The organism is Sphingomonas sp. SORGH_AS_0789 (genome assembly GCF_031453055.1).
Taxonomy (GTDB): domain Bacteria; phylum Pseudomonadota; class Alphaproteobacteria; order Sphingomonadales; family Sphingomonadaceae; genus Sphingomonas.
In genome coordinates this window covers 3,049,372-3,163,917 of the sequence record NZ_JAVIYV010000001.1, presented here as the reverse complement: position 1 = coordinate 3,163,917, position 114,546 = coordinate 3,049,372, and the positions used below count along the sequence as shown (strand labels likewise).

The 114,546-nt window shown below is 66.0% G+C and carries 106 protein-coding genes, 1 tRNA gene and 1 pseudogene (2 of these 108 cut by a window edge); 52 read left to right on the top strand and 56 right to left on the bottom strand.

Features of this window, described 5'->3' with window-relative positions:
• The 6 genes in view from QE360_RS14480 to cyoA are tightly spaced (at most 11 nt apart) and all read right to left on the bottom strand, a layout consistent with a single transcriptional unit that may run on beyond the window.
• Nucleotides 1-717: the 5' portion of an ATP-binding protein gene (locus tag QE360_RS14480; protein ID WP_373424620.1), read on the bottom strand. Its footprint begins 597 nt before the window's first position; 717 of the gene's 1,314 nt are visible here — the first part of the coding sequence; the start codon lies at nt 715-717; its stop codon lies beyond the left edge, outside the window.
• Nucleotides 714-1,448, bottom strand: a complete 735-nt coding sequence (locus tag QE360_RS14475) for an SURF1 family protein (RefSeq protein ID WP_309702588.1) — start codon at nt 1,446-1,448, stop codon at nt 714-716. The genes QE360_RS14480 and QE360_RS14475 overlap by 4 nt, the downstream gene beginning before the upstream one ends.
• Nucleotides 1,448-1,855, bottom strand: coding sequence for a cytochrome o ubiquinol oxidase subunit IV (cyoD, locus tag QE360_RS14470; protein WP_373424621.1), 408 nt, complete (start codon nt 1,853-1,855; stop codon nt 1,448-1,450). Before cyoD ends, QE360_RS14475 begins: the two co-directional genes overlap by 1 nt.
• Entirely contained in the window at nt 1,852-2,490 is a 639-nt protein-coding gene (gene cyoC / locus QE360_RS14465; protein WP_007403230.1) for a cytochrome o ubiquinol oxidase subunit III, read from the bottom strand. The genes cyoD and cyoC overlap by 4 nt, the downstream gene beginning before the upstream one ends.
• A 3-nt stretch (nt 2,491-2,493) precedes the next feature.
• On the bottom strand, nt 2,494-4,488 hold the full coding sequence (cyoB, locus tag QE360_RS14460; protein WP_309702580.1) for a cytochrome o ubiquinol oxidase subunit I: 1,995 nt from the start codon (nt 4,486-4,488) through the stop codon (nt 2,494-2,496).
• 11 nt (nt 4,489-4,499) lie between these two features.
• Nucleotides 4,500-5,711, bottom strand: a complete 1,212-nt coding sequence (gene cyoA, locus QE360_RS14455) for a ubiquinol oxidase subunit II (protein WP_309702578.1) — start codon at nt 5,709-5,711, stop codon at nt 4,500-4,502.
• A 172-nt stretch (nt 5,712-5,883) separates the two neighbouring features.
• On the opposite strand from cyoA, the gene QE360_RS14450 reads away from it, so the two are divergent.
• From QE360_RS14450 to QE360_RS14440, 3 genes are all read left to right on the top strand, one after another.
• Complete coding sequence (locus QE360_RS14450; RefSeq protein WP_309695553.1) at nt 5,884-7,218, top strand: MFS transporter; 1,335 nt, start codon at nt 5,884-5,886, stop codon at nt 7,216-7,218.
• Between the two features lie 115 nt (nt 7,219-7,333).
• Entirely contained in the window at nt 7,334-7,762 is a 429-nt protein-coding gene (locus tag QE360_RS14445; RefSeq protein WP_309702577.1) for a DUF2147 domain-containing protein, read from the top strand.
• Nucleotides 7,763-7,831: 69 nt separating this feature from the next.
• Nucleotides 7,832-8,104, top strand: coding sequence for a DUF1488 family protein (locus QE360_RS14440; protein WP_307098886.1), 273 nt, complete (start codon nt 7,832-7,834; stop codon nt 8,102-8,104).
• Between the two features lie 3 nt (nt 8,105-8,107).
• On the opposite strand, the gene QE360_RS14435 is transcribed toward QE360_RS14440, so the two are convergent.
• Together QE360_RS14435 and QE360_RS14430 are read right to left on the bottom strand one after the other, a co-directional pair.
• The gene (locus tag QE360_RS14435) at nt 8,108-10,156 is read right to left on the bottom strand and encodes an ATP-binding protein (RefSeq protein WP_309702575.1); all 2,049 of its coding nucleotides are present in this window, start codon (nt 10,154-10,156) and stop codon (nt 8,108-8,110) included.
• Between the two features lie 46 nt (nt 10,157-10,202).
• The gene (locus QE360_RS14430; RefSeq protein WP_309702573.1) at nt 10,203-12,008 is read right to left on the bottom strand and encodes a glycoside hydrolase family 15 protein; all 1,806 of its coding nucleotides are present in this window, start codon (nt 12,006-12,008) and stop codon (nt 10,203-10,205) included.
• A gap of 174 nt (nt 12,009-12,182) precedes the next feature.
• On the opposite strand from QE360_RS14430, the gene QE360_RS14425 reads away from it, so the two are divergent.
• The 11 genes from QE360_RS14425 to QE360_RS14375 all read left to right on the top strand — a co-directional run bounded on the left by QE360_RS14425 (nt 12,183) and on the right by QE360_RS14375 (nt 28,000).
• Nucleotides 12,183-13,280 carry a Gfo/Idh/MocA family oxidoreductase gene (locus QE360_RS14425; protein WP_309702570.1) on the top strand — a complete coding sequence of 366 codons (1,098 nt, stop codon included), beginning with the start codon at nt 12,183-12,185 and terminating at the stop codon, nt 13,278-13,280.
• 86 nt (nt 13,281-13,366) lie between these two features.
• Nucleotides 13,367-13,681: a DUF2934 domain-containing protein gene (locus QE360_RS14420; protein ID WP_309702568.1), complete on the top strand. Its 315-nt coding sequence runs from the start codon at nt 13,367-13,369 to the stop codon at nt 13,679-13,681.
• Nucleotides 13,682-13,814: 133 nt separating this feature from the next.
• The gene (gene glgX, locus QE360_RS14415) at nt 13,815-15,896 is read left to right on the top strand and encodes a glycogen debranching protein GlgX (protein ID WP_405052683.1); all 2,082 of its coding nucleotides are present in this window, start codon (nt 13,815-13,817) and stop codon (nt 15,894-15,896) included.
• Nucleotides 15,893-17,587, top strand: a complete 1,695-nt coding sequence (gene treZ, locus QE360_RS14410; RefSeq protein WP_309702563.1) for a malto-oligosyltrehalose trehalohydrolase — start codon at nt 15,893-15,895, stop codon at nt 17,585-17,587. The genes glgX and treZ overlap by 4 nt, the downstream gene beginning before the upstream one ends.
• Nucleotides 17,584-19,482 (top strand): 4-alpha-glucanotransferase, encoded by a 1,899-nt coding sequence (malQ, locus tag QE360_RS14405; RefSeq protein WP_309702561.1) that lies wholly within the window; start codon nt 17,584-17,586, stop codon nt 19,480-19,482. The genes treZ and malQ overlap by 4 nt, the downstream gene beginning before the upstream one ends.
• A gap of 25 nt (nt 19,483-19,507) precedes the next feature.
• Complete coding sequence (treY, locus tag QE360_RS14400) at nt 19,508-21,913, top strand: malto-oligosyltrehalose synthase (protein WP_309702558.1); 2,406 nt, start codon at nt 19,508-19,510, stop codon at nt 21,911-21,913.
• A gap of 2 nt (nt 21,914-21,915) precedes the next feature.
• On the top strand, nt 21,916-23,220 hold the full coding sequence (gene pncB, locus QE360_RS14395; RefSeq protein ID WP_309702556.1) for a nicotinate phosphoribosyltransferase: 1,305 nt from the start codon (nt 21,916-21,918) through the stop codon (nt 23,218-23,220).
• Complete coding sequence (locus QE360_RS14390) at nt 23,217-23,813, top strand: DNA-3-methyladenine glycosylase (RefSeq protein ID WP_309702553.1); 597 nt, start codon at nt 23,217-23,219, stop codon at nt 23,811-23,813. The genes pncB and QE360_RS14390 overlap by 4 nt, the downstream gene beginning before the upstream one ends.
• Nucleotides 23,814-23,898: 85 nt before the next feature.
• On the top strand, nt 23,899-24,087 hold the full coding sequence (locus QE360_RS14385; RefSeq protein ID WP_309702552.1) for a hypothetical protein: 189 nt from the start codon (nt 23,899-23,901) through the stop codon (nt 24,085-24,087).
• A gap of 88 nt (nt 24,088-24,175) precedes the next feature.
• Nucleotides 24,176-24,811 (top strand): TIGR02281 family clan AA aspartic protease, encoded by a 636-nt coding sequence (locus tag QE360_RS14380; RefSeq protein ID WP_309702550.1) that lies wholly within the window; start codon nt 24,176-24,178, stop codon nt 24,809-24,811.
• A gap of 78 nt (nt 24,812-24,889) precedes the next feature.
• Nucleotides 24,890-28,000 carry a PAS domain-containing protein gene (locus QE360_RS14375; RefSeq protein ID WP_309702548.1) on the top strand — a complete coding sequence of 1,037 codons (3,111 nt, stop codon included), beginning with the start codon at nt 24,890-24,892 and terminating at the stop codon, nt 27,998-28,000.
• A gap of 450 nt (nt 28,001-28,450) precedes the next feature.
• Here QE360_RS14375 and QE360_RS14370 read toward each other — a convergent pair whose 3' ends face one another.
• The 4 genes from QE360_RS14370 to QE360_RS14355 are packed head-to-tail and all read right to left on the bottom strand — an operon-like array spanning nt 28,451 to nt 33,167.
• The gene (locus QE360_RS14370) at nt 28,451-29,773 is read right to left on the bottom strand and encodes an ATP-binding protein (protein WP_307098914.1); all 1,323 of its coding nucleotides are present in this window, start codon (nt 29,771-29,773) and stop codon (nt 28,451-28,453) included.
• Complete coding sequence (locus tag QE360_RS14365) at nt 29,770-30,480, bottom strand: response regulator (RefSeq protein ID WP_307098917.1); 711 nt, start codon at nt 30,478-30,480, stop codon at nt 29,770-29,772. The genes QE360_RS14370 and QE360_RS14365 overlap by 4 nt, the downstream gene beginning before the upstream one ends.
• Before the next feature lie 9 nt (nt 30,481-30,489).
• Complete coding sequence (locus QE360_RS14360; RefSeq protein ID WP_309702546.1) at nt 30,490-31,059, bottom strand: gamma carbonic anhydrase family protein; 570 nt, start codon at nt 31,057-31,059, stop codon at nt 30,490-30,492.
• A complete protein-coding gene (locus QE360_RS14355; RefSeq protein WP_309702544.1) occupies nt 31,059-33,167 on the bottom strand; it encodes a malate synthase G in 2,109 nt (702 codons plus the stop codon). Before QE360_RS14355 ends, QE360_RS14360 begins: the two co-directional genes overlap by 1 nt.
• Before the next feature lie 101 nt (nt 33,168-33,268).
• Here QE360_RS14355 and QE360_RS14350 point away from each other — a divergent pair, with 101 nt between their 5' ends.
• Both QE360_RS14350 and QE360_RS14345 read left to right on the top strand, forming a co-directional pair.
• The gene (locus QE360_RS14350; RefSeq protein WP_309702542.1) at nt 33,269-34,141 is read left to right on the top strand and encodes a LysR family transcriptional regulator; all 873 of its coding nucleotides are present in this window, start codon (nt 33,269-33,271) and stop codon (nt 34,139-34,141) included.
• 77 nt (nt 34,142-34,218) lie between these two features.
• Nucleotides 34,219-35,157 (top strand): DUF808 domain-containing protein, encoded by a 939-nt coding sequence (locus tag QE360_RS14345; protein WP_309702540.1) that lies wholly within the window; start codon nt 34,219-34,221, stop codon nt 35,155-35,157.
• 5 nt (nt 35,158-35,162) lie between these two features.
• Here the strand turns inward: QE360_RS14345 and QE360_RS14340 are convergent, their stop codons facing one another.
• Nucleotides 35,163-35,426: a DUF5818 domain-containing protein gene (locus QE360_RS14340; RefSeq protein ID WP_309702538.1), complete on the bottom strand. Its 264-nt coding sequence runs from the start codon at nt 35,424-35,426 to the stop codon at nt 35,163-35,165.
• Nucleotides 35,423-38,479 (bottom strand): diguanylate cyclase, encoded by a 3,057-nt coding sequence (locus tag QE360_RS14335; protein ID WP_309702532.1) that lies wholly within the window; start codon nt 38,477-38,479, stop codon nt 35,423-35,425. Before QE360_RS14335 ends, QE360_RS14340 begins: the two co-directional genes overlap by 4 nt.
• A 177-nt stretch (nt 38,480-38,656) precedes the next feature.
• On the opposite strand from QE360_RS14335, the gene dinB reads away from it, so the two are divergent.
• Nucleotides 38,657-39,766, top strand: coding sequence for a DNA polymerase IV (gene dinB / locus QE360_RS14330; protein ID WP_309702530.1), 1,110 nt, complete (start codon nt 38,657-38,659; stop codon nt 39,764-39,766).
• Nucleotides 39,767-39,774: 8 nt separating this feature from the next.
• Here dinB and QE360_RS14325 read toward each other — a convergent pair whose 3' ends face one another.
• The 4 genes from QE360_RS14325 to glmU form a co-directional block, all read right to left on the bottom strand.
• The gene (locus tag QE360_RS14325) at nt 39,775-41,580 is read right to left on the bottom strand and encodes a sensor histidine kinase (RefSeq protein ID WP_309702529.1); all 1,806 of its coding nucleotides are present in this window, start codon (nt 41,578-41,580) and stop codon (nt 39,775-39,777) included.
• Nucleotides 41,581-41,585: 5 nt separating this feature from the next.
• Nucleotides 41,586-43,475 carry an EAL domain-containing protein gene (locus tag QE360_RS14320; protein ID WP_309702527.1) on the bottom strand — a complete coding sequence of 630 codons (1,890 nt, stop codon included), beginning with the start codon at nt 43,473-43,475 and terminating at the stop codon, nt 41,586-41,588.
• Between the two features lie 92 nt (nt 43,476-43,567).
• Nucleotides 43,568-45,391 (bottom strand): glutamine--fructose-6-phosphate transaminase (isomerizing), encoded by a 1,824-nt coding sequence (gene glmS / locus QE360_RS14315; RefSeq protein ID WP_309702525.1) that lies wholly within the window; start codon nt 45,389-45,391, stop codon nt 43,568-43,570.
• 7 nt (nt 45,392-45,398) lie between these two features.
• Entirely contained in the window at nt 45,399-46,763 is a 1,365-nt protein-coding gene (gene glmU / locus QE360_RS14310) for a bifunctional UDP-N-acetylglucosamine diphosphorylase/glucosamine-1-phosphate N-acetyltransferase GlmU (protein WP_309702523.1), read from the bottom strand.
• A 63-nt stretch (nt 46,764-46,826) separates the two neighbouring features.
• Here glmU and QE360_RS14305 point away from each other — a divergent pair, with 63 nt between their 5' ends.
• Nucleotides 46,827-47,519 (top strand): HAD-IA family hydrolase, encoded by a 693-nt coding sequence (locus QE360_RS14305; RefSeq protein ID WP_309702520.1) that lies wholly within the window; start codon nt 46,827-46,829, stop codon nt 47,517-47,519.
• Here QE360_RS14305 and QE360_RS14300 read toward each other — a convergent pair.
• The 4 genes from QE360_RS14300 to QE360_RS14285 are packed head-to-tail and all read right to left on the bottom strand — an operon-like array spanning nt 47,479 to nt 50,074.
• Entirely contained in the window at nt 47,479-48,519 is a 1,041-nt protein-coding gene (locus QE360_RS14300) for a nucleotidyltransferase family protein (RefSeq protein WP_309702518.1), read from the bottom strand. The two genes, QE360_RS14305 and QE360_RS14300, sit on opposite strands and share 41 nt — an antisense overlap.
• Nucleotides 48,504-49,349, bottom strand: coding sequence for an HprK-related kinase A (locus QE360_RS14295; protein ID WP_309702516.1), 846 nt, complete (start codon nt 49,347-49,349; stop codon nt 48,504-48,506). The genes QE360_RS14300 and QE360_RS14295 overlap by 16 nt, the downstream gene beginning before the upstream one ends.
• Nucleotides 49,346-49,627: an HPr-rel-A system PqqD family peptide chaperone gene (locus QE360_RS14290; RefSeq protein ID WP_309702514.1), complete on the bottom strand. Its 282-nt coding sequence runs from the start codon at nt 49,625-49,627 to the stop codon at nt 49,346-49,348. Before QE360_RS14290 ends, QE360_RS14295 begins: the two co-directional genes overlap by 4 nt.
• A gap of 3 nt (nt 49,628-49,630) precedes the next feature.
• Nucleotides 49,631-50,074, bottom strand: coding sequence for a hypothetical protein (locus tag QE360_RS14285; protein WP_405052600.1), 444 nt, complete (start codon nt 50,072-50,074; stop codon nt 49,631-49,633).
• 61 nt (nt 50,075-50,135) lie between these two features.
• Here QE360_RS14285 and QE360_RS14280 point away from each other — a divergent pair, with 61 nt between their 5' ends.
• The 8 genes from QE360_RS14280 (at nt 50,136) to QE360_RS14245 (ending at nt 57,806) form a co-directional block, all read left to right on the top strand.
• A complete protein-coding gene (locus QE360_RS14280; protein WP_309702511.1) occupies nt 50,136-51,425 on the top strand; it encodes an ATP-binding protein in 1,290 nt (429 codons plus the stop codon).
• A gap of 72 nt (nt 51,426-51,497) precedes the next feature.
• Complete coding sequence (locus QE360_RS14275; RefSeq protein WP_309704188.1) at nt 51,498-52,544, top strand: substrate-binding domain-containing protein; 1,047 nt, start codon at nt 51,498-51,500, stop codon at nt 52,542-52,544.
• Complete coding sequence (pstC, locus tag QE360_RS14270; RefSeq protein ID WP_309702509.1) at nt 52,541-53,917, top strand: phosphate ABC transporter permease subunit PstC; 1,377 nt, start codon at nt 52,541-52,543, stop codon at nt 53,915-53,917. Before QE360_RS14275 ends, pstC begins: the two co-directional genes overlap by 4 nt.
• Nucleotides 53,918-53,969: 52 nt before the next feature.
• Complete coding sequence (pstA, locus tag QE360_RS14265) at nt 53,970-55,184, top strand: phosphate ABC transporter permease PstA (RefSeq protein ID WP_309702506.1); 1,215 nt, start codon at nt 53,970-53,972, stop codon at nt 55,182-55,184.
• Nucleotides 55,181-55,942 (top strand): phosphate ABC transporter ATP-binding protein PstB, encoded by a 762-nt coding sequence (gene pstB, locus QE360_RS14260; RefSeq protein WP_307098956.1) that lies wholly within the window; start codon nt 55,181-55,183, stop codon nt 55,940-55,942. Before pstA ends, pstB begins: the two co-directional genes overlap by 4 nt.
• 11 nt (nt 55,943-55,953) lie before the next feature.
• The gene (gene phoU / locus QE360_RS14255) at nt 55,954-56,637 is read left to right on the top strand and encodes a phosphate signaling complex protein PhoU (protein ID WP_307098958.1); all 684 of its coding nucleotides are present in this window, start codon (nt 55,954-55,956) and stop codon (nt 56,635-56,637) included.
• A 13-nt stretch (nt 56,638-56,650) separates the two neighbouring features.
• On the top strand, nt 56,651-57,343 hold the full coding sequence (gene phoB / locus QE360_RS14250; RefSeq protein WP_307098960.1) for a phosphate regulon transcriptional regulator PhoB: 693 nt from the start codon (nt 56,651-56,653) through the stop codon (nt 57,341-57,343).
• A gap of 112 nt (nt 57,344-57,455) precedes the next feature.
• On the top strand, nt 57,456-57,806 hold the full coding sequence (locus QE360_RS14245) for a hypothetical protein (protein ID WP_307098963.1): 351 nt from the start codon (nt 57,456-57,458) through the stop codon (nt 57,804-57,806).
• Between the two features lie 70 nt (nt 57,807-57,876).
• Here the strand turns inward: QE360_RS14245 and QE360_RS14240 are convergent, their stop codons facing one another.
• Nucleotides 57,877-58,209, bottom strand: coding sequence for a DUF2794 domain-containing protein (locus QE360_RS14240; RefSeq protein ID WP_307098965.1), 333 nt, complete (start codon nt 58,207-58,209; stop codon nt 57,877-57,879).
• Nucleotides 58,209-58,892, bottom strand: a complete 684-nt coding sequence (gene epsC, locus QE360_RS14235) for a serine O-acetyltransferase EpsC (protein ID WP_309695629.1) — start codon at nt 58,890-58,892, stop codon at nt 58,209-58,211. The genes QE360_RS14240 and epsC overlap by 1 nt, the downstream gene beginning before the upstream one ends.
• Before the next feature lie 151 nt (nt 58,893-59,043).
• Between epsC and QE360_RS14230 the strand changes: the two genes are divergently transcribed.
• Entirely contained in the window at nt 59,044-59,811 is a 768-nt protein-coding gene (locus tag QE360_RS14230) for a sulfite exporter TauE/SafE family protein (RefSeq protein ID WP_373424624.1), read from the top strand.
• A gap of 52 nt (nt 59,812-59,863) precedes the next feature.
• Here QE360_RS14230 and QE360_RS14225 read toward each other — a convergent pair whose 3' ends face one another.
• Nucleotides 59,864-60,385: a carboxymuconolactone decarboxylase family protein gene (locus QE360_RS14225; RefSeq protein ID WP_307098971.1), complete on the bottom strand. Its 522-nt coding sequence runs from the start codon at nt 60,383-60,385 to the stop codon at nt 59,864-59,866.
• 121 nt (nt 60,386-60,506) lie between these two features.
• Entirely contained in the window at nt 60,507-61,052 is a 546-nt protein-coding gene (locus tag QE360_RS14220; RefSeq protein ID WP_307098974.1) for a peroxiredoxin, read from the bottom strand.
• A 154-nt stretch (nt 61,053-61,206) separates the two neighbouring features.
• On the opposite strand from QE360_RS14220, the gene QE360_RS14215 reads away from it, so the two are divergent.
• From QE360_RS14215 to QE360_RS14205, 3 genes are all read left to right on the top strand, one after another.
• Nucleotides 61,207-62,109: a hydrogen peroxide-inducible genes activator gene (locus QE360_RS14215; protein ID WP_309702503.1), complete on the top strand. Its 903-nt coding sequence runs from the start codon at nt 61,207-61,209 to the stop codon at nt 62,107-62,109.
• 48 nt (nt 62,110-62,157) lie between these two features.
• On the top strand, nt 62,158-62,784 hold the full coding sequence (locus QE360_RS14210; protein WP_309702501.1) for a fasciclin domain-containing protein: 627 nt from the start codon (nt 62,158-62,160) through the stop codon (nt 62,782-62,784).
• Nucleotides 62,785-62,897: 113 nt separating this feature from the next.
• Nucleotides 62,898-63,500, top strand: a complete 603-nt coding sequence (locus QE360_RS14205; protein WP_309702499.1) for a fasciclin domain-containing protein — start codon at nt 62,898-62,900, stop codon at nt 63,498-63,500.
• A gap of 61 nt (nt 63,501-63,561) precedes the next feature.
• On the opposite strand, the gene QE360_RS14200 is transcribed toward QE360_RS14205, so the two are convergent.
• From QE360_RS14200 to pgsA, 3 genes are read right to left on the bottom strand one after another with little or no spacing between them, the layout of a single operon-like run.
• Nucleotides 63,562-64,005: a molybdenum cofactor biosynthesis protein MoaE gene (locus QE360_RS14200; RefSeq protein ID WP_309702497.1), complete on the bottom strand. Its 444-nt coding sequence runs from the start codon at nt 64,003-64,005 to the stop codon at nt 63,562-63,564.
• Nucleotides 64,002-64,259, bottom strand: a complete 258-nt coding sequence (moaD, locus tag QE360_RS14195; RefSeq protein ID WP_309702495.1) for a molybdopterin converting factor subunit 1 — start codon at nt 64,257-64,259, stop codon at nt 64,002-64,004. The genes QE360_RS14200 and moaD overlap by 4 nt, the downstream gene beginning before the upstream one ends.
• Entirely contained in the window at nt 64,259-64,813 is a 555-nt protein-coding gene (gene pgsA, locus QE360_RS14190) for a CDP-diacylglycerol--glycerol-3-phosphate 3-phosphatidyltransferase (RefSeq protein WP_309702493.1), read from the bottom strand. Before pgsA ends, moaD begins: the two co-directional genes overlap by 1 nt.
• 114 nt (nt 64,814-64,927) lie before the next feature.
• Here pgsA and QE360_RS14185 point away from each other — a divergent pair, with 114 nt between their 5' ends.
• Complete coding sequence (locus QE360_RS14185; RefSeq protein WP_309702491.1) at nt 64,928-66,238, top strand: MFS transporter; 1,311 nt, start codon at nt 64,928-64,930, stop codon at nt 66,236-66,238.
• A gap of 24 nt (nt 66,239-66,262) precedes the next feature.
• Here the strand turns inward: QE360_RS14185 and QE360_RS14180 are convergent, their stop codons facing one another.
• The 5 genes from QE360_RS14180 to QE360_RS14160 form a co-directional block, all read right to left on the bottom strand.
• Complete coding sequence (locus QE360_RS14180; RefSeq protein ID WP_309702488.1) at nt 66,263-66,430, bottom strand: hypothetical protein; 168 nt, start codon at nt 66,428-66,430, stop codon at nt 66,263-66,265.
• A 100-nt stretch (nt 66,431-66,530) separates the two neighbouring features.
• Nucleotides 66,531-68,234 carry a cation acetate symporter gene (locus QE360_RS14175; protein ID WP_309702486.1) on the bottom strand — a complete coding sequence of 568 codons (1,704 nt, stop codon included), beginning with the start codon at nt 68,232-68,234 and terminating at the stop codon, nt 66,531-66,533.
• Nucleotides 68,231-68,536 (bottom strand): DUF485 domain-containing protein, encoded by a 306-nt coding sequence (locus QE360_RS14170; RefSeq protein WP_309702485.1) that lies wholly within the window; start codon nt 68,534-68,536, stop codon nt 68,231-68,233. The genes QE360_RS14175 and QE360_RS14170 overlap by 4 nt, the downstream gene beginning before the upstream one ends.
• Nucleotides 68,537-68,876: 340 nt before the next feature.
• Nucleotides 68,877-70,193 carry a sigma-54 dependent transcriptional regulator gene (locus tag QE360_RS14165; protein WP_309702483.1) on the bottom strand — a complete coding sequence of 439 codons (1,317 nt, stop codon included), beginning with the start codon at nt 70,191-70,193 and terminating at the stop codon, nt 68,877-68,879.
• Entirely contained in the window at nt 70,190-71,980 is a 1,791-nt protein-coding gene (locus QE360_RS14160) for an ATP-binding protein (protein WP_309702481.1), read from the bottom strand. Before QE360_RS14160 ends, QE360_RS14165 begins: the two co-directional genes overlap by 4 nt.
• A gap of 208 nt (nt 71,981-72,188) precedes the next feature.
• Here QE360_RS14160 and QE360_RS14155 point away from each other — a divergent pair, with 208 nt between their 5' ends.
• The 3 genes from QE360_RS14155 to QE360_RS14145 all read left to right on the top strand — a co-directional run bounded on the left by QE360_RS14155 (nt 72,189) and on the right by QE360_RS14145 (nt 76,441).
• Nucleotides 72,189-73,517 (top strand): dicarboxylate/amino acid:cation symporter, encoded by a 1,329-nt coding sequence (locus tag QE360_RS14155; protein WP_309702478.1) that lies wholly within the window; start codon nt 72,189-72,191, stop codon nt 73,515-73,517.
• Between the two features lie 106 nt (nt 73,518-73,623).
• On the top strand, nt 73,624-75,108 hold the full coding sequence (locus QE360_RS14150) for an alginate export family protein (protein ID WP_309702476.1): 1,485 nt from the start codon (nt 73,624-73,626) through the stop codon (nt 75,106-75,108).
• Between the two features lie 40 nt (nt 75,109-75,148).
• Nucleotides 75,149-76,441: an MFS transporter gene (locus QE360_RS14145; RefSeq protein WP_309702474.1), complete on the top strand. Its 1,293-nt coding sequence runs from the start codon at nt 75,149-75,151 to the stop codon at nt 76,439-76,441.
• Nucleotides 76,442-76,444: 3 nt separating this feature from the next.
• On the opposite strand, the gene mtnP is transcribed toward QE360_RS14145, so the two are convergent.
• Nucleotides 76,445-77,320, bottom strand: a complete 876-nt coding sequence (gene mtnP, locus QE360_RS14140; protein ID WP_309702472.1) for an S-methyl-5'-thioadenosine phosphorylase — start codon at nt 77,318-77,320, stop codon at nt 76,445-76,447.
• 260 nt (nt 77,321-77,580) lie between these two features.
• Between mtnP and QE360_RS14135 the strand changes: the two genes are divergently transcribed.
• From QE360_RS14135 to QE360_RS14120, 4 genes are read left to right on the top strand one after another with little or no spacing between them, the layout of a single operon-like run.
• Nucleotides 77,581-78,213, top strand: coding sequence for a TetR/AcrR family transcriptional regulator (locus QE360_RS14135; protein WP_307099010.1), 633 nt, complete (start codon nt 77,581-77,583; stop codon nt 78,211-78,213).
• A 36-nt stretch (nt 78,214-78,249) separates the two neighbouring features.
• Nucleotides 78,250-79,365, top strand: coding sequence for a glycosidase (locus QE360_RS14130; protein ID WP_309702470.1), 1,116 nt, complete (start codon nt 78,250-78,252; stop codon nt 79,363-79,365).
• Nucleotides 79,362-80,957, top strand: coding sequence for an alpha-amylase family glycosyl hydrolase (locus QE360_RS14125; protein WP_309702468.1), 1,596 nt, complete (start codon nt 79,362-79,364; stop codon nt 80,955-80,957). The genes QE360_RS14130 and QE360_RS14125 overlap by 4 nt, the downstream gene beginning before the upstream one ends.
• Entirely contained in the window at nt 80,954-81,961 is a 1,008-nt protein-coding gene (locus QE360_RS14120; protein ID WP_309702465.1) for a glycosyltransferase family 4 protein, read from the top strand. The genes QE360_RS14125 and QE360_RS14120 overlap by 4 nt, the downstream gene beginning before the upstream one ends.
• Here the strand turns inward: QE360_RS14120 and QE360_RS14115 are convergent.
• The gene (locus QE360_RS14115; protein WP_309702463.1) at nt 81,940-82,410 is read right to left on the bottom strand and encodes a MarR family transcriptional regulator; all 471 of its coding nucleotides are present in this window, start codon (nt 82,408-82,410) and stop codon (nt 81,940-81,942) included. The genes QE360_RS14120 and QE360_RS14115 overlap by 22 nt on opposite strands.
• Nucleotides 82,411-82,473: 63 nt before the next feature.
• Between QE360_RS14115 and hppD the strand changes: the two genes are divergently transcribed.
• The 4 genes from hppD (at nt 82,474) to QE360_RS14095 (ending at nt 85,911) form a co-directional block, all read left to right on the top strand.
• Complete coding sequence (hppD, locus tag QE360_RS14110) at nt 82,474-83,535, top strand: 4-hydroxyphenylpyruvate dioxygenase (protein ID WP_309702461.1); 1,062 nt, start codon at nt 82,474-82,476, stop codon at nt 83,533-83,535.
• Nucleotides 83,536-83,636: 101 nt separating this feature from the next.
• Entirely contained in the window at nt 83,637-84,926 is a 1,290-nt protein-coding gene (gene hmgA / locus QE360_RS14105) for a homogentisate 1,2-dioxygenase (protein WP_309702459.1), read from the top strand.
• Entirely contained in the window at nt 84,923-85,555 is a 633-nt protein-coding gene (gene maiA / locus QE360_RS14100) for a maleylacetoacetate isomerase (RefSeq protein WP_309702455.1), read from the top strand. The genes hmgA and maiA overlap by 4 nt, the downstream gene beginning before the upstream one ends.
• Nucleotides 85,552-85,911: a Rieske (2Fe-2S) protein gene (locus QE360_RS14095; protein ID WP_309702453.1), complete on the top strand. Its 360-nt coding sequence runs from the start codon at nt 85,552-85,554 to the stop codon at nt 85,909-85,911. The genes maiA and QE360_RS14095 overlap by 4 nt, the downstream gene beginning before the upstream one ends.
• Here the strand turns inward: QE360_RS14095 and QE360_RS14090 are convergent.
• A complete protein-coding gene (locus QE360_RS14090; protein ID WP_309702451.1) occupies nt 85,901-86,782 on the bottom strand; it encodes a PEP-CTERM sorting domain-containing protein in 882 nt (293 codons plus the stop codon). The two genes, QE360_RS14095 and QE360_RS14090, sit on opposite strands and share 11 nt — an antisense overlap.
• Nucleotides 86,783-86,877: 95 nt before the next feature.
• On the opposite strand from QE360_RS14090, the gene QE360_RS14085 reads away from it, so the two are divergent.
• The 5 genes from QE360_RS14085 (at nt 86,878) to QE360_RS14065 (ending at nt 92,202) form a co-directional block, all read left to right on the top strand.
• Nucleotides 86,878-87,153: a metal/formaldehyde-sensitive transcriptional repressor gene (locus tag QE360_RS14085; RefSeq protein ID WP_309702450.1), complete on the top strand. Its 276-nt coding sequence runs from the start codon at nt 86,878-86,880 to the stop codon at nt 87,151-87,153.
• A 40-nt stretch (nt 87,154-87,193) separates the two neighbouring features.
• Complete coding sequence (gene dmeF, locus QE360_RS14080; protein ID WP_405052596.1) at nt 87,194-88,144, top strand: CDF family Co(II)/Ni(II) efflux transporter DmeF; 951 nt, start codon at nt 87,194-87,196, stop codon at nt 88,142-88,144.
• Between the two features lie 35 nt (nt 88,145-88,179).
• A complete protein-coding gene (locus QE360_RS14075) occupies nt 88,180-88,815 on the top strand; it encodes a L,D-transpeptidase family protein (protein WP_309702447.1) in 636 nt (211 codons plus the stop codon).
• A gap of 224 nt (nt 88,816-89,039) precedes the next feature.
• Nucleotides 89,040-91,214, top strand: coding sequence for a TonB-dependent hemoglobin/transferrin/lactoferrin family receptor (locus tag QE360_RS14070; protein WP_309702446.1), 2,175 nt, complete (start codon nt 89,040-89,042; stop codon nt 91,212-91,214).
• Between the two features lie 13 nt (nt 91,215-91,227).
• Nucleotides 91,228-92,202: a DUF6607 family protein gene (locus QE360_RS14065; RefSeq protein ID WP_309702444.1), complete on the top strand. Its 975-nt coding sequence runs from the start codon at nt 91,228-91,230 to the stop codon at nt 92,200-92,202.
• A gap of 338 nt (nt 92,203-92,540) precedes the next feature.
• On the opposite strand, the pseudogene QE360_RS14060 reads toward QE360_RS14065, so the two are convergent.
• The 4 genes and pseudogenes from QE360_RS14060 to QE360_RS14045 all read right to left on the bottom strand — a co-directional run.
• Nucleotides 92,541-92,768, bottom strand: a pseudogene (locus QE360_RS14060) (arsenical resistance protein ArsH); the annotation flags it as partial.
• On the bottom strand, nt 92,768-94,054 hold the full coding sequence (locus QE360_RS14055) for an arsenic transporter (RefSeq protein WP_309702442.1): 1,287 nt from the start codon (nt 94,052-94,054) through the stop codon (nt 92,768-92,770). The pseudogene QE360_RS14060 and the gene QE360_RS14055, both read right to left, overlap by 1 nt.
• A complete protein-coding gene (gene arsC, locus QE360_RS14050) occupies nt 94,054-94,482 on the bottom strand; it encodes an arsenate reductase (glutaredoxin) (RefSeq protein ID WP_309702439.1) in 429 nt (142 codons plus the stop codon). The genes QE360_RS14055 and arsC overlap by 1 nt, the downstream gene beginning before the upstream one ends.
• Before the next feature lie 11 nt (nt 94,483-94,493).
• Nucleotides 94,494-94,826 (bottom strand): metalloregulator ArsR/SmtB family transcription factor, encoded by a 333-nt coding sequence (locus tag QE360_RS14045; protein ID WP_309702436.1) that lies wholly within the window; start codon nt 94,824-94,826, stop codon nt 94,494-94,496.
• A 155-nt stretch (nt 94,827-94,981) separates the two neighbouring features.
• Between QE360_RS14045 and QE360_RS14040 the strand changes: the two genes are divergently transcribed.
• Both QE360_RS14040 and QE360_RS14035 read left to right on the top strand, forming a co-directional pair.
• Complete coding sequence (locus QE360_RS14040) at nt 94,982-95,278, top strand: hypothetical protein (protein ID WP_309702433.1); 297 nt, start codon at nt 94,982-94,984, stop codon at nt 95,276-95,278.
• Between the two features lie 184 nt (nt 95,279-95,462).
• A complete protein-coding gene (locus QE360_RS14035) occupies nt 95,463-96,269 on the top strand; it encodes a hypothetical protein (RefSeq protein WP_309702431.1) in 807 nt (268 codons plus the stop codon).
• A gap of 51 nt (nt 96,270-96,320) precedes the next feature.
• Here the strand turns inward: QE360_RS14035 and QE360_RS14030 are convergent, their stop codons facing one another.
• The 8 genes from QE360_RS14030 to QE360_RS13995 form a co-directional block, all read right to left on the bottom strand.
• Complete coding sequence (locus QE360_RS14030) at nt 96,321-96,785, bottom strand: hypothetical protein (RefSeq protein WP_309702429.1); 465 nt, start codon at nt 96,783-96,785, stop codon at nt 96,321-96,323.
• Between the two features lie 127 nt (nt 96,786-96,912).
• A complete protein-coding gene (locus tag QE360_RS14025; protein ID WP_309702427.1) occupies nt 96,913-97,533 on the bottom strand; it encodes a hypothetical protein in 621 nt (206 codons plus the stop codon).
• Nucleotides 97,534-97,675: 142 nt separating this feature from the next.
• The gene (locus tag QE360_RS14020) at nt 97,676-98,509 is read right to left on the bottom strand and encodes a hypothetical protein (protein WP_309702425.1); all 834 of its coding nucleotides are present in this window, start codon (nt 98,507-98,509) and stop codon (nt 97,676-97,678) included.
• A gap of 249 nt (nt 98,510-98,758) precedes the next feature.
• A complete protein-coding gene (locus QE360_RS14015; protein ID WP_309702424.1) occupies nt 98,759-99,295 on the bottom strand; it encodes a hypothetical protein in 537 nt (178 codons plus the stop codon).
• Between the two features lie 89 nt (nt 99,296-99,384).
• The gene (locus tag QE360_RS14010; protein WP_309704185.1) at nt 99,385-100,320 is read right to left on the bottom strand and encodes an AAA family ATPase; all 936 of its coding nucleotides are present in this window, start codon (nt 100,318-100,320) and stop codon (nt 99,385-99,387) included.
• Nucleotides 100,320-100,934, bottom strand: coding sequence for a hypothetical protein (locus tag QE360_RS14005; protein WP_309702423.1), 615 nt, complete (start codon nt 100,932-100,934; stop codon nt 100,320-100,322). Before QE360_RS14005 ends, QE360_RS14010 begins: the two co-directional genes overlap by 1 nt.
• Before the next feature lie 85 nt (nt 100,935-101,019).
• The gene (locus QE360_RS14000) at nt 101,020-101,835 is read right to left on the bottom strand and encodes a hypothetical protein (RefSeq protein WP_309702421.1); all 816 of its coding nucleotides are present in this window, start codon (nt 101,833-101,835) and stop codon (nt 101,020-101,022) included.
• A 47-nt stretch (nt 101,836-101,882) separates the two neighbouring features.
• Nucleotides 101,883-102,518, bottom strand: a complete 636-nt coding sequence (locus QE360_RS13995; RefSeq protein WP_309702419.1) for a hypothetical protein — start codon at nt 102,516-102,518, stop codon at nt 101,883-101,885.
• A 1,432-nt stretch (nt 102,519-103,950) separates the two neighbouring features.
• Between QE360_RS13995 and QE360_RS13990 the strand changes: the two genes are divergently transcribed.
• The gene (locus tag QE360_RS13990) at nt 103,951-106,038 is read left to right on the top strand and encodes a S8 family serine peptidase (RefSeq protein ID WP_309702416.1); all 2,088 of its coding nucleotides are present in this window, start codon (nt 103,951-103,953) and stop codon (nt 106,036-106,038) included.
• A 23-nt stretch (nt 106,039-106,061) separates the two neighbouring features.
• The gene (locus QE360_RS13985) at nt 106,062-106,640 is read left to right on the top strand and encodes a hypothetical protein (protein ID WP_309702414.1); all 579 of its coding nucleotides are present in this window, start codon (nt 106,062-106,064) and stop codon (nt 106,638-106,640) included.
• A 226-nt stretch (nt 106,641-106,866) separates the two neighbouring features.
• Here the strand turns inward: QE360_RS13985 and QE360_RS13980 are convergent, their stop codons facing one another.
• Nucleotides 106,867-107,034: a hypothetical protein gene (locus tag QE360_RS13980; RefSeq protein ID WP_309702412.1), complete on the bottom strand. Its 168-nt coding sequence runs from the start codon at nt 107,032-107,034 to the stop codon at nt 106,867-106,869.
• A gap of 26 nt (nt 107,035-107,060) precedes the next feature.
• On the bottom strand, nt 107,061-107,348 hold the full coding sequence (locus QE360_RS13975) for a hypothetical protein (protein WP_309702410.1): 288 nt from the start codon (nt 107,346-107,348) through the stop codon (nt 107,061-107,063).
• A 104-nt stretch (nt 107,349-107,452) separates the two neighbouring features.
• On the opposite strand from QE360_RS13975, the gene QE360_RS13970 reads away from it, so the two are divergent.
• Nucleotides 107,453-108,265, top strand: a complete 813-nt coding sequence (locus QE360_RS13970; RefSeq protein WP_309702409.1) for a hypothetical protein — start codon at nt 107,453-107,455, stop codon at nt 108,263-108,265.
• Nucleotides 108,266-108,532: 267 nt separating this feature from the next.
• Here the strand turns inward: QE360_RS13970 and QE360_RS13965 are convergent, their stop codons facing one another.
• The 5 genes from QE360_RS13965 to QE360_RS13945 form a co-directional block, all read right to left on the bottom strand.
• Nucleotides 108,533-110,716, bottom strand: coding sequence for a hypothetical protein (locus QE360_RS13965; RefSeq protein ID WP_309702407.1), 2,184 nt, complete (start codon nt 110,714-110,716; stop codon nt 108,533-108,535).
• Nucleotides 110,717-111,343, bottom strand: a complete 627-nt coding sequence (locus tag QE360_RS13960; protein WP_309702405.1) for a hypothetical protein — start codon at nt 111,341-111,343, stop codon at nt 110,717-110,719.
• 447 nt (nt 111,344-111,790) lie between these two features.
• A complete protein-coding gene (locus QE360_RS13955; RefSeq protein ID WP_309702403.1) occupies nt 111,791-113,824 on the bottom strand; it encodes a DUF6538 domain-containing protein in 2,034 nt (677 codons plus the stop codon).
• 146 nt (nt 113,825-113,970) lie between these two features.
• Nucleotides 113,971-114,044, bottom strand: a tRNA-Gly gene (locus QE360_RS13950).
• Between the two features lie 142 nt (nt 114,045-114,186).
• On the bottom strand, nt 114,187-114,546 hold the 3' end of the coding sequence (locus QE360_RS13945; RefSeq protein WP_309702401.1) for a lipopolysaccharide biosynthesis protein. It continues 945 nt past the right edge of the window; 360 of the gene's 1,305 nt are visible here — the last part of the coding sequence; the start codon falls outside the window, past its right edge; it ends in the stop codon at nt 114,187-114,189.

Below are 114,546 nucleotides of genomic sequence, written 5' to 3'. Positions count from 1 at the left end.
GATGACCGAGAGGCTGGCCAGCGGCGTGCCCAGCTCATGCGCGGCTCCCGAGGCGAGCAGGCCCATGCGGACGATATGCTCCTCCTCCGACGCCTGCTGGCGCAGATCGGCGAGCCGTGCGGCGCTGCGCCGCAGATTGCGGCTGATCCGGGTCACGAAGAGGATCAGCAGCCCGGCGACGATCGCGAAGCTCAGCCAGTTGCCCAGCGTGTGGAGCCCGGCAATATCGCCGAACAGCCAGGACGGAAAGGCCAGCGGGCGGTGATGCAGCGACAACAGGCCGAAGCACAGCCCCGTGATCCCGGCCAGTGCCCAGGCGGACCAAGTCTCGAGCAGCACCGCCCCGAGCACCACCTGGATCAGATAAAGCGAGATGAAGGGATTGGTCGCCCCGCCCGACAGGAACAGCTGAAGCGTCAGCGTGCCGACATCGAACATCAGCGCGAACAGCAATTCGGTGTTGGTGATCCGGTGAAAGCGAAGGCGCAGATGGCTGAGCAGGTTGATCCCCACCGCCATGGCCAGCACGCCCATCATCGCCGCGACGGGCAGCTGCACACCCATGATGCGGTTGACGACCAGGATCGTCACGAGCTGCCCCACCACCGCCATCCAGCGCAGATGGATTAGCTGGCGCATGTTCGCCGTGCCCGCCGTCGCGTCGGGCTCACGCGGACGGACGGTGAACGGCAGGAAGGGCGGAGCGCCCGGCGTCACTCGGAATTCCCGTCCGGACCGCCCCGCCAGAGGATCACAAGCCCCGCGCCCGTCAGGATCGCCAGACCGAACCAGGTCAGCGCATAGGACAGATGGCTGTTGCGGAAGGTGACGACGGTCAGTCCCCCGACCGGATAGCCGCCCGGATTGGCCGTGGCGTCGGCATCGATGAAATAAGGGGCGACGGGACCAAGGCGCTTGGCGGCGGCTATGGCGGCGACGTCGCGTGAGTACCAGCGGTCCTGTACGGGATCGTTGGAGCGCAGGAAGCCCCCCTTGGGCTCGGTCATCCGGATCAGGCCGGTCACCGAAACCGGGCCGGAGGGACGATCGTGAACGGCGCGCCTTTCGGCCGGAACGAAGCCGCGATTGACCAAGACGGTGAATTGCGGGCCGACCAGCGGAGTCATCACCCAATAGCCGGGACCGCGTTCGGTGACCGCCTGGACGAAGGTTTCGCGATCATTGCGGAAGACACCGCGTGCTGTCACGCGGCGATAGGTATCATCTTCATCGGCGACTTCATCGGCGACGGGCGGAGCCGCCACCGGGGAGGCATGGAGCCGCGCCTCGACCCGGGCGATCAGGTCCAGCTTCCAGACCCGGCGCTGCAACTGCCAGACGCCGAGGGAGACGAAGCCCGCGATCAGGGCGATCCCGATCGCGGACAGGATCGCCAGCCCCAGCGGCGAGCGGCCCCGCCGCTCACCGCTTGTGCCGGCGTCCGTCATTACATGCCCCCGCCCATCTGGGCGGCCATGTCGGGCATCATGTTGGTGTTCATGTGATACATGACCCAGATCGACCCGCTGAGCGTGATGACGACCAGCACGGCGGTAAAGACCAGGGCCATCATCGTCCAGCCCCCCTCCGACTTGGTGTTCATATGGAGGAAGTAGATCATGTGGACGACGATCTGGACGAAGGCCAGGCCCATGATGACGAGCGCGGTCGTCTGGGTATCGCCCAGCGCGCCGGTCATGACCGCCCAGAACGGAATGGCCGTCAGGATCACCGACAGCACGAACCCGATCATATAGCCCTTCATCGAGCCGTGACCGTGCGTGTCGCCATGCGCGTGGAGGTCATGGTCCAGATTGGCGTGATCGCCATGGCCATGCGGAGGATGAGCGCTCAACGGAGAACTCCCAGCAGATAGACAAAGGTGAAGACGCCGATCCAGACGACGTCCAGGAAGTGCCAGAACATCGACAGGCACATCAGGCGCCGCTTGTTCGCCTCGATCAGGCCGAAGCGGCCGACCTGCACCATCAGCGTGACCAGCCAGATCGAACCGAAGGTGACGTGCAGACCGTGCGTGCCGACCAGCGTGAAGAAGGACGACAGGAAGGCCGAACGCTGCGGACCCGCGCCCTCATGGATGAGGTTGGCGAATTCGTAGAGCTCGATCGACAGGAAGGCGAGACCGAACAGGCCGGTGATGCCCAGCCAGATCAGCGTGTTCGACTTCTGGTTCTTCTCCATCGCGATCATGGCGAAGCCATAGGTGATCGACGACAGCAGCAGCATCGAGGTGTTGAGCGCGACCAGCGGGAGCTCGAAAATCTCCCGCGGGGTCGGCCCGCCCGCATAGCTGGTACCCAGCACGCCATAGGTGGCGAACAGGATGGCGAAGATGAGGCAGTCGCTCATCAGGTACATCCAGAACCCAATGGCGGTCGAGCCACCGGATTCGTGATGATGATCCTCGTCCTCGACCAGATAATAGGTCGGGTTCTTTGCCGGATCGGCGCTCAGAACGTCGGTCGACATGGATCAGGCCCCCTGACCGAGCAGGCGACGCCGCTCGTTTTCCGTTGCCACGACTTCATCGACGGGGATGTAGTAATCGCGGTCATAGTTGAACGTGTGCCAGATGGCGACGACGACGACACCGATCAGGCCCAGGGCGGCGAGCCACCACATATACCAGATCATGCCAAAGCCCGCGGCGGTCGACAGGCCGGCGATGATGACGCCGGTGCCCGTGTTCTTGGGCATGTGGATCGGACGATAGCCCTCGGCCGGAGCCTGCGCCTTCTTGTCCTTCATGTCGTACCAGGCATCCAGTTCGTGGATGACGGGCGTGAACGCGAAGTTGTAGTCCGGCGGCGGCGACGAGGTCGCCCATTCCAGCGTACGGCCGTCCCAGGGATCGCCCGTCACGTCGCGCAGTTCTTCCTTCTTCCAGATCGACACGCCGATCTGAACCAGGAAGGCCCCGATGCCGCCCGCGATCATCAGCGCGCCGAGCAGCGCGACGACGAAATAGATCTGCAGCGACGGATCGTCGAAGTGATGGAGGCGACGCGTCACGCCCATGAAGCCCAGGATGTAGAGCGGCGTGAAGGCGACCCAGAAGCCGATGACCCACAGCCAGAACGACACCTTGCCCCAGAACTGGTTGAGCTTGAACCCAAAGGCCTTGGGCCACCAGTAGTTGATCGCGGCGAAGGCGCCGAACAGCACGCCGCCGATGATCACGTTGTGGAAGTGCGCGATCAGGAACAGCGAGTTGTGCAGCACGAAGTCGGCGGGCGGAACGGCCAGCAGAACGCCGGTCATGCCACCGATGGTGAAGGTCAGCATGAACGCGATGGTCCACATCATCGGCAGCTCGAACCGGATGCGCCCCTTGTACATGGTGAACAGCCAGTTGAAGATCTTCGCACCCGTCGGGATCGAGATCACCATGGTGGTGATGCCGAAGAACGAGTTGACGCTCGCGCCCGAACCCATGGTGAAGAAGTGGTGCAGCCAGACGAGGTACGACAGGATCGTGATGACGATCGTGGCATAGACCATCGAGGTATAGCCGAACAGGCGCTTGCCCGAGAAGGTCGAAGTGACTTCCGAGAACACGCCGAACAGCGGCAGGATCAGGATGTAAACCTCCGGGTGGCCCCAGATCCAGATCAGGTTCACGTACATCATCGGGTTGCCGCCGAGATTGTTCGTGAAGAAGTTGGTGCCGACATAACGGTCGAGCGACAGCAGGACGAGGGTGGCGGTAAGCACGGGGAAGCTGGCGACGATCAGGACGTTCGCGCACAGCGAGGTCCAGCAGAACACCGGCAGCTTCATCATGGTCATGCCCGGCGCGCGCATCTTGATGATGGTTGCGATCAGGTTGATGCCCGATAGGGTCGTACCCACACCGGCCACCTGGAGGGCCCAAATGTAATAATCGACGCCGACATCGGGACTAAAGTCCAGTTCCGACAGCGGCGGGAAGGCCAGCCAGCCGGTCCGCGCGAACTCGCCGATGAACAGCGAGGCCATGACCAGCACGACGCCGCCCGCGGTCATCCAGAAGCTCAGATTGTTGAGATACGGGAAGGACACGTCGCGCGCACCGATCTGGAGCGGCACCACATAGTTCATCAGGCCGGTGATGATCGGCATCGCCACGAAGAAGATCATGATGACGCCGTGCGCGGTGAACACCTGATCATAGTGGTGCGAGTTCAAGAAGCCCTGATTGTCGCCGAACGCGATGGCCTGCTGGCCACGCATCATCAGCGCGTCGGCAAAGCCGCGCAGCAGCATCACGATGCCCAGGATCATGTACATGATCCCGATGCGCTTGTGATCGACCGTGGTGAACCACTCCTTCCAGAGATAGCCCCACAGCTTGAACTTGGTGATGAGCGCCAGCACCGCGATGCCGCCGACCGCGACACCCAGGAAGGTGCCGACGACGATCGGCTCGTGGATCGGCAGCGATTCGATCGATAGCCGTCCGAAGATGGTCTTTATGATGTGTTCCATGATGGCGTGCCTCAGCCGCGACCCGCACCGGCATGACCAAGGGTCTGCGGGCCGGGGGTCTGCGGGATGGAAAGGAAGGACATGCGGCGGTTCTTCATCTCACCGGGCTCCTGCACGCCCTTCGACGGGACAGGCTCCTTGCTCTGATGCGGCGAGGTCTGGATTTCCTCCGGCGACTTTTCGAGCGCGCCCTTTGTCCGATCACCGTGCATGGGGCCGGTATTGTTGACCGGCGGATTGCCCTCGCCGACCTTCATCTTGTGCGGATCGCCGCCGCCGGTCATCCGGTCGTGCATCATCACGTCCGACATGCACGGCGTGTTGTCCGCGACGCAGCGATTGACGACGCGATCGAACAGGCCGCCCTGCACGCCGTTGAAATACATGGCGGGCACATATTCGCTGGGCTTCTCGACCGTCAGGAAAGCGGCGCGGGTCAGCTGGCCATGGCCCTTGCCCTGACCGGCCTGCGAAGTCCGGACCTTCTCGACCCACTGGTCGAAGCCGTTCGCCTGGAGCGCATAGACCGGGAAGTGCATGCCCGAGAAACCGGCGCCGCTATAGTGCGACGAAAGGCCCTTGAACGTGCCCTCGCGGTTGATGACCGCATGCAGCTGGGTCTCCATGCCGGGCATGGTGTAGATCATGCCGGCCATGGCGGGGACGTAGAAGGCGTTCATCACCGAGGTGCCGGTCAGGCGGAACTCGACGGGACGATCGACCGGCAGCGCCAGTTCGTTGATCGTGGCGATGCCCTGCTCGGGATAGATGAACAGCCATTTCCAGTCGAGCGCGACGACCTGAACCTCGAGCGGCTTGACGCTGGAGGCGATCGGCTGGCCGGGGGCGGTCCGTTCGATCGGGCGATACGGGTCGAGCAGATGGGTGCTCGTCCACGTCACCGCGCCCAGGCAGATGATGATCAGCAGCGGCGCCGACCAGATCACCAGCTCGAGCATGGTGGAGTGATCGAACTCCGGATCATATTCGGCCTGCGTGTTGCTCTTGCGATAGCGCCACGCGAACAGCACCGTCAGCGCCATCACCGGAATGATGATGAGCAGCATCAGGGCCGTCGCGATCAGCACCAGATCGCGTTGCTGCACGGCAACGTCACCGGCAGGGTTTAGCACGACCGCATCGCATCCCCCCAGCATGGCCAGGAGGGGCAAGGCGGCCCAGCGAAGAGGGCGCAGGCGCGCAAGGCTCGACGAATGAGACATATGGCAAGGGCCGCTACGCCTTTGCTGCACCTGCGCACATTGGACAGTTTGTCCAATCCCCCCGGCCCATCGAAAGGCGCATAGGCGCAACAGAATGGCGGTTTTGTGCGGTCGTTTTGCGCCGCCACCGTTCCGCCGAGATGAAAATGCAAGAAATCAGGACTGGCAGCCGATGAGCGCAGAGTTAACCGCATCGACCTCGACGCCCCTTGAGCGGGACGCGCGGCTGGTCAATGCCCGCGATCCGCACCATGTCGCCCCGGGCGACATCGCCATCGGCGTCATCATCGGGCGTACGTCGGAGTTCTTCGACTTCTTCGTGTACGCCATCGCCTCGGTGCTGGTGTTCCCGTCGCTGATCTTTCCGTACGTCGACGCGCTGACCGGCACGATCTATTCGTTCGCGTTGTTCGCGCTGGCATTCATCGCCCGTCCGATCGGCACCTTCATCTTCATGGCGGTCGACCGCAATCTCGGTCGCGGCGTCAAGCTGACCATCGCGCTCTTCCTGCTCGGCGGGTCGACCATGGCGATCGCCTTCCTGCCCGGCTATGCGCAGATCGGCACGTCGGCGGCCGTTCTGCTCGGCATCTTCCGCGTCATGCAGGGCCTGGCGCTGGGCGGGGCGTGGGACGGCCTGCCCTCGCTCCTGTCGCTCAACGCGCCCGAGCGTCGTCGCGGCTGGTATGCGATGATCCCGCAGCTGGGCGCGCCGCTCGGCCTGCTGGTGGCCAACGGCCTGTTCGCCTTCTTCCTGACCACGCTCAGCCGGGCGGACTTTCTCGACTGGGGCTGGCGCTATCCGTTCTTCGTGGCGTTCGCGATCAACGTCGTGGCGCTGTTCGCACGCCTGCGCATCGTCGCCACGCCCGAGTTCCAGCGCCTGTTCGAAAGCCGCGAGCTTCAGCCCGCGCCGGTCGGCGAGACGCTGAGCACCGAGGGCCGCACCGTCCTTCTGGGCGCCTTCGCGCCGCTCGCCAGCTTCGCCATGTTCCACATCGTGACCGTGTTCCCGCTGTCCTGGGTCGTCCTGTTCAACAAGGAGCGCCCGCAGGACTTCATGATGATCGAGATCATCGGCAGCATCGTCGGCGTGTTCGCCATCCTCGCCTCGGGCAAGATTGCCGACCGGGTCGGCCGTCGCACGCTGCTGGGTTTCTCGGCGGCGGGCATCGCGGCCTTTGCCGGCTTCGCGCCGCAGCTGCTCGACAATGGCGGCACGGGCGAGACGATCTATATCGTGCTCGGCTTCCTGCTGCTCGGCCTGGGCTTCGGCCAGTCCTCGGGTGCGATCAACTCGGGCTTCTCGTCGCTTCGCCGCTACACCGGCGCCGCGATCACCTCGGACCTCGCCTGGCTGATCGGTGCGGGCTTCGCACCGCTCGCCGCGCTGCTGCTGTCGAGCCATTTCGGCCTGCTGTCGGTCGGCGCCTATCTGCTGTCGGGTGCGGTCGCCACGCTCGCCGCGCTGGGGATCAACAAGGAACTCGCCAAGCGCGCGTCCTGATCCCGATCGACCAATCTCATGCGGACGGCCGGTGGAGTGATCCACCGGCCGTTTTGTTTTGGCCGGATCGCGCCCTACATCGGTTTTCGACAGGGGATGCATGACGGGAAACGGGATGACGAACAGGAAGCGCTGGATAGCAATGGGCGCCGCGGCGATGGCAGGGATCGGCATGGCCGGAGCGGCGGACGCGCGGGTACCTGCTGGCACCTGGGCCAATCCGTCCAACACCGTGCAGGTCCGCTTCACCCCCTGCGGCCGTGGCCCCGACGCGCAGCTGATGTGCGGCACGGTGGTCTGGGCGAGCGAACAGGCCAAGGCCGATGCCGCGCGCGGCGGCTCGCCCCGCCTGGTGGGCACCCGGCTGTTCACCGATTTCGAGGAGGAAGAGCCAGGGCGCTGGGCGGGCACCGTCTTCGTTCCGGACATCGGTCGCGAGGTCGAGGGCACGATCACCCAACTCGATGCGCGGACGTTGGTCGGCGAAGGATGCCTGCTCGGGCGGCTGGGCTGTCGCGAGCAGCGCTGGCACCGGGTAAAATAAGCGCGCTCGATCAGGGAACCCGGGGGCGTCTGCCGCGTCCCCGTCGCGAACATTCAGGAAAGGCACGCCATGGCGGACGACACGCTGACGGTCATCAAGGAAACGGTCGAGGACAATGTCGCGGACCGGCAGGTCGAATTCGTGGCCGAGCTGGAGGGTGAGGAATATCAGTTCGCCGTCCAATATGACCTGCTCGAAGCCCTGAGCGGCGACGTCCCCGATGGCGATGCCGTCGAGATGTTTGATCGCTACTCCGACGATATTCTGGACGCCGCGCTGACCGCGCTGGGCCGGGACATGGAGCAGGCGCTGGTCGTGGTCAGCGAGAATGATCTCGACTGAGCGTCAGACGCCGAACAGCCAATCGATCTGCTGGGCGAGCTCCGCAAGCGTATAGGGTTTGCGGAGCAACGCGAAGCCATGGCTCCCCTCGTCGGCGATGACCCGGCTATAGCCGCTAGTGAGCAGAATGCGCAGCTGTGGGTGGAGCCGGGCGATATCATGGGCGAAGTCGATGCCCGACTGGCCCGGCATCATGACGTCGGAAAATACCAAGTCGAACCGCTCCGCCCCGGTTTTCAGCTCCTCCATGGCCGCCGCCGCATTGGTGGCGATGACCGTGCGATAGCCCAGCGTCTGTAGTGCCTCGACCGCGAACTGCCCAACCTCGACATTGTCCTCGACCACCAGCACGCAGCGCTCGGTCCCGTTCGCTGCGCGCGGATCGCCCTGCTGCCGATCGGCCGCGGGCAGGCCGTCGGTCCGGGGCAGGACCAGGGTGAAGGTCGCGCCCTGCCCCGGCGCGCTGGCGACTTGCACGTCGCCGCCGGACTGGCGCGCAAAGCCGAACACCTGGCTGAGGCCCAGGCCGGTGCCCGCCCCCAGCCGCTTGGTGGTGAAGAAGGGCTCGAAGATCTGGTCGAGCCGGTCGGCGGGAATGCCCTCGCCGGTATCGATGATCGCGATCCGGACCTGATCCGCTCCTTGCGGCTCCGCCTCCGACCAGACGCGGATGGTCAGCGTCCCCTGCCCCGCCATCGCGTCGCGGGCATTGACCGCCATGTTGACGATCGCGGTGTCGAACTGGCTGCGGTCGACATGGGCATGGCACGGCTGATCCGGCAGATCGAAGACCAGCCGGATGCCCGGCCCCGACAGCGTGGCGATCATGTCGGACAGCGTCATGATACTTGCCCCGACATCGACCACCTCGGGCGTCAGCGGTTGCCGCCGGGCAAAGGCCAACAGCTGTGCAGTGAGCTTGGCGGCGCGGTCGGCCGCATCCGCAATCGCCTCGATCTGGCGCTGGCGGCGCTCGGGCGGGAATCCGGGGCGGCGGATCAGGTCGATCGAGCCGCGAATGACGGTCAGCAGATTGTTGAAGTCGTGCGCGACGCTGCCGGTCAGCTGGCCGATCGCCTCCAGCTTCTGCGCCTGACGCAGCTGTTCCTCGGTCTGGCGCAGCGCCTCCTCCGCCGCTTTCTGCTGGGTGATATGGCGGCCGACCGCAAAGACTTCGCGCGCGCTGGAGGCGCCGACCCAGGCGATCCACTCATAATCGCCCTGGGCATGGCGCATTCGGACCTCGATCCGCGAGACCTGGCGGGTCAGCGAATTGCTGAGGGCCTCTTGCGCCCCGGCCAAATCGTCGGGATGAACCAGCTCCATCACCGATCGCCCGACCAGCGCCTGTCCGCCATAGCCGAGCAGCTTGCCCCAGGCCGGGTTGGTCCGCTGGATCATGCCCTCCGCATCGAGCACGGCGAGCAGGTCGGGCGATACGTCCCACATGCGGTCGCGCTCGGCGGTCCGTTCGATGATCCGCTGTTCGAGCGTGACGTTGAGCCCGCGCAGCTCCTCCAGCGCCTGCGACAATTGCAACTGGCTGTCGCGCAGCGCCGCGTCGGCATGGACGCGCGCCGTCGTCTCGTTGGTGAAGATGAACAGCCCCGCGACATCGCCCTGGCCGTCGAGAACGCGCGAATAGGAAAAGGACCAGAAGGTGTGCGCCTCGCCCCGGTCGGTATCCAGCTTCCAGGGCAGATCGACGAAACGCTGGGTCCGCCCCGCCAGCGCATCGTCGATGATCGGCCGCGCCTGTTCCAGCGCATCGGCCCATACCTCGTCGAAACGCGCGCCCATCGCCCAGGGCAGACGGGGGCCGAGCAGCGGAAAATAGGTTTCGTTGAAGAAGAAATGCAGCTCCGGCCCCCAGGCCAGGATCATCGATTCCGGTGAGTTGAGCACCAGGCTGAGCGCGACGCGGAACGTCTCCGGCCAATTCCGGGGCGGCCCCAGAGGATGGTCGGTCCAGTCGCGCGCGAGGATCAGGCGTGTCGCCTCGCCGCCCCCGTCGAGGAAGGCCAGGGCGGGATCGGGCTGGGCGGCGGTCATCGCCCCGCTGCTAGCAAGTCGGCCGCGGGTCCGCCACCATGCTCGGCTAGAGTTCCTCGCCCGCCAGCGTGGCCGCCGCCTGAATGACCGCCAAATGGGTCAGCCCCTGCGGCATGTTGCCCAGATAATGCCCCGTCTTGGGATCGATCATCTCGGCATAGAGCCCCGCCCCCCGGCTATCGAGCGCCTGTGTCGCGGCGTCGAACGCGGCCTGTGCCGCATCCTGCTGGCCCAGGATTGCGCGCGCCTCGATCATCCAGAAGGTACAGGCCAGGAAGCATGCCTCCTCCTTCTCCACGCCCGAATAGCGATAATGGAACGCCCCCGCCCCCAATTCGCGGTCGAGCGCGTCCAGCGTCCGGGCCAGCCGGTCCTGCCCATCAAACCGGAAGCGCACGGCAAGCGCGAGGCTGGCGTCGAGCGCGTCGCTATCAGGGTGCATCAGATAGGCGCCGCGCGCTTCCGACCAGCAATGTTCGCCGATCCACGCCTCGATCCGGTCCCGCTCCCGCGCCCAACGGTCGCGACAGGTGGTGGGAATCTGCCCCTCGTCGGCCAGCTCCACCGCGCGGGCCAGTGCCTGCCAGCAGCTGATCTTGGACATGGTGTAATGGCGTTCCTCCGGCAATTCCCAGATGCCCGCATCGGGCTGGCGCCAGTGATCCGCGCAGGCATCGGCCAGATGCGACAGCGTTTCGGCGCTGGAGGTGTCGAGGAAATTGCCGCACGCGACAAAGCGGCTCGCCGTCTCGAATATGTCGCCATAGATGCCGTGCTGATGCTGGCCACCCGCCAGATTGCCGACGCGCACCGGCCGGGAATGGCGATAGCCGCTCACCGCGATCTCGCGCTCGGCGGGCACGGGGCGGCCGTCGAGCGTGTAGCAGACCTGGGGCTGTCCCTCGCCCAGCCGCTTGAGCAGCCAGGTAAAGGCCGCCTTCGCCTCGGCATGCGCGCCGATCCGCAGGAACGCCTTGATCGTATAGCCCGCGTCGCGAACCCAGGCGTAGCGATAGTCGTAATTCTTCTGCCCGCCGATCCCCTCGGGCAAGGAGGTGGTCGCCGCCGCGGTGATCGCGCCGGTGGGCGAATAGAGCAGCAACTTCAGGGCGAGTGCGCTGCGCAACAGCCGGTCGCGCTGTGCCTCCGGCACTTTCAGTCCGGCGGCCCATTGCCGCCATTCGGCGTCGGACAGATCGATCCGCGCATCGATCTGTTCGATGTCCTGGCAGACCAGCGGCTCGTCCTCTCCGGCGATCAGCGCGATCCGGGCGCGATCGCCCGGCGCGACCGAGGTATGGCCCGTCACCAGACCATCCTCCAGATGATCGATCACGACATGGCCGCAATGCCGGAATATGCCGAGCACCCGGTCGACATGGAAGACATTATGCCCCCCGGCGGGCGCGAAATAGGGGCTGACCGTGTCCGCGCGGCGGCTGAAGCGCAGGGTGATGCCGAAGCGGACATGGCCGTCCAGCCCCTCCACCCGCCGCGCCAGCTCCGCCCAGGGCAATCGCCCCGCCGTGCCGCTGTTGATCGACTCGACCAGCTTGGCGCGGCCCGATGCGGTGGTGAAGATCGTCTCCAGCACGTTGCTGTCGGGGCGATAGCGGCGTTCGACCGTGAACGGCTCGACCGGGGTGATCGCGAAGGTGCCGCCGCGTTCGGCGTCGAGGAGCCGGTCGAACAGCGGCGGGGAGTCCATGTTGGGCACGCACCACCAATCGATCGCCCCGTCCGCCCCGCTCAGCGCCACGCTACGCCCGTCGCCGAGCGCGGCATAATCTTCGAGGTGCAGAAAGCCGTGCTGGTCGCGAAGCGGGTCGGGGTGCTGATCGGGCAGGGTCACGATGGCGCAGGCTCCGCTGGCGGAAAGACAATCTAGGTTAGGAGCATGGAAACTCGCCAGAACCGTTAAATCTCCGTGGGACCTTCCTGTGATTTGCGCGTTGCAACATCCGACCTGTCTATTGGGAGCATCGCCATGAGCCTGGCATCGGCATTCGGATTCGGCACTAAGAAAGTGCGCTACGCAGTCGTCGGCGCGGGCGACATCACCCAATCGGCGATGCTGCCCGGCATCCGCCATACCGGCAATTCCGAACTGACCGCGATCGTCACCGGCGATGCGGAAAAGGGGCGCCTGCTCGCCGAGAAATACGGTGTCGAGCATGTCTATTCCTATGACGAATTCGGCAAGCTGCTGACCGCCAATGTCTGCGATGCCATCTATCTGGGCACGCCCAATTGGCGCCATGCCGAATTCGCCATTCCGGCGCTGGAAGCGGGCATCCATGTCCTGTGCGAAAAGCCGCTGGAAATCTCGGTCGAACAGGGCCGCGCCATTCAGGACGCCGAGCGCCGCTCCTCGGCCAAGCTGATGACCGCCTATCGCTTGCATTTCGAGCCGGGCACGCTCGACGCGATCGAGAAGATCCGCAACGGCGAGCTGGGCGAACTGGTCGCCTTCACTTCCTGCTTCGGACAGAAGCTGGACCCCGACAACCACCGCGCCAAACATGGTCTGGAGGCCGGGCCGCTGTTCGACATGGCGCCTTATCCGATCAACGCCATCCGCTATCTGTTCGGGGCCGAGCCGGTCGCGGTCGAAAGCGCGGTCGCCACGCGCCAGCCGAGCGCGGGTCTGGGCGATCTGGACGACACCTTCGCCGTCGTGCTGCGGATGCCGGGCGACAAGCTCGCCAGCTTCACCGTCAGTTATGCGATGAACGATGTCGACAGCCTGATCGTCGCGGGCATGAAGGGCTCGATCCATATGAGCCCGGCCTATGGCTTCCAGTCCGCGATCGAGCAGAATGTGACGATCGGCGACAAGAAGAGCCATGAAGCCTTCAAGCACACCGATCATTTCGGCGGCGAGATGCGCTATTTCTCCGACTGTATTCTGAACGATCGCGATCCGGAGCCGGATACGGAGGAAGGATTGTCCGACCTGCGCGTGATCGAGGGGATCAAGCAGGCGCTGAAGACCGGCGGCAGGGTGGAACTGCCGCCCTTTACCCGTACCCGGCGGATCGATCCCGCCAGCCAGCGCCAGACCCTTTCCGCCGTCGATCGTCCCGCGCCGGTCAAGGTCAAGTCGCCTACCGGCGCAAGCTGATCATTATCTATTCGCTTCTTGGGGAGCGGAATGACAGGATCAATCGTTACGCTGCCGATGACAATTGACGTCACTTCAGGGAGTCGATGGTGGACAACAGGGACGAACAGCTTCGCGAACGGGCCTATGGCATCTGGCAAGCCGAAGGCGAGCCGCATGGGCGCGACCGCGAGCATTGGGAAATGGCGGAACGCGAGCTGGCCGATGCCGACCCCGCACCGGCCGCCCCCGAGTCCGTCGAAACCACGGACAAGCCCCAGGCTGCGGAACCCGCTACGCAGCCCAAAGCAGCCGTCACGCGTCGGAAAAGCAGCAAGCTGACCTCCCCGACCGAAACCGAAGCCACGGCTCCCGCCCCCAAGCCGAAGGCGCGCAAGCCTCGCGCCGCCAAGACCGAATAACGCCGCCCGCCTGGCGGGTGGTTCGAGAGCGACGGGCCGGATGCGGCCCCTCGCTTCCCCCTTCTTGCGTTGACCCCACGGATAGTCGTTCGACTTTTGCCGGAGACCCTCTTTGACCGCTTTGCCCGACCAGATGCTTGCCGGTTCGCCCCATCCGCTGGGTGCCACGTTCGATGGCGAGGGTGTCAACTTCGCCGTCTTCTCCGCCAATGCCGACCGGATCGAACTCTGCATCTTCGACCCCCAGGGCAAGCGCGAGTTGCGCCGCTATACGCTGCCCGAATGCACGGACGAGGTGTGGCACGGCTATCTGCCCGATGTCGGGCCCGGCCTCCTCTACGGCTACCGTGCGCATGGCCCCTATGAGCCGGAGGCGGGGCATCGCTTCAACCCCAACAAGCTGTTGCTCGACCCCTATGCCCGCAAGCTGCATGGCGAGATCAAGTGGACCGATGCGCTGCACGGCTATCAGATCCGCTCCAAGAAGGAGGATCTGAGCTTCGACAAGCGCGACAGCGCCGCCGCCATGCCCAAGGCGGTGGTGGTGGACGATCATTTCGACTGGTCGCGCGACGTGAAGCCCAACACGCCCTGGTCCGAAACCGTCATCTACGAAGCGCACGTCAAGGGGCTGACCAAGCTGATGGAACTGGTGCCGCCGCGCGAGCGGGGCACCTATGCCGGGCTCGGCCATCCGGCGGTCATCAAGCATCTGAAGCGGATCGGCGTCACCGCCATCGAACTGCTGCCGATCCACAGCTTCACCCAGGACCGTTTCCTTCAGGAAAAGGGACTGCGCAATTATTGGGGCTATAACACGCTGGGCTTCTTCGCGCCCGAGCAGGCCTATTTCGCGACCGATACGCAGGACGAGCTTCGCCGTGCGGTCCACCGGCTGCACAAGGCGGGGATCGAGGTGATCCTCGATGTCGTCTACAACCATACCTGCGAAGGGTCGGAAAAGGGCCCGACCTTGTCGTGGCGCGGTCTCGACAATGCCAGCTATTACCGGCTGGTCCAGGATCAGCCGCGCTATACGATCAACGACACCGGCACCGGCAATACGCTGAACCTGTCCAAGGCGCGGGTGATCCAGATGGTCGCGGACTCGCTGCGCTACTGGGCCACCAGCTTCGGAATCGACGGATTCCGCTTCGACCTCGGCCTGACGCTGGGGCGCGAGGCCGACGGTTTCGATCCGGGCTCGGCCTTTTTCGACGTGCTGCGGCAGGACCCGGTACTGGGGCGGCTCAAGCTGCTGACCGAGCCCTGGGATGTCGGACCCGGCGGCTATCAGCTCGGCAATTTCCCGCCCGGCTTTTCCGAATGGAACGACAAGTACCGCGACACCGTGCGCAAATATTGGCGGGGCGACCCCGGCCAGCGCGGCGAACTGGCCGCGCGACTGGCCGGATCGGGGGACCTGTTCGACCGGCGGGCGCGGCGCCCCTGGGCCAGCCTCAACATGCTGGCGGCGCATGACGGCTTCACCCTTGCCGATACCGTCATGTACGAAGAGCGGCATAACGAAGCCAACAAGGAAGACAATCGCGACGGCCACTCCGAGAATTACTCGCGCAACTGGGGCGCGGAGGGGCCGACCGACGATCCGGGCATCAACGCCGCGCGCGGCCGGGTGATGCGGTCGATGATGACGACGCTGCTCACCTCGCTCGGCACGCCGATGATCGTGGCGGGGGACGAGTTCGGCCGGACGCAGCACGGCAACAACAACGCCTATTGCCAGGATAACGAGATCAGCTGGCTCGACTGGAAGGCGGCGGCGTCGGAGGATGGTGAGACGATGATCGCCTTCACCGCGCGGCTGGCCGAGTTGCGCCGCCGCTTCTCGGTGCTGCGCGCACCCCAGTTCCTCTATGGCCAGGATACGCCGGGGTACGGGATCAACGATATCGAATGGTGGGACGAGCGCGGCAACCAGCTGTCGCCCGAGGACTGGCAGAACCCGGAAGGCCGCGCGCTGATGATGCGCCGGGCCTCGGTGACCGAGGATGGCGAGGTCGAGGCGGTGTCGCTGCTCCTCAACGCGTCGGCCGATCCGATCACCTTCACCCTGCCCCCGCCCCATGCCGACCGCACCGTCCTGATCGACAGCGCCAAGCCGGAGCAGGGCGAGGTCGCGATCGACGACAGCTATGAGGTCGAGCCGCAAAGTGCCGTGCTGGTCACCTGGCGCAATGGGATCGCGGCATGAGGCATTGGGGGCCCGAACTGCGCGACGGCGCGGATACCCGCTTCCGTCTGTGGGCACCGGACCGGCCGTCGGTCACGCTGGAGATCGACGGCGGCGGCGAGGTTGCCATGATACGCGACGCCGATGGCTGGTTCACCGGCGAGGCCCCTGCCCCGCCGGGCACCCGCTACCGGTTCAGGGTCGCGCCCGATCTTGCCGTTCCCGATCCCGCCTCCCGACTTCAGTCGGGGGGCGTCCATGGCTGGAGCGTGGTCGTCGATCCGTCCTTCGCCTGGAGCGCGACCGAATGGCGCGGACGCCCCTGGGAAGAGACGGTGCTGCTGGAGGTGCATGCGGGCACGCTCGGCGGCTTTTCGGGTGTTCGCGAACGGCTGGGCGCGATGGCCGCGTCAGGGATCACCGCGATCGAGCTGATGCCGGTCAACGCCTTTGGCGGCACCCGCAACTGGGGCTATGACGGCGTCCTGCCCTATGCGGTGGCCGAGGCCTATGGTTCGCCCGCCGAGCTGAAGACGCTGGTCGACACCGCGCATTCGCTGGGCCTCTCGGTCTTTCTCGACGTGGTCTATAACCATTTCGGGCCGGACGGGAATTATCTGGGCGCCTATGCCGGCGCCTTCTTCCATCAGGATGTCGACACGCCCTGGGGTGGTGCAGTGGCGGTCGATGCCGACCCGGTCCATCGCTACTTCGTCGACAATGCCCTGATGTGGCTGCGCGACTATCGGATCGATGGGCTGCGCTTCGACGCGGTCCATGCGATCGAGAATGACGGCTTCCTCGACCGGATGGCCGCCGAAATCCGCGCCGCCCTGCCCGAGAGGCATGTCCATCTCGTGCTGGAAAACGAGAAGAACGATGCGGACCGCCTGACGCCGGGTGGCTATGACGCGCAGTGGAACGACGATTTCCACAACGTCCTCCATGTCCTGCTGACGGGCGAGACGAGCGCATATTATGGCGACTTCGCGGATCGTCCCGCCGAGCGGCTGGCGCGCTGCCTGAAGGAAGGCTTCATCTATCAGGGCGAGGGTTCGCCCAATCATGACGGCAAGCCGCGTGGCAAGCCGTCGGGCGACCTGCCCAGCACCGCCTTCGTCGCGTTCCTCCAGAACCACGACCAGGTCGGCAACCGGGCGATGGGCGAGCGGCTGATCCGGCTGACCGACCGCGAACGGCTGCGCGCGGCGACCGCGCTACTGCTGCTCGGGCCGCAGATCCCGCTATTGTTCATGGGCGAGGATGAGGGGAGCGAGAGTCCGTTCCTGTTCTTCACCGATTTCCATGACGAACTGGCCGATGCGGTGCGCGAGGGGCGTCGCCGCGAATTCGCCAAGTTCGATGCCTTCGCCGACGAGGCGGCACGCGCGCGCATTCCCGACCCCAACGCGCGCTCGACCTTCGAGGCGTCGGTCCCCGAGCCGGGACCGCAGGCGGGCGAGTGGCGGGCGCTGTACCGCGAATTGCTGAGCCTTCGCCACGCGCATATCGTGCCGCGCCTGAAGAATACGGTCGGGCTGGCGGCGGAGGTCTGCGGCCCGGCGGCGGTCAAGGCCCGCTGGCGGATGGGGGACGGCGCGACGCTGACCATCGCGATCAATCTGGGCGACGCGCCGTCGCCGATCGGTGACGAGGAGGCGGAACTGATCTTTCGCGAAGGCGAACGCTTCGCCGCATGGATCGCACGATGAGCGACCTCCACGCCCGCGCCGAGGCCGCCGGTCTGTCGGTGGCGTGGCAGGATGCCAAGGGCCGGGACCAGCAGGTCTCGGACGAGGCACTGGGCGCGATCCTCGACCGGCTGGATACCGCAGTCGGGGAAGAGACGTTCGTCTCCGCCGATCTAGGCGATGCCGTCCTCCTGCCACCGGGTTGGCGGGCGGGGAATGCACGGCTGATCCTGGAAGATGGTGAGACTTGCCCGGTCGTCCTGGCCAGCCATGCCGACCGGGTGTCGCTTCCCGCACCGACGTCATGGGGCTATCACCGACTGGAGCAGGACGACCGCGTCGTGACGGTCGCCGTCGCCCCGCTTCGCTGCCCGGCACCGCCCGCCGGACGCCATTGGGGCAGCGCGGTCCAGATCCCGTCGCTTCGGGAAGGCGGCGGCGCCTATGGCGACTTTGCGAGCCTCGCCGAGGCGGCGGGCGCCCTGGCCCGCGCGGGGGCTTCCGCCCTGGCGATCAGCCCGGTCCACGCCCTGTTCCCCGCCGAGGCCAGCCGGTTCAGCCCCTATGCGCCATCGAGCCGCCTGTTCCGCAACGTCTGGCTGGCGCCGGCGGGAGAGCCTGTGCCGGATCAGCCCGAGCTGATCGACTGGACCAACGCCGCGCCGGACCGAATGCGCGACCTGCGCGCGGTCTTCGACCGGCTGGCCGGGACGGATCGGCACGCCTTCGAGCGCTGGCGCGATCGACAGGGCGAAGCACTGGAGCATCAGGCCCTCTTCGACGCGCTGCAAGGCTATTTCCACGCCCGCACCGGCGCGCAAGGCTGGCGCGACTGGCCTGCGGATTATCACGATTTCGCCGGACCGGCGGTGCGGGCCTTTGCCGACGAGCACCGGGATGCGATCGCCTTCCATGCCTTTGCCCAGTGGCATGCCGACCGCGCGCTGCATAACGCGGCCAGGGCCGCGCGCGACGGCGGGATGGGGGTCGGGTTGATCGCCGATCTCGCCATTGGCGTGGCCGGGGACGGCGCGGACGCCTGGAGCCGCCCCGACGAGCTGCTCACCGGCCTGTCCATCGGCGCGCCGCCTGACCCGCTTGGCCCCGACGGACAGAATTGGGGGATCACCGCGCTCTCGCCCTTCGCGCTGCGCAGACAGGGGTTCGCGCCCTTCATCGCCACGCTGCGCGCCGTGTTCGCGCACGCCGGTGGCGTGCGGATCGACCATGCGCTCGGCCTGTGCCGCTTGTGGGTCATCCCTGAAGGCGCCGCCGCCGATCAGGGCGCCTATCTGGCGATGCCGTTCGAGGACATGCTGCGCATCCTGAAGATCGAGGCACACCGCGCCAATCAGGAACGCGGCGCCATCGTCATCGGCGAGGATCTGGGCACCGTGCCGCCGGGATTTCGCGACAGGATGGCACAGGCCGGGATGCTCGGCATGCGTGTCCTGCCCTTCGAGCGGGACTCGGACGGCGGCTTCATCCCGCCGGAAAAATGGGATGCCGAGGCCATTTCGATGACCGCGACGCATGACATCGCGACGGTCGCCGGATGGTGGCGCGGCCGCGATCTCGAATGGCGGGCGCGGATCGCGGGCAAGCCGGTGTCCGACGAAGACGCCGCGAGCCGCGATAGCGAACGCGAGGCGCTATGGGCGGTGATCGGCGATGCCGCCCCCCTGCCCGACGCCCCCGCCGCCGTCGTCGGTGCCGCGATCACGGCGGTGGCCGCCACCCCCTGCCCGCTCGCGATCGTGCCGATCGAGGATCTGCTTGCGCTGGAGGAACAGCCCAACCTGCCCGGCACCACCGACGAGCACCCCAATTGGCGCCGCCGCCTGCCCGACAGGCTGGAGCCGCTGCTGGCGGACCCCGACGTCGCCGACCGCATCGCCACGCTCACCGCCCGCTGACCCGCTCGAACCAAAGGACGTCGCCATGACGCCGCGCGCCACCTATCGATTCCAGTTCCACAAGGACTTCCCCTTCGCCCGTGCGGAAGCGCTGCTGCCCTATCTCGATCGACTGGGGATCAGCCATGTCTATGCCTCGCCGATCACCACCGCCACGACGGGGTCGATGCACGGCTATGACGTGATCGACCCGACGCGGATCAATCCCGAACTGGGGGGTGAGGATGGCTTCCGCTCGCTGGCCCTGGCGGCGCGGGCGCGTGGCATGGGCGTCATCATCGATATCGTGCCCAACCATATGGGCGTGGCGGGCGGCGGTAACGACTGGTGGAACGACGTGCTGCGCGCGGGGCCCGACAGCCGCTATGCCCGGTTCTTCGACATCGACTGGTCGCGCAGGCTCGTCCTGCCCATCCTGGGCGACCCGCTTTCCCACGTCCTGGCCGAAGGACAGATCACCGTCGAGCGGACCGACGGACGAGCGGAAGTCGTCGCCTATGGCGAACACCGCCTGCCGATCCGCGACGCCGATCAGGACGAGGCCGAAATCCTGCCGATCGCCGAACTACTCGACCGCCAGCATTACCGGCTGGCTTCGTGGCGTGTGTCCAATGACGAACTCAACTGGCGGCGCTTCTTCACGATCAACGAACTGGCCGGGCTTCGAGTGGAGGACGACGGCGTCTTCGAGGAAACCCATGCGCTCTATTTCCGTCTCTATGCCGAGGGGCTGATCGACGGCGTGCGGATCGACCATATCGACGGGCTGACCGACCCGATCGGCTATGGCCGGAAACTGCGCGCGCGGTTCGATGCCATCCCCCGCGACGACGGCAACCGCGCCTATATCGTGGTCGAGAGGATCCTCGGCGCCGACGAGGCGATGGGTCGCGACTGGGGTGTCGACGGCACCAGCGGCTATGATTTCATGGAAGAGGTCGCCGCCCTGCTCCATGCCCCGGAAGGTACGCGACCGCTCGCCGAACTCTGGGCGCAGCTGAGCGGACGGTCGGCCGATTTCGCGCCCGAGGAATTGCAGGCACGACAGGATCTGCTCGCCTGGCAGTTCGCAGGACAGCTGGACGGATGCGTGGCGGCCTTCGCCGCGCTGACGGCATCCGACCCTGCGCTGAAGGGCGCGATCACGACCGCGATGCTCCGCCGCGCGATCGAGCGCCTGCTCTGGGTCTTCCCGGTCTATCGTACTTACGGCCCCGACGCGCCCGCGACGGATGCCGAGGTGCGCAGCCAGGCCCGGTCACGGGTCGAGCGTTTCATCCCGCCGGGCGAAACCTTCGTGGTCGACCGGATCCTCGCCTGGCTGGCGGGCGAAGGTAATGCGGACCGCGCCCTGCTGGCCGAGGCGGTGCGCCGTTTCCAGCAATTGTCCGCGCCGATCGCCGCCAAGGCGGTCGAGGACACCGCCTTTTATCGGCATGGCGTCCTCCTCTCGCGCAATGATGTGGGGTTCGACGCGGGGCGGATGAGCCTGCCGATCGCGGCCTTTCACGACCGGATGTCCGGAAGGGCCAAGACGTTCCCGCATGCCATGCTGACCACCGCCACCCATGATCATAAGCGCGGCGAGGATGTGCGCGCCCGCCTTGCGGTGTTGAGCGCGATCCCGGACGATTGGCGCATCGCGGTCGAAGGGTGGCGGCAGGACACACTGGCCCTGTCCGAAGGGGTCGATCCGGCGGCCTGGTACATGCTCGTGCAGACGCTGGTCGGCGCCTGGCCCCGGCCGGAGGATCTGGGCGATTTCGCGGAGCGGGTGACGGCGTGGCAGGAAAAAGCCCTGCGTGAGGCCAAGCTGCGCTCGTCCTGGGAAGCCCCGGACGAGGATTATGAGGGGCGCTGCAACGCTCTGGCCGAAGCGCTGATCGCCGGCGCGGAGGGTGCGTCGTTTCGAGCGCGGCTGCACGGCCTGCTGCGGCGGATAGCACCGGCGGCCTCGGCCAATTCGCTGGTGCAACTGGCGCTGCGCTATACGGTGCCGGGGATACCAGATTGCTATCAGGGTACGGAGTTCGCCGATCTCAGCCTGGTCGATCCCGACAATCGTCGTCCGGTCGACTATCCCGCCCGCGAACAGGCGTTGGCGGAAGGCGGCTGTCCGAAGCTGGACCTGCTCGCCGGGTTGCTTGGCGCGCGCCGTCGAGCCCCCGCACTGTTTGCCGAGGGCGATTATCGGCCGCTTCCCGTCAAGGGGCATGGCCGCGACCGGGTGATCGCGTTCGAGCGGCAGCACGGCGATGCGGTGTTGACCTGTGTCATGGGGCTTCGCCTGGCCCCGCTGATGGATGCGCAGGGCCAGGTCGATTGGCGGGATACCGCCGTCGTGCTGGCGGACGGCTCCCGCCTGGTGGCCGATTTGCTGGCCGACGGGCCGGTCTGGTATGACGTTCGGCCCGGCACCGACAAAGGATAGGCATGGCCGTCACCGATATCGCGACACGGACATGGGACCATGGCTGGCGGCTGGATCCCATCGTCCGCAGCCTGCTGGACACCGATTTCTACAAGCTGCTGATGCTTCAGATGATCCGGAACCTCTATCCGGACACGCAGGCGACCTTCGCGCTCCACAACCGGACGCGATCGGTTCGTCTGGCGGACGTCATCGACGAGGCGGAGCTGCGCGCGCAGCTCGACCATGCCCGGACGTTGCGCTTCACGAAGAAGGAATTGATCTGGCTGGCCGGTAACAGCTTTTACGGCCAGACCCGGATGTTCGCGCCGGATTTCCTGGCATGGCTCGCCGATTTCCAGCTTCCCGATTACGAGCTGAGCCGCCGCGACGGACAGTTCGAACTGCGCTTTCACGGCCCCTGGTGCGCGACGACGATGTGGGAAATCCCCGCGCTCGCCATCGTCAACGAACTGCGGGCCCGTGCGGCGCTGCACGCCAAGGGCCGCTTCGCGCTCGACATCCTTTATGCCCGCGCCAAGGCCAAGCTCTGGGGCAAGGTCGAGCGGTTGCGGGCGCTTCCCGATCTGGCCATTTCCGATTTCGGCACGCGGCGACGCCATGGTTTCCTGTGGCAGCGCTGGTGCGTGGAGGCGTTGAAGGAAGGGCTTGGGGACCGGCTGATCGGCACCTCGAACGTGCTGCTGGCGATGGACAATGATCTGGAGGCGATCGGCACCAACGCGCATGAGCTGCCCATGGCAGTCGCGGCGATGGCGCGGACCGACGACGAGCTGCGCCAGGCCCCCTACCGCGTCCTTCGGGAATGGCGGCAGCATTATCACGGCAACCTCCTGATCGTCCTGCCCGACGCGTTCGGCACCGCCGCCTTCCTGCGCGAAGCACCCGATTGGGTCGCCGACTGGACCGGCTTCCGACCCGACAGCGCACCGCCGATCGAAGCGGGCGAGGCGATCCTGGACTGGTGGCGCCAGCATGGCCGCGATCCGCGCGACAAGCTGCTTATCTTCTCCGATGGCATGGACGTCGACACGATCGAGCGGACCTATCGGCATTTCAACGGCCGCGTCCGGATGAGCTTTGGCTGGGGCACCAACCTGACCAACGACTTCCGCGATTGCGATCCCGACGGGCTGCCGGGGCTGGAGCCGATCTCGCTGGTCGCCAAGGTCATCGACGTGGATGGCCGCCCCGCCGTCAAGCTCTCCGACAATCCGGCCAAGGCCAATGGCGATCCCGCGGAGATCGCGCGCTATCTGGCCGTCTTCGGCAATGACGGGCGAGAGGCCCGCACGACCGAGGTATGATGATGCTGCCGCCCGACTTCTACGGGCAGGAGGTCGATGTCGTCGCCCGCGCGTTGCTCGGCGTGACCCTGCTGGTGGACGGCGTCGGCGGCCCGATCGTGGAGACCGAGGCCTATGACGCCGCCGATCCGGCCTCGCACAGCTTTGCCGGCCGGACCGCCCGCAATGCGGCGATGTTCGGGGCGGTCGGCCATGCCTATGTCTATCGCATCTACGGGCTGCATCATTGCCTCAACATCGTCTGCGGCACGCCGGGCAGCGCCGTCCTCATTCGCGCCATCGAGCCGGTCCATGGCCTGGAGGTCATGCACCGGCGGCGCGGCGGGCGGGTCACCATCAAGCAGCTTTGCGCCGGACCCGGACGGCTGTGCGCGGCGCTGGGGGTCGACCAGGGCCTGAACGGAGCCTCGCTCGGCGAGTCCCCGTTCAATCTGCTCCCGACCGCCACCGATGCCGCGATCGTCAGCGGACCGCGCATCGGCATTACCCGCGCTGCGGAACGCCCCCGCCGGTTCGGCATCGCCGGATCTCCGTGGCTGAGCCGCCCATTTCCTCAAGGTCCTGACGCGGTGCAGCATCGATCGGGCAAATAATGCCATGCGGTGCAGCATCTATTTTGCTTGCTCTCATCTCTATTTGTCGCGAGCCTCCCTGGGATAACGATAAGGGGACGAGTCGATGGAGTGGATCAAGGTCCTGGCGGTGGTCGCCATGGTCTATGGCGTCTGGGCGGCCTATCGTTCGCTGGGCGCACCAGTTCTTCACAACGGCAATCGCTATTTCCGTCAACCCGACGGCAGCTTCCGCCGCTGGTATGGCGGCCAGCGTTTCAGCGCGTCGGATGTCGGGGTTGTGGATCAGGGCTGATCGCGTCACGGTCAGCAACGGTACAGACGGATTCCGCGATATAGCCTAATCCGGCCTTTTCCTGGCCCGACAAGGATATAGCGGTTTCATGTTTGTCGATTGGGGCATCCCCACGCCCTTGCTGCTCGTCGTCGTGGCGATCGTCGTCGCAGGTATCGTCGCGCGTCGCGTACCGTTCCTGCGGTTGGCGATCAACCTGGTCAGCTGGCTGGTGCTGGGCGGCCTCCTTTTGGTCGTGCTGCAACAGCGTGAACAGTTCAATCCCTATATCCAGCGGGCGATGCAGGTCCTCAATCTGCAGGACCAGAGCGTCGTCGGTGACACGGTGCGCATCCGGATGTCGCCGGACGGGCATTTCTGGGCACGGGTCACGCTCGACGGGGTCAGCCGACGGATGCTGGTCGACAGCGGCGCGACGCTGACCGCCTTGTCGACCGACACCGCGCGCGCCGCCGGGCTGCGGCCGTCCGCCCCGGTCTTCCCCGTAGTGCTGAACACGGCCAACGGCATGATCCGCGCGCAGACCGGACGCGTGAAGACGCTGGAGATCGGTACGATCCGTGCCGACGGCATCCCCGTCGTCATCTCCCCCGCATTCGGCGAGACGGACGTGCTGGGCATGAACTTCCTGTCGCGGCTCAAGAGCTGGCGGGTCGAGGGATCGACGCTGATCCTGGAGCCGCACCACCCACAGCCATTAACCCACCGGTCATCGCCAACATGACAAGAAGATGATGGAAATCAGTGCAATCGGCGACACCGCCGATTGACTTGGCGGTTTAGCTTACCCATGCGTCAATCCATGAACACTCCCCTGTCGCGAATGCTGCCGCTCCCGGCGCAGCTCGACCGATATGTCGTCCATGCCATTGAAACCGGCCGTTTTCCCGACGAGCACGCGCTGCTGGTCGCGGCGCTCGAGCGGCTGTGCGCGGAGCAGCCTTTCGACGCGGCGACCGCCTGGCTGGTCGGCGGCGGCGAATGCGGGCAGCGGGTGCGCGATCACGACTGGGCCGCCACGGCGCTGGGGCCGATCGGCGGCTGGCCCGCCGCACTGCGCACGACCGTGGCGAACATCGTCCATTCACCGATCGCCAAGGTCCTGATGTGGGGGCCGAATCATGTGATGATCTATAACGACTCCTATCGCACCATCGCCGGGCCGCGCCATCCCTCGGCGTTCGGTGGCCTGGTGCCGGAGGTCTGGCCCGAAATATGGGACTGGAATCGCGATATCCTGTCGCGGGGATTCCAGGGCGAGGATCTGGCCTTTCACGATCAGAAGCTGATCGTCACCCGCGCAGGGCAGCCCGAAGAGGTGGTGTTCGACCTCTATTACACGCCGGTCTATCTCGACCATGGCGATGTCGGCGGGGTGATGTGCACCGTCGTCGAGAATACCGGGCGGGTCGCGGCGGAGCGGAGGCTGGCGGAGAGCGAGGCCGAGCTCCGGGTCATCACCGACTCGCTGCCGGTGCTGGTCGCTTTTGTCGATCGCGAGGAACGATACCGCTTCGCCAACAGCTATTATCGCGAGTTCCTGGGCGTCGACCCCGACGCCATGCTGGGCACCCGGATCAGCGACGTGCTGACCGACGAGGATTATGCCGAGCGGCGCCCGTTGATCGAGCGGGCACTGGCGGGCGAGACGGTGGTCGCCGATGTCCGGATCCAGCATCGTGACGGCAGCCATCGGCGCGCCGAGACGCGCTATATTCCTCGCCGGGACGAACAGGGCGCGGTCGTCGGCTTTCATATCCTGGTCTTCGATGTCGACGAGCGGATGCGCCATGCCGAGGTGATCGAGCGCAGCAATCGCCGGTTCCGCGCCGCGATGGACGCCGTCCACGGGGTGCTGTGGACCAACAGCGCGGATGGACGGATGGTCGGCGAGCAGCCCGGCTGGGCCGCGATCACCGGCCAGACCCGCGAGGAATATCAGAATTTCGGCTGGGCGAATGCCGTCCATCCGGACGATGCGGCGGACAGCATCGTCGCCTGGAACAAGGCGGTGGCGGCCAAGGGCATGTTCGTTCACGAACACCGCGTCCGTCGCCATGACGGCGAATGGCGCACCTATGCGATCCGGGGCCTGCCGATCATCGGGACCGATGGCGAACTGGTCGAGTGGGTCGGCGTGCATACCGACATCACCGAGCAGCGCGCGGCCGAACAGGCGCTGCGCGACCAGGCCAATGTGCTGGCGCGTCAGGTCCATCACCGCGAACGCGCCGAGGCACAGCTCCGCCAGCTCAACGAGACGCTGGAAAGCCGCGTCATCGAGGAAATCGCCGAGCGCCGCCAGGCCGAGATGAAGCTGGCCCAGGCACAGAAGATGGAGACGATCGGCAAGCTGACCGGCGGCGTCGCGCACGACTTCAACAATCTGCTTCAGGTCGTGTCGGGCAATCTCCAGCTGCTCGGCAAGGACGTGGCGGGCAACAGCCGCGCCGAGCAGCGGGTCGCCAACGCCATGGCGGGCGTCTCGCGGGGCTCGAAGCTGGCGTCGCAATTGCTGGCCTTCGGGCGGCGGCAGGCGCTGGAGCCCAAGGTCGTCAACGTCACCCGTTTCGTGCAGGGCATGGACGACATGCTGCGCCGTGCGATCGGCGAGGGCGTGGAGATCGAGACGATCGTCGGTGGCGGCCTGTGGAACACCTTCATCGACCCCGCCCAGATCGAAAATGCGCTGCTGAATCTGGCGATCAACGCGCGCGACGCGATGGATGGTCAGGGCAAGCTGACCATCGAGCTGGGCAATGCACATCTCGACGACGCCTATGCGCGCACCCATGACGAGGTGGTGCCGGGCCAATATGTCATGCTGGCGGTGTCCGACACCGGCAGCGGCATGTCCGAGGACATCATCCAGAAGGTGTTCGAGCCCTTCTTCTCGACCAAGAGCGAGGGCAAGGGATCGGGGCTGGGCCTGTCGATGGTCTATGGCTTCGTCAAACAGTCGGGCGGCCATGTGAAGATCTATTCCGAGGTCGGCCACGGCACCACGATCAAGCTCTACCTGCCCCGCGCGATGGAGGCCGAGGATGTCGAGGTGGCGGTCGACACCGGCCCGATCACCGGCGGCACCGAGACCGTGCTGGTCGTCGAGGACGATGCGGAAGTGCGCGCGACGGTGGTCGAGCTGCTGTCGGACCTGGGTTACCGCGTCCTGAAGGCGGTCGACGCGCAAAGCGCGCTCAACGTCATCGAGAGCGGCATACCGATCGACATGCTCTTCACCGATGTCGTCATGCCCGGCACGCTGAAAAGCCCCGAACTGGCGCGCAAGGCACGCGAGCGGCTGCCCGATATCGCGGTGCTGTTCACATCGGGCTATACCGAGAATTCGATCGTCCATGGCGGACGGCTGGACAAGGGCGTCGAGCTGTTGTCCAAGCCCTATACCCGCGAGGCGCTGGCGCGGAAGTTCCGCCATGTCCTGGCCAATCAGCGGCAACGCAAGATGCCCAGGGACGATGCGGGCCACGCCGCCCCGGGCGACCCGGTCGACAGCCAACCGGTCGTCCATCCGCTGCACGACGGCCAGACCATCCTGCTGGTGGAGGATGACGATCTGATCCGCGCCAACACGGCCGAGGTGTTGCAGGATGCGGGCTTCGTCGTGGTCCATGCCGTGACCGCCGAGGAAGCGATGACCGCGCTTCAGACGGCGCAGATCGACGTGCTGGTGACCGACATCAACCTGCCGGGCGAATCGGGGATCGAGCTGGCGGGACGGGCGCGGCTATTGCGGCCGACGCTGTCGATCGTGTTCGCGACGGGCGACGGCGGAATGGCGGGCGATGCGGCGGAACTGGACGCGGCGCTGCTGACGAAGCCCTATTCGGCGGGGCAGCTGCTCAACGCTATCCGGGGGCGGCTGGGTGTTACGGAGCAGGCGGCCCGACCCTGAGGTCGGACCGCCCACCCCCTTCGATCGGGCTCATGCCGGAGGGGGGCGGCAGGGGAGCCCGGACGAAACCGGATAAGGGGTTAGCGGGCCTTCCAGCCCTCGATCGCGGCGAAGGTGATGATCACCGCGAGCACCAGCAGGGCACCCTGCAATTCCAGTGCGGTCAAATCAAACTCCATCGTCATCGGTCATGCTCCCGAATGATGTCAAAACAACGAACCGTTCGGCGGCCTTTCCACAAGATGCGGATGGCCGTCGCAGGATGGTGCCGAAGCATAAAGGTGCCTCGGCGTTCGTGACGGACCGTCGACCTCGCGCCTCTTCCATGATCACTGACTTCAATACTTCTGAAGCCGGTCATGGCCGCTGATCGACGACCCGTCACTCCTCTCCTCTACGGACAGGATATACCCGTTGTTTTTTGCTGTCGTGCAGCGCGTTCGTGACAAATCATGTCCGGCAGTGCGGCAGGCGAATTTCCGCGCACAGCCCGCCTTCGGGCCGATTGGCGAGGGTCAGCTCCCCGCCTTCGGCCGCGACGACCCGCGCGACGATCGACAGGCCAAGACCAAAGCCCACCGTGTCGCGCCGCCGCGCCGCGTCCAGCCGGACGAACGGTTCTAGGACCAGTTCGAGCGACTCCTCGGGAATGCCGGGTCCGTCATCCTCGACCCGGATGCGCACCGCGTCGCTGCGTTCGACGTCCAGCGTGATGACCGCATGCTGGCCATAGTGCAGCGCATTCTCGACCAGATTGGTCAGCGCGCGCTTCATCCCGAAGCGGCGAAGACGACAGTCGAAATGATCGGGCCCGGCATAGCGGACGTCGCGCCCGTGATCGGCAGCATCGTCGGCCAGATTGGCGCATAATATGGCTAGGTCGGTCAATTCGGGCTGTTCGACATCCCCTTCCCCGCCCAGGAACGCCAGAAGCGACGACACCATCGCTTCCATTTCCTCGATATCATTGCCGATCGCATCGCGAACCTCGGCCTCGCGGATGGAATCGGCGCGCAAGCGCAATCGAGCGAGCGGGGTGCGCAGGTCATGGCCCACCGCGGCCAGCGCACGCGTCTGTTCGTCGATCAACCGCCCGATCCGCGCCTGCATCCGGTTGAAGGCACGGGTCACGTGGCGCACCTCCTTCGGCCCCCGCTCGGGAACGATCAGGGCACTGGCGCCCTGCCCCCGCCCCAACTTGTCGGCCGCGCGGGCCAGGGTGCGGAGGGGATGCAGGATCCGCCCGATCAGCGCGCCGCTGACGAACATCAGCGCGATCGCCGGGATCAGCGCCAGCAGCACCCGCCCCAGGGCCAGATCGAGCGTCCGAACCCCCTCGCGCATCCGGAAGCTCAGCAGCGACCCGTCATCCAGTCGCAAATCCCCCGACACCATCGAGGTCCGCCCCGGCGAGGTCAGCCGCAAATGGATGTCGGTCGCGGCCAGCGACGGCTCCCAATCGACGATCTGGCGGCGCATGCTGTCCATCGCAGGCGCAATGGTCGGGCGCGGCGGGGTCTGGGTGGACCAGCCGACGATATAGCGGTCGGTGGTCAGTTCCTCCGCCACTTCGGGGCGTTCGATCGCGGGCCGCTCGTTGAGGACGCGGCGCGCGACGATCAGATGCTCGGCCAGCCGCCGTGCCTCATCGTCACGGACCGAGACATGGCTGGCGCGCTCGTAGAGATAGGTGGAGACGGCGAACTCGATCGTCACCGCCAGCAGCAGGATCGCGACGATCCGGCCGAGCAGGCCGACCGAGGGGCGGATCACCGCCGCTCCACCGGCACGTTGAGCATGTAACCGACGCCGCGCACCGTGACGATCGGCGCGGCACCCCCCGCCCCCGACAGCTTGCGGCGCAACCGGCTGACCAGCACATCGATGCTGCGGTCCGAACTGTCGCCGATCCGCGCACGGGACAGCTCGATCAGGCGTTCGCGCGCGATGACGCGCTGGGCATTGTCGAGAAAGGCGACGAGCAGGTCGAACTCGGCCCCGGTCAACTCGACCTGGGCGCCCGATGGCGACATCAGCTCACGCCGGGGCAGGTTGGCGGTCCAGCCGTCAAAGCCCAATATGCCCGCCTCGCGCTCGCCCGGCGTGCTCTCCAGCCCGCCGCGGCGCAGCACCGCGCGGATGCGGGCGACCAGCTCGCGCGTGCCGAACGGCTTGGCGAGATAATCGTCCGCGCCCAGCTCCAGCCCGACGACGCGGTCGACCTCGCTGCCCTTCGCGCTGATGAAGATGATCGGGACCGGGCTCTTCTGGCGCACCTGACGGCACAGGTCGATGCCGCTGGTGCCGGGCAGCATGATGTCGAGCAGGATCAGGTCGATCTGCCCGACCTCCAGCGCTTGCCACATTTCGGGCGCGGCATTGGCCAGCTTCACGGCAAATCCGTTCTCCTGAAGCGCGCGCGCGGTCAGGGTGCGGAGGGCGGGATCGTCCTCGACGATCAGGATGGTAGGCGGCGTCACCCCATCTGGCTAGGCAGGTGCGACGCCGTCGTCAACGGCCGCTCCGGACCGATCCCCGTCAAGTCGCTGCAACTGCACGGCATATCGCTGCGCACGGTCGGCATAGCCGTCCGCCGACCGCCGCAACCGCGCCACATCTTCCGGCGTGAGCGTCCGGATCGCCTTTGCGGGCGCCCCCACGATCAGGCTGGCGGGCGGGAAGACCTTGCCCTCGGTCACCAGCGCGCCCGCGCCGACCAGCGAACCGGCACCGATCACCGCATCGTTGAGGATGGTCGCACCCATGCCGATCAGACAGCCCTCCTCGACGGTACAGCCATGCAGGATCGCCCGGTGCCCGATGGTGCAGTCCTGTCCGATCGTCAGCGGGCTGTCCGGATCGGAATGCAGCACCGCGCCGTCCTGCACATTGGTCCGGGCACCGACCCGGATCGGCGTATTGTCGGCGCGCACCACCGCCCCGAACCAGAGGCTCGCCTCCGCCTCGATCACCGCCTGTCCGATGACATCGGCAGAAGGGGCGATCCAGGCGCTGGCATGGACGTCCGGGCGATGTGCGCCTAGCGCATAGAGCGGCATCAGGCGGCCTCCCCCAGTGCCGAGCCCTGTTTTGCGGCCTGGCGGAAACGATGGAGCAGCGGCTCGGTATAGCCGTTCGGCTGGGCCACCCCCTCGAAGATCAGCGCACGGGCCGCGGCGAGCGCCAGGCTGTCGGCCCGTCCGGCCATCGGACGATAGGCCGGATCGCTCCGGTTCTGGGCATCGACCTTTGCGGCCATCCGCATCAGTGCCGCCTCGACCTGGCCCGCATCGACGATCCCGTGGTGCAACCAGTTGGCGATATGCTGGGCGGAAATGCGCAGCGTCGCGCGATCCTCCATCAGTCCGATGTCATGGATGTCGGGCACCTTGGAGCAGCCGATGCCCTGATCGATCCAGCGGACCACATAGCCGAGCAGCCCTTGCGCATTATTTTCCAACTCGTCGGCGATCTGCTCGGCCGTCCAATCGGGATCGACCGCGATCGGCGGCGTCAGCAGGCGTTCGAGCGCGGCGACCGGCTCGTCCGCACGGGCCCGCTGGCGGGCAGCGACGTCGACGCGGTGGTAATGGGTCGCGTGGAGCGTCGCGGCGGTCGGCGACGGAACCCAGGCGGTCGAGGCGCCGCTGATCGGATGCGCCTGTTTCTGCGCGAGCATATCGACCATCCGGTCGGGTGCGGCCCACATCCCCTTGCCGATCTGCGCCCGCCCAGCGAAGCCGCAGGCCAGGCCGATCTGGACGTTGCGATCCTCATAGGCCGCGATCCAGTCGCATGCCTTCATCGCGTTCTTGCGGACCACCGGACCGGCCTGCATCGCGCTGTGGATCTCGTCGCCGGTCCGGTCGAGAAAGCCGGTGTTGATGAAGACGATCCGATCCTTCACCGCATGGATACAGGCCGCCAGATTGGCCGAGGTCCGGCGCTCTTCGTCCATCACCCCGATCTTGATCCGGTGCCGATCGAGCCCCAGCATATCCTCGACCGCGTCGAACAGCCGGTCGGCGAAGGCGGCTTCCTCGGGGCCGTGCATCTTGGGTTTGACGATATAGATCGAACCCATCCGCCCGTTGCGGAAGGGCGCTCCGTTCCGGCCGTCGCGCATCGCGATCAGGCTGGTGACGATCGCGTCGAGAATGCCTTCCGGTGCTTCGGTACCATCGGCCAGGCGGACGGCGGGCGTGGTCATCAGATGCCCGACATTGCGCACGAAGAGCAGGCTTCGACCAAGCAAGGTGAAGGCCGTCCCGTTGGGCGCCCGATAGGCGCGGTCCCCGGCCAGCCGCCGGGTGGTCGTGCGACCGTTCTTCTCGACCGATGCGGTCAGCGTGCCGTCGATCAGCCCCAGCCAATTGACATAGCCCGCCACCTTGTCGGCCGCGTCGACCGCCGCGACCGAATCCTCCAGGTCGCAAATGGTGGTCAGCGCCGATTCCAGCACGACATCGGCGATCCCCGCCGGGTCGCTCCGGCCGATCGGATGGCCGCGGTCGACCGTTACCTCGATATGAAGCCCGTGATGGCGGAACAGCCATCCCGTCTCGCTGCGGCCGACGAATTGCGACGGATCGTCCAGCGCGGCGACCGCGGCGGCCAGATCGGTCACCGCCGACCAGCCGCCCGCGACCGGCACCGCCGTGTCCAGGAAAGCACGTGCCCAGTCTATCACCGCTGCCCCGCGTTCGGGGTCATAGTCGCTGGCATCGCCGATGGGGGCGATGGCATCGGTGCCGTAGAGCGCGTCATACAGGCTTCCCCAGCGCGCATTGGCCGCGTTGAGCAGGAACCGCGCATTGAGCATCGGCACGACCAGCTGTGGCCCGGCGAGCAGGGCGACCTCCGGATCGACCTTATCTGGGGCGATGGTGAACGACGGCGGTTCGGGCACCAGATAGCCGATTCCGGTCAGGAAGCGCCGCTGCGCGGCACCGTCATGCGGACCACCACCGCGATACCAGTCGTCGATCGCCGCCTGCATCGCGTCGCGCTTGCGCAACAGCGCGGCGTTTTCGGACGCGAAGCGAGCCATGATGGCGGCCATGCCGGTCCAGAAGCGATCCGCATCGATCCCGCTTCCCGGCAAGGCACGCTCCTCCAGGAAGCGGGCCAGTTCCGGCGCGACGGACAGGCCTTTGCGATCGATCATCGATACTCTCCCGAACTGGCATTTCGGGGGTCAGGTTAGGCCATCGCCATATCCTTCGGTAGAGGGCATAATCGCAATGCTGTCGATCGCCGGAGGAACGAATGGACCCCGATATCGCCCTGTTCGTCGATGTGGTGCGCGAAGCCAGCCTGGCGGGTGGGGCGCGGGCATGGCGGCTGTCCCCCGCCATGGTGTCCAAGCGGATCGCGCGGCTCGAGGCTCGGCTGGGCGTCCGGCTGCTTCATCGCACGACGCGACGGCTGACGATGACCCAGGCGGGAGAGGCCTTTCACGCGGATGTCGCGCCGCTGGTCGCTGGGCTCCGCATGGCCCAGGCGCGGATCAGCCAGACCGCCGCCGCCCCGGCCGGGCCGTTGCGGCTGACCGTTCCAACCTCTTTCGGGCGGCTTTGGGTCGCGCCCTGCCTGCCCGCCTTTCTCGATCGCTATCCGGCGGTCCGGCTGCAACTCGATCTATCGGACGATTATGTCGATCTGGCCGCGGCGCGGGTCGATCTGGCGATCCGGATCACCACCGCGCCGCCGCCGGGGCTGGCCGGGCATCGCTTTGCCGACAACCGCCGCCTGCTCTGCGCCAGCCCGGCTTATCTGGAGCGCGAAGGCCATCCCGCGACGGTCGCGGAGCTTCGCCGACACCGGCTGATCGCCGCACAGGGGCAATTGCCCTGGCGCCTGACCGGCGCGACGGTTGAGGGCGAGAGCCGGGTGGAAACCAATTCCAGCGAAGCCGTGCGGGAACTGGCGCTGGCGGGCGCGGGCATTGCGCTTCGCTCGCTCTGGGACGTGGCCGATGCGCTGGCCGATGGACGACTGGTTCGCGTGCTTCCCGAACGGCAGGGATCGGTCGAGGTCGGCATCTGGGGCCTCCACGCGCCGGTCGGCGCCCCCGCCGCGGTTCCCGCGCTGATCGCCCATCTGACCGAGCAATGGCGCGGGGCGGCCTGGATGACATGACGGCCCCGTCATTTTTCCGTGCATCGGCCCGACACAGGCTTTAGGCACTCCCCATCAATTTGGGGAGTTACGGTTCGATGGCAGGGGGTCTGGTCGCATTGCTGGACGACGTGGCGGCGATCGCCAAGCTGGCGGCGGCGTCGCTTGACGATGTCGCGGCGGCCTCCGCCCGCGCCGGGGCCAAGGCCGCCGGGGTGGTGATCGACGACACCGCCGTCACCCCGCGCTATGTCGTCGGGCTGTCGCCGCAGCGCGAATTGCCGATCATCGGCAAGATCGCGCTGGGGTCGCTGCGCAACAAGCTGTTGTTCCTACTTCCCGCCGCCCTGCTGCTCAGCGCCTTCGCACCCTGGGCGATCACCCCGATCCTGATGGCGGGTGGCGCCTTCCTATGCTTCGAGGCGAGCGAGAAGATCCTCGAATCGCTGATCGGCGGGCATGGCGAGGCCGAGGAGGAAGCGGCGGTCGATGCCAAAACGCTGGAAGATCGCCAGGTTTCGGGGGCGATCCGCACCGACCTGATCCTGTCCGCCGAGATCATGGCGATCGCGCTCTCCGAACTGCCCGACCTGTCGATCGGGACCCAGGCGATTGCGCTGGCGCTGGTCGGCATCGCCATCACCGTCGGCGTGTACGGGCTGGTCGCCGCCATCGTGAAGATGGACGATATCGGCCTGCACCTGGCGCAGCGCGACAATGCGCTGGCGCAGACGATCGGGCGCGGGCTGGTCAAGGCGATGCCGGTCTTGCTGCGTATCCTGGCGATCGTCGGCACCGCCGCGATGGTCTGGGTCGGTGGCGGGATCATCGTGCACGGCATGGAAGAATTCGGGCTGACCGCCCTGCCCCATCTGATCCACGACACCGCGCATCACGCGGGCGAGGCGCTGCCCTTTGCCGGGGCTGCCATCGCCTGGATCGTCAGCGCGATCGGTGCCGCGATCGTCGGGTTGATCGTCGGCGGGGTGATTGCGGGGGGGCTGCACCTGCTTCCGTCCCGCAAGGGCGCACACTGATCCGCTCAGGCGGCGCGGACGCCCTCCGCCTCCAGCAGGTCGGGACCGAGCAACCGGCCGGTGATCGTCACCGACTTGCCGACATGATCGACGGGCACGCGCGACAGACGCAGCTCGAATGTCGCGCCGTCATCGCATTGCAGGATGAAGGCGCCGTGCCGCCGCACCAGCCGGCCGGTCAGCGAGTGGGTGGGCGTGTCCGAAAGGGCGTCGTCGCTCGTCATCATCGGGCCAACGGTGGCGCCCACCTCCGGTTCCCGCAAGGTCATCCATCGACCCTTTCCAGATCGCGGGCCTGCTCCACCCTGTCGCGGCCGCCCCGCTTGGCGCGGTAGAGCGCTTCGTCCGCGCGGCGCATCAGGTCGCCCGCGATATTGCCCGCCCGCCAATGGGCGACCCCGGCGCTCATCGTGACCGGCACCGGGCCATGTTCGGCCATGACCGGAGATCCGGCGATCTGGCGCCGCAGCCGCTCGACGATGGCGGTGGCGATCTCCAGCCCGGTGTCGGGAAACAGGATCGCGATCTCTTCCCCGCCATAGCGCGCGACGCAGTCCTTCGCGCGCACCGCCCCCTGGATACGTCGCGCCACCTCGACCAGCACGGCATCGCCGACGCTGTGGCCATGTTCGTCGTTGATCCGCTTGAAATGGTCGAGATCGAGCAGCGCGAAGGCGAAGCCGCCGCCCGAACGGCATGCCCGCTCGGCGGCCTGCTCCATTTCGTTCATCAAGGTGCGGCGATTGGCCAGGCCGGTCAGCGGGTCGGTGCTGGCCAGCCGGTCGAGCTGGGCGTTCGCGACGCGCAACGCGCTGGTCCGCTCGGCCACGATCGCCTCCAGCACGTCGGCGCGCCGCCGGATCACCGCCGTCACCAGCCAGAAGGCGCCGCCGATCGACACCAGCAGCAACAGGCTCAGACCGATCCGGGCGGGCCAGGTTTCATACCATTGCGGATCGACGGTGATCCGTACCTGTCGCGTCACCGTCCGCGCCGCCAGCCCCGGCACATGTGCGCTGAGCGTCAGCCAGTAATCGCCCGAGGGCAGGTTGGTATAGATGGCGGTGGCAGGGGTGCCCGCAGGCACCGTCATCCAGTCGGCATCGAACCCCTCGAGCCGATAACGATAGCGTATCTCCTCGGGCGCCGCATAATCGGTCAGCGAAAAGCCCAGCCGCAACGTCCGGCCCTGACGATCGAGATGCACCACCGGGTCGCGCGCGACCGAGTCGATCGCCAGCAGCCGCCCGTTGATATCCGCCTGGCTGACGATCAGCTGGGCGGTATCGCTCCTGTCCTGCCGCCCCAGCAGCAGATCGGGTTGCAGGACCATCAACCCCTCGGGCGAGCCGAATAGCAACGATCCGTCGTTCATGGTGGCCGCCGCACGCTGGTTGAACGCACGCATCGGCATGCCGTCGCGCTGGCTCATTTCCAGGACATGGAGCGTGGTCGGATCGATGACCGATATCCCGCCCGCGCTCGCCGTCCACAGGCGACGCCGGGCGTCGGGCGTCAGCGAGGCGACATTGTCGCCCGCCAGCCCCTGCGCCTCGCCGATCGCGCGGAATTTCCAGCCGTCGCGCGTCGTGCGGCCGAGCGCCACGCCGCCATAGGTGCCGACCCACAATCTACGTCCGTCGGGCACCATCGACCCGACATAATCCTGCGGCAGGCTATAGGGATCGTTCGCCCGATTGGCATAGCAGACGAACCGGCCGCTGCGCGGGTCGAACTGCCCGATCCCGCCGGGCGTGGCGACCAGCACCTGGCCATCGGGCCGCGGCAGGATGTTGATGACCTCGTTATTGGGCAGGCTGCGCGGGTCCGCCGGATCGTGCCGGTACACCGTCACCCGCCCGGTCGCCCGGTCGCGCTTGTACAGTCCCTTATAGGTGCCGATCAGCAGATCGCGCTTCGTCTCGGCCAGCGAAATGACCGGCAGGTCGCCAAGCTCGGGGATGACGAGATCATGGGTGGCGAGCGTCCGGGGATCGATCGCCACGACACCGCGCGCGCCGATCAGGATCGAGCCATCCGACGATTCGAGCAGCGCCTTGATATCCTGACCGGCATGATGCCCGGCAAGCGCAAGGTGGCGGACCTGCCCCGCCGCCCGGTCGAGCCGATCGACCGAGCCGTTGCTGAACCCCAGCCAAATCTGTTGGCGACGATCGACCAGCACGCCCCGGACATTGTCATCGGCCAGCGACAGCCGGGGGTCGTGCATCGCCGAACCGATGCGCAGCACGCCGCCCCCCGGCCCCTGAGTCCGCGACGCGCCCAGTTCGGTCGCAGCCCAGATCCCGCCGCCATCGTCCATCGCAAGGGCTCGCACCGTATCCCCGGCCAGCGCCAGCGGATTGCCCGTGTCGTGACGCAGCCCGCTGGCGGCGAACCCGCGCGCCGGGTCGAGCAGGACGATGCCCATGCCATCGGTCGCGATCCATATCCGCCCGAGCCGGTCCTCGACAAAGGCGCGGATCGTCCGGTGCCCGATCAACGGTGCATCGCTGGTCAGCGTGGGCAGCTGGACGAAATGCCGGGGATCGCCATTCTCGGACAGGTATACGCCATCCGACCCGGTACCGACCCAAAGCCGCCCCCGGCGGTCGCGCAGGATCGACCAGACATCGCCCGATGGCTTGTGCGCGCCCAGCGAAACATGGGTGAATGGGCGCGTCCCCGGCGCACGCCTCCATAGGCCATGGTCGGAGCCTGCCCACAGGGTGCCGTCGCCGTCGCGGAACACCGCAAAGGCGCCCTGGGGGCGGCCATCGGGCGAGGGTATCGCGCTTTCGGTCATCGGATCGACGCGATCGAGCCTGGCGATATAGTGGTGCACGCCGCCGTCCGAGCCGATATAGGCGCCACCCGCCCCGTCCGGCGTGAAGCTGAAGATGCGGGCTCCGATCGCGCCGTGGGTCGGCTTGAGCCGGATGAACGCGTCGCGTTGCGGGTCGTAGCGGGCCAGGCCGCCGACATTCGTCCCGATCAGCACGCCCCCGCCCGGCAGTGCCATCAGCGAGCGGACATAATTGTCGGGCAGCGAATGGGGATCGGTCTGGCGCTGCTTGAAGGTCCGCACCCGCTGGCCGTCATAGCGGGTCAGGCCGCCACGGGTGCCGATCCACATCGTCCCGTCGCGCGCGCGCACGACCGCGGTGGTCGTGATATGCGGCAGACCGATCGCTTCGCCGAGGCTCGCGAACGACGTCCATCGCCATGCCGCCCACGAATCGGCCGCCTGAAGGCGCCCAAAGGGCAGGATCATGACCGAAAGGAACAGGGCCAGCGCGGCCAGGGGACGGTATGGCTTCATAGGCTTATGCTGGGAACCCATATCACGCGACCTGATAAAACCGGGTTAATTGCGCCATACGCCGCGTATCGGCCTTTCCCGGCGAGCGACGGGATCCGACTTGACGAACCGCCCGCGTTCCTGTTTCGTTTCCAGGGCCGTGCCTGATCGGCCGACGAACCTGACGAGCTTTTTTCCGTGTCGCTCCAGCCCCCTGCCCCCGACGCCGTCGGCGACAACCGCAAGATCATCCATGTCGACATGGACGCCTTCTATGCGTCGGTCGAACAGCGAGACGATCCGGGTCTGCGCGGACGGCCGGTCGCCGTGGGGGGATCGCGCGCGCGGGGCGTGGTGGCGGCGGCCAGTTACGAGGCGCGGGGCTATGGCGTCCGATCCGCGATGCCGTCGGTCACCGCGCTGCGCCGCTGTCCCGACCTGGTGTTCGTCCCCCCGCGCTTCGACGTGTATCGCAGCGTTTCGCAGCAGATCCGGGCAATCTTCGCGCGCTATACCGACCAGATCGAGCCGCTGTCGCTGGACGAGGCCTATCTGGACGTCACCAGCGATCGGGCCGGGCTGGGTTCGGCCACCGCGATCGCCGAGGCGATCCGGGCCGCCATTCGCGAGGAGACCGGGCTGACCGCCTCGGCCGGGGTCAGCTACAACAAGTTCATCGCCAAGCTCGCCTCCGACCAGAACAAGCCCGATGGCATTTGCATCATTCCTCCGGCGCAGGGACCGGCCTTCGTCGCCGCCCTGCCGGTCAAGCGTTTCCACGGCGTCGGTCCGGTCACCGCGCGCAAGATGGAGGCGCTGGGCATCCTGACCGGGCAAGACCTGCGCGAGCGGCCGCTCGATGTCCTGCAACGGCATTTCGGCAGCTATGCCGACTATCTGCACGGTGCGGCGCGCGGCGTCGACCATCGCCCGGTCCGCGCCCATCGCGAGGCCAAGTCGGTGGGCGCCGAGCGGACCTTCGAGAACGACCTGACCGAACGCGACGCGCTGCGGGCCGCGCTGGAGCGGGTGGTCGAGGCCGCATGGGTCCGGATCGAGCGGAGCGGCGTCGCCGGGCGGACCGTGACGCTGAAATTGCGGTACAGCGATTTCCGTACCATCACCCGCGCCCGCTCGACCGGCCAGCCGATCACCGAGCGAGCGCAATTCCTGGCGATCGGTCTCGACCTTCTCGATCAGCAATTGCCGGTGGCCGGCGGCGTCCGGCTGTTGGGACTGACGCTGTCGGGCCTCAACTTGGCGCATGGCGGTGAAGAAGGGCCGAGCCAGGCCGAACTGCCCTTATAGGCCTTTGGTCACACGGCCCGGTCGGCGTCCGCTTCCGTCTCCTCGGCCGCTTCGAGGACCAGTATCGCGACCGCCCCCAATCCTTGCCCATGGCTATGCAGTTCGAGCGATCCGCCCATCGCGGCCGTGGAATTGGCGCACCAGTGGAGGCCCAGCCCGCCGGATTTCTCGGTCCGGGTGGAAAAGCCCGACCGGAACAGCTTGGTCGCCAGCGCCGGGTCGAAGCCCTGCCCGTCATCCATGATCCGCACCGTCACCCGGCCACCCTCCGATTGGATGGTGACGGTGATCGCACCATGGTCGCGCCCGGTCTCGGTGATCGCCTCGATCGCATTGGCGAACAGATTGCCGACCACCTGGCTCAGGATCACCCGATTGGCCAATACGGGAAAGGGCCGGGCGGTAAAGGCGAAATGGATCGAGGCGGCCTGCGAATAGCGGGCGATGGTGGCATTGCGCGCGATGATGTCGGTGACATCGCAGCGTTCGCGTGGGGGGCGTTCATGCGCTCTGGCCTGTTGCGCCCCGATGATCTCCAGCGTCTGACGCATCGCATCGCGCCCGATATCGAGCCGCGCCCGCACCGCCTCGCGCGCCTTGGTCTCGGCATCGAGCGCGCCCGCGACGAACGCCACCAGCTTGACCCGGCGTTCGGGCGGAACGCCCTCCCCCGCCAGTTCCACCAAGGCCCGGTCGATCAACGCACGATCATAGGCGGGCGACCGATCGCCGCCATGGCTGAGGATGGCGCCGAGCGGGGATAGCGCGTTACGGACATTGTGCAGCACCGCCACCGCGCTTTCCGATCGGCCGAGCGCGAAGCTCTGTATCTCATTCTGTTCGCGCAGATCCTTCAACTGGCTGAGCATCGCATTGAAACTGCGGCCGAGCGAACCGAATTCGTCGTCGCGCCCCTCCCTGTCGTGATAGGGAGAAAGGACGCCCGACGCCTGGACCCGCTGCATATGGCGCTCGACACGGCCGAGCGGTGCCAGCACCAGCCATCCCAGCGCACGCCGCAGCATCAGCAGCGTGAAGACCAGGAGCAGGATCGATCCGGCCGTCGCCAGCAGGAGCACCCGACGGCCAAGCAGCGTGACCTCACGCGAGATCCGGAACCGCGCCATGCCGACCGCGCGACCATCGAGACCCGGAACCGGAACGGCAATCTCCATGCGCCGCGTGCCCTTGAACATGGTCCGGTCCGGTCCGGATGCGGGGCCGGTCAGGCGGGCCGTCTTGTGCATCGCGCGGGACAGGTGGGCGGGGGTCAGAATGCTGGCGACGGCGAGATAGTCGCGCGGTCGTCCCACCACGCCGGTGACGGTGGCGATACCGATAGCGGCGATCCGCCCGCGCAGCGGCAGATAGAAGCTGTTGGAATCCCGCCCTTCAAGCAGCTGCGAAAGGTCCCTGCGGTTCATCGCATCCGCCAGCGCGGACGCCATGGCGTCCGCCTCGTCCGGATGTCCGGGATCGCGCCACCGTGCCTTCCACCGCCCATCGGCGGCTCCACGATAGGCCACACCCTGGATCGGATGGTTGGGAAACACATCCGGCACGATACCGGCATGATCGCGCGCGATCTCCTCGACCCGCTGGGTGATATCCGACAACAGGGCCTGCGCCCGTTGGCGATAGCCCATGATCGCCTGCTGCTCCAGCCGATCGAAACTGGGTGAGATCACCAACGCCAGAAAGGTCGCGACCGCCACCGCACCGCCGATCCCGGTCAGTGTCAGCATCGCGACCATCGTGTTGCGCAGCGATCGGCGACGCGACCATTCGCCCAACCACCGGATCGCGGTACGCATCAGGGTCAGCCTTGCACGCCGGCCATCGGGGGTTGCGTAGGCGGCATACCGTCCAGCGACATGTAACGCTGCACCGCCAGCGCCCGCGCCTGTTCGGCGGGAATCGGGTGGGAGAAGAGATACCCCTGCAGATGACTGGCCCCTGCGACGCGCAGCGCCTGGGCCTGGGCCTCGGTCTCGACCCCCTCGGCGATCACCCCCAGCCCAAGGGCACGGCCGAGATGGATGATCGAATGGACGATCGCGGCGGACTCGCGCTCACGCCCCATGCCGTCGATGAAGCTGCGATCGATCTTCAGGCAGTCGAGCGCGAATTTGCGGATATTGTACAGGCTGGAATAGCCCGTGCCGAAATCGTCGAGAGCGATGCGGAAGCCCAAGTCGCGCAGTTCGCACAGCGTCTCGGCCGCGCGCTCGGCATCGTCGAAGATCGCTGTCTCGGTAATCTCGATCTGGACCCGACCAGGCGCCACCCCCGCCCTCTGCACGCTGTCGAGGATATGCGCGACGAAATGCGAACGGCGGAACTGGATCGGGCTGAAATTCACCGAGACATATTGATCGGGCCAGTGGCGCAACTCGGCCAGCGCATGGTCGAGCACCCAGTCGCCCAGTTCGTGAATGAGATTGCTCTCCTCGGCGATGGGGATGAAGATGGTTGGGCTGACCGCGCCATGTTCGACGGTGTCCCACCGGACCAGCCCCTCGAACCCGACAATGTCGAGATCGGCGCGCCCGACGATCGGCTGGAAGGCCAGGGTCAGCTCGTCACGGGCGATCGCCTGAGTCAGCCCGGCCTCGACACCGCGACGCAGGCGAATGCCGTCGTCCATCTGCGCATCGAACAGCCGGACGACGCCGCGCCCGGCGCGCTTGGCCTCGTTCAGCGCCATGTCCGCCTGGCGGATCAGGTCGATCGAATCGCCATCGGCGCCGCCCTGCCGAACCACCAGTCCGCATGACGCGCCGCAGCGCACCGAATGCCCCAATATGCTGAAGGTGGTCGCACAGGCGGTCACGATCCGCTCGCACGCGGCGACGGCCTCTTCATGATGCGCGCTGTCGAACAGGATGCCGAACTCGTCGCCGCCCAGCCGCGCGATCAGCGCACCGGCGGGTGCAGCCTGGTTCAGCGTAGAATACACCTCGCGGATCAGTTCGTCGCCCGCCAGATGGCCGAGCGTGTCGTTGACCAGCTTGAACCGGTCGAGGTCCAGCATCGCCGTCACGAACCGGCCGCCCCGGCGGCCCCGTTCGTCCAGCGCGCGCAGAAAGGCGACGCGATTGGGCGCATCGGTCAAGGCATCGTGCAGCGCCAGATGCATGGCGCGGCTCTCATTGGCCTCCAGCTCGGCGGTCTTTTCCTCCAGCGCGGCGACCTGCGCGGCCAGCAGGACCCGCGTCGCCGCCAGCTCGCGCTCATTCTGCCAGCGACGGCACAGTGCCAGCGCGGTCTGCCAGATCTCGGCGACCTCGAAGGGCTTGGCGATGTAGAAGATCTTGTCGGCGGGCCCGGCAACCTTGCTGATCTCGACCGGCGAAAAGTCGGAATAGCCGGTGACGATCACCAGATGGATATCAGGGTCCAGCGCCCGGATCCGCCGTGCCGTCTCGCGACCGTCGAACCCCGGCGGCATCCGGATGTCGATGAAGGCGACGGCAAAGGGCGTGCCGTCGGCCAGCGCCCGCTCGACCGCCGCGACGGCATCCTGGCCCTGGCGATAATGGTGACGCTCGAACACCGCATCGCCTTCGTCATCCGATGCTTGGGGCTTGCCGAACAGGTCGGCGGCCATGGCGTCGAGCATCGCGTCCTGCGCCAGACCCTGGCCGGAAAAGCACAATGCATAGCTGTCGTGGATTGCCGGTTCGTCGTCGACGATCAGTATGCGCATCCGGTCACCATGAATCCATCGATCCCCGTTATATGGATCAATGGTAACCGGATACGCTTAAAGTGACGTAAATGGTCAGGTCTGGTCCCCCGTCACTCGACGGTGACGCTCTTGGCCAGGTTGCGCGGCTGGTCGACATCGGTGCCCTTGGCGACCGCGACATGATAGGCGAGCAGCTGAACCGGCACCGCATAGACGATCGGCGCGATCAGCGGATGGACCTTGGGCATGGTGATGGTCGCGATACAGCCCTCGCCCGCCGCCTCGATCCCGTCATAGTCGGAGATCAGCACGACCTTGCCGCCGCGCGCCTGGACCTCCTGCATGTTGGAGACGGTCTTCTCGAACAGCGGGCCGGACGGCGCGATGACGATGACGGGGACATGCTCGTCGATCAGTGCGATCGGGCCGTGCTTCATTTCGCCCGCCGCATACCCTTCGGCATGGATGTAGCTGATTTCCTTGAGCTTCAGCGCACCTTCCAGCGCCAGCGGATAGTCGGTGCCGCGGCCCAGATACAGCACGTCGCGCGCGCCCGCGACAGTGCCCGCCATGCCTTCGATCGCCTCGTCATAGGCCAGCGCGCCGTTGATCGCGGCGGGTGCCTCGGCCAGATGGCGGACGATCTGCCGTTCCTCGTCGGCGGACAGCCGCCCCTTGGCCTTGGCGAGATTGGCGGCGAGCGCGGCCAGCACGCTCAGCTGGCAGGTAAAGGCCTTGGTCGAGGCAACGCCGATCTCCGGCCCGGCATGGGTCGGGAGCAGCAGGTCGGCCTCGCGCGCCATCGAGCTGGTCGGCACGTTGACAACGGCGGCGATCGTCTGCCCCTCGGCCTTGGCGTGGCGGAGCGCGGCGAGCGTGTCGGCGGTCTCGCCCGACTGGCTGATGACGATCATCAGCCCGCCCGGCTCCATCACCGGCGCGCGGTAGCGGAACTCGGACGCGACATCGAGGTCGACCGGCACGCGCGCGAACTGCTCGAACCAGTATTTCGCGACCATGCCCGCATAGAAGCTGGTGCCGCATGCAACGATGGTGACGCGCTTGATCCCCGACAGGTCGAATTCGGGGATAGGAAGTGCGATCTTGCCCTCAAGCCTTTGAAGATACGAACGAAGCGTCTGGGCGACGACGATCGGCTGCTCGTAAATCTCCTTCTGCATGAAGTGGCGGTGATTGCCCTTGTCGATCAGCGCACCGGTCACGCCCGAGATCGTGACGGGCCGATCGACCGGGTTATTGTCGCGGTCATAGACCTGTGCGCCCTCGCGGGTGCAGACGACCCAATCGCCTTCGTCGAGATAGGCGATGCGCTGGGTGAGCGGGGCCAGCGCGAGCGCGTCCGATCCCAGATAGGTTTCGTCATCGCCATATCCCACGACCAGCGGCGAGCCCAGTCGCGCGCCGATCAGCAGATCGGGCTGGTCGCGAAACAGGATGGCGAGCGCGAAGGCCCCGTGCAGGCGCGGCAGCACCTCGCGGACCGCCGCAACCGGATCGAGCCCCTGTTCGACCTTCTCGCTGACCAGATGGGCGACGACCTCGGTGTCGGTTTCGCTGGTGAAGACATGACCACGACCGATCAGTTCGTCGCGCAACGCCTTGAAATTCTCGATGATCCCATTGTGGACGACCGCGACGTGATCGGTCGCATGGGGGTGCGCGTTGTTGGTGGTGGGGCCGCCATGCGTCGCCCAGCGGGTATGGGCGATGCCGATCGTGCCGGGCAGCGGATGCGCGGCAAGCTGGCGCGCCAGATTGACCAGCTTGCCCGATGCGCGACGCCGCTCGATCGAACCCTGGTCGATCGTCGCGATGCCCGCCGAGTCATATCCGCGATATTCCAGGCGACGCAGCCCGTCGAGCAGCCGCTCGGCAACGTCGTCACCGCCCAGAATTCCTACGATACCGCACATAAGCCTTTTACTCCCCAGCCTTTTTCGCGGCCTTCTTGACCGTCATCATCTCTCTGAAACGCTTGGCCCAACCCGGCTTGGTCTGCCGCTCCGCCCGGACCAGCGCCAGGGCGTCGGCTTCGACATCGCTCGTCACGACCGAACCCGCGCCGACGATCGCGCCCGCGCCCACCTGGACCGGGGCGACCAGCGCCGAGTTGGAACCGATGAACGCGCCCTCGCCAATCACGGTGCGATATTTGAGGAAGCCGTCATAATTGCAGGTGATCGTGCCCGCGCCGATATTGGCGTTCGCGCCGACCTCGGCATCGCCCAGATAGGTCAGGTGGTTCGCCTTGGCGCCGGGGCCGAGCACCGCCTTCTTCATCTCGACGAAATTGCCGACCCGTGCGCCTTCCCGCACATCGGCACCGGGGCGGAGACGCGCATAGGGGCCGATATCGGCGCCGCTTGCCACGGTCGCGCCCTCCAGATGGCTGAAGGCATGGATGGTCACGCCGTCCGCCACATGGACGCCGGGGCCGAAGACGACATGGGGCTCGATCACCACGTCACGGCCGATCCGGGTGTCATGGGCGAACCACACCGTCTCCGGCGCGATCAGCGTGGCGCCGTCGGCCATCGCACGGGCGCGGCGACGGACCTGCCAGTCGCCCTCCACCACCGCTAGTTCGGCGCGGCTGTTGACTCCCGCCACTTCCCCGGCGCTCGTCTCGATCACCGCCGAAGGACGTCCATCGCCAGCCGCCAGCATGACGATATCGGGCAGATAATATTCGCCCGCCGCATTGTCGTTGCCGACCCGGTCGAGCAGCCCGAACAGATCCTCCGAACGGACCGCCATGAGGCCCGAATTGCAAAGGGTTACGGCACGCTCTTCGGCACTGGCATCCTTGAACTCGACCATTCGGTCGATGCGTCCGTCGGCATCGGCGATCACCCGGCCATAGGCGGCGGGGTCGGCGGGTCGGAAGCCGAGCACCACCGCCGCAGGACTGTCCGCCTCGGCCAGCCGATCGATCATCCGGCGCATCGTCGCGGTCTCGACCAGCGGCACGTCGCCATACAGGATCAGGACATCGCCCATAAAGCCCGACAGCGCGTCGCGCGCCTGCGCCACCGCATGCGCCGTACCGAGCTGCTCGGCCTGAAGCGCGGTGCGCACGCCCAGCGGCGTCACGGCCGCCTCGACCTGCTCGCGCCCTGCGCCCGTCACCACGACCATGCGTTCGGGCGAGAGCGCCCCGACGCTGTCGATCAGGTGGAGCAGCATCGGCCGCCCGGCGATCGGGTGAAGGACCTTGTGCAGGTCCGACTTCATGCGGGTGCCCTTGCCCGCGGCAAGGATGATGGCGGCGACTGGTCTCGTCATGATGGTTGCGCCTGCCATGGATTTCTTGCCAAAGCCATACCGAGACTTGGCGCAGGATGGCTCATGGACGCGAATTCACCCGACCGTTTTCCCTTTTCCATCGTGGGCTTCGATCTCGACGGCACCTTACTCGACACCAGCGGCGACCTGGCGGCGGCGGTCAATCATGCGCTGGCCTCGATCGGGCGTCCGACCCTCGATGTCGAGGCGGTGAAGCCGATGATCGGCGGGGGCGCGCGGCGGATGCTGGAACATGGGCTGGCGGCGACCGGGGGATGCGATACCGAGACGCTGGATGTTCTGCACCAGCGACTGCTGGACCATTATGAGGCGCATTTGGCGGACCATACATGCCCTTTTCCGGGCACGCTGGCGGCGCTCGACGAACTGGCGCTACGCGGCGTCCGGTTGGGCGTCATGACCAACAAGCTGGAACGCTTCGCACGAGCGATCCTGGACGGGCTGGGGCTGACCGACCGGTTCGATGCGATCATCGGCGGCGACACGATGGGCGTCGCCAAGCCCTCGCCGGTCCCGATCCAGGCGCTCGTCGCCCGATGCGGCGGCGGGGCGGCGGCCTTTGTCGGCGATTCGATCTTCGACGTGCAGGCCGCCAAGGCCGCCGGCCTGCCGGTGATCGCCTGTTCCTTCGGCTTTCTCAGCCAGCCGGTCGAGACGCTGGGCGCCGATGCGATCATCGACGGCTATGACAACCTCATCCCGACGCTGGAGCGGCTCGCGCCTTCCGCCCCTTGATCCACAGGTGCCGCAGGAGGAGCGGCAGGGGCATCCGGATCAGGTGCGAACGCAGATAGAAGGCCAGACGCGTCAGGGGATGCCGCCCGCGTCCCCAGCCGTCACGCGCCAGGATGCGGCGACGATAGAGACGGTCGGCGAGCGTCAGCGCCTGCCATTGCGGCGGCACGGGCGTGCCGAACAGCGCATGGCTCAACCGCATCGCGCGGGCGACGGCTCGGTCCAGCCCATGATGGCGGGCCCGCTCGGCCAACCCTTCGCAGCCTCCTTCGTCGACCAGCGCGTGGATATCCCAGAGATTGCGCAGCCCGCCCGTCAGGTCGCCATCGGCGAACAGATGCGCGGCAGCATGGACGATCATGTCGAGATGCGACAGCACGGCAAGCCCGTTGGCCAGCGGCACCGCCCCCGCGATCAGCCCGGCCGCGTCGGGCTTGGGTCGCGCGGTCGGGGGCAGGATGGTGTGATGCACGTCGAGCATCCGGTCGCGGTCGCGGTGGATCAGCGGCGGCAGTTCGTGCATCCATCGCCGATAGTAAAGATCGTCATAGGGGTCGGGCTTGACCCACTCCCATCCCGCCTCGATCAGCCAGGCCTCGGCCCGGTCCAGATCGGCCTGGGGCAGCAATATGTCGCAATCGCCGATCGATCGCCCGCACCCCGCCGCCAGCCCCACCGCCACGAAGGCCGTCCCCTTCAGCAGGATGACCGGACGACCCAGCGGGTCCAGCGCATGGGCGACGCGGTTCGCCTCCCACAGCGCCGCACGCCGCCCCTCCTCCGCCGCGGCCTTCGCATCGGCCAGGCACAGGGCGACGCGCGGCGGCAGGTCCAATCCGTCCAGCCGATAGGCCAGCGTGCCGATCAGCAGCTCGGCCCGCGCGACGGTCAGCACCGCCGTCCAGTCGCTTGCCGTCAGATGCCGCGCGCATCCCGGCTCACGCAGCAGGGCGATCAGCCGCTCGACGGGGGTTAGAGCGGGGGTCAGAGCGCGGCCCATAGCGCCTCCACGGCGGCGATCCCCGCTTCGCCATCGGGATAATCGACGGCGACCGCCGGAACCTCGGCGCGCAGGCGAGTCAGGGCGCGGAACCCCGGCTCGCCCATCGCGACATAATTGGTCGATGCCTGGGTCAGCCGCACGAAACATTCGGCCGGCGGCAGCGGGCGGATCGCCGACGGGAAGCCGAAACGGGGAAACAGCAGCAGGGCGGGCCGCGCGGGTTCATCCATCGCGGCGATGGCGGCGGGGTCGGGCGCGACATGGCGGATGTCGCCCTTGGGCGTTCCCGACAGCAGCGGTCCGGTGACCCGGCCTGCCGGAATCGCCGCCAGGCTCTCATTCTTCAGGCTGACCGGGCGGGGGAAGGGAAAGGCAAGCCCCGATGCGGGATCGATCAGCGCGAACTCGTCGCCCATGAACCGCCAGCCCCGCTCGGCAAGAAGCAACGCCAGCGTCGACTTGCCCGCGCCGGATATGCCGCTCATCACGATGGCCTTGTCACCGCGCGCCACGACCGAGGCATGGAGCAGCACATGCCTTCGATGCCCCAGCGCCATTTGCAGGTTCATGCCCAGCTCGGCCGCCAGCAGCCCCTGGGCCAACGGCAGCGGCGCCGCCTCCGGCAAGCGGTAATCGCCGCCGATATGGATGGAGGGGCGAAGCCACCGCCGCCAGGGCTGCCCGGCCTCCAGTCGCACGCTCAAATCGGCGAATTCGGCACGCGGATAATCGCGGTACAGCGCCTCGACCGCCGCGATCGGCCCCCGCCAGTCGGAGCCGATGCGAAAGCCGACCGGCCCGACGCGCAGGGTCGTCCGATACCTCATAGCCTCTCGACCAGCCCCGCCGCCTCCAGCTCGGCCAGCCGGGCCAGCAGCATCGCCTCGGCATCGCCCGGCTCGCCGAGATCGAAGTCCCGCGACAGCCGGGCCAACAGCGCCCCGGCGTCCAGCGGCGCATCCGCCAGCGCGCGCAGGATCTGCGGCGCGGGTTCGGTCAGCAAATGGGTGATGCCCGACGGCCGGTGGAAGACGGCGGTGAACATGTCCAGCGGCTCGACCAGCAAAAGCTCCGCCCCCGCCGCGCGGTAGCGCGGAGCGGCCATGTGTCAGCCGCCCGGCATCTGGAGCGAGGCATAGCAGGTAAAGCCGCCCTGCCCCCGCTGCAATCGGCGGATATAGTTGAGATAGGCCCGGTTGCTGAGCGAGTTGGAATTGGGGAGTTGGCCACCCTGCAGGGCGCGCTTCACTTCCTCGCCGGTATAGGGCCGGCTGGGGGGCGCGAACGAGCCCTGCGTGCGCGCCGGCACGGTGGATCCGTCACGCGCGATATAGCTGCCCGCGCGCCCAGGATCGGGAACGGGGATCTGGCAGTTCAGCACCGAGCCCGTCGTCTGCGCCAGCGCGGGGCGGATCGCGACCACCGTGCTCGCCCCGATCGCCCCCAGCATCAGCGCGCGGCGGCTGGATGTGGCGGCACGCGACGGCTCGGGGCCGTCATCGTCGGTTCGGTAGGGCTGGGTCGTCTCGTCCATGTGAAGCGGATGTCCCATATTCGCGCTTTCGCGACAAGCACCTGTGCGATCCCGCCTGCCCCGCATCGGGAGAGGGCGGATGTTGCGGGAAGACAGGGCGACCCGCGCCCGCTACATCGGCGACATCATGGGATTCGGCATTCGCACCTTGTGGGGCATCGTGGTGGCGGTGGTCGCTGCGGTCGTGGTGTTCCTGACCGCCGGGCCGGGGCCCGCGATCATCACGCTGGTCGGCGGGATCGCCGCCGCGCTGGTCGCGAGCGAGGGCGAGGCGACCGACGCGGAAGAGGACGACAGGCAGGTCGAGGACGGCGATACGCTGTCCCCCCTGCTGACCGAGGCGCTGGATGCAATCGTCGAGCCGGTGCTGCTGATCGAACGCGGCCGGGTGACGCTGGCCAACCGCGCCGCCCGCACGCTGCTGGGCGCGCATATCGTCGGTGAGGATGCGCGGATCGCCATCCGCCATCCCGCCGCCGCCGAGCGGTTGATGGCTCCGGGCGCGACCGCCCCCGACCATCCCATTTCGCTCGTCGGGCTCGGCTCGCTCGACCATCGCTGGGAGATGCGGCTCGCCGACACCAGCGGCGGGCAGCGGATCGTCCATCTGATCGACCAGACCGCGCACGACGCCGCCGAGCGGATGCGTGTCGATTTCGTCGCCAATGCCAGCCACGAACTGCGGACCCCCCTCGCCTCGATCCTGGGGTTCATCGAGACGCTGGGCGATGAGGCGGGCGAGGATGCCGAAATTCGCGCGCGGTTCCTGAAGGTGATGTTCGACGAGGCGCGCCGGATGCAGCGGCTGGTCGAGGACCTGATCTCGCTCAGCCGGATCGAGGCCGACAAATATCGCCAGCCCGCCCAGCCGGTCGCCATGGCCGACCTGGTCCAGCATGTCTGGGACGAGTTTCTCGACTCCGGCTCGCCTCGGGCCGAGGACATCGGCTGCGACGTGGCCGAGGGATTGCCGCCGATCGCGGGCGACCGCGCGCAATTGTCGCAGATGCTCCACAATCTGATCGGCAATGCGATGAAATATGGGCGCGCCGAAACCCCGGTGCGCGTCACGCTGGACTGCGACGGGCCCATGCTGCGCCTGACGGTGGCCGATCGGGGCGAGGGCATCGCGCCGGGGCATATCCCCCGCCTGACCGAGCGTTTCTACCGCGTCGATTCGGGGCGGAGCCGCAGCATCGGCGGCACCGGACTGGGGCTCGCGATCGTCAAGCATATCGTCGAGCGGCATCGCGGACGGCTGGATATCGCCAGCGAGGTCGGGGTGGGCACGACCGTCACCGTCCGCCTGCCCCCGATAAAATCCAGCGAGAAACCCGTTTCCGAGGGCGCTGTCACAAAACCGCAATAGAAATGTCACACGGAGGTCCGGTGGGCGTGGCAGCGCCGGCCCACACCCGTTCCGGTGTGTTCAAGGATCATGATGCGCCTGCCCTGCCTTCTCGCCGCGATCGTCGCGCTGGCGGCCTGTCACGATCAGGCCAATGGCGGCGGCGCGGGCGTGCGGGATCAGATCACGGCGGTCGGCTCCTCCACCGTCTATCCCTTCACGACCATCATCGCCGAGCGTTTCGTCACCGCCGATCCCGACGCCAAGGCGCCGGTGATCGAGTCGACGGGCACGGGCGCGGGCATGAAGCTGTTCTGCGCCGGGATCGGTGCAGCGCATCCCGATATCGAAAACGCCTCGCGCCGGATGAAGGCCGCCGAATATCGCGATTGCGCCGCGCATGGCGCGGCCGCGCTGCTAGAGATTCCCATCGGCATCGACGGCATCGCCTTTGCCGAATCGAAGCGCGGGCCGCGCATGGCGCTGAGCACCGTCGACCTCTACCGGGCGCTCGCGGCGCATCCCGGCGGGCGGCCCAATACGGCGCGGACCTGGCATGACGTCAATCCCGCCCTGCCCGCCATTCCGATCCAGGTCTATGGTCCGCCCGCGACCAGCGGCACGCGCGACGCGCTGGCCGAGTTGATCCTGATGCGCGGGTGCGATGCGGTCGAACCGGGCGCGGCGGCGCTGGCGCATCGCGATCCCGATGCCCATCGCCTGCTCTGCACCCGCGTCCGCGACGACGGCGCCTATATCGATGCGGGCGAGAACGACAATCTGATCGTCCAGAAGCTGCAATCCAACCCCGATGCGCTGGGCGTGTTCGGCTATTCCTATCTCGAGGAAAACCGCAATACGGTGAACGGGGTGGCGATCGACGGCATCGCCCCCAGCTATGAGGCGATCGCCGCCGACCGTTATCCGGGTTCGCGGCTGCTCTATCTCTACGTCAAGAAGGCGCATCTCGATGCCATTCCGGGGCTGCGCCAGTTCCTGTCGCTCTATGCCGCCAATTGGGGGCGTGGCGGGCCGCTGGTCCGGCGTGGGCTGATTGCGGCGCCCGCCGGGGTCCAGGCACGGGCGCGGTCGATCATCGCGAACGAGACCGCCCTCGATCCGGCGACCCTGCCGTCATGAACGGCGTCATCCTTCTGGTCCTGATCGTCGGATTGGGTGTCATCGCCTGGGCGACCACGCGGATGCGCGCGCTCGGCTTTCGGCGGCGGACGGGCGGACGGGTCCGCTCGCTGCCGCATCATCATGGCTGGTATGTCGCGCTGTGGACCGCCGCGCCGCCGCTGATCTTCCTGGCGGTCTGGGCTGCGACCTCGCCCGCGCTCGTCACCGATATGGTGCTGGGCACGCCCGCCGCCGGACGCTTGCCGCCGCCGGGCTTCGAGCGGGCAGCGATCCTGTCCGAAGCGCGGGCGCTGGCCGCCGGACAGGCGCACGGGGCCTTCCATACGCTTTCGCGCACCCTGGCCCCCGCTTACGCGACCGCCCAGACGCGCATCGACTGGATCGCGACCGCCATCGTACTGCTGCTCGCGCTGGCGGGCGGCGCCTATGCCTATCTGCGGGTCCGGCCCGACTTTTCGGCGCGGACGCGGATCGAGCGGGTGGTGCTGGGGCTGCTGCTCGGCGCCTCGCTCATAGCGATCCTGACGACCGCCGGGATCGTCGCCTCGCTGCTGTACGAGGCCGGGCGCTTCTTTTCGGTGGTGCCGATCACCGACTTCCTGTTCGGCACGCATTGGAGCCCGCAGGTCATCGACCCGCGCGATCCGGGCGCGTCGCTGGGCGCGGTGCCGTTGTTCTGGGGGACGTTCTTCATCGGCGCGGTGATCGCGATGGCGGTGGCCATTCCGTTCGGGCTGATGAGCGCCATCTACCTGACCCAATATGCCCAGCCGCGCGCACGTCGGATCATGAAGCCGGTGCTGGAGGTGCTCGCGGGCATCCCGACCGTCGTCTATGGCTATTTCGCCGCGCTGATCGTCGCGCCCGCCGTCCGCCAGTTCGCGGTGTCGATCGGCATCGAATGGGCATCGTCGGAAAGCGCGCTGGCCGCCGGGCTGGTCATGGGGGTGATGATCATCCCCTTCGTCTCGTCCATGGCCGACGACAGCCTGGCGGCGGTGCCCGATTCGATGCGCGACGGCAGCCTGGCGATGGGAGCGACCCCATCCGAGACGATCACCCGCGTCATGCTGCCCGCCGCCCTGCCCGGCGTAGTCGGCGGCGTCCTGCTGGCGGTCAGCCGCGCGATCGGCGAGACGATGATCGTCGTCATGGCGGCAAGCGGGGTTGCGACCCTGACCGCCAATCCCTTTGCCAGCACCACGACCGTCACCCGCCAGATCGTCGACCTGCTGACCGGTGAGGCGGAGTTCGACAGCCCCAAGACGCTCGCCGCCTTCGCGCTGGGGCTGACGCTGTTCGTCATCACGCTGCTCCTCAACATCATCGCGCTGAGCGTGGTGAAGCGTTACCGGGAAACCTATGAATAGCCCGCCCCCTTCCCCGGCGGACGACGCCCCCACCATCTGGAACAGCCCCGCCATGACGCGCCGCCTGCGCCGTCGCTATGCGGCGGAGCGGCGGTTCCGGTTGATCGGCATGGCGGCGGTCGCCCTGTCGGCGGCGTTCCTGGCCTTTCTGCTGATCACGATGGTGGCGCAGGGGATTGGCGGCTTTACCCAGACGCGCGTCACCCTGCCCGTCGACCTGGCCGCCGCCGAACTGCCGGTCGAGCCCGCGCGGCTGAAGGGGCGCGGTGCCGACCTCGCGCTGGCGGGTGCAGGGCTGGAGCATGCGGTCGACGGCGCGGCGACCCTGGCCTTCGGCGCCGACGGCACCGACCTGTTGTCGCCGGGTGCGTGGATCGTGGTGCGCGATGCGGTCAAGGCGGACCCGACCCTGTTGCGCGGCACCACGCGCTTCTCGCTGCCCGTCGCCAGCGCCTATGACGTCGCGGCCAAGGGCGAAGGCACGCCCGAGGCCGAGGCGGTGGTCGCGCGGCTCAAGGCCCGCGGCGTCCTGTCGACCGGGTGGAACCTGACCTTCCTGACCGACGCCGATGCGACCGATCCGACCCGCGTCGGCATCTGGGGCGCGGCCAAGGGATCGCTGCTGACCATGCTGGTCACGCTGGCGCTGGCCTTCCCGATCGGCGTGCTCGCCGCGCTCTATCTGGAGGAGTATGCGCCGAAGAATCGCTGGACCGACCTGATCGAGGTGTCGATCAACAATCTTGCGGCGGTCCCGTCGATCATCTTCGGCTTGCTGGGGCTGGCGGTGTTCCTGGGCACGTTCGGCCTGCCGCGTTCGGCTCCCCTCGTCGGCGGGCTGACGCTGGCGCTGATGACGATGCCGGTCATCGTGATCGCAGGGCGCAACGCGATCAAGGCGGTGCCGCCGTCGATCCGCGACGCGGCGCTGGCGATCGGCGCCTCGCGGGTGCAGGTGATCTTTCACCATGTCCTGCCGCTCGCGCTGCCCGGCATCCTGACCGGCACGATCATCGGCATGGCCCGCGCGCTGGGCGAAACCGCGCCGCTGCTGATGATCGGCATGCGCGCCTTCATCGCCGCGCCGCCGCAGGGGCTGACCGATCCGGCGACGGTGCTGCCGGTGCAGATCTTCCTGTGGTCCGATCAGGTTGATCGCGGCTTCATCGAAAAGACCTCGGCGGCGATCATCGTTCTGCTTGTCTTCCTGCTCGCGATGAACGGGCTGGCCATTTACCTCCGCAATCGGTTCGAGACACGCTGGTGAGCATTCCCAAGATAACCGCGCGCAACGTCAGCGTGTCCTACGGCGCCAAGCAGGCGATCCACGACATTTCGATCGATGTCGAACGGGATCACGTCATCGCCTTTATCGGCCCGTCGGGCTGCGGCAAGTCGACCTTCCTGCGCACGCTCAACCGGATGAACGACACCATCCCCTCGGCGCGGGTGTCGGGGGACGTGCGGCTGGACGGGCAGGACATCTATGCGCCCGAGATGGACGTGGTGCAGTTGCGCGCCCGCGTCGGCATGGTGTTCCAGAAGCCCAACCCCTTTCCCAAGTCGATCTACGAGAATGTCGCCTATGGTCCGCGCATCCACGGACTGGCCGCGTCACGCGGCGAACTCGATATGATCGTGGAGCGCTCGCTGACCCGTGCCGGGCTTTGGAACGAGGTGAAGGACCGGCTGTCGGAAAGCGGCACCGCGCTGTCGGGCGGGCAGCAGCAGCGTCTGTGCATCGCGCGCGCCATCGCGGTCGACCCCGAGGTGATCCTGATGGACGAGCCGTGCAGCGCGCTCGACCCGATCGCGACCGCGCGGATCGAGGAGCTGATCCACGACCTTCGCGGCCGCTACGCCATCGCGATCGTCACCCACAACATGCAACAGGCGGCCCGCGTGTCGCAGCGCACCGCCTTTTTCCATCTCGGCACGCTCGTCGAGTACGGGAAGACGTCCGACATCTTCACGAACCCGAAGGAAGAGCGGACGAAGGACTATATTACCGGCCGTTACGGCTGAGGACGAGGATCATGGACCACACCGTAAAGGCATTCGACAACGATATCGGCCGCTTGCGCGGGCTGATCAGCCAGATGGGCGGATTGGCCGAGGAAGCGATCGCCAATGCGATCCGCGCGCTGCAACGCTCCGACCTGGAACTGGCGCGGAAAGTCCGCGAGGACGACAAGGCGATCGACCTGATCGAAGCGGAGGTCGAGCGGCTGGCGGTGCGCACCATCGCGCTGCGCGCGCCGATGGCCAACGACCTGCGCGAGGTCGTCGCCGCGCTGAAGATCGCCAGCGTCGTCGAGCGGATCGGCGACTATGCCAAGAACATCGCCAAGCGCGTGCCGATGATCGAGAGCGAGGACCGGATCGAGCCCGTCTCCATCCTGCCCGCCATGGCCAAGATCGCCTCGGCGATGGTCCATGACGTGCTCGACGCCTTTGCCGCGCGCGATGCCGAGGCGGCGGTCCGGGTCCGCGACAGCGACAACGCACTCGACGATTTCTACGATTCCATCTTCCGCACGCTCGTCACCCATATGGTCGAGAATCCCAAGACGATCGGACAGGTCGCGCACCTGCTGTTCATCGCCAAGAATCTCGAACGCATCGGCGACCATGCGACGAACGTCGCGGAGATGGTCTATTTCGCCGCCACCGGTACCCAGATGGGTGAGCGGGATCGCGGCGGTACTTGGCCTTCTTGAGGGAACAGGCACCATGGCACGGGTAAAGATGTTGCTGGTCGAAGACGATGCCGCGCTGGCGGAACTGCTCGTCTTCCATTTCAAGCGCGAGGATTTCGAGGTCGCCCATACGCCCGACGGCGAGGAGGCGCTGTTGCTGGCGCGCGAGAGCACGCCCGACATCGTCCTGCTCGACTGGATGGTCGAGGGGATTTCGGGGATCGAGGTCTGCCGCCGCCTGCGCCGTTCGCCCGAGACCGCGAACGTGCCGATCATCATGCTGACCGCGCGCGGCGAGGAAGAGGACCGGGTGCGCGGGCTGGAGACGGGCGCGGACGATTATGTCACCAAGCCCTTCTCCCCGCGCGAGCTGGTCGCGCGCGTCGGCGCGGTGCTGCGCCGCGTCCGCCCGGCGCTGGCGGGCGAGGCGCTGACCTATGCCGATATCGAGATGGACACGGTCGGCCACAAGGTCCGCCGCGCGGGCGAGGTCGTCTCGCTCGGGCCGACCGAGTTCCGCCTCCTGAAGCACTTCCTGGAGCATCCCGGCTGGGTCTTCTCGCGCGAGCGACTGCTCGACGCGGTATGGGGTCACGATTCGGATATCGAGAGCCGGACGGTCGACGTCCATATCCGCCGTCTGCGAAAGGCGATCAATGTCGGCGACCGGCCCGATATCATCCGCACCGTGCGTTCGGCGGGCTATTCGCTCGACGCCGGGGGCTGAACGTGAACGGGCCGTCAGAATTGGGCCGGGTGCGAAACGATGGAGCCAAGTCGCGGGTGGGGCGTTCAATCCACCGCGCTAACGCACTTGCGCTTCTGAACAGGAGATTCGCATGAAGCTCGTAATTCTGGCGGCCGCCACGCTGATGGCAGCCCCCGCCCTCGCCCAGACGACCACCCAGGCAGACGCCACGGCCCAGGCCGGTGCCAGCACCGGACAGACCGGCACCACCGCGTCGGCCGACGCCTCGATGCAGGCCAGTGCCTCGGCCGGGACGGAGACGCCGGGCGGCTATCAGCCCGCGCAGCCGCCGATGGCGTCGCCCCCCGCCCCCGGCGTGCCGGTCATCTTCAAGCAGGCGCCGAGCCCCGAACAGGCCTATCCGGCCCCGGCCGCGCTGAAGAGCTATCCGATCTGCAAGAAGGGCCAGTTCGACCAGTGTCGCCAGCGCGGCGGCAAGTGATCGCCTGACCCGATTGCTCCGACGAAGCGCCGATCCTCTCGCGAGGGTCGGCGTTTTGCTGTCGGAGCGGCTATTCCTCGACCAGCTTCATCAGGCGGCGCTCGACCGGCGCCAGCACCGGCCCCAGCTCATGCCCCCGCTTCAGCACCGCCCCGGCCTCGCCGATCAGCGCCCACATGCCCTGGCGGTTGCGCAGCGCCGGGCGCTTCTCGATACGATATTCCGGCCGCTCGGCGGTGCGCCGAAAGGCCGAGAAGATCGCGGCGTCGCGCCCCAGATCCATCGCATAGTCGCGCCAGTGTCCCGCCGCGACCATCCGGCCATACAGGTCGAGGATGCGGTTCAGCTCGGCACGCTCGAACCCCACCTGCCCCGGTGCCTTGGGAAACGGGACGATCCCCATCAGGCGCGGTCGCGCTCGATATTCTGTTCGGCCAGCAACGTGTCGAGCTGTCGCCGCAGCGTGTCCAGCTCGCACCGCAGCATCTCGATCTTCTGGGTCTGGGGGTCGAACACCTCCGAACAGGGCGTGCCATAGGGGACGAAGCGCTTCTCGGGCGCCGCGCCGCCCTCGACCATTGTCGGCCTTGCCGGAATGCCGACCATCACCGCGCCCTCGGGCACGTCGCGGGTGACGACCGCATTGGCCCCCACCCGTGCGCGCGGGCCGATCGTGATCGGGCCGAGCACCTGCGCGCCCGATCCGACGATCGAACCGTCCATCAGGGTCGGATGCCGCTTGCCCGCCACGCCATTGTCGGGGCTGGTCCCGCCTAGCGTCACGCATTGATAGATGGTGACGTCGTCACCGATCTCGGCCGTCTCGCCGATTACGACGAAGCCATGGTCGATGAAGAAATTCCGCCCGATCTTCGCACCCGGATGGATGTCGATCGCGGTCAGGAAGCGCGTGAAATGGTTGACCAGCCGCGCGAGGAAGAAGGCGCGCGACCGGTAAAGCCGATGCGCCACCCGGTGCCCCGCCAGGGCCCAGACGCCCGGATAGAGCAGGATCTCGGCACGCGAGTGCGGAGCGGGGTCACGAGCCCGGATCGAATCGAGATAAGCGGCCAATCGGCTCGGCATGAGCATGTCCCCAGATGCGATACCGGCATTTAAGCACGGCTTTTCCTGAATTCCAGATAGGCGTGGAACCTTGGCGGACGCGACAAAGTCTATCTTTGTTGCAGCCACGCTTCGGGCACGGCATGGGCCGGGCGTCACAGGGTAAGGAGAGATGATGGACCCGACCAGTAGCGAATGGATCCATATCCTGCCCTTTATCGGCGTCGGATTTGCCGCCCAGGTGGTCGATGGCGCTTTGGGCATGGCGTTCGGGGTGATTTCCAATACCCTGCTGATCAGCCTGGGCGTGCCCCCGGCGGCCGCGTCGGCGGGAGTCCACAGCGTCGAGACCTTCACGACCGCCGTATCGGGGATCAGCCATGCGGTGCATCGCAACGTCAACTGGCGGCTGTTCCTGCGGCTGATGATCCCGGGCGTCATCGGCGGCGCGCTGGGCGCCTATGTCCTGTCCAATATCGATGCGGCGGTGGTGAAGCCGTTCATCCTAGCCTATCTGACCGCGATCGGCATCTATCTCCTGATCCGTGCCTGGCGGCACAAGGCGCATAGCCGCGAGCCGAAGGTGGTCGAACCGCTGGGCTTTCTCGGCGGGTTTCTCGATGCGGCGGGCGGCGGCGGATGGGGGCCAGTCGTGACCTCCAACCTGCTGGCCCAGGGCGCGGCCCCGCGGACGACGATCGGGACGGTCAACACCGCCGAATTCTTCCTGACCGCGACGATTTCGGCGACCTTCATCACCCAGCTGGGTTGGGAGGCCTTCACCATGGCGACGGTCGGGCTGCTGATCGGCGGCATCTGCGCCGCGCCGTTCGGCGCGATGCTGGCCAAGCGCGTTCCCGCGCGGGTCTTGCTGACGCTGGTCGGCGTCATCCTGACCCTGACCAGCCTTTGGGGTTTCTATCAGGCCATGAAGGGCTGACCAGCAAGAGCGATGGGGCGCCCGGCCAATGCCGGCGCGCCCCATCGCCAAGTTAGGCGATCGCCGCGTGGACGGTCGCCACCGCCTGCATCACCGCCGCGATACGGACCGAGGTCTGGATGACCTCCGCCGTGACGCCCGCCTTCTTCAGCACCGCCTCATGCGCATCGATGCACATGCCGCAGCCGTTCATCGCCGACACCGCGAGGCTGAACAGCTCGAAATCGATCTTGTCGATGCCCGGCGCGCCGATCACGTTCATGCGCAGCTTGGCGGGCATGTTGCGATATTCCTGGTTCCCGGCCAGGTGCGTGAAGCGGTAATAGACATTGTTCATCGCCATCACCGCGGCGGCCGCGCGCGCCGCATTGGCCGCCTCGGCCGACAGCTTGGGGGCGCATTCGGCTTCCGCCGCCTCGACCAGCGGCTTGTGGCCCGAGCCATGCGCACAGGCGAGCAGCAGGCCGTATTTGCGCTGGTCGTTCAGCACCGGCTCGTTGATCAGCGAGCCGACGTTCAGGCGGATGTCCTTGGCGAAATCGGGCAGCTGCCCGGCAAATTCCTTGAGCGACATGGATGGAATGCTCCAGATATGCGACGCCCCAGTCCGGGCCGTCGATCGCATGGGACCGACGACCCTCGCCGGGGCGCCTGAAAGATGGGCCGGGGGACGATGCCTTCCCCCGACGCGAAGATTACTCGGCCGCGAGCTGGAGGACGTCGTCGCCCTTGTTCCAGTTGCACGGGCACAGCTCGTCGGTCTGCAGCGCGTCGAGGACACGCAGCGTCTCGGCCGGGTTGCGGCCGACGTTCAGGCCGTTGATCGTGACGTGCTGGATGACATTGTCGGGGTCGATGATGAAAGTCGCGCGGTAGGCGACATGCTCATTCTTGTCGACGATGCCCAGCGCGTCGGCGAGCACGCGGCCATTGTCCGCAATCCAGGGGAAATCGGCCGCGGCCAGATCCGGGTCCGACTTGCGCCATGCCAGGTGGACGTGCGCGGTGTCGGTCGACGCGCCGATCAGCACGGCGTCGCGATCCTCGAAATCGCCCTTCAGCTCGGAATAGCCGACGATCTCGGTCGGGCAGACGAAGGTGAAGTCCTTCGGCCAGTAGAACAGGACCTTCCACTTGCCCTCATACGACGTGTCGCTGATCGTCTCGCCGGCGGGCAACGCGCTGGTGCCCTGCTGGACGGGAACGGTGAATGCGGGGAGCTTGTCTCCAACGGTCAACATGGCAATGTGCCTCCTTCTCTAGAAATTCGGCTCCAGCCATCCTCTCGTGCGATCAGCGGTTCGACCGCCTGTATTCGTTGTACCGACGGATATGGGGACTGGCGCCTTTGATCCAACAAGCTATTTGTCACATGGCAATCGACTGAGACGATCAATGGCCGCGACCTATCTACCGACCCTGAAACAGCTTCAATATCTCGTGGCCTTGCAGGACCATGGCCATTTCGGCCGGGCCGCCGACGCCTGCTTCGTGACCCAGTCGACCCTGTCCGCGGGCTTGCGCGAGCTGGAAACGCTGATCGGCGTGACGTTGGTCGAGCGGACCCGGCGCGTGGTGCGCTTCACCCCGCTGGGCGAGCGGATCGCCGACAAGGCGCGCCGGGTGCTGCGCGAGGCGGACGAGCTGGGCGACATGGCGCGCGCCGCCGGGCGTCCGCTGTCGGGCGAGATGCGCATGTCGGTCATCCCGACCATCGCGCCCTTCATGCTGCCGCGCATCCTGCCCCGGCTCCGCCGCGACTTTCCCGACCTGAAGCTGTTCCTGCGCGAGGAGCCCAGCGGCCCCGCCTGCGAGCGGCTGCACAATGGCCGCACCGATTGCGTGCTGCTCGCCCTGCCCTTCGCCTGTGGCGAGGTGACCGCCGAGCCGCTGTTCGACGACCGGCTGTTCGTCGCCTTTCCGACCGACGAGGATCACAGCCCGCCGCCCGCCTTCCCGGCGTCGGCGATCGACGAGAACCGGCTGTTGCTGCTCGAGGACGGGCATTGCCTCAAGGATCATGCGCTCGCGGCGTGCAATCGCCCCGAGCTGCGGGCCGAGGCGACGATGCTGGGCACCTCGCTCCACACCATCGTGCAGATGGTGGACAATGGGCTGGGCATGACGATGCTGCCCGAAATGGCGCTGCGGTCGGGTATCCTCGACAATACCAACATCACCGCGCGGCCGCTCGATGCCGACAATGCCATGCGCAAGATCGCGCTGGTCTGGCGCCGGGCGAGCCCGCGCGAGAAGGATTTCCGGCTGCTCGCCCAAGTGCTGGCGGAAGCGGCCTGATCGATCGCGTTCATCGACACCCATCGATTTGCAAAGGAGTTTTGGCCCATGACCCATCCAGCGAAGCGCATGCTGGCGGCCCTGCCGATCGCGGCCCTGGTGATGCTGGGCGCCTGCGGGCGGGGACGGGACGAGCGAGAGGCGCCCGCCGCCCCCTCCGCCACGGCGGTCACGGCGCCCGCGCAGGAAGCGCCCTTCGTCGCCGACCGGCCGATGGCGCCGACCCGCACCATCCTGGACAATGCCGCCGCGACGCCGTCGCTCTCGTCGCTGGTCGCGGCGATCCGCGCGGCCTCGCTCTCGACCACGCTGGCGGGCCCCGGCCCCTTCACGCTGTTCGCGCCGACCAATGCGGCGTTCGGGCGGCTCGCCCCCGGTGTCGAGGCGCAGCTGCTCCAACCCGCCAACCAGGCTTCGCTGGTCCGCGTGCTGCGCTATCATATGGTGCCGGGGGTGGTGACGGTGACTGAGCTGCAACGGCGTATCGCGGCGGGCGGCGGGACCGCCACGCTGATGACGGCGCAGGGCGAACCGCTGACCCTCAGCATGACCCAGTCGGTCATCACCCTGACCGATGGCGGCGGGAACAAGAGCTATATCGAGGCGGGCGACATGCGTCAGGCCAATGGCATGATCCACATCGTGAACGGTGTGTTGGTGCCAAAACTGGATTAAGTGCGTTACCCTCGACGGGACGTCCGTTTCGCAACCGGTTCGGATGTCCTGCCCTTCCACGCGGCGTGGGCCCCTATGTGTGCTCCGCCGCCCATAGACGGGAATATGCTTTCATGACGAAGACCTTTGCCATTCTGATGTCCGCCACCGCGCTGGTCGCTGCGGGCACCGCCGCCACCGCCCAGACGGCCCAGACCGCGCCGACGGCCACGGCCCCCGCCCAGGCCCCGGCCCAGCCCGCTCCGGCCACCCCGGCCGCGACCGGCACCGTCGTTCAGGTCCTCGCCGCCACGCCCGACCGCAGCACGCTGGCCAAGCTGGTCACGACGGCGGGTCTGGCCGCCGATCTGTCGGGCCCCGGCCCCTTCACCGTCTTCGCCCCCAGCGACGAGGCGTTCAGTCGCATGCCCGCGGGCGCGCTCGACACGCTGAGCCAGCCCGCAAACAAGGCGGCGCTGACCACGATCCTGAAATATCACGTCGTCTCGGGCAAGCTGACCGCCGAGCAATTGAAGCAGCAGATCGCCGCAGGCAACGGCACCGCGACGCTGACGACGCTCGCCGGACAGCCGCTGACCGCGCAGTTGGGCCCCAACGGCAATGTCATGCTGACCGACGTGAACGGCCAGAAGGCCTATGTCGACAAGGCGGACGTGGCCGCGACCAACGGCGTCGTCCATCTGACCAACGGCATCAGCGTCCCGAAGATCGGCTGATCCCTCCCCCTCGGGGACGATCGGAAAGGCGGGGCTGCGGCTCCGCCTTTTTCGTGTCGGATCAGATGTCGTCCCAGCGCGCGGCGGCCGCCCCGTCGCTGTCGCGCGCCTCGACCCAGCGGGCGTCCGCCCCCCGCGTCTCGCGTTTCCAGAACGGCGCATCGGTCTTGAGCCGGTCGATCAGATAGGCGCAGGCGTCCAGCGCATCGCGCCGATGCGGGGCCGCCGCCGCGACGAAGACGATCCGCTCGCCCGGCTGCATCGGCCCGACGCGGTGGACGATGGTGGCCGCCTGCAACGACCACCGCGCCTTGGCGAGATGGGCGATCCTGTCCAGCGCGGCCTCGGTCGCGCCGGGATAATGTTCGAGTTCGAGCCGGTCGACCCCGTCGTCCGCACGGACCAGACCGCAAAAGCTGGCGACCGCGCCCACCTCCGCCTGCTCGACGTGTGCCGCCTCGGCCGCCAGGTCGATGGGATCGTGCGATACGAGAATCCGGATCATCCGCCGGTCACCGGCGGGAAGATCGCGACCTCGCGCGCTCGACCGATCGCCGTATCGAGGCCGACGAAATTCTGGTCCACCGCCGCTCGCAGCCGCTCCGGCTCGGCCAGCGCCTCGGCATAGCCCCCGCCCCGCGCCGCCAGCCAGCCGATCAGATCGGCCATGGTCGCGACCTCGGGCGGCGGGGTGACCGTCTCTTCGGACAGGCCGATCCGTTCGCGGACCCAGGCGAAATAGAGAATGGTGAGCGGCATCAGCTGTCCATATGCTTGAGGCCGACGCGCAGATAGTCCCATCCGGTGACGAGCGTCAGCACCGCCGCGCCCCATAAAGCGGCCAGCGCCGCCAGGTGGAGCCAGGGCCATCCGGGCAGCGCCCCGCCCAGGATCAGGCCGCCCAGCGCGATCAACTGCAACGTCGTCTTCCACTTGGCGAGCCGCGACACCGGCACCGATACCTGCAACTGCGCCAGGAATTCGCGCAGGCCCGACACCGCGATTTCCCGCAACAGGATGACGAGGCCCGCGACCACGCTGATCCCGCTCAACACCTGCACCGCGACCAGCACCAGGATCACCGAGGCGACCATGATCTTGTCGGCGATGGGGTCGAGGAACACGCCCAGCTTCGACACCGTGCCCTTGGCCCGCGCGAGATAGCCGTCGAAATAATCGGTGATGCCCATCAGGCAGTAGAGCGCGAAGGCGATGGCATAGCCCAGCGCCCATTCGGGTTGCCACAACAGCCCGGCCAGAAGCGGCACGGCCAGGATTCGCGAGAGTGTCAACAGGTTGGGCAGCGTCAGCATAAGGCCTTCTAGCGACAAGCCTGCCCATGACAAACCGCTTTAAGCGGTTGGCGATGGCCCGCCGGATGGTTATGTTGCTGCCATTCTGTTGCCACGATCGGGCCATTTTTCGTTATGCTCAATGCCCTCGGGCTTCTCAAGCGGCGTCGGTTCCTGCCGCTGTTCGCCACCCAGTTTCTCGGCGCCTTCAACGACAATCTGTTCAAGACCTCGATGGTGCTGTTCGCGACCTATGCGATCTTCACCGATGCGACGTCGGAATCCTATTTCAACGCTGCCGCGACGGGGGCATCGATCCTTCCCTTCGTCTTTCTCTCGGCATTGTCGGGACAGCTGGCGGACAGCCATGACAAGGCGCGGATCATCCGCATCGTCAAGACGGTAGAGATCGGGATCATGCTGGTCGGCGCGGCGGGCCTGCTGATCGCCAGGTCGGGGCATAGCACCATCGGGCTGGCGCTGATGCTGGGGACGGTGCTGGCGCTGGGTGTCCATTCGACCTTTTTCGGGCCGATCAAATACGCCATCCTGCCCCAGCATCTGGAGCCCGACGATATTCTGGGCGGCACCGGGCTGGTCGAGGCGGGGACCTATCTCGCGATCCTGCTGGGCACCGTCGCGGCCGGATGGATTCCGGTCGAGGCGGCGGCGGGCGGTGTGATCGTCGTGGCGGTGCTGGGCTGGTTCACCGGGCGGCAGGTGCCCCCCGCCCCGCGCGAGGGGCCTCCGCTCAAGCTGAACTACAACCCCTTCACCGCATCCTGGCGGCTGATCTCGGCGACGCTGCATATCCGCCGCCTGTTCCTGGCCATCATCGCGATCAGCTTCTTCTGGACGATCGGCGCGGTGCTGATCATCGTCTTCCCGCCGCTGGTCAAGAATGTGCTGACCGCCGACAAGGAGGTGGCGAGCTTGGCCATCGCGATCTTCTCGGTCGGGGTGGCGATCGGATCGGTGGTCATCAACACGATGCTGAAGGGCGAGATTTCGGCGCGCTACTCGCCGATCTCGGTCATCGCGATGGGGGCGTTCGTCGTCCTGTTCTCGGTCCTGTGCCGCAACTGGACGCCGGCACCCGATGGCGGGCTGTATAGCTGGCAGGCCTTCCTCGCCGAACCGCGCGCGATCGGCATCCTCGCCACCTTGCTCGCCATCGCGACAACCGGCGGCATGTTCGTGGTCCCGCTCTATGCCTTCCTGACCACCACCGTCGAAAAGGACCAGACCGCGCGCACCGTCGCGGCGAACAACATCGTAAACTGCTTTGCGATGACGATCGGGTCTGTGGTGGTCTTCGGGATCAGCGCGATGGGCGTCACGCCGGAGAATATGCTGTTCGTCGTGGCGGGCATGTGCCTGGTTTCCGCCTGGCTGGCGCTCCGGCTTCACCGCGCGTGCGACGATGGGTGCGTCCAGCCGGGCTGATCCCGCCCGGCGGACGGCGGCCGATCAGAACAGGAAGCTGTAGAAGCAGATGAAGAAGGCGGTGAAGCTGAGCACGAACAGGCGAATGTCCTGATCGTCGTCCCGGCGGCTGCGCGCGGGCGGCACGGGCGGCAGCGACCGTCGGAAGGGGTGACGGGCGGCTTCGTTGGCCAGGACAAGGCGGCGTCTCATGGCATGGATGTTAACGTTTTGTTGACCATTCGGGCACGGGTCCATGCCGCGCCGGAACCGTCCCCGCTGCCCCATTTAAAGACAGCGGGGACAGGCTCGATCAGTGATCGTGCGCCGCCGCCGCGCCGATCCCGGTTTCCGACCGGATGCGCTGGGCCGGATAGCCCGCCTTGTCGACCGCCGCGCGGCCGCTGCGGTCGGTGATCGACACCAGCCAGATGGTCAGGAACGCCAGCGGCATCGAGAAGATGGTCGGCGATCCATAAGGGAAGATCGGCGCGTCATAACCCAGCACCTTCACCCAGATGGCGGGCGACAATATGGTCAGCACCAGTGCGGTCGACAGGCCGACCACCCCGCCCACGACCACGCCGCGCGTCGTGCATCCCGACCAGAGCAGCGACAGCAGCAGCACCGGGAAATTGGCCGATGCCGCCAGCGCGAAGGCCAGGCTGACCATGAAGGCGACATTCTGCTTCTCGAACAGGATGCCCAGCAGGATGGCGACGACCGCCAGCACCAGCACCGTGATGCGCGACACGCGCAGCTCGGAAGCCGAATCCGCCTGCCCCTTCTTGACGACGGTCGCATAAAGGTCGTGGCTGACCGCCGAGGCGCCCGACAGGGTCAGCCCCGCGACCACCGCCAGGATCGTCGCGAACGCCACCGCCGAGATGAAGCCCAGGAACAGGTTGCCGCCGACCGCCTGCGCCAGATGGATTGCGGCCATGTTGCTGCCGCCGCGAAGCGCGCCATCGGCGTCGAGGAAGCCCGGGTCGGTGGCGACCAGCACGATCGCGCCAAAGCCGATGACGAAGGTCAGGATATAGAAATAGCCGATCCACCCCGTCGCCCACAGCACCGAGCTGCGCGCCGCCTTGGCATCGGGGACGGTGAAGAAGCGCATCAGAATGTGGGGCAGGCCCGCCGTCCCGAACATCAGCGCCGCACCGATCGAGATGGCGGAGATCGGGTCCTTGATGAACCCGCCCGGCCCCATGATCGCCCGGCCCTTCGTCACCGCCTCGTCGGGCCCCGCCCCGGCCAGCGCGGCGAGCGCCGTCTTGACCTCGACCGCACGGGCGAACAGCGCCTCCGGGCTGAAGCCGAACCGCGCCAGCACCGCGATCGCCATGAAGCTGGCCGCGCCGAGCAGCATCATCGCCTTGACGATCTGCACCCAGGTCGTCGCGGTCATCCCGCCGAACAGGACGTAGAAGGTCATCAGCACGCCGACGATGACCACGGCATAGCCGTAAGGCAGGCCGAAGAGCAGCCGGATCAGCTGCCCCGCCCCCACCATCTGCGCTATCAGATAGAACAGCACGACCATCAGGGTCGAACAGGCCGCGACCATCCGCACGGGAGTCTGGGCAAAGCGGAACGACGCCACATCGGCAAAGGTGAACCGCCCCAGATTGCGCAGCCGCTCGGCCATCAGGAACAGCAGGATCGGCCAGCCGACCAGAAAGCCGATCGAATAGATCAGCCCGTCATAGCCATCGGCATAGATTTGCGCCGAGATACCCAGGAACGACGCCGCCGACATGAAGTCGCCCGCGATCGCCAGTCCGTTCTGAAAGCCGGTGATACCGCCGCCCGCCGTATAGAAGTCCGAAGCCGTGCGCGTTCGCCGCGCCGCCCAGCGGGTGATCGCCAGCGTGAGTGCGACAAAGGCCGCGAACATACCGATCGCGGTCCAGTTGGTCGCCTGTTGCACCGCCGGGCCGATCGCATGGGCATGCGCCGCCGACAGGGGCAGCAGCGCCAACGGCACGGCGAGCCATAGCCCCCGCCCCCTCATGCCCTTTCCTCCGTGCGCAGGGCATCGATCACCGGATCGAAGTCGCGATTGGCGCGCCAGACATACAGGCCGGTCAGCAGGATCGCGAGCGCGATCACCCCCAGCCCGACCGGGATGCCCCAGGATGTCGCGCCGCCCGAAATCGATCGGGCCAGAAGCGCCTTGTCGAAGGCGATGGTGAGGACGAAGCCGAAATAGACGATCAGCATGATGATCGTCAGGATGGTGGTGAAACGACCTCGCTTGCGGACGAGCGCGATATAGCGCGGGTCACGCGCCAGACGGCTGGCGGCATCCTCCATGGCATTCTCCTAACCCTGCGCCGATTGCGTCCGGCGTCGGGACCATGCTCCCCCGCCCCCCGGTCGGCGTCAAGCGGGAATGGCGCCAGGACTGATCGCCATGCAGCGATGCCTTTCCGTCCCTCGCCCCTCGTAGAGGGGAGAGGGTTGCGCAGACTTGGTCTTTGCCAAAGCAAAGGCCTAGTCGGAGCTGGGTGAGGGGTGGGCGCTCGCTTGCCGAGCGCGCGAGCCTTTGGGCTGGCTCAACCCCTCACCCAAGCTGCGCTAGCCAGCAGGCTGGCAAGCTTCGCCAACCCTCTCCCCTGTCCAGGGGAGAGGCGATACTGAATGCCGGTCCAGCCTAGCTTCGCTGGGGCCGATAGGCGTTCAGGTCGATGCCGTGGCGCGCGACCTTGTCGTAGAAGGTCTTACGCGGAATGCCCAGGATGGCGAGCGCGGCGCGGACATCGCCCGCCGCTTCCTCCAGCGCCGCGCGGATCGTCGCCCCCTCGAACCGCTCGACCCGTTCGGGCAGCGGCAGCGGATCGCCCTCCGCCTGCCCCTCGCCCGACAGGCCCAGCGCGACGCGATTGGCGTAGTTGCGCACCTCGCGAACATTGCCCGGCCAGTCGTGCGACAACAGCCGGGCCTGGATCGCGCCGTCGATCATCGGCACCGGGCGGCCGAAGCGCTCGGCCGCCTCGCGCAGGAAATGGGCGAAGAGCAGCGGCACATCGGCCCGCCGTTCCCGCAGCGGCGGCACCCGCAACCGCACCGCGTCGAGCCGATAGAGAAGGTCGGCGCGGAACCGCCCCTCGTCCACCGCCCGCGCCAGGTCGGACTTGGCGGCGGCCACGATCCGCAGGTCGAGGATCTGCGGGTCCTCGGCACCGATGGCGCGCACTTCGCGCTCCTCGACCACGCGCAGCATCCGGCCCTGCAAGGCGGGTGCCATGCTGTCCACCTCGTCGAGGAACAGCGTGCCGCGATGCGCCGCCGCGATCCGCCCCGGCGTCCGACCATGCGCCTGGCCGAACAGCTCGTCCTCGGCGATCGCCTCGGGCAAGGCCGCGCAGTCGACCGCGACGAAGGGACGCGTCCGCCGCCCGCTCCAGCGGTGGAGCAAGAGCGCGACCAGTTCCTTGCCGGTCCCCGTCTCCCCCTCGATCAGCACGTCGACATCGGCCTGTGCCACCTGCCGCACGGTATCGCGCAGCCGCATCATCACCGGGGTTTCGCCGATCAGCGGATAGGCCCCCTGCGCCTCCTCCGCCGCCAGCCGCAGCCGCCGGTTGTCCAGCACCAGCCGCCGCATCTCCAGCGCGCGTTCGGCGCTGGCGATCAGGTGATCGGCGGCAAAGGGCTTGGCGACGAAATCGAACACCCCCTGTTTCAGCGCGGCGACCGCCATCGGCACGTCGCCATGCCCGGTCATCAGGATCACGGGGATCTCGCTGTCGATCGCCGCGACCCGCCGGGCCAGTTCGATCCCGTCGATCCCCGGCATCCGGATGTCGGAGACGACCATGCCCGGAAAATCGGCATCGATCCGGGCCAGCGCCGCCAGCGGGTCGCCATGCGGCTCGACATCGATCCCCGCCAGCTCGAACGACTGGGCCAGCGCCTGGCGCAGCACCGTGTCGTCATCGACCAGCAGAACGCGCAGCGTATCGCTCATGCCCGGCGCATCCGGATGCGGAACCCCGCACCGCCCAGTGTCGAGGGGATGACCTCCAGCATGCCGCCAAACTCCGTCATGATATCCCTTGCGATCCCCAGTCCCAGACCGAGCCCGTCGGGCTTGCCAGTGACGAAGGGGGTGAAAATCTCGGTGGCGATGGCGGGGTCCAGGCCCGGCCCGTTATCCTCGACGGTCAGGTCGACCCCGTCCGGCTGTTCGGTGACGGTCAGCCGCACGCGCGGGGCCGGGCGGTCCGCCACGGCGTCGAGCGCGTTCTGGAGCAGATTGACCAGCACCTGCTCCAGCCGGACCCGCCCCGCCACCACCCGTGGCAAGGCGCCGCCGCCGGGACGCTCCAATGCGACCCCGGCGGTGCGGAAACGGTCGCCGATCAACAACATGGTGCCGTCGAGCACTTCGTTCAGCGATACCGCACCGATGCCATGCGTGCCCCGCCGGACGAAACGGCGCATCTCCTGAACGATCGACCCGATCCGCTCGGTCAGCTCGACGATGGTCGCCAGGTTGGTTGCCGCCCGATCGGGCCTGTCGCGGGTCAGGAAGGTGCGGGCATTGTCGGCAAGCGTGCGGATCGCCGCCACCGGCTGGTTGATCTCATGCGCGACGCCCGCGGTGATCGAGCCCAGCGAGCCCAGCCGATTGGCCTGGGCCAGTTCCTCGCGCGCGGCGCGGAACCGCTGGTCCGCCCGGATGCGCTCGGAGATCTCGACGGTCAGCTGGTCGTTGGTCGCGCGAAGCTCGGCGGTGCGGCGGGCGACCTCCTGCTCCAGCGCCTCGCGCGCCAGCGCCGCGCGTTCGGCGCGGGTCCGGCGCCAGATCGCCAGCAGCGTCAGACCGATCAGCCCGACCGCGATCAGCGCGGTCGCCGAACGGACCCAGCCATCCGCCTCCTTGAGCGCGGGACGCGACGGCAGGACATGGACGAGCCGCCAGCGTGGCAGCGGCGCCGCCGTGGTCCCGGCGACATAGCGCGCACCGTCGCGGTCGGTCGCGTCCCCCCCGGTGATACGAAAGGGGCCGGGACGCAGCAGGATGTCGCCGAATTGCTGGCTCTGCTGGATCGCCGCCCGCGCCGCGGCGGTCAACGGGCGGGTCAGCGTGAAGACCGCGCGCGGATCGGTCGTGACCACCACCACGCCATGCTCGTCGAGCAGCAGCGTCTGGCCCGCGTCGCTGGCCCAGGCCTGCACCATCCGGGCGAATTCGACCTTCACCACCACGACGCCGTCCGGGGCCGAGGCGGGGCCGATCCGCCGCGCGAGGAACAGGCCGGGGCGCAGGCTGGTATTGCCCAGCGCGAAATATTCGGAGGTGCCGGTGCGCATCGCCTGCCGGAAATAGGGGCGGAAGCTGTAATCGCGCCCGACGAAACTGTCCGACTGGCCCGCATTGGAGGCGGAGATGGTCCGCCCCCGCCGATCGATCGCATAGATGACGGGCGCGCCGGTCCGCTCCGCCAGCCCGCGCAGCTTTTCGTTCAGCCGCTCGGCCGCGCGGACCGATCCGTTGCGCAACGCCGCGCCGACATCGGGATATTCGACCAGCACGATCGGAAGCAGGCGAAAGCGCTGCAACTCGCTGTTGAGCAACCGCTCTTCCTGCCGGGCCACGCGGACGGCCTCGGCACGCAGCTCCGCCACCGCCTGGCGATGCGCATAGACCCGCAGGATCGCCGCCGCCGCGATGGTCAGGACCAGCACGCCGATCAGCGGCAGCGCATAGCGCTGCATGTACAGACGGATGACGGACCATGTCGGCGGCATATGTGCGGAATATCGCAACCCACCGCCGAGCGCCATGCGGATTTTCGCGCTACGCTGCTGGTCACCCCTGCCTATATCGAGTTTTTACAACGACTTAGGTACGCATCCGGAAAATTTGTAATGCGTACGTGCATCCCGCACACTCACGGCAATTCGGAAGCGCGGCCTACCGCGTCCGGCCCTTTTTTGCAGAGGATGTCCTAAAGTCATGATCGCTCAGGATTATGCCGTGGCAGAGGCGCCCCGCCGGGCGCGTATCTGGTCCCATCTCTATGTCCAGGTTCTTTTCGCGATCGCGCTCGGCGCGGTCATCGGCCATTTCTGGCCCTCCTTCGGCGAGTCGCTGAAGCCGATCGGCGATGCCTTCATCAAGCTGGTGAAGATGATCATCGCCCCCGTCATCTTCCTGACCGTCGTCACCGGCATCGCGGGCATGCGCGAGCTGGGCTCGGTCGGCCGCGTCGCGGGCAAGGCCTTTTTCTACTTCATCACCGTGTCGACCTTCGCGCTCGTCGTCGGCCTGGTCGTCGCCAATGTCGTCCAGCCGGGCGCGGGCATGAACATCGATCCCGCCACGCTGAACGCCGGATCGATCGCCGAATATACGGCCAAGGCGCATGACACGACCGTCACCGGCTTCCTGCTGGGCATCATTCCCGACACGCTGGTCAGCGCCTTCACCCAGGGCAATATCCTGCAGGTGCTGATGGTCGCCATCCTGTTCGGCGTGGCCATGGCGCTGGTCGGCGAGCCCGCCCGCCCGCTGCTGACCAGCCTGGAGCGGCTCAGCGTCGTCATCTTCCGCCTGGTCGGCATCCTGATGCGTGCCGCGCCGATCGGGGCCTTCGGCGCCATCGCCTTCACCATCGGCAAGTATGGCGTCGGCAGCCTCGTCAACCTCGGCGCACTGGTCGCGACCTTCTACCTCACCTCGATCCTGTTCGTCGTCGTCGTGCTGGGCACCATCGCCCGCGCCAACGGCTTCTCGGTCCTGAAGCTGATCCGCTATCTGAAGGCGGAGCTGCTGCTGGTTCTGGGCACCTCGTCTTCGGAAGCCGCGCTGCCGAGCCTGCTCCAGAAGATGGAGAAGGCCGGTTGCGAAAAGTCGGTCGTCGGCCTCGTCGTCCCCACCGGCTATTCGTTCAACCTCGACGGCACCAACATCTACATGACGCTGGCGGCGCTGTTCATCGCCCAGGCCTGCGGCGTGGACCTGTCGCTCGGTCAGCAGCTGGCCCTGCTCCTCGTCGCGATGCTCTCGTCCAAGGGTGCGGCGGGCGTCACCGGCGCGGGCTTCATCACCCTGGCCGCCACCCTGTCGATCGTGCCGGACGTGCCGGTCGCGGGCATGGCGCTGATTTTGGGCGTCGACCGTTTCATGTCGGAATGCCGCAGCCTGACCAACTTCATCGGCAACGCCGTCGCCACGGTCGTCGTCGCCCGCTGGGAGAATGCCCTCGACAAGGACGCGCTCGACGCCGCGCTGAACGGCACCCCTATCCTCCCCGATCCCGCCGCCCGGCCCGTCATCGCCTGATCCCGGTACAGGCCCGGCCGCTCCCATCGGCCGGGTCATTTGTTTACCTGGGTGCGATAAGGCCGCCATCGTCTTGGCAAAGTGGTTTGATTGAGGGGGGTATTTCATGAAGTTTCGTTGGCTTGCCGGTACGGCCATAATGACCGCGGGGCTCGCCGCGTCCCCGGTGACGGCGCAGACCGTCACCCCCAAGGCGGCATCCGAACCCGCCAGTCCCGCCAGCACCGCCTATCCAGCCAGTGCGTCGGGTGACGGCAACACCGCGGGCGGTTACAACCAGTCGCGCTGGGCCGAGGACTGGCGCAAGATGTGCGACCCCGCCAAGCGGGACGATGTCATCGACGCGCTCAAATGCGTGAAGCTGACCGAGGACGGCAAGTCCTATGTCACCTTCTCCGGCGAGCTGCGCACGCGCGTCAACATCACGACCAATCCCAATCTGCGCGAGGTCGAGCAGCAGCGGCAGGATATTGCGCGCATCATCGGTGGCGCGGACGTCCATCTGGGCGACCATTTCCGCGTCTTCGGCGAATTGGGCCGCGCCGAGCTTCAGGGGATCAACCTGGGCACGCCGGGCGGCAACCTGCGCAACAAGCTGGCGGTGCAGCAGCTGTTCGCCGAGGTGAAGGGCAAGGCGCTGGGCCTGGATGTCGGCGTGCGCGCGGGCCGTCAGGAATTTTACGACGGGCCGCAGCTTCTGACCGTAGGTCGCGACAACAACACGCTGTATTTCGTGCTGGACGGCGTTCGCGCCTATGCCCGCGGCAAGGATGCACGGGTCGATGTGTTCGACCTGAACTATGTCACCTACGGCTTCCAGGGCATCAGCGACGACAAGACCAACCCGGACGTGCGCTTCACCGGCGCGACCTTCGGCTTCCGCCTGTCGCCCAAGCTGTTCGGCGGATCGAAGCTCTATCTCGATCCCTTCATCTGGCGGCTGCGCAACCGTCGTGCCGTCTGGGGGGCGACCACCGGGCTGGAGGAACGCTATTTCCTGGGCCTGCATGCCTATGGCGATGCCGGGCCGGTCAATATCGACTGGACGGTCAACAACCAGCGCGGCACCTTCGCCAACCGCCCGATCTCGGCTTGGCAGGCGTTCATCGCGCAGACCTATCGCCTGGGCAAGAAGCCCGATGCCCCGCGTGTCGGCGTCCATTTCGACTATGGCTCGGGCGGCGGTTCCTATCAGCGGACCGGCGAGCTGAACACGACCAACGGCCTGTTCGGCAACAATATCTATTACAGCTATGGCCTGTTCCTGACGCCGACCAACCTGCTCTACGCGGCGCCGAACTTCACCTTCACGCCGATCAAGGGCGTGCGGCTGGCGACCGAATATGGCTTTGCCTGGCGTCCCGACGAGTTCGACGCGGTCTATCGCGCCAGCGGTGCCCCCTGGGCGGGAACCCAGAATGTCCGGGGCAAGAAGATCGGCGAGGTCGCCCGCCTGCAGGCGGTCTGGACCATCACGCCGCGCTTTTCGTTCACCGGGCGGTACGAACATTTCAAGGCGGACACGGTGATGCAACGCGCCAACCTCAAGAGTTCGGATTTCTGGGCCGGCTGGCTAAGCTTCCGCTTCTGAGGATCGTTCGCGGGCAAGATGCAACCAAAGGGAGTATGACATGACCACCAGTATCGCCGACCCCGGGCGCGAGCGGCTGAAGGCCATTATCGGCGGCTCGACCGGCAATCTCGTCGAATGGTTCGACTGGTATGTCTACTCCGCCTTCACCCTGTATTTCGCGCCGCACTTCTTTCCGTCCGAAGACCGCACCGCGCAACTGCTGAGCGCGGCGGCGGTCTTCGCGGTCGGTTTCATCATGCGGCCGATCGGCGCATGGGTGATGGGCATCTATGCCGATCGCAAGGGGCGCAAGGCCGGGCTCAGCCTCTCGGTCACGCTGATGTGCCTGGGATCGCTCATCATCGCGGTGACGCCCGGCTATGCGACGATCGGGATCGCCGCCCCGGCGCTCCTCGTGCTGGCGCGGCTGATGCAGGGCCTGTCGGTCGGCGGCGAATATGGCGCCAGTGCGACCTATCTGACCGAGATGGCGGGCAAGGACCGGCGCGGATTCTTCTCGTCCTTCCAATATGTCACGCTGATCTCGGGCCAGCTGCTCGCCATCTGCGTCCTGCTGATCCTCCAGGCGACGCTTTCGGAGGCGGCGCTGGACGAATGGGGCTGGCGCGTGCCGTTCGCGCTGGGCGCGGTGCTGGCGGTCGTCGTCTTCTATATCCGGCGCGGGCTGGCCGAGACGAAGAGCTTCGAGAACGCCAAGAAGGACGGCGCGCCGCAATCGGGCCTGATCCAGCTGTTCACCAAGCACCCGCGCGAGACGCTGACCGTGATGCTGCTGACGGCGGGCGGCACCCTCGCCTTCTATGCCTATTCGATCTACATGCAGAAGTTCCTGGTCAACACCAGCGGGTTCAGCCGCGAGGTCGCCAGCCAGATCAACGCCGTCACGCTGTTCGTCTTCATGCTGCTTCAGCCGGTGGCGGGCGGGCTGTCGGACCGGATCGGGCGCAAGCCGCTGATGGTCGCGTTCGGTATCGCGGGTGTGCTGTTCACCTATCCCATCTTCTCGACGCTGGCGACGACGCGCGATCCGATGGTGGCGGGCGCGCTGGTGATGATCGCGCTGATCATCGTGACCGGCTATACCTCGATCAACGCGGTGGTGAAGGCCGAGCTGTTCCCGGCGCATATCCGCGCGCTGGGCGTCGCTTTGCCCTATGCGCTGGCCAATACCATCTTCGGCGGCACGGCGGAGTCTGTCGCCCTGCTGTTCAAGAAGGCCGGGTTCGAACAGGGCTTCTACTGGTATGTCACCGCGATGATCGGCGTCTCGCTGATCGTCTATCTGCGGATGCGCGACACCCGCAACCACAGCCAGATCGTCGAGGACTGATCCTCAACCCCGCGCGGCCAGGACGCGCGACACGATCGGGCCGAGGCTGTCGGCCTTGGCCCGGTCGATATGCGAACCATGGGTGATCAACGCCTGGTCTAGCACCGTATCAATCGGCGACGCGGTCCGCTCCGCCGGCAGCAAGGCCGCCAGCTCCGTCACCAGCCCCCGCGCGGTCGCCGCATTCCGGGCCAGTTGCGCCAGCACCGCGTCGACCTCGACATGCGCCTCGTCCTCGCGCCAGCAGTCATAATCGGTGACCATGCCGATCAACGCATAAGGCAGCTCCGCCTCGCGCGCGAGCTTGGCCTCGGGCATGGCGGTCATGCCGATGACGTCGGCGCCCCATTGGCGATAGAGCAGGCTTTCGGCACGGGTCGAGAATTGGGGGCCCTCCATCGCCAGATAGGTGCCGCCATGCGTCACCGACGCCCCGGCGCGCTCCCCGGCCTGCGCCGCCAGCGCCGACAGGCGCGGACAGACGGGGTCCGCCATCGAGAAATGCGCGACAAGGCCTGCCCCGAAGAAGCTGGTGTCGCGGTGCACCGTCCGGTCGATGAACTGGTCGACCGCGACGAAACGGCCCGGCGCCAGCTCCTCGCGCAGCGACCCGATGGCCGAGATGGCGAGGACGTCGGTGCAGCCCGCCAGCTTCAGCGCATGGATATTGGCGCGCGCATTGACCTCGGTCGGCGACAGGCGATGTCCCCGGCCATGGCGGGGCAGGAAGACGAACCGCACCGCACCGATCCGCCCGCGCACCAGCGTGTCCGACGGCGCGCCCCAGGGCGTGTCGAGCACCAGCGGCTCGACATCCTCCAGCGCATCGATCGCATACAGACCCGATCCCCCGATGATCCCGATCGTCCAGCCCGTCATGCCCTGCTCCTGTTCCATGACAGGCCGGTTAGGCGCTCCGGCCCGCAAAGCAAAGGGGTGGGCCGGCGATCCCCCTGTCCGCATGCCAAAGCCGCCAGCCGCGACGATCCGAAAGGGGAAAATTGGACCGGCCGTGAAACTCCGCGAACCTCATGACGTTCAAGTCATGCAATTCCCCTGGACCTCGCATTTTGCATAAACGACACGACGCGGTGCAGTTGAATTTGACGGCGCAGGGATAAGGCCGCAGAAGGGGGATCATGGCCATTACGAAAAGGACTGCTGGTCGCCCGACCCGGGAGCAGGCACAGCAGATCGACGATATCATCATGTCGGGGGCGCGCGAGGCGTTTTGCCGTCGCGGGATCGAGGGCACCTCGATGGAGGAAATCGCCCTTTCCGTCGGCGTCAGCAAACACACCATCTATCGGCGTTATGCGGGCAAGATGGCTCTGCTCGACGCGGTGGTGTCGCGCGATCTGGATCGCCTCAACCAGGCCATGGTCGAAGACAGCAAGGGGAGCGATCCGCTGGAACGGCTGAAGAATTCCGCGCGCCGCTTCTTCTTCTTCTGCGTCGAACCCGACACGGTCCGTTTCCTCGCCTTCCTGACCTCCGAAGCGGTGTTTTCCGACGAACTGCGTCGGCGCTTCGCGACCTGGGACCGCGTCCTGTCCGATCCGATCATCGCCTGTATCCAGGCGTCGCAAAAGGTCGGGCTGCTGCGCGCGGACGAGACGCCGATCGCGCTGTTCAACCTGCTCGCCGACATGATCGACGGCCCCAGTCGCCGGATGCAGTTCGAATTGCCCGATCCCTTTTCGGGGTTGGACCCCAGCGACTTCTTCGAGCATCGCTGGTCGGTCTTCCTGAAGGTCGCCAGCGCCGGATGAGCGGGAACGGGCGATGACAGCAGGCGTTGGCGGCACATGTCCGACGACCTGCTGATCTTTCGCCCCGACGATGTCGACCTGTCCCGGTCGCCGCTGCGCCGGGGCATCGCCGAGCCGACCTATGTCCTGGGCGCCTTCAATCCGGGCATGACCCGGCTGGCCAATGGCAATCTGTTGCTGATGGTCCGAGTCGCGGAGGCGCTGTCGAACCCGGTCGATGGCGATCATGTCCGTGCGATCCGCTGGACCGGGGCGGGCTATGCGCTCGACCGCTACCCCGTCGACCGGGTCGACATGACCGATCCGCGCCAGTTCGCGATCCGCGGCTCGGCCCATCGGATATTGGCGCTGACCTCGCTGTCCTGGCTGTTGCCGGTCGAGCTTTCCCCCGACGGCGCGACCGTCCTGGCGGTGCATTACGACAAGGCGATCGAGCCCGCCGCCTCATGGCAGGATTATGGGGTCGAGGATGCGCGGATCAGCCGGGTCGGCGATCGCTGGTACATGACCACCTGTTCGGTCTCGGCGGAGCGGCATTCGACGACGCTCCACATTTCGGACAACGGGCTCGACTATCGCCTGGCGGGGATCATCCTCGACCATCAGAACAAGGATATGCTGTTCTTCGAGGGGCTGATCGACGGGCGCTTCATGGCGCTGACCCGGCCGCTGGGCGAAGTCTATTTCGCCTATCCCGAGGACAGCCCCTTTGTCGGCGGTCCGTCGATCAATTTCGCGACATCGCCCGACGGGCTTCACTGGAAACCGCTCGAGGCACCCGGCATCCGCGCGCGCAAGGCCTCGACCTCGGCGATGAAGGTCGGTGGCGGCACCCCGCCGATCCTGACCGAGCGGGGCTGGCTGACCCTGTATCACGGCGTCGAGCGGCGGGAGTCGGTCGGCATCTACCGGAGCTTCTGGGCGCTATTCGACCGGGACGATCCGACCCGTATTCTGCGCATCGAGGACGAGCATCCGCTGCTGGAAGCGAACCCCAGCCTCACCGCCTCCATCGCGCACCAGATGTACCTGCCGACGCCGGTCGTCTTCTCGACCGGCATCGTCGATATGGGCGATCATTATCTGGTGGCCAGCGGTGAGGCCGATCTGGCCTGCCGGATGACCCGGCTGCCCAAGGATCTGTTCCGGTGAGCGCACGGCCCTGGTGGCAGTCGGCCGTCCTCTATCAAATCTATCCCTGGTCGTTTCAGGACAGCGATGGCGACGGGATAGGGGATCTGCGCGGGGTCGAGAACAGGCTCGACTATCTGGTCGAGCTGGGGGTCGATGCAATCTGGCTTTCGCCGATCTTTCCGTCACCTATGGCGGATTTCGGATATGATGTGGCCGATTATTGCGGGATCGATCCGCGCTTCGGAACGCTGGCGGATTTCGACTCGCTGCTCGCCTCGGCGCATGCGCGCGGGTTGAAGCTGTTGCTCGACTTCGTGCCCAATCACAGCTCCGACCAGCATCCCTGGTTCGTCGAGAGCCGGGCGTCGCGCGACAATCCCAAGCGCGACTGGTATATCTGGCAGGACGCCGCGCCGGACGGAGGACCGCCCAACAACTGGATCAGCGATTTCGGCGGCTCCGCCTGGACCTGGGACGCGACGACCGGCCAATATTATTATCATGCCTTTCTGAAGGAACAGCCCGACCTAAACTGGCGCAACCCGGCGGTGCGGGCGGCGATGCTCGACGTCCTTCGCTTCTGGTTCGCGCGCGGGGTGGACGGCTTCCGGATCGACGTGTTGTGGCACATCGTCAAGCATGCCGGGTTTCCCGACAACCCGCTCAACCCGGACTGGGACCCGGCGACCGGCGAGATGAACCGGGTGTTCCAGCTTCATTCGACCGACCAGCCCGAGGTCCATGACATCGCCGCCGACATGCGCGCGATCGCCGATGCCTTTGGTCGCGAAGGTGACGACCGGGTGCTGATCGGCGAGATCTATCTGCCGGTCGAGCGACTGATGCGCTATTACGGACTGGCGGGCGAAGGCGTCCACCTGCCCTTCAATTTCCAGCTGATCGATGCGCCCTGGAATGCGCGCGGACTGGCCCGCATGATCGCGGGTTACGAGGCCGCCCTGCCACCGGGCGGCTGGCCCAATTGGGTGCTGGGCAATCATGACCGCCCGCGCAGCGCCACCAAGCGGGGGCGCGCGCAGGCGCGGGTTGCCGCCATGCTGCTGCTGACGCTGCGTGGCACGCCGACGCTCTATTATGGCGACGAACTCGGCATGGAGAACGGCCATATTCCGCCCGAGCGGGTCCGCGATCCCCGCGAGTTGCGCGAGCCCGGACTGGGGCTGGGTCGTGATCCCGTCCGCACGCCGATGCCATGGGACGACAGCCCTCATGGGGGGTTCACCACCGGCGAGCCCTGGTTGCCGCTGGGCGGTGACTGGCCCCGCCGCAATGTCGCCGCCGAGTTGGAAGACCCAGTTTCGATACTGGCGCTCCACCGCGCTCTGCTAAGGCTCCGGCGCATGACGCCCGCGCTCGCCACGGGGTCGATCCGGCTGATCGAGGCGGACGGCGATGTGCTGGCCTATGAGCGGGAACAGGATGGCGAGCGGCTGGTCGTAGCCCTGAACCTGGGGTCCGCCCCGGCGCCCGTTGTGCTGCCGCCGGGCGTGGCGCTGCTCTCCACCCTGCCCGGCCCACTGTCCGATGCCGATCCCACCCTGCTTCGCCCCGATGAAGGGCTGATCCTGAAAGTCGATACCGACGCATGAAAATCGCGATGATTGCCCCGATTGCGTGGCGTACTCCGCCGCGCGCCTATGGTCCGTGGGAATTGGTGACGAGCCTGTTGACCGAAGCCTTGGTCGCGCGCGGCGTCGACGTGACGCTGTTCGCCACCCAGGACAGCATCACGAAAGCCAGGCTGGCCGGGCCCGTGCCCGCCGCCTATTCGGAAGACCCGTCGATCGATGCCAAGGTCTGGGAGATGCGCCATCTCGCCGCCGTGTTCGAGCGGGCGGACGAGTTCGATCTGATCCACAATCAGGCCGATTTTCCGGCCCATGCCTTTTCGGGGCTGGTCGATACGCCGATGGTCACGACGATCCATGGCTTTTCATCCGAGCGTATTCTGCCGATGTACGCCCCCTATCAGGACCGGGTGCATTATGTCGCCATCTCGGACGCGGATCGGCACCCCAATCTGCGCTATGCCGCCACCATTCACCACGGCATCCTAATCGAGGATTTTCCATTCGATCCAAAGGGTAGTGACGACCTCCTCTTCTTCGGTCGCATCCATCCCGACAAGGGCGCGGCGGAGGCTATCGCGACCGCGCGGGCGGCCGACCGGCGGCTGGTGATGGCCGGGATCGTACAGGATCAAGGCTATTGGGAGCGCGAGGTGCAGCCCCATGTCGATGGCGACCGGATCGTCTATCGCGGCCCCGTCGGCGGTGCGGACCGGACCGCGACGCTGGGGCAGGCCTTTGCCCTCCTGCACCTCATCAATTTCGACGAGCCCTTCGGCTTGTCGGTGGTCGAGGCCATGACCTGCGGCACGCCGGTCATCGCCATCCGGCGGGGCTCGATGGCCGAGCTGATCGAAGACGGCGTGACCGGCTTTCTGGTCGATACGGTCGAACAGGCGATCGAGGCGGTGGCGCGCATCGATGAAATCGATCGGGCCGCCTGCCGCCGGGCGGCGGCGACCCGCTTTTCGGTCGACCGGATGGCCGACGAATATCTGGCGCTCTACCGCTCGATCTTGGGCTGATCGCGTAGCGACAGGGCGACCGAGTCGATCCGGTGGAGCATGGCGACGAATGTCTCCAGCTCCTCCGGCTTGAAGCTGGAGAATAATTGCTCCTCCAGTTCCAATGCCTTGGGCGACACATCTGCGTAGAGTTCTCGCCCTGCATCGGTCAGGACGAGCAGGTGCGAGCGTCGGTCGCCGTCATGCGCGGTGCGGGCCAGCAAGCCCCGCCCGACCATCGCGATCGCCGCGCGCGAGACGGTGACCTTATCCATCCGGCTGCGTTCGCACACTGCCGACTGCGCGACCGCGCCTTCCTCCGCCACGATCGCGATCAGCCGCCATTCCGGGATCGTGAGCCCGAACAGCTGCTGATAGGCGCTGGCGATATGGTCGCTGACCAGGTTCGAGGTGATCGACAGTCGATATGGCAGAAAGGCGTCCAGCCGCAATTCGCGAGATCGTAACATTTGACACCAATTCTCCGGTCTGCGATTTAGTCTCCAACGTTACTGGATCAGGAGTTGGACGTCATGGCAACCACCCCGAACAATCCGCTGGGCCTCGACGGCTTCGCTTTCTGCGAATTCACGACCCCCGAGCCCGACCTGCTGGCGCGCCAGTTCGACATGATGGGCTTCGTCCCCACCCATCGTCACCCCGCCAAGGCGATCACCCGCTACAAGCAGGGGCGCATCACCCTGCTCCTCAACGCCGAGGCCGAAGGCCAAGCCGCCGAGTTCCGCAGCCAACACGGCCCCTCGGCCAGCGGCATGGGCTTTTACGTGGCCGATCCGGCGGAGGCTTTCGACCATGCGGTAAAGGGCGGCGCGGTGCCGGTCGACGCGGCGCGCGGCTGCCTGAGCCCGGACGCCCGGGCGATCGAGGGCATTGGCGGCAGCTATCTCTATCTGGTCAAGGCAGGCGACGACCTGTTCGCCGACTGGACCGAGATGGCGGGCTGGCAGCAGGCGGAGATCGAGAACAATGTCGGGCTCGACCTGCTCGACCATCTGACCCACAATGTCCGTCGCGGCGAGATGCGGACCTGGTCGGGCTTCTATTCCAAGCTGTTCGGCTTCGAGGAACAGAAATATTTCGACATCAAGGGCAAGGCGACCGGGCTCTTCAGCCAGGCGATGATCGCCCCCGACAAGGCGATCCGCATCCCCCTGAACGAGAGCCAGGACGAGAAGAGCCAGATCGAGGAATTCATCCGCGAATATAATGGCGAAGGCATCCAGCATCTCGCGCTGACCACCGACGATATCTACGAAACCGTCGAAAAGCTCCGCGCGCGCGGCGTCCGGTTGCAGGACACGATCGAGACCTATTACGAACTGGTCGACAAGCGCGTGCCCGGCCATGGCGAAGATCTGGACCGGCTGAAGCGCAACCGCATCCTGATCGACGGCAATGTCGGGGAAGAGGGCATCCTGCTCCAGATCTTCACCGAGAATATGATCGGCCCGATCTTCTTCGAGATCATCCAGCGCAAGGGCAATGAGGGCTTTGGCAACGGCAATTTCCAGGCGCTGTTCGAGAGCATCGAACTCGACCAGATCCGGCGCGGGGTGATTACGGTCGACGCCTGACCAGGCTCGACCGGCCGGCGCGGCGGGGCCACGCCACAGGGCGCGGCTTCGCCGTGACCGACGGCGTGGCGGGTAAGAATGCCCGGACAAAGGAGAGGATCATGAACGAGACGGCAACCCCGCGCTACATCCCCGGCTTCGGCAACCACATCGCGACCGAGGCGGTCCCCGGCGCGCTGCCCATCGGTCGCAATTCGCCGCAGCGCCCCGCCTTCGGCCTCTATGCCGAGCAGCTTTCGGGCACCGCCTTTACCGCACCGCGTCACGAAAACCGCCGTTCCTGGCTCTATCGCCTGCGCCCGACCGCCGAGCATCCGCCCTATCGGCCCTATGACGGCGCGCCGCGTTTCGCGGCCGGCACCAGCGACGCCCCCCTGCCCCCCAACCGGCTGCGCTGGGACCCGGCACCGATGCCGCCCGCCGGGACGGACTGGCTGGACGGGATGACGACGATGCTCGCCAATCGCGACCCCGCCGATCTGGAGGGCGTGGCGGTGCATGTCTATGCCTGCAACCGCGACATGGCACGGGTCTTCGTCGACGCCGATGGCGAGCTGGTCTTCCTGCCGCAATCGGGGCGCCTGACGATCCTGACCGAACTGGGCCGGATCGACATCGCGCCCGGCCAGATCGCGCTGGTGCCGCGCGGCGTGCGCTTCCGCATCGAGTTGCCCGATGGCGAAGCGTCGGGCTATGTCGCCGAGAACCATGGCAGCCTGTTCCGGCTGCCCGACCTGGGACCGATCGGCGCCAACGGCCTGGGCAATCCACGCGACTTCGAGACGCCGGTCGCCTGGTTCGAGGATCGTGACGAGCCCACCCAGGTCGTCCAGAAATTCCTCGGCTCGCTCTGGACGATGACGCTCGACCACAGCCCGCTCGACGTGGTGGCCTGGCACGGCAATCTGGCGCCGTGGCGGTACGATCTGTCGCGCTTCAACACGATCAACACGGTCAGCTTCGACCATCCCGATCCGTCGATCTTCACCCTGCTGACCTCGCCCAGCGACGTGCCCGGCCGGGCCAATGCCGATCTCGTGCTGTTCCCGCCGCGCTGGATGGTGGCGGAGGATAGCTTCCGTCCGCCCTGGTTCCACCGCAACGTCATGTCGGAGGCGATGGGCCTCATCAGCGGCGCCTATGATGCCAAAGCGGAGGGTTTCCGTCCCGGCGGGCTGTCGCTGCACAATCTGATGGCGGGGCACGGCCCCGACCTCGCCAGCTGGCAGGCGGCGAGCACCGCCGACCTCAAGCCGCACCGGATCGAGGGGACGATGGCGTTCATGGTGGAAAGCTGCTGGCCCTATCGCCCCACCACCCATGCGCTGTCGCACGCCCAGCTCGACTATGACGCGGTGTGGAAGGACTTCCCCAAGGCCCGGCTGCCATGAACCTGACGCTCCACGGCTATTGGCGGTCGAGCGCGGCCTATCGCGTCCGGCTGGCGCTGGCGCTGAAGGGCCTCTCCTATGACAGCGTGTCGCACGACCTGCGAACGGGCGCGCAGCGGGCGGAAGCATATCGCGCCCTGCAACCGCAAGGGCTGGTGCCGGTGCTGGACGGCCCGGACGGCGCGCTGATCCAGAGCCCGGCGATTCTCGAATGGCTGGAGGAGAGCTATCCCGATCCGCCGCTACTTCCCGCCGATCCGGCTGGCCGCGCGGTGGTGCGCGCCATGGCGGCGATCGTCGCGTGCGACATCCATCCGATCAACAATCTGCGCGTCCTGACGATGCTTCGCCAGGACATGATGGCCGATGAGGACGCGGTCCGGCGCTGGATCGCCCACTGGATCGCGGAGGGCTTTGCCGCGCTGGAGGAGCTGATCGCGCGGCATGGGCGCGGCTATGCCTATGGCGACACCGCGACGCTGGCCGACTGCCATGTCTTGCCGCAAGTCTATAATGCCCAGCGGTTCGCGGTCGACCTCAGCCCCTACCCGCATCTGACCGCCGCCGCCGACCGGCTGCGAAGCCGCACCCCCGAAGCCGCGCCCGAAGCGCAGGAGGACGCGGGATGAGCGAGGAACGGCTGACCGCCACCCCGGCCGGAATCACGCTCGGCCCGCTGGAGACGATCGCGGACGGCGCGGCGCGCAACTTCGTGATCCAGATGCGTGCCGGACGCTTCCACGGTTTCGTCGTTCGACGCGGCGCCATGGTGCATGGCTATGTCGATCGCTGCCCGCATATGGGCCTGCCGTTGGCGCAGGAACTCGATGCCTACCTCACTCCCGGCGGCGAGCGCATCGCCTGTTCATGGCACGGCGCGCTGTTCGCGGTCGAGGACGGGCATTGCCTGGGCGGCCCCTGCATGGGGCAGGCGCTCACCCCCTGGCCGGTCACCGTCCGCGACGAAAAGATCGTCACGGAATAGCTTGCGTCAGCTCGGCCTGGGCGATCGCCTGCAACCGGCCGACCACGCGCGGGTCGAGGCCCAGATCGCGCCCCGCCCGCTCCTGCTCGCCCAGCCGCCGGACGTCATAGCCGGTCACTTTTCCGAACACGACCAGCGCCTCCAGATAATAGCCCGCCGCGCTGGCATGATACTGGTCCCAGGTCCACAGATCGACCTGACCATAGGCGATGCCGTCATAGGGGTTGGGATCGGCCACCCGGTCGCGCCATGCCCGGTTCCAGGCTTGGCCCACCGGGATCGCCCCCGCAATCTCCGGATTGCGACGCAGCGCATAGGCATTGCCCGCCGCCAGATCCTCCGCCATCGCGTCGATCGGCTTGCCCCGCCACGGACTGGGGGTGCGATAGGTCAGGTCGGCGCGGCTCCAGGTGGTGACCAGTTCGATGCGGACGCGCGGATTGGCGCGGCGGAGCATCGACGCGATCAGCCCCGCCGCCTCGGCATGGCGGGTCGGATCGCCGGGGCGCTGCGCATCGAACGTGCTGTAATCCTGCAAGATCACGACATCCCAGCGCCCATCGATCTCGCGCCGTTTCTGTTCGTAATGGAACGCCAGGTCCTTGCCCGGCGAAGTCTCCAGACTGACCGTCCAGTTCTGCCCCGCCTCCTCGGCAAAGGTCTTGAACAGCGCGGGCACGCCGCCAATCCCCTCATTGTTGAGATCGCGGACCAGATCGGGGCGATAGCGCATGACCGGCGAGTGGGCGCCGAAGGTGAAGCTGTTGCCGACGAACAGGATCGTCTCCGCACGAACCGGCAGAGCGGCCGTGCCCGCCAGCAACGCCGTCAGCGCCACACTCCATCGCCGCCATGCCTTCACGTCCGCCATCTCCCGCCATTGCCTCCGCCACCTTGGCCGAATCGACGCCGCCCCGGCAAGCCGTCTTGCGGAAACCGCCGATATACCCTATACCCCTATGCGTTATGGCGCATGTCACCACCAGCAAGGAAAAGATCGTCGCACGCGTCCGCCGCATCGCGGGGCAGGTCGCGGCGATCGAGCGATCGGTGACGGCGGATGCCGATTGTGCCGAGACGCTTCATCTGGTGGCGGCGGTGCGGGGTGCGGTAGCCGGGTTGATGGACGAGCTGGTCGAGGATCATCTCCACGCCCATGTCGCCGCCCCCGACCTGAGCGACGCCGAGCGGACCGCCGCCGCCGCCGAGCTGGCCAAGCTGCTTCGCCGCCATTTCCGCTGAACTTCTATCCCGTGACCCGATGCTGCCGAAGGACCCGACCGTGACCGCCCACAGCCATGATTATCTGGGCCATGCCCATGACGAGAATGCCCGGCGGACGCGGGCGGTCGTCTGGCTATCGGCCGGAATGATGGTCGCGGAGATCGTCGCGGGCTATCTGACCGGATCGATGGCGTTGCTGGCGGACGGCTTTCACATGGCAACGCATGTCGGCGCGCTGGGGATCGCCGCGCTCGCCTATTCCTATGCCAAGAAGCATGTCGCCAATCCCCGTTACAGCTGGGGCACGGGCAAGGTCGGCGAACTGGCGGGGTTCGGATCGGCCATGGTGCTGGGCATCGTGTCGCTGGGCATCGCCTATGAGTCCGTCGTCCGGCTCGGCGATCCGCATCCAGTCGCGTTTCGCGATGCCATATTGGTCGCGGTGCTGGGCCTGGGGATCAACCTGATCAGCGCGTGGATGCTGGGCGGCGGCCACGGGCATGATCACGGGCACGCGCACAGCCATGGGCATGACCATGGCCATGGCCATCATCATGGGCATCATCATCACGACCATGCCCATGACCGGCATGGCGGCGACACGAATATGCGCGCGGCCTATATCCATATTCTCGCCGATGCACTGACCTCGGTCATGGCGATCATCGCGCTGGTCGCGGGGCGCTATTTGGGCTGGGTCTGGCTCGACCCGGCGGTAGGCCTGTTGGGGGCGCTGGTCATCGCCAACTGGGCGGTCGGGCTGATGCGACAGGCCTCGGCCGTGCTGCTCGACGCCGCCGATCCCAGGCTGGCCGCCGAAGTGCGCGAGCGGATCGAGGCGTCCGGCAATACGCGCATCCACGACTTCCACATCTGGCGGATCGGCCCGACCGCCCATGCCGTCGTCCTGTCGATCGAGGGGATCGGCACCACGCTGGACTGTGCGGAAGTCCATCGCCGCCTGGATGGCATGCCCGCGGTCGGCCATGTGACCATCGAAATCCGGTAACGCTTCGTTGAAGCCATTCTGCTAAAGCGCTGTCCATGCGCCCCTTGCAGCTTCTGGCCGGTGCGATCCTGATCGGCGCCCTGGGTGGCGGTGTGATGCTGATCCGGCATTCCGCCGACGAGGACGTCGCGAGGTCGAAGGTCGTGGCGGCGCCACAAACGGCGGCTATCCGTCCCCCCGCGCCCTCTCCCTCCTCTAGCCCCTCGCCCGCGCCTTTCGTCGTGCGCCGCATTCTCGACCTGAAGGCACCGCTGCACCATGGCGACTTCGTGTGGGACGAGAGCGGCGCGCCGCAGGGGCCGGTGGTGATTACCGTCGACCTCGCCGCGCAGGTCGTGTCGATCTTTCGCGACGGCTATGAGATCGGCACCGCGGCGATCATCTATGGCGCGGACAATATGCCGACTCCGCTCGGTGTCTTTCCCATCCTGGAGAAGGACGCCGACCATGTGTCCAACCTCTATGATGCGCCCATGCCCTATATGTTGCGGCTGACCCGCGACGGCGTGGCGATCCATGGCAGCGATGTGCGTTATGGCTATGCGACCCATGGCTGTGTCGGCGTGCCCACCGCCTTTGCACGCAAATTGTTCGCCGCGACGCGGATCGGTGACCGGGTGATCGTCACCAACGGCAAGCGACTCGCCATGGGACAGAGCATCGTCGGGTAAAACGCATTTCCCGCAAGGGGCGCATTAGATCTCAGCTATTTCAATAGCTTACACCCAACACCTCTGGTCAGAAACCAAAACGCGACATGAAACCCGCGCAACTGGCGATGCACCGCCCCTAGCGTTAGCTCGCATAACCTAATGCGAGTCATTTGCATTTTTCCATTGAGAATTGCACCTTAGCGTCTTATTGCGAGTGATAGGCAATAGATGAAAGGGGTCATATGCTTCTGGCGCTCGCCGTAATGGCTGCGATCGGGGAACCTGGGGAAAAGGCTGACGAAAAGACCGAACAGTGCGACATCGTCGTGACCGCGACCCGCGCGCCGATCGAGGCGCGGGATGCGCCGGTCACCATCTCGGTCAAACGCGCCGAGACCATCGCCGACGAACTGGCGACCGACATCAAGGATCTGGTCCGCTTCGAACCGGGCGTCAGCGTTCGCCGCGCGCCCACCCGCTTCGGCGCCGCATCGGGATCGACCGGACGAGCGGGCAATGAAGGCTTCGTCATCCGCGGCATCGGCGGCAATCGCGTGCTGATCCAGGTCGATGGCGTACGCGTGCCCTACGGCTTCAGCTTCGGGGCGCAGGATGCCGGGCGCGGCGACTATGTCGATATCGGCCTGATCAAGTCGGTCGAGTTCCTGCGCGGCCCTGCCTCGGCGCTCTATGGCAGCGACGGACTAGCGGGTGCGGTCAGCTTCGTCACCAGCGACCCCGCCGACATTCTGGGGGACAAATCCTTCGGCGGGTCGCTGCGCACCCAGTATAATTCGGCGGACGAGGAGTTCACCCAATCGGGCATCGTCGCGGGCCGATCCGGCGAGGTCTCGGCCATGCTCGCCTATACCCGGCGCGACTTTTCCGAACTGAAGAACCGGGGCGATGTCGAGGGCACCGGCGTCACCCGCACCGCGCCCAATCCGCAGGACGGCCACTCCAATGCCCTGCTGGGCAAGCTGGTCTGGAACGTCGCGCCGGGCCACCGCCTGCGTGCGACCGGCGAGTATCTCGGCAACCGCGTCGCCACCGACGTGCTCACCGGGATCAACACCAGCGTCGCCGGGTTGCAGGCCCGCGATACCGCCGAGCGCTGGCGCGGCACGCTCGACTGGACCTATGACGGGACCGGCCTGATCGAGTTCGCGCGCGCCGCCGCCTATGTCCAGAATGCCGAGGATCGCCAGTTCAGCGCCGAGGACCGCCGAACGCTGGCCGACCGCACCCGGCTCAACACGCTGGAGAACCGGGTCTATGGCGGCTCGGGCGAGGTCCGGCTGGGCTTCTCGACGGGGGCGATCACCCACCGGCTGGTGACGGGCGCCGATGTCAGCGTGCTGCGCCAGCGGGGCGTCCGCGATGGCACCGTGCCGCCATCGGGCGAGACATTCCCGACCCGCGCCTTTCCGACGACCGACTTTACCCTGGCCGGGGCCTTTGTCGGGGACGCGATCGGCATCGGGCCGGTGACGCTGCACCCGGCGCTGCGCTATGACTGGTATCGCCTGTCGCCCCGGCGCGATCCTCTGTTGCCGCAATTCACCGGCGCCGGGCAATCCGCCGACCGGGTCAGCCCGCGCATCGGCGCGGTCGTCACGCTCACCCCAATGGTGCGACTGTTCGCCAGCTATGCCCGTGGCTTCCGCGCGCCCGAGCCGGGGCAGATCAACCAGTTCTTCTCCAACCTCGCCTTCGGCTATACCTCGATCCCCAATCCGAACCTTCGCCCGGAGACGAGCGAGGCGGTCGAGGCCGGATTGCGGCTGAACAGCGATGCCGTGGACCTGTCGGCGAGCGTGTTTCGCGCCGATTACCGCGACTTCATCAGCCAGGAGGTGGTGGGCGGACGCTTCACCCCCAGCGATCCCGCGCTGTACCAGTTCGTCAATCTCGACCGCGCGAGCGTGAAGGGCGCCGAAGCCCGGTTCGAGGGGCGGGCCCGCAACGGCCTGACCGGCCAGCTCGCCATCTCCTATTCGCAAGGGGACCAGATCGCCGCCGACGGCACCCGCAAGCCGCTGGCGACGATCGACCCGCTCAAGCTGGTGATGGGGGTGGGCTGGCGCGAACCCGGCCAGGGGCGCTTCGGCGGTCAGGTCGTGATGACCCACAGCGCACAAAAGGCGGCACGGGATACCACCGGCCTGTGCTCCACCACATGCTTCCGACCGGCCGCCTTCACGATCCTCGACGCGACGCTGTTCGCGAAGCTGACCGACACGCTGACCATGCGCGCGGGCATCTTCAACCTCACCAATGCCACCTATGCCTGGTGGTCCGATGTGCGCGGCCTGTCGGTGCCGCGCCCCCTCCCCACCGGCGCCGCCGATGTGCCCCCCGCCGCCTTCACCCAGCCGGGGCGCAACGCCAGCGCGTCGCTCTCCTTGCGCTTCTGAAAGGACTGACCCGATGATGAACCGTCCGATGCTGATGCTGGCCGCGCTCGCGCTGCTCCCCGTTCCCGCCCATGCCGATGGCCCGGTGAAGCAGACCATGGCCGAGGCCCAGGCCGCCAAGGCCGCCGACCGGGCCGAGATCCTGGCGATGGCGGGCGATTACAAGGTCCGCTTCGACATGCAGGAAACCACGCCCTGGGCGGCGGGCTATGTTCCGTTGGAGCGCAAGATTTCCGGCGGCAACGAAGTGGTCCGCGTGATCGAGGACACGCCCGACCATATCGCGCTCCAGCATCTTCTGGTCGTCGAGCATGGCGGCAAGACCCATGTCATCAAGCATTGGCGGCAGGATTGGGACTATCAACCGTCCCGCGTGCTGGTCTATGCGGGACCGGGCCGGTGGGTGTGGGAGGCCGTGCCCGAGCGGATGCGTGCCGGACGCTGGTCGCAGACCGTCTATCAGGTCGACGACAGCCCGCGCTATGCCGGATGGGGCCAGTTCGAGACACAAGCCGGCGTCCGGCGCTGGCGGTCGAACTGGACCTGGCGCCCCCTCGCCCGCCGCGATGCGGTCCGCCATCCGGTCTATGACCGCTATTATGCGATCAATCGACACCAGCCGACCCCGACCGGCTGGATCCATTGGCAGGACAATACGAAGATGGGCCTGAAGGACGGCAAGCTCGTCCCCATCGTCCAGGAATCGGTGCTGAACAGCTATGAGCGCTTCGACGGCTATGACGTAAAGGCCGCCGACACCTATTGGGCGAAGACCAGCGCCTATTGGGCGGCGGTGCGGGCCGCATGGCAACGGGTCGCCGAGACGAAGGGCGGGATCGCGATCCAGGAAGAGCCCGAAACCGGCACCGTAATCAGCGGCCGCCTGCTGACGATCGCCGACGAGATCCAGGCGGGCAAGATGACCAACGCCGCCGGAACAGCCGAAGCCATCGCGCTGATCGACGGGCATACGAAGCGGATCGGGTGATGGACTGACGGGTTTCGGGACCGTTCGCATTTTGCCGTCGATCACGACCCGCCGGTTTGCCGACCGGCGGGTCGAACGGTTCGGCGGCATGGCCTTTGTCGGCTGAAGCGTGCAGCGTTTAATTCGGGGGTTCAGGGCCGCGTTGTGGCGCTCATCGTCCGGCGATCGGAAAGCTGCCGAGCAGGACCTTCATTCCAGAATGGAGCGGGTGAAGGGATTCCGTTCCATGATTTTGTCACACTGAAACCCGCAGAAAACTGCGGTTTCTAGATCGTCCGAAATGCTATGTGCTACAGTTTGGTGCCCAGATCAATGCGCCTTCCCTGCAACAGATTCAGCAGCCTCGATGGATCGAAGATGCGCGTTTTGCAGCCGAAGAAACGGAGCAGTCGTGCCGCCTCCTCAATGCACAGGCGCGAATAAGACCGCTCATGCTGCGATCCGTAGAGCAGCAGGATGCGGGGCGGCAGATCGCCAGCGCCCCGCCCGAGAGCGGGCTGATCCAGCGCATAGCGCCGGCCGAGCGCAGGCAGATGGTCGGGATCGGCAAGGTCGCGGAGAGGCATCAGGCGATCCCAATTCGCAGCGCGAGCGCCGCCAGCGTGATGAGCAGGACAGGCACGGTCAGCGTGACCCCGACCCGGAAATAATAGCCCCATCCGATGCGCACGCCCTTCTGCCCCAGAACGTGCAGCCACAGCAGCGTCGCGAGCGAGCCGATCGGCGTCAGCTTGGGGCCGAGGTCGCAGCCGATCACGTTGGCGTAGATCATCGCTTCCCTGACGGCCCCGGTCGCGTGCGTTGCGTCGATCGACAGCGCGCCCACCAGCACGGTCGGCATGTTGTTCATCACCGACGACAGGACGGCCGCGATGACGCCCGTGCCCAGCGCAGCGCCCCACACGCCGCCTTGCGCGGTGCGATCGAGCAACGCCGCCAGATGATTGGTCAACCCTGCGTTCCGTAGGCCATAGACGACCAGGTACATGCCGAGCGAGAAGATCACGACCTGCCACGGGGCGCCGCTCAGCACCTTGGCCGTTGGAATCACGTGGCCCCTCCCTGCGATCACCAGCAGCAGGATCGCGCCGGCAGCGGCCACGGCGCTGACCGGCACGCCGAGCGGTTCGAGCAGGAAGAACCCCGCGAGCAGCAGGGCGAGCACGATCCATCCGGCGCGGAACGTTGCGGCATCGCGGATCGCCTCGCGCGGCGCGCGCAGCGCCCGCACGTCATAGTCTGTCGGTATGTCGCGCCAGAAGAACAGCAGCAGCGCCGCCAGCGTCGCAGCGATCGACACGAGGTCGACCGGCACCATAACGGACGCATAGTCACCAAACCCGACTTGGAAGAAGTCGGCCGACACGATGTTGACGAGGTTCGACACGACCAGCGGCAGGCTGGCGGTGTCGGCAATGAACCCGGCCGCCATGACGAACGCCAGCGTCGCCTTGTCCTCGAACCCCAGCGCCCGCAGCATGGCGATGACGATCGGCGTCAGGATCAGCGCCGCACCGTCATTGGCGAACAGCGCGGACACGCCTGCGCCGAGCAGCACGATCAGGACGAACAGCCGACAACCATGCCCCCCGCCCCAGCGGACGACGTGCAGCGCCGCCCACTCGAAGAACCCGGCTTCATCGAGCAACAGGCTGATGAGGATGATCGCGACAAAGGCGGCGGTCGCGTTCCAGACGATGCCCCATACCACCGGCACGTCGGACAACGTGACGACTCCCGCGAGCAGCGCCACGACGGCCCCGCCCATCGCGCTCCAGCCGATCCCGAGGCCTTTGGGTTGCCAGATGACGAGCGTGATCGTCGCGACGAAGATCAGGATGGCAAGAAGCATCAGGCGACGCGCTGGCCCAACGCATCGACCACCTCTTCGCCGTCCTCCTTTGCGAACGCGGCAAGCTGGTCGCTCGGCAGCAGATCGATGACAGTTTCGGACGGGCGGCACAATTTCACGCCGAGCGGCGAGGCGACCAGCGGCCGGTTGATGAGGATCGGGTGTGCCATCATCGCATCGACCAGCGCATCGTCGGACAGCGACGTGTCGCCCAGGCCCAACTCCGCATAGGGCGTCCCCTTCTCGCGCAGCAGACCGCGGGGCGTCATGCCAGCGCGGTCGATCAGCTCGACCAGCAGCGCACGCGCGGGTGGGGTCTTCAGATACTCGACCACGTGCGGCTCGATGCCGGCATTGCGGATCAGCCCAAGGGCGTTGCGCGACGTGCCGCATTCCGGATTGTGATAGATGACGATATCGACAGCCACGGAGCGTCCTTTCAGCAGCAGGGGGCGAGTTCGGCGATGAGCGGCGCGCACAGTTCCGCGTTGCCCGCACAGCAATCCTTGACGAGGAACAGCGTCAGCGCCCGCAGGCCGTCGAGGTCGGCGCGGTAGATGATCGACCGGCTATGGCGTTCGGAGCGGACCAGTCCCGCGCGGGCGAGAATACCAAGGTGCGCGGACATGGTGTTCTGCGGGACGTTGAGTTGGCGGGCGATTTCGCCAGCCGCCATCCCGGCGGGTTCGTGGCGCACCAGCAGCCGGAACACATCTAGGCGCGTTGCCTGTGCGAAAGCGCCGAATGCAGCGATTGCCGAATCAGTTTCCATATATCCAGTATAGTGGATTCATTGCTACTGGCATACTGATGGATCGCTTCGGCCTACCCGATCTTACCCAAGTCAGAATCTGCTAGGAGCAGACTTTCTTCATGCGATTGCCATCGAGTTGGCGGCGTGGACGCGCCAGCCTATAAAGACAGACGATGAGCAGTTCGGCCCCTTCTCAGACCCTGTCCGCGCCCTTGAGCGCCCAGCGGTGTGACGCGATCGGAACACTGCTTGCCGCCGTGTCGCGCATCGTCGGTGCAAGGGCTGACCGCCGTCGCGGCGGCGCCGGTGTATATCGTTGCCTGCAGTCGATCATCGTGACGCTATTTTCGATCGGCATGCTGGTTTGGCTGCGTCTGCAATCAGGCATCCGTCGTATCGGCGCTGCGCTCGATCCACTTGCGCTGCAACGGTCGTTAAATCGTCCACCCCAACATTGGGCCGCACCATAACCGCCGTCGCCATAAAATCCCGCGCCTGACCGACACGGTCATGGCGCAAGATGACAATGTGCCAGTCGGATTGACCTGTCGAATGCCTTCTCCTGCGAGACCTGCGATATCGCAGGTTTCGCAGGTCTCGCAGGTCTCGCAGGTCTCGCAGGTCCGGTCTGGCTCGCAAATGGCGAGTGATATCATGAAGAAGAGCAAGGACTGGCTCCGCCCCAATGTCGTGGCGGGGATGATGGAAGGCTTGGTCAAATCCGGGCAGTGGAAGCCGGGTGACTGTATCGTCGACGCGGCGAGATTGTTGGGCGTCGGGCCCAATGGTGGCTTTTACAAGAATGCGAAGCTCTGGGTAGCGGCCAGTGCCGAGAGGGACGCTCCGCCCGCCCTCGAAGTCCCGCCTGAAGTCCGCACAGCGTTTCAGGGGCTGTTCGATCGCTTTACAACGGACGGGATGAATACCCTGCTCGGCGCCTTCAGGGATACGGTCAACACGATACATCGCGACGCTTCGCTCCGCATCGCGACGGCCGAGGAGCGTCTGAGCAGGAGCGAAACCGAGGCAGATATGCTGACGGATCACTGGATCGAAGCTGAGAAGGAACGCGATGCCGCGCGAACCCAAAGTGACCAGCTACGGGCTCAACTCGATGATGCCCGTCGTCGTGAAGATCGGCTACTCGGACGGCTCGAGCAACTTTCTATTCAGTCGGATAAGCCTGCTATCACCAAGGTCGGCAAGGTTGACCTCGACGCGGGCGACCAGCCTCCGGCTGCGATCAAGAGGAATGACGGGTCGGATGAGGAGCATAATGATCGCGAACCCGTGGCTGACACCGACGCCGCACATCGAATCTGCAGCGAGCAGCTCGAGACGATCGAAGGGTCGCAGAGTAGCAGGGCCGTATCGACAGACGATGCTGAACCCGATGCGATGCCGATGAGTGAAATCTGGAGCGGCGGCTCCGTTGACGAGCAGGGTAATATGGAAAGCTGACCCAACAGCGCCCGTGCTGCCGCTGGCGGCGTCAGCACGGGTTCCGTATGCTCACATCCGCTCGAGATTATAAGCCAGCGTGGTCGTCATCCAATCCACTCGTAACAGGAAATCTACCGCGTTCTTCTCCAAATTCTTTGCTCGGATTATTTTGGGATTGGCGAAGTTGACGATACAATGCTCAGGCAATTGCACGACATCTTTGAGCGGTTTCGCCGATTGATAGAGTTTATCGATAGCGGCTTCGGGTAGCGATGTTCCGGGGACGATCAGTTTAGCGCGCTGGTTGCGCATCTCATCATACAAAATTCCGCCGCACCTTTGATATGTAAGCCAGAATCCGTCACGATAAATGATGTCACCATCAGGAGCATCTTCTTCATAATCTTGATTGTGACGGGATGATGTACGGCGAGGCGTGACATTCATGCCTTTCTTCCACCGATCTATCATCAAGTCGATGTTCAATCGGTACCGATCCAGCCACTCCAAGCCGGCTAGTGAGATATACTCCATTCATTTCTCCTCATTGATTTTCCGATGCCGCTATCTTGACGACACATTTCGTCATCTCTTTCCTGCCGAAGCTACGGGACCTCGGATTGCACAAAGTGCGGATAGAGGCCGGGGCCGCTCCATCGATTCACTTTGCGTGGGGCGATGCCTCGGATCGAAATATCTGCGCGTCAGCGTCGATCCACAGACGTTGCGCGTGACGCTTCAGCGCGCGACGCACGGTGGCGAGATCCTGCATGGACAGGCCCAGGTGGTCGGCAAGCGCCTGCCCGCGCAACCCAAGGCCGATCCCATCGACCAGCGCGGCCTGACGCGGTGAGGCAGCGCTGAGCTGGTCGAGGATGCGTTCGCACACCAGCCGGACGCGTTCGATCTCGATGACGTCGTCGGCCGCCAAGACGGTATAGCCGCCCATCGCCATCTGTTCGGCCAGGACCTCGACTGGCAGCGACACGACGTCCTCGCCGCGCCGTTCACGAGCGCGGCGATGGGTCGAGGCGATGCTGCGCATGATGCCCGCCAGGAACCGCTCGCCCGACACACCTTCACGACACGTACGCGTTGTCAGCGCACCGACGATTGCCGTCTGTAGGAGATCACGCCCTTCACCCGGATAATCGGCGGCGAATTGGTCGGCGCAGCGCGTCATTGCGGCGCCGGGCGCCATATCGATCCTGACCAGCTCCGCCTTGATTTCGTCGCGGGTGAGTTGGCGGGCGTCCTCGGCAGGAACGAAGGGCTTGGACATGACAGGTCCTACTCCCTCATGCGCCACGCCGAGAATTTGCAGACAGGCTGTCCGCGTTTTTCCGTAATGGCGCATGTGGGAGTAGGACCAGCCTTGTCATGACGGCGAGGCTAATGCAGGTTGGTGAAGCAAGGGTGAAGGGTCAGGCGGCGTCCTGATCCAGCCACGGCGCCATGATCGCGGCATCGTTGGCGGCTTTCGCATATTGTGCGGCGAAGCGCCGATCCCGATGTGCCTGCAACGCTGCGATATATCCCCGATCCGGTCGCTGTTCGATGACGCGGCGAAGGATGCGATCCTCGACCGCCTCGGCTTCGGCGCGGGGATCCGTCAGCCGCCGCCAGCGGGCCAGCAACAGTGCGGTCGAGACGACGTCGACCTCGCAGGCGGATGCCACCTCTTCCCATTGCCCCGTCTCGATCAGCCGGGTGACCGCGAAGGGCGGACAGGTGATCTTGCCCGGCAGGTCCATCGCGGCGAGAACCTCGGCCAGATGGATCGGCTTGATCTTCATGCCTGCGGTCAGCGCGCGGGCGAGGTCGATATGCCGGTCGCGGTGGAAACCACCATGCGATAGCCAGCCCCAGCTTCGTGGTAGCGACAAACCATGCCGCATCGCGGCCGCAATCAGCAGAGGTATGTCATGGGCCAAGCCCATCCAGGTGCAGAGTTCAGCCTCTGGCGGGGCGTCGGCCAGCACGCGAAGAACGCCGGCCACAACACCGCGTTCATCCAATTCCGGGGCGGACAACGTCTCGAAGCTTCGCACATCAAAGCCGCCCTCGGCATCCTCGACCAGCACCATGATCGACGCGACGCAGAGCGTCTGGAAAATCCATCGCGGACACGTCAGCGGGTCTTCGCTACGGGTGTAGCCACGGCGGATAGGTTTGTCCGGCGACGGCGTCCAACGCTCCATCTGCTGGTAGCGCTGGTGGGCGGTATGATCGAGAACGGCGGACTCAATATCGAGCACGATCCAGCTGCGTCGTGGGCGAGGCGTTGTGGCTTCGAGGGGCATGTAAGGTCTCCAGAACAATCAGGAATTAGCGGCCACCGACTGGTGCCGCTGGTAGCGCTGGTGGGCGGTATGATCGAGAACGGCGGACTCAATATCGAGCACGATCCAGCTGCGTCGTGGGCGAGGCGTTGTGGCTTCGAGGGGCATGTAAGGTCTCCAGAACAATCAGGAATTAGCGGCCACCGACTGGTGCCGCCGGGTAAGTCAGGCGAAGCGGACGATCGTCTCGTGCAAGGGCTGCGGGCAGGTAACGGCGGCACCGGTGGCAACGAACTGGTTATCCGGCAGCAAGTCGCTGCTGCGGGTGGCGGCCACCGCCTTGATCCGCGACATCGCCAGCGCACGGCCGTCGCGCACGGCCTTCGGCCGACCCGCCATGCGGATCAGCGAACCCCGCGTGTCGATCGCGAAATGCTCGTCGGTGGAGGTGCTGACCAGGATCACGCGTGCGCGATCGTCCGCAGCGAAGGGAACAAGCCGATCGATGATGTCGACCGTGACCAGATCGCGAAAGGCCACCGCGAAGCCATCCGGTTCCCTGGCGGTGATGGTCGACCATCCCGAATAGACAAGGTCCTTGTTCAGCGCCTGTGCGATACGGCCAAGCTCAACGCCAACCGGCGCTGACATCGTCTGGCCCGAGGTAAATGCGATCACGTTGTTCACCGGCGCGAAGGTGGGCCAGCCCATCAGCTGACGCAGCGCGAGCATGAAGTTCTGGTGGCGGACGATCATTTCCATGTGTTCATTCCTTTCTGGTGACGGCCGCTTCCCGGCCGGAGCATTTTTCCCGTTCCCGACGGTGCTCACCGCACCGCCTTCGATGCCCATCAATGGACTTTGTGGAGCCGGTGGCGTGCCGACACGGCGACCAGTGTCTCGATCGCCTGCCGCAGCCGGCGTACAGAGCGCGTCCGTCGAAACACGCGCAGCAGCGCAGTTTCGGCGGCCTGCTCGATTTGCGGCAGTGCCGATGGCGGCAGGCCGAGCTGATGGGCGACGTCCCGCCAGAGAGTGGGCAGCACCAGTTCGGCATCTTCCGGTCGCGGCCCTGGCACCTGGATGACCTCGACCCGCGACAGAAGGGCTGCGGGCAACCGATCGATGCGATTGGCCGTCATCACCCAGTTGATGTGCGACAGGTCGATCTCGGCGGCGAGGCAGCCGTCGAAGTAGCGGGCGGCGCCCGCGCCCTCCAGCATGCCGAGCAGCGTCGCGACCGCGTCACCCAGATCGCTCGCCACCGTCTTCTCCACCTCGTCGATGACGATCACCGGATTGGCGGTGTTGGTCCGCTGCATGACCATGGCAGGCAGGCTGGGCTGCGGATGCCGAAAGCCCCTCGGATTACCCGCCAGTACCGCGTTGCTGTTGACCCCGGCGAAGGACAGCACTGCATCGCCGCAGCCGGACAAGGCCCCCAACCTGCGCGCCAGATACGTCTTGCCCGCCCCCGGCGGTCCGACGAGCAACATGGGGCGCAACGCCAGCCATGGCCGCCCCGCCCAGAAGCTCAGCGCAGCCCGTTCGGCAATCCGGTCGGCGAATGCCGCCATCCACGGTGCCTCGGCGCGCAGCACCGCCGCCAGCCGTGCCTCGCCGCTGCTGCCTGCGCGCTCCAGCATTGCGCCGCCGGCGAGCGGCAGCGGCTGGGTGAGCATCGCATACTGCGTGGGGATTGAGGTGCTCCATTCATTGTCCGCCAGACCGTCGGACGGGATCGAGCGGCACGGACGGACATGCGGCATGCCATTGACGACCATCATCACGACCGCACCTCCGCATTCGGCGTAGCGAGCCAGGCATCGGTAGCGGCGCGGACCGGGCCGATGTCCGGCTGGCCGTCCAGCCACAGACGCCATGTGGCCTTGGCACGGGCGGCAAGATGATCTTCGATATCACCGTGATTGCCGGTCCGGTGCGCGTCGGCGAGCGCGGTGGCCGACATTGGCACGAACGGCAAACCGGCGCGGTGGGCGATGGCGTCGAACGATGTCGCGGCCGAACCGCCAAAGGCGTCGGCGACGTCGACCATCCCGCCTTCCAGCGCCCCATGCAGTCCGCGCAACATCCGGGCGGCGGCGACCGCGTTGCGCGCGGTGCCAGCGCATTCGATGAGGGCGGGAACGACGATGTCCTCGGCGCGCCATAGCAGCAGCCTTCCGGGCGGATAGCGTAGGCGGTCGGCCAGCCAGCCGATCGTCTGGGCCGGATCATCGGTGACGGTGCTGCTGTCGGCAACGAGATCGAAGCCATAGGTGCCGAAGCTGCGGCGTACCGCCAGCGTCGTGGCGCCGATCAGCAAAGTGCGCGCCGGTCGTTGCGCCATGGCAGGTTGGCGGATGCAGGCGACGGACAGGACGAGGGTGTCGGTGGTCATGACGGGGGTCCTTGAAATGACGACGGCCCGGCCATCTGAGTTGATGGCCGGGCCGTCCGGGGAGACTTGGTGGTGATGGTCGCGGTCAGGCGGCGGCGAAGGCCTGCTCATCGGCTTCGCGGCGTAGCGTCGCGGTGACGCGGTCGAGCGCGGCCCGCACATCGGCGGCGAGCGCCCGCGGGCGCGACCAGCGCATCAGCGGACAGTCGACGAAGGCGTGGAGATGATGGAACTCCGGTGTCGCCTCGATCCGTCTCGCAAGGGCTGCCAGTGGTCGCGTCACCAGCGACTCGTCAGCCTGGCGCGCGGCCGTCCAGGCGAACCACAGGACGAGCGTGGCGACCGCATCCTCCATCACATAGCGACGGATGCGGTCATGCTCGCCTGCCTCCCACAAGGCGGCGACATCGCCGCCCGCGACATCGGTCTTCGCGGGGATGCCGATCTGGTCACACAGCGCTGCCAGCCCGACCTTGCGACCGAAGCTCGCATAGCGGTCGGCGAGATCGAGATGTTCGCCGCCATAGCGATGCGCAGCAGCATGATCGGCCAGCGCCGGCATGTTCCACAACCGGCAGCGCTGTGCGGCCAGCCGCAGGACCAGCGCATCGAATTGGGTCGAGTTGTAGCCGGTCACGACCTGCGCCTGGGAGAAGCGCTGGTCGGCGGCGCGGATCAGATCGGCCTCGTCGATATCGCCGGTTGCGACCAGCGCCTCGATGTCGAACGTCCATTCGCCATTCCGTATGGAAGCGGCGGCGAAGCCGATCGCCACCGGCCGGTGCAGCGGCCAGGGCGGGAACGCCCCATCCGGCATCGCCGGGGCGATCGTCTCGATGTCATAGGCCACGATGGCGCCCGGCACGTGGGCGTGGCTGGACGGGCGCTGTGAAGAGCGCATAGGTCACCTCATCCTGTGGGAAGCGGGACGATGTCCCGCGGGCACGATCAGCGCGGCGGCGGGGCCGGTTTGCCTTTCACCTTTTCCTCACCATCCACCTGATCAACCGGCATGCGGTAACCGTTCCAAAAAGGATGAAGCCGTCCGTCCGGCGTAAGCGTTTCCTGGTATGTCCGAACGGGCGGGACGTCGCGCAGGCGGGCCGCGACCCTGCGGCGTATGTATTTGGCGACGACGGCCCAATCCTGCTCGGTCATGACCTCATGATCGCCACGCACGATACCATGGTTGTGCATGGCACGGATGAAAGGACCGTAGACCTGGTCGGTCTTTTCGATCTTCTTCGCAGCGGCAGTTTCGCGCTTACGTTGGCCTTCCGCATCGTCCAACGCCCTAAGCATCTCCTCAGCGAACTCGATCGTGATAATATGCCCCAGCGCCTTGCTCAGCGGGTCGCCCAATGCCCGCATGGCGTTCAGCCGGTCAGTCTGCAGCGCCTCGCGAATCTCGGAAGGGTAGGTCTGCACGCGGAAGGCATTCAAGAGCATCCGGCGGGTGCGTTCGCCCTCACTGGGCCTCGCGCCACTGGTCGACCGAATGAGGGTGAGCGCGTCGTCGAGCCTGCTCCAGCGGCCATGGAAACGGCGGGCTAGATGCTTAAAAGCGGCGTAGAGTTCGTCCATGATGATGTCCCGACAGTGTCGGTGGTTATATGTTGGTCGGGCGCTTGCGACAAACGAACGCCCCAGCCTCGATGCGGTCGAAGCCGCATCGAGGCGCCCGAGGACGCCGCGCGTCCGATCCGAGGCGCCCCGCGCCGAGCCCAAACGAGCGTATGCGAGCCAACCGCCCCCGAAGCACGGGGGTGGCGCAGCAAACGTGATGGCCTGCCACACGTTTGCGGTATTGCGCCTGACATGAATTTGCTCTTCTACCCGTCCGACCGTGGGGGTCGGCGGCTCAGGTCCGAAATTGTACCAATCTGGTTATCCGGAAAATGCCGGATGGTGTCCGCAGAGGCGGCTTTTCGCCCTATTCTGCAAAAATAGGGCATTTTCCGGATAAGGTTTTCCGGCTTTTCCCAAAAATCGGTATTTTGGTTTGACCCAAAATACCGCATTTTACGGATAGACGTAAAATCAGTGGTTTATGGGCTATTTGGCTGTGGATTGCCGGTAGTCGACCGCGCGCCGGAATGGTCTGATGTCAGAGCCAGGCATAGACGCAACCGGGTTTGTCTCGAAAATCGGCATAGCTACAAAAAAGACGCTTTTTGAGCTGTCGCAAGGATCGGCGGCGAATGGCCCCAAAATCGCCTTGTCCCGAAAATCAGGTATTTTGCGGATAAGCGATTTGTCCACAAAATGGGCTATATCCCGGATAATCTCGATTTTTAGGTCAGGAGCCCAGTTCGATACCAGTTCGAGGGGACAACGGAGGTGTTTGCAGAACGCGGTCGGTTGTCCCGGAAGACCACAACCATCCGCGCCGCTAGGAATTTGTTAACGATCCGGCTATAGCCTGAGGCGGCCTGCGAGACTTTCAGTTCCGCGGGCCGGGGCGTCGAAACCCTGCAGTAAAAGCCGGTCGCAAGACCACCAGCGGTCGAAAGACCAACACACGGTCGCAAAGCTCTTTGTGACCGGGTGGCGGACGCGTATGTCCAGGCCACCCGGCTAAAGGCGCCCGCGCCTGTTTTACTGCAGGTTTCGAACATCCGGTCTCCAGAGGGCCGGCACCCCGTCATTCAACGGGGTGCCGCCGGCTGGCGTGCATCCCTTCGAGGGGGATGACATGACGAGATTACGGGGGATCAAGGCAGCGTCGGCGAGCCTGCTGACGCTGACGATTGCAGCCTGCGGCGGCGGTGGTGGCAGCATAGCCAGCTCGGGTAGCGTGCCAGTGCCGGCACCGACGCCAACGCCAACGCCAACGCCAACGCCAAGCCCAACGCCTGCGCCGACGCCAAGCCCGACGCCGTCTCCGTCGCCAAGTCCTACCCCGTCACCAACACCCACTCCGTCACCGACGCCTACGCCGTCACCGACGCCCACGCCATCTCCAACACCTACGCCAACCCCCAGTCCGACGCCGACGCCCACGCCAGCACCGCCTGTGTACTCCGCACCGGTGCCACCGCCGGCTGGCTACATCATCACGCCCTCCAACCTGCAGCCGACCAGATCGGCGGCGGACACGGCCGAGTTCCGCCGCAACTACGGCGCGAATGAATTCGTCAACGCGCTCTATGCGCTGGACACTGGCCATGATGGCCACGGCGTGACCGTCGCGGTCGTCGACGACGGCGTTGTCAACGTGAACGGCGAACTCGATGGCCGCATCGACACGTCGCTTTCGAAGGACTTTGGCTACGTCACCAAGGGTGGGATCAAGACGAAGCGCGATGTCCTGGGCGACGACCAGTCCGATCACGGAACCGCGGTCGCCAACATCATCGCGGGCAACGCAAACGGGCAAGGTGCGGTCGGCTATGCTCCGGGTGCGAAGCTTGCCGTGCTGCGCGTATCGGACTGGGATGAGGACACCAAGACCGAGGTGATTTTCCGCGCCGTGGAGGCGCTCGACTATGCGACGGCGCAGAAGATCAAGATCGTCAGCAGTTCGCTGAACCAGGGGGGCAGCGCCACTTGGGGAGAGGCCGTCACCCGCTTCGGGGCCACCGGCGGCCTGATCGTCAATTCCGCAGGTAACAGCGCCGCAGCTAATCCTGCGGATGCCGCCGCCATCGACGCATCCAACGTCAACGCGATCATCTTCGTCGGCGCGCTGAGCCCCAACATCCAGGCCTATACCATCGAGTCCTATTCGAACCGCGCCGGGACCATGAAGGACCGCTACGTGGTGGCCGTCGGCACAAACGTGACGACACTGGTCAACGGCACCGTGGGGCTGTTTAGCGGCACCAGTTCGGCGACGCCGACGGTCGCCGCGCTCGCGGCCGACATCCTGTCGAAATGGCCGCAATTGACCGGGCAGCAGGCGGGCAAGGTGATCCTGACGACCGCGAAGGACATCGGCGATCCGGGCGTGGACGACGTGTTCGGCCACGGACTGGTCGACTTCAAGGCCGCGCTGGCGCCGGTCAATCCGACACTGTCGAACGGCGCGACGCAGACAGCGGTCCGATCCTCGGTGATGGCGATCCCGACGCCGATGGGCGCGGCGGCGATCCAGACGGCGCTGTCCAACGTCACGATCCTCGACGAGTTCGGCCGGGACTATGCCACATCGCTTGCCGGTTTGATCGTCAAGCCGCAGGTCGGCGCCGATCATCGGATTTGGCGACGCGTCGCCCAGATGGGCCACCAGTCGGCGCTGTCCTTCGGCGGCTTCACCGGCACGATGGGCTTCGCCAGCGTGCGGGTCGGCCCCGGCGGCGACCAGGTCGTCACCCGGGCGACGGCCGGCACCATCGACTATGTCAGCGACGGCCTCGGCATTCGTGCAGCGTGGAATGCGGCGGACTCGCTTCAGTTAGACGTGATGGGGCTTGCCCCCTTTGCCGATGGCGTGCTGGCTTACGCACCGCAGGCGGGCACGAGCATGGGCGTCGATCGGTATCTGGCTGGCGGGCGTCTTGGCATCACCATCGCCAGCGGCCGCACCCAGGAGAGTGCGGCGAGCGCCGTGACGCTGGGCTGGTCCGGACGGGCAGCCGATATGCGGCTGTCCTTCATCGACGAGACGGGCACATTGATGGGCATGCCCACGGGCGAAGGCGCGTTGCGTCTCGGCAGCGGCGCCCGCACCGTCATGATCGAAGCGCATCATGGGTTCGGCGTCGCGCCGGGTTGGAGCATCGAGGGCTATGGCTCGCTCGGCCTGACGCGAATGAAGCCGATCACGGCGTCCCTCGTCACCGGAACGACACCGCTGGTCGGCAGCCGCCTCGGCTTCCAGATGACCGGCACGGCGCTCGGTGGGCTCATCAGCTTTGGGGTCGCACAACCGCTCATGATCGAAGCCGGCGCCGCACGTCTGACCTATGCCAGCAGCTACGATCTGGCGACCCGATCGCTGATTTATCAGTCGACCAGTGCCAGCCTCGCCGGTCAGCGCCGCGCGCAGCTGACCGCCGGCTATTCGACCGGCGGTCCTCGCTCCACCATCCGCATCGGCCTCATGCAGGATCTGACGGATGGCTCGCCCTCCATGCTCGCCCACTGGGCGGCCCGCTTCTGAACCCCGGACACAGGAACACGACCATGAAGACATTCTCGATCGCCGCCGCTGTCATCGTCACCATGCTGCCGGCTGTCGCCCCCGCGCAAAGTGGCCTCCTCGGCCGCGTCCTGAAAGCGATGACCGTGCCCGCCGCGCAGGGCGCATCCGCACCGACACCGGTTCGCCCCATCGCCGTGGTCGAGCCGAGCGCCGAGCAGGCCCGCGCCATTCACGAAGCCGTCGCAGCCAGGCAGACCAACCCGGACATCGCCAAAGACATGGCCGCGGCAGCCCCGCTGATCGAACGCCTCATCCGGACCAGCGCCTGCGGCGTCAACGACACCGCCTGGAGGGTGCTGAATCGCGACGCGGTGACCCCATCGAACTACGGACCGTCGCAGGGCTATGTCGCGCGGGGCGAAGACCAATACCATGACCCACGCTACTGCCAGGACGTGCTGCGCCTCAGCGACGTCCGCAAGCCTGCCGCCAACGCGCTGGCCTTCACGGTCTATTACATCTCGCCGCAATCACAGGCCGCGCACCATCAGACGTTCGAACTGCTGCGGACGCCCGAGGGCGCATGGATGGTGAAAACTATCGGCATGGTTTGGGGCTAATTCTAGATGGGCACACGAATCAACCTGACGGCGACCGTCAGATTGATTAGCGGGTGGACATTCTGGATTTCTCGTACTGGCGGGAAGTCGGCCGTGCGATTTGGAGACGGATGGTTCGGTAACTGACCCTTCGTTTACCGGCCCCAACGTCGGTTCGCGACCAACACACGCCATTCCGATGCGGGGCCGGGAACGTCTGCTCACGGCGGAACCTGTCATCCAAACATCATGAACGGACATTTACGGGTAGACTTGCGAAGTCCCCTACGGCGACGTCTTTAATCTGACGGACGATGCCGCGGGTCAGTCTGGGCGGCACGGAAACATTGAAACCGCGAGCGAGCAATCCATCGATCCCCCAACGCACGCAAAAGTCGGTGGCGACACCGCTCACCACCACATCACGGATACCATTCGCTCTCAATTGCTCGAAGAAGCGGTCCCGAGGAACTGCGGCCGCCGAAGGATCGCGCGCTCTCGATCACCAGCCCGTCCTCGGCCCACATATCGAACACGCCCCTCTCGATCCGCGAGGCCGGGATCGACCAGCGTGACATCCAGCACGTTCGCCCAACCGTCGCTTCCGCGCGCACAATGGATCGGGAAAGCCTCGGCCTCTACCGAACCCGAATAGATTTCCGGCACATGGGTGTCAAAGGTGAAGAGCACGCCCGCCGTCTCCTGCGGGTGCAGCGCAGCGAACCCCATACAGGAGCATTGCCGATCATCCGACACGATCCCTGATGTCGGCCTCTGCTACGATGTTGCCCGCTTGTTCCGCGGCGTCTATCTAGTTTGCAAAGGGAGCGAACATGGCGGACGCGGAAGAAGTCGAAATCAATCATCACACCCGCGCTTCGGAGATCGTCTCGATTTTCAAAGCCCTGAGCGCGGGGCCGAATAAGCATATCGCTCAAGCATGGGCTGGGTTGCTCGATGCGGAGATATCGAGCGACGAGTATTATATCGCACTTGGGGCGATTTCGCGCAGCTTGGCCGCGTTGCACGATGAGATCGACAACAGCGGGCTACGCTACGCGAGCAAGCAGATGTATCTCGGCGCAGCCTCGTCTTTTCAACAGTACTTGGAAGTGACGAGGATTCAGAGCCTCACTACCGACAATTTGAAAAACGAGACAGACTCGTTCCGGTTGCTGACGTTGCTCGACGACGTACTGCAACCCAATGCCCACCGAGATATGCCTAAGGCATCGCTCAAACAGTGGACTGCAACCGTTGATGATCTGATCGAGAGCGCAGAAGAGGCAATCAAGGATGCCACTTTGCGCGCATTTGTGATCCGGCAGCTTCATCACCTGCGCTGGGCAATCGGCAACTATCGGTTCATCGGTATCGATGGCATTTCCCGTGCCTATGGTTCCATGGCCGCTGAGATTGCCCGCAGTCAGAACATGAAGGGTGGTCAGACGGAAGAGGCGCGCTCTTGGTTTCAAAAAGCTAAGAAGCCGATCATCGCTATTGGCGTCGCCATTGCTGCCTCAAGTGCAGTCGTTGAGCAGGCCGACAACCTGATCGAGCATGGCGGCAATATCTATGAGGCGATCATGCATCACGGAGGCGATGCAGAGCCAGCCGGCAAAGAGAAATCTGAGGACAAAAAATAGACTCTGCAGGACACACGCGGCCCCTCAGGAATGTCGGGTATGTCCCAACAAGCGCCAATCGGGTTTCCGGCAGCGGTCGACCAGAATGCGTCGTTCTCCGACGCGGTCGTAAACGGCCGCTTTTCTCTTATCCCGCCACTCCGTCTCATCGAGCATTCCGGCACTCGCCCGCCCAAGCTACGTCATCCAAAGAGCCTAAATCTATGACCGGATGCAGCCGCTCCCTACCGCATGATGAATGGGACATGCTTGACACGTAATCAGAGGTTATTGCGCCAATTCCGCCACACTTCCCCAGATTTGGCGATCCTCTTCCGAGGCACGTTCCAAAAGCGCACCAGGGTTAATGATGTGAATAAATTCACCGCGCTTTCCTGACGCGTCTTTCCTGTCTGTTCGCCGCAACCGGCCTGCGCGAGCGAGCTTCTCTTCGATCGCAGGCCAGTAACCTTCCGATAGATAGCGTCCTGCAGGATCAAATGGATCGCTTTTGATAAAAAACTGTCGCAAAAATACGCGAGCGACTCTCTCTAGAAGTCTGGTGGCGTCGTTCTCTAACTGTGACTCATCCCGGTCGGTCTGATGAGCAGATACCCAGCCGTTGATCTCGTCAGGATTGTACAGCACCGCCGTTTTACCTGCCGTTTCTACCATCAAGCTGCCCACAGCGGGCCTCGTCGCCCCGAACAAAGTTTGCTCGTCGACGACCAACACTGATGCAGAGCATTGATCAAACGTTATAGCTGACAAGTTGGCTCCTCTGCAGTCGAGTCGATTGATACCGACTTCCACCATCCGAGCCGACCCGGTAGTCCCAAACAGGACTACATCACCCGCGTTAGCGCGCTCAATACGCAGTTCATCTGGGGAGTCTACAATGGCTGACGTTGCTAACAGACTTGTAACGTTATCGCTCAGTCTCTCTGCGCCAACATCGTTGCGCATAAGAGCGATCAACTTCAACCGGAGATCGTCAAATATCTCAGTGGGCAAATCCAACATCTGTTCACCAGCGATCAGAAGTAGGTCTGTCCCAAAGTAACCGCGTCGCAAAAAGCGCGGAACCTTACCTAAAAGAATCTCCTTGAACAGGGAGCTTGCGAGAAAATGATTCGAAATCTCTGTGTGCGGAAATCGTCGAAACCCCTGTCGGGTATCAACGTCCATAAGGGCGAAGGAACCCGCTTTATGACGAAGCTTAGCTAAGTCGGAGGGCTCCTTCAGTGCACGTTCAAACGTAAGATCAACAGCCAGCTGCAGAAATGGCAAATCAACTGATTCTGTCTCGGCTTCGGCCATTTCAAGCGCTACCAGCTCGAATAATTCCCACAGCAACTTGGCTGCGGTCGACTCATCCATGTTTACACGCTGAGTGATAAGCTTAGCTTCGCGCTGAAGGAAGCTTCTTACAAGGAAATCTCGTGGGCTGACCAGGCCTCCTAGGACGGAGTTAACGCCACCTAGTGGTGCGATCGTACTCAAAAAGTACGGTCGGAGGACATAGGAGTCGGGCTTCAATAGCTCATTGGCTTCGCTGGAGTTGAGATCCTCGGCTGACCAACCGATCCGTGTAAGCCATGTCTTTGCCGTCGCTGGGGTGATGGGCGACAGACTGGCGTGCTTAATCTCAACCTTTGCGCTGAGATCGTGTAGCCGCTCGGAAAATTTCGTGAGATCAAAGAAAGTATCTCGCCCGGCGAGAATAATTGGCCCACCAGACTCAATATCACTGAGGAAGTCTCGAAGGACTGACCATGTATCAGCGTAGCCATCAGCATCGACCAACTCGTCAAAGCCGTCAATCGCGAGTTGCAAAACTCCATGGCGTACCAAAGCTGGCACCTGATCATACGTAAATCTGCCGCGAACGAGCTGAATGGATAATGCAATTAACTCATCCAGGCTGACTAAACGTCGCCCACGATTTGCGACATGTAGAACGGGTGGCTGATTGCCTTCTCGTCCGTAACTCTCTGCGCGTGACAGAACGAGTTGGGAAATAAGGGATGTCTTACCCACCCCGGCGGACCCGTCTAGGAGAATGAGGCCGATTGGCTTATCATGCGATTCTTTCTCCCTAAGACCCGCTAACTCCTGGAAGGTGGTGAGTGTAAGAGGCTCCCCATCGATTTCACCTTCAGGATCGATGAAAACGCTAACGCGCTGTGAGTCTAATAAACGCCTTTGATTGTCCGCAAGAACCTGAACGCTTGAAAAATATTGTGAAGCAAGAAGCGAACGCAAACTTGGGAAGTCACGCGTGACTGGTTCCCCGTCTTGTGCGGTCTGAAGTCGCACCTGGCCGGAGTCTACGCTCAACGTAATGGTATGGCCTTCGCCGTCACGGGTCAGAGAAACCCGGATTGTTTGCCCATTCGCCAACACATCGACTTCTGTTGCCGGATCAGCAAACGGGCGAAGGTCACGCTCCAGAAAATCAGGTAAGATCATTCAAATCCCCTCAAGAACAGAGACAACCCGACGGGTGTCCAAGTGCTTGCTCCCGTGAGCTGGGCGGAACATGTGAATGTTAGCACCCCATGCCTCAGCTGCAAAGATACCTGGTAAAAGATCGTCATCGTTGCCATAAACTAGATGAACGTCATCACGAGAACTACGGGAAGACTGCAAAAGGTCGCAAACCAAGCTGGTGTCAACCATCTTCTGCCTTGCGATCTTCGTACCATCTGCTTCTTCAAGTTTCCGCAAGGTATCATACAATGGCATTCGTTGCCCCCCGATGAGCATCGACGTTGCGACTTCGATGTCGATGCCGAAGGAGACGTTCTTTATAGCGATCGTGCTTGCGTCTTGCAAAAATTTGCTCACCGCTTGGTAATCGAAGGTTTTGCTCTTGCCGCTATACCAACCGTGGTAAAGTCGCCAACGAACCCGGAACAGCGACTTCGGATCTAGAGCTGTCAGGTGAGATGCGACGATGCCCTGAAGGGCCGAAAAGACCTGCTCGATCTGCCGTGCGGCGCGCTTGAGGTCGGAGGTCTGGAAGCGATCAGCGGGAGCAATCCGACGGGCGGTATCCCAATCCAGGAATACGATAGCTCTACGGACAGATGCCATTGTTCAGCCTTCGAAATTGCAAGCGGATCGACCAAATTCGATATGTGGTTGCCGTTCCGATTCCATGCCGTGCGCCTCCCATTCACCTTGGGGCGGTGCCTGAGAAATCGTCGGCCGTCTAGGCCATCCTCTCGACGTAACATCGGATCGTTAGTTCTATCAGTTCGAGGGTTTCCAAGACGCCTCTCTTTGCACTGGCAGCCACATCAAGCCCGCACAGGCTGCAGTCGCCCACGCTGCTCGTTCAATGAGCCAAAGTCGCCGAACGCGCGAATGTCGGCTTGTGTCGCAAGCCGACATTTGGCGAACCAGACCAGAACGACGGCTTTGTCCCACTGCCAGCCCTTCGCTGTGCCCTCCGGCGACGGTTCTTCGGCATACCTAGTTGACACGACGAACGCACGCTTTCGGGCTGAGCCGCTACCCGCGATGACCAAAATCTGGTCATCACGCCTTCCGCCTCGATGCGCATTCCCTGTACGATCCCGTCCGCGACCGCTCCTCCAGCGGCAGCAGGGCCAGCGGTGCAGGCGTGAGATGCGCGGTCAGGTTCGGCGTCGCGTTGCACATCAGACCCAGCCGCTTCTGAATGATTGCCGCACCGCCCTTCACGAACCAAGCCTTGCAGTATTTGCGCGGCCCCGTTCCCTCACGGACATGGCCCAGAATGTCATCCATGTAGACCTGCTTCGCGTCTGAATCCTCGAGAAAACTCGCCCCGGCGGTACGCATCGAATGGAGGTCTGCGCGCTTGCCCGAGGAGGTTCGCAGGAGGGGTACATTCTGATCGACATAGTCGAGCAGGTACCGACCGGCGCCCGCATAGAAGCGGGTTCCACCACGCTTCTTGAGATCACCCCGGTACAATTCCGGGAACAGCATAAAATGACCTTCTGCCTCGATCGCTGTGACGTACTTCTGGAAGCCGAGCCGCAGCAGTTCCGGATGCAGAGGGATGATACGGTGGCGCGAACGGCGTTTCAGGCCCGCCGCGGTTTCGCCATTCTTGCTTTTCGTCATGTTGGCCTTGACGATCAGGAAGGGCGTCTCGACGTCGAACACGATCTCGCTGCATTCGAGCCCGCACGCCTCTTCGCGGCTCATGAAGGTGTAGGCCAGCAGCAGCGGAACCCAGTATGCAGCGTCCTGCCACACCTTGTTGTCGGAACCGGTCTTGAACCGTCGGCTGCACCCGCCGCCGCCCGTATAAATCGGAGCCTTGAAGGCGCAGACCAGTTGCTCCTCCGTCCACGGCATCCGGTCAGGATCGGTGGGATCATCTTGGACCTTGGCGGTGTGCTCGTTGAAGTCGACGATGAGGTCCTTGCCGAATCTCGGCCGCCACGACGCCTTGGCCAGCTCCCGCGAGAAGCGCGCCATGATCGTCAGATCGCGATTGTACGTGCGATCGCTGCGCCGCGTCTTCTTCGCCATCGCATCGACCTCCCCAAGCACCTCCTTCAGCGGACGACTCATGGCGCCCGCCTCGGGCGTTCCCCAGCGAAATTCGGTCGGTAGCTTCCTGAGGGTCTGGGCGTAATGCAGGGCATCGGCGGGGCCATAATCGCATAGGCGCTTGTCGCCGGTGATCCACCCGAAGCTGCGTATCACACGCCGACGCTGATCGAGATCCTCATCCCAGTCGCCCGCGCTCTGGATCATCTTGATGGTGTCCTCGATGATCTCGCTGAACCGCCGCGTGTCCTGGGTAAGGAATGGAGAGTCGACTGGCGCAGCGCCGGACAACCGATGCGGATCAGCGTGCTCGGCTGGTGCTCCGGTGGAATGCGCGGCCGGCTGGCGCCGGATCGCAGCGACGACATCGTCGTCGAGCAGTGCCGTGTACGGATCACCCCGGCTGGCCGCGAGCGGATGGTCGGCGAGGGCTGCGCGCGCCTGCGCTTCTGCCCGTGCCCGGAGGAGTTGGACGCGTGCGTCATCGATCGCGCGCGGGGTCGTCGGTGCCGAAATCGCCGTCAGGGCGCTCTCGGCATCTCGTTGCGCGCTCTTATGGGGCGCCAGCGACCGAAGCATGATCACGACCGCTGCACGATCCTCATCCGAGAAGCCGTCGGTCAGCTCGTTGACGATGGTTTCCGGCACGCTGTCCGCATCGGCAGGCAGACGCGCCGCGATCCGATAGGCCGCCTCCAGCACCCGCAAGGTGCGGCGGTTCCCTTCCAGCGCGTCGGGGGCATCGAAATGGGAGGCCATCGCCAGCCCCAGCTCCTCGTCGAGCCCTGCGCGGAAGATGCGCGTCAGTTCCTGCGCCTGGAGGAAACCGCGGCTGGTCCGGTTGAACATCTGCATCGCCATCATCTCCCATCGGGCGGACAGCCGGGGGACGAGGCGACGTGCCTCGACCGGGTCGGCCGTACCGAGCGAGATGCTTATAGGATGGTTGACGACGCTCCGCTGGTACAGGCGGCGGCGGTAGTAATAGCGCGCGCCACGCCGGCACAGATAGGTGATCGAGGCCACGTCCCACGTCTCGTCCGGTCGCCGGCACGGGCTTCGATTGCGGGCGGACGACGGCGGCATGTGCGCAGCTTGGTGCTACAGCCAAGTGTCCCGCGAAGCGCGGCCGGACGCCGGAATGGCGGAAATCCGTGGGTTCAGTGCGGTGATGGAGCGGGTGAAGGGAATCGAACCCTCGTCGTAAGCTTGGGAAGCTTCTGCTCTACCATTGAGCTACACCCGCATCGCGCCCAGTTTATTGGAAAAACCGCGCTTTGCCGTTCGTCGTTCCAACTTCCGTTCCGTTGGAATTCCGACATGGTGTAAGCCCAGTATAAAAGTGCGCCTCCCTTGGCAAGCACCCGGATGCCGTTTTCTTCATTCCGTCATTGCGCGGCTGCACCGGTTTCGTCACGCCGCCCCGCCTTGGCGGGCGGATTGCGCTTCGGTAGGGTGCGCAGATAGAGGATGCGCACGACGCACAGGGCCAGTGCCGTCCCGACAGCCGAAATGCCTGCGCCGATCAGGCCGAACAGCCAGAGGCTCAGCGAACTCAGAAGCACCGTCAACAGCACGCCGCCGACATTGGTGATGGCATAGACGCGATCCTTGCCCGCGCTGGTCAGTCCGACGCTCAGCAGGTCACCACAGGCTCGCAGGACCGCCGCGATCAACATGAGGATCAGCAACGGGCGGGCCACCGGGAAGCGCCCCGGCGGCGCGAAGCGGATGATCGCCTCGGTCGC

Excerpts from the sequence above, each read along its gene's own strand:
- QE360_RS14475 (WP_309702588.1), bottom strand. The coding sequence starts at position 1,448 with ATGACGGACGCCGGCACAAGCGGTGAGCGGCGGGGCCGCTCGCCGCTG.
- cyoC (WP_007403230.1), bottom strand. The coding sequence starts at position 2,490 with ATGTCGACCGACGTTCTGAGCGCCGATCCGGCAAAGAACCCGACCTAT.
- cyoB (WP_309702580.1), bottom strand. The coding sequence starts at position 4,488 with ATGGAACACATCATAAAGACCATCTTCGGACGGCTATCGATCGAATCG.
- cyoA (WP_309702578.1), bottom strand. The coding sequence starts at position 5,711 with ATGTCTCATTCGTCGAGCCTTGCGCGCCTGCGCCCTCTTCGCTGGGCC.
- QE360_RS14450 (WP_309695553.1), top strand. The coding sequence starts at position 5,884 with ATGAGCGCAGAGTTAACCGCATCGACCTCGACGCCCCTTGAGCGGGAC.
- QE360_RS14445 (WP_309702577.1), top strand. The coding sequence starts at position 7,334 with ATGACGAACAGGAAGCGCTGGATAGCAATGGGCGCCGCGGCGATGGCA.
- QE360_RS14440 (WP_307098886.1), top strand. The coding sequence starts at position 7,832 with ATGGCGGACGACACGCTGACGGTCATCAAGGAAACGGTCGAGGACAAT.
- QE360_RS14435 (WP_309702575.1), bottom strand. The coding sequence starts at position 10,156 with ATGACCGCCGCCCAGCCCGATCCCGCCCTGGCCTTCCTCGACGGGGGC.
- QE360_RS14420 (WP_309702568.1), top strand. The coding sequence starts at position 13,367 with ATGGTGGACAACAGGGACGAACAGCTTCGCGAACGGGCCTATGGCATC.
- glgX (WP_405052683.1), top strand. The coding sequence starts at position 13,815 with ATGCTTGCCGGTTCGCCCCATCCGCTGGGTGCCACGTTCGATGGCGAG.
- treZ (WP_309702563.1), top strand. The coding sequence starts at position 15,893 with ATGAGGCATTGGGGGCCCGAACTGCGCGACGGCGCGGATACCCGCTTC.
- malQ (WP_309702561.1), top strand. The coding sequence starts at position 17,584 with ATGAGCGACCTCCACGCCCGCGCCGAGGCCGCCGGTCTGTCGGTGGCG.
- treY (WP_309702558.1), top strand. The coding sequence starts at position 19,508 with ATGACGCCGCGCGCCACCTATCGATTCCAGTTCCACAAGGACTTCCCC.
- pncB (WP_309702556.1), top strand. The coding sequence starts at position 21,916 with ATGGCCGTCACCGATATCGCGACACGGACATGGGACCATGGCTGGCGG.
- QE360_RS14390 (WP_309702553.1), top strand. The coding sequence starts at position 23,217 with ATGATGATGCTGCCGCCCGACTTCTACGGGCAGGAGGTCGATGTCGTC.
- QE360_RS14385 (WP_309702552.1), top strand. The coding sequence starts at position 23,899 with ATGGAGTGGATCAAGGTCCTGGCGGTGGTCGCCATGGTCTATGGCGTC.
- QE360_RS14380 (WP_309702550.1), top strand. The coding sequence starts at position 24,176 with ATGTTTGTCGATTGGGGCATCCCCACGCCCTTGCTGCTCGTCGTCGTG.
- QE360_RS14375 (WP_309702548.1), top strand. The coding sequence starts at position 24,890 with ATGAACACTCCCCTGTCGCGAATGCTGCCGCTCCCGGCGCAGCTCGAC.
- QE360_RS14360 (WP_309702546.1), bottom strand. The coding sequence starts at position 31,059 with ATGCCGCTCTATGCGCTAGGCGCACATCGCCCGGACGTCCATGCCAGC.
- QE360_RS14355 (WP_309702544.1), bottom strand. The coding sequence starts at position 33,167 with ATGATCGATCGCAAAGGCCTGTCCGTCGCGCCGGAACTGGCCCGCTTC.
- QE360_RS14350 (WP_309702542.1), top strand. The coding sequence starts at position 33,269 with ATGGACCCCGATATCGCCCTGTTCGTCGATGTGGTGCGCGAAGCCAGC.
- QE360_RS14345 (WP_309702540.1), top strand. The coding sequence starts at position 34,219 with ATGGCAGGGGGTCTGGTCGCATTGCTGGACGACGTGGCGGCGATCGCC.
- QE360_RS14340 (WP_309702538.1), bottom strand. The coding sequence starts at position 35,426 with ATGACCTTGCGGGAACCGGAGGTGGGCGCCACCGTTGGCCCGATGATG.
- QE360_RS14335 (WP_309702532.1), bottom strand. The coding sequence starts at position 38,479 with ATGAAGCCATACCGTCCCCTGGCCGCGCTGGCCCTGTTCCTTTCGGTC.
- QE360_RS14325 (WP_309702529.1), bottom strand. The coding sequence starts at position 41,580 with ATGCGTACCGCGATCCGGTGGTTGGGCGAATGGTCGCGTCGCCGATCG.
- QE360_RS14320 (WP_309702527.1), bottom strand. The coding sequence starts at position 43,475 with ATGCGCATACTGATCGTCGACGACGAACCGGCAATCCACGACAGCTAT.
- glmS (WP_309702525.1), bottom strand. The coding sequence starts at position 45,391 with ATGTGCGGTATCGTAGGAATTCTGGGCGGTGACGACGTTGCCGAGCGG.
- glmU (WP_309702523.1), bottom strand. The coding sequence starts at position 46,763 with ATGACGAGACCAGTCGCCGCCATCATCCTTGCCGCGGGCAAGGGCACC.
- QE360_RS14305 (WP_309702520.1), top strand. The coding sequence starts at position 46,827 with ATGGACGCGAATTCACCCGACCGTTTTCCCTTTTCCATCGTGGGCTTC.
- QE360_RS14300 (WP_309702518.1), bottom strand. The coding sequence starts at position 48,519 with ATGGGCCGCGCTCTGACCCCCGCTCTAACCCCCGTCGAGCGGCTGATC.
- QE360_RS14295 (WP_309702516.1), bottom strand. The coding sequence starts at position 49,349 with ATGAGGTATCGGACGACCCTGCGCGTCGGGCCGGTCGGCTTTCGCATC.
- QE360_RS14290 (WP_309702514.1), bottom strand. The coding sequence starts at position 49,627 with ATGGCCGCTCCGCGCTACCGCGCGGCGGGGGCGGAGCTTTTGCTGGTC.
- QE360_RS14285 (WP_405052600.1), bottom strand. The coding sequence starts at position 50,074 with ATGGGACATCCGCTTCACATGGACGAGACGACCCAGCCCTACCGAACC.
- QE360_RS14280 (WP_309702511.1), top strand. The coding sequence starts at position 50,136 with ATGTTGCGGGAAGACAGGGCGACCCGCGCCCGCTACATCGGCGACATC.
- QE360_RS14275 (WP_309704188.1), top strand. The coding sequence starts at position 51,498 with ATGCGCCTGCCCTGCCTTCTCGCCGCGATCGTCGCGCTGGCGGCCTGT.
- pstC (WP_309702509.1), top strand. The coding sequence starts at position 52,541 with ATGAACGGCGTCATCCTTCTGGTCCTGATCGTCGGATTGGGTGTCATC.
- pstA (WP_309702506.1), top strand. The coding sequence starts at position 53,970 with ATGACGCGCCGCCTGCGCCGTCGCTATGCGGCGGAGCGGCGGTTCCGG.
- phoU (WP_307098958.1), top strand. The coding sequence starts at position 55,954 with ATGGACCACACCGTAAAGGCATTCGACAACGATATCGGCCGCTTGCGC.
- phoB (WP_307098960.1), top strand. The coding sequence starts at position 56,651 with ATGGCACGGGTAAAGATGTTGCTGGTCGAAGACGATGCCGCGCTGGCG.
- QE360_RS14245 (WP_307098963.1), top strand. The coding sequence starts at position 57,456 with ATGAAGCTCGTAATTCTGGCGGCCGCCACGCTGATGGCAGCCCCCGCC.
- QE360_RS14240 (WP_307098965.1), bottom strand. The coding sequence starts at position 58,209 with ATGGGGATCGTCCCGTTTCCCAAGGCACCGGGGCAGGTGGGGTTCGAG.
- epsC (WP_309695629.1), bottom strand. The coding sequence starts at position 58,892 with ATGCCGAGCCGATTGGCCGCTTATCTCGATTCGATCCGGGCTCGTGAC.
- QE360_RS14230 (WP_373424624.1), top strand. The coding sequence starts at position 59,044 with ATGATGGACCCGACCAGTAGCGAATGGATCCATATCCTGCCCTTTATC.
- QE360_RS14225 (WP_307098971.1), bottom strand. The coding sequence starts at position 60,385 with ATGTCGCTCAAGGAATTTGCCGGGCAGCTGCCCGATTTCGCCAAGGAC.
- QE360_RS14220 (WP_307098974.1), bottom strand. The coding sequence starts at position 61,052 with ATGTTGACCGTTGGAGACAAGCTCCCCGCATTCACCGTTCCCGTCCAG.
- QE360_RS14215 (WP_309702503.1), top strand. The coding sequence starts at position 61,207 with ATGGCCGCGACCTATCTACCGACCCTGAAACAGCTTCAATATCTCGTG.
- QE360_RS14210 (WP_309702501.1), top strand. The coding sequence starts at position 62,158 with ATGACCCATCCAGCGAAGCGCATGCTGGCGGCCCTGCCGATCGCGGCC.
- QE360_RS14205 (WP_309702499.1), top strand. The coding sequence starts at position 62,898 with ATGACGAAGACCTTTGCCATTCTGATGTCCGCCACCGCGCTGGTCGCT.
- QE360_RS14200 (WP_309702497.1), bottom strand. The coding sequence starts at position 64,005 with ATGATCCGGATTCTCGTATCGCACGATCCCATCGACCTGGCGGCCGAG.
- moaD (WP_309702495.1), bottom strand. The coding sequence starts at position 64,259 with ATGCCGCTCACCATTCTCTATTTCGCCTGGGTCCGCGAACGGATCGGC.
- pgsA (WP_309702493.1), bottom strand. The coding sequence starts at position 64,813 with ATGCTGACGCTGCCCAACCTGTTGACACTCTCGCGAATCCTGGCCGTG.
- QE360_RS14185 (WP_309702491.1), top strand. The coding sequence starts at position 64,928 with ATGCTCAATGCCCTCGGGCTTCTCAAGCGGCGTCGGTTCCTGCCGCTG.
- QE360_RS14180 (WP_309702488.1), bottom strand. The coding sequence starts at position 66,430 with ATGAGACGCCGCCTTGTCCTGGCCAACGAAGCCGCCCGTCACCCCTTC.
- QE360_RS14175 (WP_309702486.1), bottom strand. The coding sequence starts at position 68,234 with ATGAGGGGGCGGGGGCTATGGCTCGCCGTGCCGTTGGCGCTGCTGCCC.
- QE360_RS14170 (WP_309702485.1), bottom strand. The coding sequence starts at position 68,536 with ATGGAGGATGCCGCCAGCCGTCTGGCGCGTGACCCGCGCTATATCGCG.
- QE360_RS14165 (WP_309702483.1), bottom strand. The coding sequence starts at position 70,193 with ATGAGCGATACGCTGCGCGTTCTGCTGGTCGATGACGACACGGTGCTG.
- QE360_RS14160 (WP_309702481.1), bottom strand. The coding sequence starts at position 71,980 with ATGCCGCCGACATGGTCCGTCATCCGTCTGTACATGCAGCGCTATGCG.
- QE360_RS14155 (WP_309702478.1), top strand. The coding sequence starts at position 72,189 with ATGATCGCTCAGGATTATGCCGTGGCAGAGGCGCCCCGCCGGGCGCGT.
- QE360_RS14150 (WP_309702476.1), top strand. The coding sequence starts at position 73,624 with ATGAAGTTTCGTTGGCTTGCCGGTACGGCCATAATGACCGCGGGGCTC.
- QE360_RS14145 (WP_309702474.1), top strand. The coding sequence starts at position 75,149 with ATGACCACCAGTATCGCCGACCCCGGGCGCGAGCGGCTGAAGGCCATT.
- mtnP (WP_309702472.1), bottom strand. The coding sequence starts at position 77,320 with ATGACGGGCTGGACGATCGGGATCATCGGGGGATCGGGTCTGTATGCG.
- QE360_RS14135 (WP_307099010.1), top strand. The coding sequence starts at position 77,581 with ATGGCCATTACGAAAAGGACTGCTGGTCGCCCGACCCGGGAGCAGGCA.
- QE360_RS14130 (WP_309702470.1), top strand. The coding sequence starts at position 78,250 with ATGTCCGACGACCTGCTGATCTTTCGCCCCGACGATGTCGACCTGTCC.
- QE360_RS14120 (WP_309702465.1), top strand. The coding sequence starts at position 80,954 with ATGAAAATCGCGATGATTGCCCCGATTGCGTGGCGTACTCCGCCGCGC.
- QE360_RS14115 (WP_309702463.1), bottom strand. The coding sequence starts at position 82,410 with ATGTTACGATCTCGCGAATTGCGGCTGGACGCCTTTCTGCCATATCGA.
- hppD (WP_309702461.1), top strand. The coding sequence starts at position 82,474 with ATGGCAACCACCCCGAACAATCCGCTGGGCCTCGACGGCTTCGCTTTC.
- hmgA (WP_309702459.1), top strand. The coding sequence starts at position 83,637 with ATGAACGAGACGGCAACCCCGCGCTACATCCCCGGCTTCGGCAACCAC.
- maiA (WP_309702455.1), top strand. The coding sequence starts at position 84,923 with ATGAACCTGACGCTCCACGGCTATTGGCGGTCGAGCGCGGCCTATCGC.
- QE360_RS14095 (WP_309702453.1), top strand. The coding sequence starts at position 85,552 with ATGAGCGAGGAACGGCTGACCGCCACCCCGGCCGGAATCACGCTCGGC.
- QE360_RS14090 (WP_309702451.1), bottom strand. The coding sequence starts at position 86,782 with ATGGCGGACGTGAAGGCATGGCGGCGATGGAGTGTGGCGCTGACGGCG.
- QE360_RS14085 (WP_309702450.1), top strand. The coding sequence starts at position 86,878 with ATGGCGCATGTCACCACCAGCAAGGAAAAGATCGTCGCACGCGTCCGC.
- QE360_RS14075 (WP_309702447.1), top strand. The coding sequence starts at position 88,180 with ATGCGCCCCTTGCAGCTTCTGGCCGGTGCGATCCTGATCGGCGCCCTG.
- QE360_RS14070 (WP_309702446.1), top strand. The coding sequence starts at position 89,040 with ATGCTTCTGGCGCTCGCCGTAATGGCTGCGATCGGGGAACCTGGGGAA.
- QE360_RS14065 (WP_309702444.1), top strand. The coding sequence starts at position 91,228 with ATGATGAACCGTCCGATGCTGATGCTGGCCGCGCTCGCGCTGCTCCCC.
- QE360_RS14055 (WP_309702442.1), bottom strand. The coding sequence starts at position 94,054 with ATGCTTCTTGCCATCCTGATCTTCGTCGCGACGATCACGCTCGTCATC.
- QE360_RS14045 (WP_309702436.1), bottom strand. The coding sequence starts at position 94,826 with ATGGAAACTGATTCGGCAATCGCTGCATTCGGCGCTTTCGCACAGGCA.
- QE360_RS14040 (WP_309702433.1), top strand. The coding sequence starts at position 94,982 with ATGAGCAGTTCGGCCCCTTCTCAGACCCTGTCCGCGCCCTTGAGCGCC.
- QE360_RS14035 (WP_309702431.1), top strand. The coding sequence starts at position 95,463 with ATGAAGAAGAGCAAGGACTGGCTCCGCCCCAATGTCGTGGCGGGGATG.
- QE360_RS14030 (WP_309702429.1), bottom strand. The coding sequence starts at position 96,785 with ATGGAGTATATCTCACTAGCCGGCTTGGAGTGGCTGGATCGGTACCGA.
- QE360_RS14025 (WP_309702427.1), bottom strand. The coding sequence starts at position 97,533 with ATGTCCAAGCCCTTCGTTCCTGCCGAGGACGCCCGCCAACTCACCCGC.
- QE360_RS14015 (WP_309702424.1), bottom strand. The coding sequence starts at position 99,295 with ATGGAAATGATCGTCCGCCACCAGAACTTCATGCTCGCGCTGCGTCAG.
- QE360_RS14010 (WP_309704185.1), bottom strand. The coding sequence starts at position 100,320 with ATGATGGTCGTCAATGGCATGCCGCATGTCCGTCCGTGCCGCTCGATC.
- QE360_RS14005 (WP_309702423.1), bottom strand. The coding sequence starts at position 100,934 with ATGACCACCGACACCCTCGTCCTGTCCGTCGCCTGCATCCGCCAACCT.
- QE360_RS14000 (WP_309702421.1), bottom strand. The coding sequence starts at position 101,835 with ATGCGCTCTTCACAGCGCCCGTCCAGCCACGCCCACGTGCCGGGCGCC.
- QE360_RS13995 (WP_309702419.1), bottom strand. The coding sequence starts at position 102,518 with ATGGACGAACTCTACGCCGCTTTTAAGCATCTAGCCCGCCGTTTCCAT.
- QE360_RS13985 (WP_309702414.1), top strand. The coding sequence starts at position 106,062 with ATGAAGACATTCTCGATCGCCGCCGCTGTCATCGTCACCATGCTGCCG.
- QE360_RS13975 (WP_309702410.1), bottom strand. The coding sequence starts at position 107,348 with ATGGGGTTCGCTGCGCTGCACCCGCAGGAGACGGCGGGCGTGCTCTTC.
- QE360_RS13970 (WP_309702409.1), top strand. The coding sequence starts at position 107,453 with ATGGCGGACGCGGAAGAAGTCGAAATCAATCATCACACCCGCGCTTCG.
- QE360_RS13965 (WP_309702407.1), bottom strand. The coding sequence starts at position 110,716 with ATGATCTTACCTGATTTTCTGGAGCGTGACCTTCGCCCGTTTGCTGAT.
- QE360_RS13960 (WP_309702405.1), bottom strand. The coding sequence starts at position 111,343 with ATGGCATCTGTCCGTAGAGCTATCGTATTCCTGGATTGGGATACCGCC.